Genomic DNA, 108,700 nt, shown 5'->3' on the forward strand with positions numbered 1-108,700 from the left:
CCCGTGGGCGGGGCACCCCCCCGGCCCCCCAACGCCACCCCCATCAACCTCGCCTCTCGCTCCCCGGTCCCCATCCCCGGCCCCAGGCACAGCGCATTGATCCGCCCATCCTCCAGCACCCCGGCCAGGGCCGCCCCATCCGCCACCTCGCGCAGCATCACCGCATCCAAGCGAGCGGCGTTCTCCGGAATGGCCTCGGGCGGGCACCCCAGCGTCACCAGCCCCGCCCCGATCCGCAAAGCCCCCCGCGCCGCCAGCCGCGCCGCCCCGCCACGGCCGGAGGGACCGGAGAGGATGAGGGCGTGGCCGTGGGAGTATTTGTGATCGACACTCCGCTTGCCGAGTTTGTCCCGACGCCATTGCTCACGGGCGACCGAGGTCACGAAGGTCGATCCCGTCGCTTTCCGTAGGCCGATGTCCTTGACCACGACCTTGCCGCAATGGCGCGGCCCATCGGCCAACACATGCCCGAGCTTCAGGCGGTGAAAGGTCACGGTCAGCATTGCCTCCGCGACCCGGCCATCGAGAGCGGGCCTGCCAGAGGCGTCCGGCAGATCGGGGACCAATGGTCGACCGCTGTCGGCACACAAACCGGACGGAACATCGACCGCGACCAGTCTGGCCGGGATATATCCCATGAAGGTATGGTAGATCGCATCCCTTGCCGCTCCCGTCAGGGCTCGGGTCAGTCCGGTGCCGAACAATGCGTCGATCAGCACATCTGCCGCGACGGGAGGCCTTCCATCCGCCTCGGTGTTCAGCTCGGCGATCGGTCCCGCCTCTCCCATCCCCCGCCACCGCTCATGGTTCACCCGCGCATCCGGCGGCAGCCGCTCGGGGTCGCCGTAGAGGAAGACCTCCACCTCCCAGCCCCATTCCTTCAACAGCCGCGCCACCACGAACCCGTCGCCGCCGTTGTTGCCCGGCCCGCACAACACCACCGCCCGCTGCGAGGTCGCAGCCAGTTCGGGCCATTCCTCGAACACCGCCTCGACCACCCCCCGCCCGGCGCGTTCCATCAGTTCCAGGCCCGTGACCTCGCCACCGGCAATCGCCGCCGCCTCGACGGCCCGCATCTGCGCCGCGGTCAGAAGTTCGGTCATGTCGCCGGCCCTGCAGTTCCCAGATCGCCCGCCCCGCAGGCGCGTTGCACAAATTTTGGGCGCACCCGCAGGAATCCCTCCGGCAAGGCGCATGACCAGAGCCTGTCACATTGTCCCCCCTGCGGGGAAGTGGTGAGAGAAGCAAAGACGAAAACCGCGGGAGCCGGCCCATGAAGAAAGTCGAAGCGATCATCAAGCCGTTCAAGCTGGACGAGGTGAAGGAGGCGCTTCAGGAGGCCGGGATCCAGGGCCTCTCGGTCACCGAGGTCAAGGGCTTCGGTCGCCAGAAGGGCCATACCGAGCTTTACCGCGGCGCCGAATATGTCGTCGACTTCCTGCCCAAGGTGAAGATCGAGGTCGTCCTGACCGACGACATGGTGGACGCCGCCATCCAGGCGATCGTCTCGGCCGCGCGCACCGACAAGATCGGCGACGGCAAGATCTTCGTCACCCCCGTGGAACAGGCCATCCGCATCCGCACCGGCGAGACCGGAGACGATGCGATCTGAGACCCGGGCCTGAAAACTTTCGTCGAAAATTTTCAGGCTTTCAAAACCATCAACCCCCAAACCGAAAGGCCGTCAGATGAGCGCCGTTGCCAAGGCACTGCAACTGATCAAGGACGAGGAGATCGAATATGTCGATGTCCGTTTCACCGATCCCAAGGGCAAGCTCCAGCATGTGACCATGATCGTCGACCTGATCGACGAGGAGTTCTTCGAGGAAGGCTTCATGTTCGACGGCTCGTCGATCGCGGGCTGGAAGTCGATCGACCAGTCCGACATGAAGCTGATGCCGGATGCGACCTCGGTCTACATCGACCCGTTCTACGCGGAAAAGACCCTGGCCGTGCATTGCAACGTGGTCGAGCCCGACACCGGCGAGGCCTATTCGCGCTGCCCGCGCCAGATCGCGCTGAAGGCCGAGGCTTACCTGAAGTCCTCGGGCATCGGCGACGCCTTCTACTGCGGCCCGGAAGCCGAGTTCTTCCTGTTCGATGACGTCCGCTACTCGGTCACGCCGCGCAAGGTGGCCTATGAGATCGACGCCGAGGCCGCCGCCTGGAACACCGACACCGTGACCGAAGGCGGCAACTACGGCCACCGCGCGGGCCACAAGGGCGGCTACTTCCCGGTGAACCCGATCGACGAGGCCCAGGACATCCGCGGCGAGATGCTCTCGACCATGAAGCGGATGGGGATGCGCGTCGACAAGCACCACCACGAGGTCGCGACCTGCCAGCACGAGCTGGGCATGATCTTCGGCGGTCTGGTCGAGCAGGCCGACAACATGCAGAAGTACAAGTATGTGATCCACAACGTGGCGCATGCCTATGGCAAGACCGTGACCTTCATGCCCAAGCCGATGAAGGGCGACAACGGCAGCGGCATGCATGTCAACATGTCGATCTGGAAGAACGGCAAGCCCCTGTTCTCGGGCGACAAATATGCCGACCTCAGCCAGGAGGCCCTGTGGTTCATCGGCGGCATCCTCAAGCATGCCAAGGCCCTGAACGCGCTGACCAACCCCGGCACGAACAGCTACAAGCGCCTGATCCCGGGCTTCGAGGCCCCGGTCCTGCGCGCCTACTCGGCCCGCAACCGCTCGGGCTGCGTGCGGATCCCGTGGACGGAAAGCCCGAAGGCCAAGCGCGTGGAAGCCCGCTTCCCCGATCCGTCGGCCAACCCCTACCTGTGCTTCGCGGCGCTGCTGATGGCCGGGCTTGACGGCATCCGCAACAAGATCGACCCCGGCCCGGCCTCGGACAAGGATCTCTACGACCTGCCGCCCGAGGAACTGGCCGAGATCCCGACCGTCTGCGGCTCCTTGCGCGAGGCGCTGGAGGAACTGGAGAAGGACATGGATTTCCTGCTGGCGGGCGACGTCTTCACCCGCGACCAGCTGGAAAGCTACATGGCCCTGAAATGGGAGGAGGTCTATGCCTACGAGCACACCCCCCATCCGGTCGAGTACCAGATGTACTATTCCTGCTGAGCCCTGGGCCAGTGATGCGAAAGGGCGCCTCCGGGCGCCCTTTTCCGTGCCGGTGTCCACAGTGGACCGATGGCGCACACCCTTGATCATCGTGGCCGGGCGGGCCGGCGAGGGAGGGCTGGCGCGACCGCCTCCTCGTTCGACTTCGTCGACCGCCTCCTCGTTCGACTTCGTCTCCTCGTCGGAGGCGCCCGCGAGGAGTGACGAAGTCATCGACGAGCCCGCCCCGCCACGGTCGACCGCGTCAGGGCTCGAGTTCGGCCAGGAGGCCCAGGTGGTCGGATCCGAAGGCCGGGCGCAGGGTGATCCGGCCGCCGTCCGGGGCGAAGGCGTGGTCGATCGGCAGGTGCATCAGCCGGCCGAAGCCGAGATAGGTGCCGCCGGTCGGGCCGGCCTGCACGCCCCCTGCCGCCGCCGCCAGGCGCCGCACCGAATTGGCCCAGCCCACCATGTTGAAATCGCCCGCCATCAGGACCGGGCCCTCGAACCCGGCCAGCACCGGCAGAAGCCGCGCCACATGGCCCGCCTGGTCTTTCGGCCAGGGCCAGGACAGGTGGATCGAGACGATCCAGACCTCGCGCTCGGCGAATTCGACCCGCAGCGCGGCGAGGCCGGGGGCGCAGGTCTCGCTGCCCGCCACGACGGGCAGGCGGGTCAGGACCGCATTGCCGCCGCTGCCGCCCTCCGGACAATGCAGCTGGCCCGGATAGTCGGCCTTCAGCGCCTGCAGCAGCGCGAGGTTGGGCTCCGTCACCTCTTGCAGCGTCACCGCCAGCGGCCGGGTCGCGCCGATGTCGTCGGCCAGCGCGGTCAGCTCGGCATTCGCGTGCCACACGTTCTTCTGGTAAAGCAGGAACACCCCCGGCGGACCCGGCCAGAGGAAGTCCAGCGCCACCTGCGCCCCGGTCACCAGCGCCAGCAGGGTAGAGCCGAAAGCCGCCATCTGCAGCCCGGACAGCCCCGCGACCAGCGCCAGCAGCGCCAGCGCCCCGGCGGCATAGCCCCGGCCCACGGCCAGCGAATCGCCCAGGGGATGCAGCCAGCCCAGATAGCCCCCCGCCAGCGGGATGATCGTCAGCACCAGTGCGATCCTGACCAGCGCGGTCCAGATCGGATGTTCGTTCCCCATGTCACCACCCACTCTCGCCCGGTCCCGGCCTGCCGCAACCGGGCGGCCCCTGTTAGAGCGCGCGCGCCCGCCCTTCAACCCCGCGCCTTCAACCCCGCGACTGCGGCGCCATCATGGCGCCAGGCCGGTTTTCCGCGCCTTCGGCTTGCGCCCCCTGCCCCTGCGGCGTAAGGGGCGGCAACTTTCCCAGTCCAGAGGTCCATGATGATCCCGCGCTATTCCCGCCCCGAGATGGTGGCGATCTGGTCCCCGGAAACCCGCTTCAGGATCTGGTTCGAGATCGAGGCCCATGCCTGCGACGCCCAGGCCGCCCTCGGCGTGATCCCCAAGGCCAATGCCGAGGCGGTCTGGCGGGCGAAGGACGTGGAATTCGACGTGGCCCGGATCGACGAGATCGAGGCGGTGACCAAGCATGACGTGATCGCCTTCCTGACCCATCTGGCCGAGCATGTCGGCGCCGAGGATGCCCGTTTCGTGCATCAGGGGATGACCTCCTCGGACGTGCTGGACACGACGCTGAACATCCAGCTGGTGCGGGCGGCGGACCTGCTGCTGAAGGGCCTCGACCGGGTGCTGGCGGCGCTGAAGGCCCGCGCCCTCGAACACAAGGACACGCTGCGGATCGGCCGCAGCCACGGCATCCATGCCGAGCCGACCACGATGGGCCTGACCTTCGCCCGCTTCTACGCCGAGATGGCGCGCAACCGGCGGCGGCTGGAGGCGGCCCGGGCCGAGGTGGCGACCGGCGCGATCTCGGGCGCGGTCGGCACCTTCGCCAACATCGACCCGGCGGTCGAGGAGCATGTCTGCAAGATGCTGGGCCTGGCCCCCGAGCCGATCAGCACCCAGGTGATCCCGCGCGACCGGCACGCGATGTTCTTCGCGACGCTGGGGGTGATCGCCAGCAGCATCGAGAATGTGGCGATCGAGATCCGCCACATGCAGCGGACCGAGGTGCTGGAGGCCGAGGAATTCTTCTCGCCCGGCCAGAAGGGATCCAGCGCGATGCCGCACAAGCGCAATCCGGTGCTGACCGAGAACCTCACGGGCCTGGCGCGGCTGGTGCGGATGGCCGTGGTCCCGGCGCTGGAGAACGTGGCCCTCTGGCATGAGCGCGACATCAGCCATTCCTCGGTCGAGCGGATGATCGGGCCGGATACGACGATCACGCTGGACTTCGCGCTGCACCGGCTGGCCGGCGTGGTGGAAAAGCTGGTGGTCTACCCCGAGAACATGTTGAAGAACATGAACAAGTTCAAGGGGCTGGTCATGTCGCAGCGCGTGCTTCTGGCGCTGACCCAGGCCGGCGTCAGCCGCGAGGACAGCTATCGCCTCGTGCAGCGCAACGCGATGAAGGTCTGGGAGAAGGGCGCCGACTTCAAGACCGAGCTTCTGGCCGACCCCGAGGTCACGGCGGCCCTGTCGCCGGCCGAGATCGAGGAGAAGTTCGACCTCGGCTATCATACGAAGCACGTCGACACGATCTTCGCCCGCGTCTTCGGGAAATAGGCCGCCGGGCCGCGCGATTTCCGGCTTGATTGCGCCCGGCCCGTGCTACCTTTCGGCTAGCAATACCGACAGGAGGACGACCATGAAGATCGCAGTCACCCTCGCCGCGCTGGCCCTCTCGGTGGTGCCGGCCTTTGCCAACGGCTGCCATGACAAGGTGAAGGAGGAGACCACGGCCTCCTGCATGCCGGGCTATGTCTGGGATGCGGCGACCGCGACCTGCACGGCGGCAACGTCGAGCTGAGGCGGATAAGCCCGCGTTAACCCGCGGCTGCGAGGCTGGACCGGAGAGATTCGGAGCCGCCCCGCATGACCCAGGACCTTGTCCCCCTCGCCCGCATCGCACCTGCGCGCCGGGCGCTGTCGATCACCGGCCCCGACGCGCGCCGGATGCTGACGCCACGGGCCAAGGCGGCGATCATCGTGCGCTACCTTCTGACCGAAGGCGCCGCGCTGCCGCTCGCCTCGCTGCCCGAGCAGATGCAGGCGGCCCTGGCCGAGCAGATGGGCCAGATGCGCCTGGTCGACCGCACCACCCTGGACGAGGTGGTGGACCAGTTCCTGTCCGAGCTGGAGTCGGTGGGCCTCGCCTTCCCCGGCGGGATCGAGGGGGCGCTGAACGTGATGGACGGCCATATCTCGCAATCGGCGGCGACGCGGCTGCGGCGGATGGCGGGGGCCGCCGCGAAGGGCGACCCCTGGGAACGGATCGTGACCCTGCCGGTGGAGCGGTTGCTGCCGATCCTGACCGACGAGGCGGTGGAAGTGGGGGCGGTGATGCTCTCGAAACTGCCGGTGGCGCGGGCGGCGGACCTTCTGGGCAAGCTGCCCGGCGACCGGGCGCGTCGGGTGGCCTATGCGGTGTCGATGACCGGCAACGTCGACCCCGAGACCGTGCGCCGCATCGGCCATGCGCTTCTGGCCGAGCTTGACAACCAGCCCTCCCGCGCCTTCGAGACCGCGCCGGTGCAGCGGGTGGGGGCGATCCTGAACGTCTCGCCCGCGCTGACGCGGGACGACGTGCTGCAGGGGCTGGAGGCCGAGGATGCCGCCTTTGCCGCCGAGGTGCGCAAGGCGATCTTCACCTTCGTCCACATCCCCGACCGCGTCCCGCCCCGCGACGTGCCCAAGATCACCCGGCTGGTCGAGCAGGCCCAGCTCGTCACCGCCTTCGCCGGCGCGCAGGGCAGGCCCGAGCTGGAGGCGGCGGCCGAGTTCATCCTGGCGAATATCTCGCAACGCCTGGCCCAGGGCCTGCGCGAGGAGATGGGCGCGCGCGGCAAGATCAAGGACAAGGACGCCGAGGAGGCGATGAACGCCATCGTCAACGCGATCCGCGGGCTGGAGGCTTCGGGCGAGATCACCCTGATCCAGCAGGAGGAGGAGTGAGGGGGCCGCGCATGGCGGCCCCCGCAAGATCAGAAGCGGTAGTCGAGACGCAGCGACAGGTCGGAATCGTCCATGTCGAGGCCGGCGTCGCCGTCGAAATCGTCCTTCTTCTGGACCAGATATTCCAGGCCGGCGACAAGCCGCGGCGAAATCGCGAAGCGGGCGCCAATCCCGTAAATCGGGACGCTATCGGACAGGTCCAGGTCGTTGATTTCGTAGCTGGACATGCCGACAAAGGCGTAGGGCAGGAAGCGCCCGGCGTCGTAGCCGCCGATCAGCTTCAGCCGGGTGGCATCGAAGTCGCCGCCCGTTTCATAGTCGCCGCTGACCTGGGCAAGTTCCCCGCCCAGCACGAAGCTGCCGAAGTCGCGCAGATAGCCGGCCTGGACGCCGAAGCCATCCAGATCAAGATCGGTGGCACCGCCATCATCGCTGAACTTGCCCTGGAAGGCCGACAGGCCGACGTAGAACCCCGTCCAGTCCATGCCGGGGGCCGGAGCCGCCGCGACTTCGACCGGCGCTTCGACCACCGGCTCGGCGATACCGCCGGCGACGGCCGGGCCTGCAAGCGCGGCAAGGGCCGCGATCATGATGGTATGTTTCATGGCTGTCCTGTCCTTTCGGGTGGCAATCATGACATTTGAATACACCTGTGGCCGCGCATTGCAGAGGCGTCCGCCGGATGGACATATGCGAATTCCGTCACGCGTGACCGAAACAACACGGGCACTTTCCCCCTTTCCATCGCCGCGCCCCGCCCCTAGCCTCCGCCGGATGCAGCCTCTCCCCCCCTCCTCCGTCTCGCGCGGCGTGGCGCTGATGATCGCGGCGATCCTGCTGTTCACCGCGATGGATGCCACCGCCAAGGGCCTGATCGGGCGCTATCCCGCGCCGCAGGTGATCTGGGTGCGCTTCGCGGGGCAGCTTGCGCTGGTGCTGGCGATCCTCGGGCCGGGGCTGGGGCCGGTCCTGCGCACGCGGTTCCCGGTGCTGCATTTCTGGCGCTCGGCCTCGCAATTCGGGGCGACGACCTTCTTCTTCCTCTCGCTGCCGCATATCGGCCTGGCCGAGGCCACGGCGATCGCCGACCTGAACCCGGTGCTGATCACGCTGGGCGCCGCGCTATTCCTGGGCGAGCGGCTGGGCCCGCGCCGCATCGCCGGCGTCGCCGTGGCGCTGGCGGGCGCGATGATCGTGATCCGGCCGGGGGCGGGTGTCTTCACCTGGTGGGCGCTGCTGCCGGTCTGCTGCGCCCTGTCCTATGCCACCTCGGCGCTGCTGACCCGGAAGATCGGCGCGCAGGAAAGCGTCTGGGCCTCGATGGTCTATGCGGCGCTGTTCGGCACGATCCTGGCCGGGGCGGCGCTGCCCTTCGTCTGGCAACCGATCGCCACCACCGACCTGTGGCGCTTCGGGCTGATCGCCTGCCTTGGCACCGGGGCGCAGCTTTGCATCATCCGCAGCTTCTCGATCACCGAGGCGAGCGTGGTTGCCCCCTTCGCCTATCTGGGCATCGTCTTCGCGGCCTTCTGGGGCGTGGTCCTCTTCGACCAGTGGCCCGACCGCTGGACGGTGTTCGGCGCGCTTGTGATCGTGGGCGCGGGACTTTATGTCTGGCACCGCGAAACGAGAGGCGCGCGCGCCCCAGGCCCCGATGTCGACCGAAGCTGACGACCGCCCGCCATTCCGGCTTGACCATTTCCTGGTGAACCTCGCCGCGCGCGGGCTGATCGGGCTGGCGCTGGCGCTGCCCTACCGCTGGCGGGTGGGCTTCGGCGGCTGGCTGGTGCGGCGGGTGGTCGGCCCGCTGGCCGGCTACCGGGCGCGGGCGCGGGCGAATCTCGCGCTGATCTGGCCCGACCGGCCCGAGGCCGAGCGCAACGCCATTGCGGATGCCTGCCTCGACAATGCCGGGCGCACGCTGATCGAGAACTATTCCGCCGCCGCCTTCCAGGCCCACGCCGCCGCGACCGAGCCGCAGGGGCCGGGCTATGCCGCCCTGATCGCCGCGCGCGACGAGGGGCGGCCGGTGATCCTGGTCTCGGGCCATTTCGGCAATTACGAGGCGGCGCGGGCCGCGCTGGTGGCGCGGGGGTTCGAGATCGGCGGCCTCTACCGCAACCTGCGCAACCGCTATTTCAACGCGCATTACGTGCGCACGATGGAGGCTTTCGGCGGCCCGGTCTTTCCGCAGGGCCGCGCCGGAACCGCCGGGTTCGTGCGCCACCTGAAGACGGGGGGGCAGCTGGTGCTGCTTTTCGATCAGGATGTGCCGACGGGGGCTGCGCTGCCCTTCCTCGGCCGGCCCGCGCGCACGGCGCTGTCGGCGGCGGAACTGGCGTTGCGGCTGAAGGCGGAGCTGATCCCCTTCTTCGCGATCCGCCAGCCGGACGGGCTGGACTTCCGGGTCGAGCTGGACGCCCCCATCCCGCACGGCGATCCCGAGATGATGATGCGGCAGGTGACGGCGGCGCTGGAGGAGCGGGTGCGCGCCCATCCGGGGCAATGGTTCTGGATCCACCGCCGCTGGAAAGGCAGGGCGCGTGGCGGGTGATTCACCCGTGCTTCCGCCTCACTCCACCCGGGCCGCCGCCAGGATCGTCGCCGGCCCCGCGCCCTGGACGATCACGGCGCCCGGCTCCTGCCCGGCGAAGGCCGCCGTCAGTTCCAGCGGCTCCTGCCCGCCCCAGTCGCCCAGGCCCTCCCAGGAGGTCACGATATTGGTGTAGGTGATCGTCCGCCCGGCATTCTCGCCGCGCTCGATCGTCACCGTCTCGGCCGGCTTGTAGCGGACAAGCTGCACCCGCACCGGCTCGGTCAGGGGGGGGTCGGCCTCGGCATGGATCACCAGCCGGTCGCCCTGGCGCGTCACGCTCAGCCGCACCGGCGAGCCTTCGGTCAGATGCGCGCGCAGCCGGTCGGCCGTCTCTTCCGGCGCGAATCCCTCGATCCGGTCCCGGCCGCCGATGATCAGCTGCGGCGTGTAGATCGTGCGCGAGCCCGCCGCCCTGGCATAGGCCCGCTGCCGGTCGGTGAATTTCGGATGCGCGAACTTGTCGGCCCAGCCGATATAGTCCCAATAGTCGACATGCAGCGCCAGGGGCAGGATCCGCGGGTCCGAGGCGAGCATCGCCACGAATTCATCGGCCGGCGGGCAGGCAGAGCATCCCTGGGAGGTGAAAAGCTCGACCACCACCACCGGCTCTGCCTGAACGGGGGCCACCGCCGCCAGCCAGAGGCCGCAAACGGCGCTGACGTAATGTCGCATGTCGCCTATCCTGATCCCGTGAACCCCTGCGCCGTTATAAGGATGCCCATGAGCCCGAGCCAATCAAGGTTTTGCGAGAGTTTGTCACCGTGATGAAATCCGGGGCTGGATATTCGGCATACAATTGCATACAATGGCGCACAGCAGCCGCCTTCGCTTAAAGGAGCCATCATGACCGTCACCGTCGGACACGACCAGAGCCGCACCCGCAAGACCCTGACCGCGGGCGGGCAGAGCGTCAACTACTATTCGATCCCGGCCGCCGAGGCCGCGGGTCTGGGCGCGTTCTCGCGGCTTCCCGCCAGCCTGAAGGTGGTGCTGGAGAACATGCTGCGCTTCGAGGACGGCAAGACGGTCACCGTCGATGACATCAAGGCCTTCTCGGACTGGGGCAAGAACGCGGGCAAGAACCCGATCGAGATCGCCTATCGCCCGGCGCGCGTGCTGATGCAGGATTTCACCGGCGTCCCGGCGGTCGTCGACCTTGCCGCGATGCGCGACGGGATCAAGGGCCTCGGCGGCGATGCCCAGAAGATCAACCCGCTTTCGCCGGTGGATCTGGTCATCGACCACTCGGTCATGATCGACGAATTCGGCCATCCCCGCGCCTTCCAGATGAACGTGGACCGCGAGTATGAGCGGAACATGGAGCGGTACGTCTTCCTGAAATGGGGCCAGAAGGCGTTCAACAACTTCCGCGTCGTGCCGCCCGGCACCGGGATCTGCCACCAGGTGAACCTGGAATACCTGGCGCAGACGGTCTGGACCGACACCGACCAGAACGGCGAGCTGGTGGCCTATCCCGACACCCTCGTCGGCACCGACAGCCACACCACCATGGTCAACGGCCTGGCCGTCCTCGGCTGGGGCGTCGGCGGGATCGAGGCCGAGGCCGCGATGCTGGGCCAGCCCGTGTCGATGCTGATCCCCGAGGTCGTGGGCTTCAAGCTGACCGGCGAGATGGTCGAGGGCACCACCGCGACCGACCTGGTGCTGAAGGTCGTGCAGATGCTGCGCAAGCATGGCGTGGTGAACAAGTTCGTCGAGTTCTACGGCGAGGGGCTGGACCGCCTGCCGCTGGCCGACCGGGCGACCATCGCCAACATGGCGCCGGAATATGGCGCGACCTGCGGCTTCTTCCCGATCGACAACGAGACCCTGCGCTACCTGCGCAACACCGGCCGGGACGAGGGCCGCATCGCGCTGGTCGAGGCCTATGCCAAGGCCAACGGCATGTGGCGCGGCGAGGATTACGATCCGATCTACACCTCGACCCTGCATCTCGACATGGGCGAGATCGTCCCGGCGATCTCGGGCCCGAAACGCCCGCAGGACTATCTGCCGCTGGCCGACGCCGCCCGCGCCTTCTACAAGACCGTGGCGGATTATCGCGGCATCGACGTCACCCCCGCCGCGCAGGCCATGGCCGCCGAAGGCCCCGCCCCGGTGCCGCCCGCGAAGGACCCGCGCCGGGTCGTCAGCGTCGAGGGCCGGGACTTCACCCTGACCGACGGCTCGGTGGTGATCGCGGCGATCACCTCCTGCACCAACACCTCGAACCCCTATGTGATGATCGGCGCCGGCCTGGTGGCGCGCAAGGCGCGCGCCCTCGGCCTGACCAGCAAGCCCTGGGTCAAGACCTCGCTCGCCCCCGGGTCGCAGGTCGTCAGCGAATACCTTGACGCCGCGGGCCTGCAGGCGGATCTGGACGCCGTCGGCTTCAACCTCGTCGGCTATGGCTGCACCACCTGCATCGGCAACTCGGGCCCGCTGCAACCCGAGATTTCGGCGGCCATCGCCGGGGGCGACCTGGTGGCGACCGCCGTCCTGTCCGGCAACCGCAACTTCGAGGGCCGCATCTCGCCCGACGTGCGGGCGAACTACCTCGCCTCGCCGCCGCTGGTCGTGGCCTATGCCATCGCCGGGGATCTCAACATCAACCTGACCCGCGATCCGATCGGCCAGACCCCGGACGGCAAGGACGTGTTCCTCAAGGACATCTGGCCGTCGAACAAGGAGATCGCCGACATCGTCCATGCGGTCGTCACGCGCGAGGCGTTCCAGAAGAAATACGCCGATGTATTCAAGGGCGATGCCAAATGGCAGGGGGTCGAGATCACCGAGGCCGAGACCTATGACTGGCCCGCATCTTCGACCTATATCCAGAACCCGCCCTATTTCCAGGGCATGTCGAAAGCGCCGGGGGTGATCAGCAACATCGCCGGGGCCCGGGTGCTGGCGCTTCTGGGCGACATGATCACCACCGACCACATCTCGCCCGCGGGCAGCTTCAAGGCCACCACTCCGGCCGGGAAATACCTGACCGACCGGCAGGTTCCGGTGTCCGAGTTCAACTCCTACGGGGCCCGGCGCGGCAACCATGAGGTGATGATGCGCGGCACCTTCGCCAACATCCGCATCCGCAACGAGATGCTGGACGGCGTGGAAGGCGGCTATACCAAGGGGCCGGACGGCGTGCAGACCTCGATCTACGACGCCTCGATGGCCTATCAGGCGGCCGGCACGCCGCTGGTGATCTTCGGCGGCATCGAATACGGCGCCGGCTCCAGCCGCGACTGGGCGGCCAAGGGCACCGCGCTTCTGGGCGTGAAGGCGGTGATCGCCGAAAGCTTCGAGCGCATCCACCGCTCCAACCTGGTCGGCATGGGCGTGATCCCGTTCGAGTTCCTGCCGGGCGAGACGCGCAAGACGCTGGGCCTGAAGGGCGACGAGGTGGTGTCGATCGGCGGGCTGGAGGGCGACCTCAAGCCGCTCAGCCTGGTGCCCTGCACCATCCGCTATGCCGACGGGACCGAGAAGACGATCCAGATCAAGTGCCGGATCGACACCGAGATCGAGGTCGAATACGTCGAGAACGGCGGCGTGCTGCACTATGTGCTGCGCAACCTGGCAACAAACTGACGCCGGATCGCCGACAATCTTTTTGCACCTGCAGGGAACCCCGGCCACTGGCCGGGGTTTTTCATTGGAAATTCAACAGGTGTTTGTTGCCGCGCCAATGAATGGTGCGCGGCAGCACAAGTCATTGTCACGCATCAATATCCACCTTCCCGATACTAATAATTATTGCTCGACTCAGGGTTGATTTATCCCCGAGTCTTTGGCACCTTGCCCCTGTCCCCAGTATGACTTTCAGCCGCCCCAAGCGGCTGCTGCTTTTCTGGTGCAGTCGGGACATGTCTGCCGAAAATCGGCGCTTTATCAGTGGTTTGGCATGTGCCACAGCCATGAGCGGAGCTTTTTATGGCAACCAGAGAGCAATCCATAACCGCCTACGAGAACGAAGGCGCCCTGCTGACGATCGGCAAGACCGAGATCATCGGTTTTTCCAGTTTCCAGACCGGGACCACCGGCGAACTGGTGGTCGCGGATAACAACAACGACCTGGAATGGGATCTCGCCCCGCCGGAAACCGCGACCTTCGGCGGCCAGCCCGCCACGCTGGTGGCCACCGGCACGGTAACGATCGGGATCAGGATTTCCGTCCTTGGCCTGATCAACCTGCCGGTCAGCCTTTCGACGCCGGTGAATGTCGGCGTGTTCGAGCAGGGCGGCGTGCAATATGTCCGCTTCTACAACGAGGACGGCACCGACGCCGATCCGGCCCAGCTTCTGGACGGGCTCCTGACCGAGGTGCTGGCCGGTGTCGGTGGCCTGTTGCCGCTGGTCGAAGCCGCCCTTGGCCCCCTGGCCACCTATGTCGAGCAGAACGCCCTTCTCACCTTCAACCTGCCCAACGTCGAGGGTGTCGCGCTCACCTGCTTCACCACCGGCACGCTGATCGCCACCCAGCGCGGCGAGGTCCGGGTGGAAGAGCTGAAGCTCGGCGACCTGGTGATGACGCTCGACCACGGTCTCCAGCCGGTGCGCTGGGTGGGCTCGCGGCTGCTGTCGGCCGAGGAGCTGGAGCGCAATCCCCGGTTCCGGCCGATCCGCATCGAGCCCGGCGCGCTTGGCGTGGGGCTGCCGCACCGCCGGCTGACCGTCTCGCCGCAGCACCGCTGCCTGCTGCGCTCGCGGATCGCCGAACGCATGACTGGCGGGCCCGAGGTGCTGGCCGCCGCCAAGCATCTGGTCGGCGCCCCGGGCATCACGATCGAGGAGGAGAGCCGCGAGGTGACCTATATGCACATCCTCTTCGACCGGCACGAACTGGTCTGGTCGAACGGGGCGGTCACCGAATCCTTCTACCTCGGCGAACAGGCGCTCGGCTCGATCGACCGCGAGCAGCGCGAGGAAATCCTGGCGCTCTTCCCCGAACTGGCGCAGGGCCTGCCCGGCGCCCGGCCCGAGGGCGCAAGGCCCTTCATGCGCGGCCGGCTGGCGCGGAAACTGGTCGACCGTTCGCGCTCGAACGGCAAGCCGCTGGTCGAGGCCGCGGCGCAGCCTGCGAAACTGCCAGAAAAGCTGCCTGAAAAGGCGGCGGACAGAAAGCGCGCGCTGGCGGCTTCCTGACCGGAAGGCCGCAGGTCAGCCCTGCCCGGCCAGCGCCTTCTCCAGCTCGGGCACGAAGCGCGCCTCGTAGTCCGTCCCGACCAGCGGCCCGACGAAGCGGAACAGCACCTTGCCCTCGCCATCGATGATGAAGGTCTCGGGCGGGGCGGTGACGCCCCATTCCACCCGGTTGCGGCCGTTCGGATCGGTGGCGACGCCCAGGAAGGGATTGCCCTGCTCGGCCAGATAGGCGGCGGCCTTGGCGTCGTCATCCATCATGTTGACCCCGGCCACGCGAATGCCGCGCCCGGCCATCTCCAGCAGGACCGGATGTTCGGCCCGGCAGGGCGGGCACCAGGTGGCCCAGAAGTTCAGCACCGTCACCTCGCCTGTGCGCAGGTCGGCGTCGGTCAGGACCGGCACCCCCGGCAGGCCGGTGGCCGGCAGCGCCGGGGCCTCGCGCCCGATCAGGACCGAGCGCAGCTCGCCCGGATTGTCGCGATACATGCCGAAATAGAACAACCCCGCCATGCCGAAGAACAGTACCAGCGGCAGCATCAGAAGCCACTTAAGCATCACTTCTCCCTTGCCGCGCCTCGACCTCGGCCAGCGCGCGCTTGACCCGCGCCGCCTGCCAGAGCGACAGCCCCACCAGCGCCGCGATCAGCAGCGCGGCGAGGGCATAGGAGCCGATCACCGCGCCCGCGTATTTCCCCAGTTCCGGCATCACGCCACCCTCTCGCGCGCCAGAAGCGCCTGCAGGCGGCGCTGGCGGATCTCGGTCCTGGTGCGCATCAGGACCATGGTGATGAACAGCAGGATGAACCCCGCGATGCAGACCAGGAGCGGCAGCCAGAACACGTCGGCCACGTTCTCCTCCTTGTCCAGCGACAGCGAGGCCCCCTGGTGCAGCCCCTGGTTCCAGAAGTTCACCGCATAGCGCGACAGCAGCGCGAAGACCGAACCGACGAGGCAGAGGATCGAGGTCAGGTCGGCGGCGGTGTCCGGGTTCTCGATCGCGGACCAGAGCGCGATATAGCCCAGGTAGAACAGGCACAGGATCAGGAACGAGGTCAGCCTCGGATCCCAGGCCCACCATGTCCCCCACATCGGCTGGCCCCAGAGCGCGCCGGTGACCAACGCGATCAGGGTGAAGGTCAGCCCCACCGGCGCGGCGGCCTTGGCGGCAAGCGCGCTGACATGGTGGCGGCGGACGATCCAGATCAGCGAGGCGACCAGCATCATCGCCCAGGCATTGATCGCCATCATCGCCGAGGGCACATGCAGGTAGATGATCTTGACCGTCGAGCCCTGCTTGTAGTCGTCGGGCGTGAAGAAAAAGCCCCAGACAAGGCCGGTGACAAGCAGCGCCACGGTCAGCGCCACCGCCCAGGGCAAGGCCCAGGCCGAGGTCTGCATGAACTTCTTCGGGTTCGCATATTCCCAGATCGACATGGGCCTCGCCTATCCTGTTCCCCGGTATCTCTCAACTCACCATCGCGCGAAAACCTAGCGCAAATTGACGCGCAGCGCCGCGGCGGCGGCAAAGGGCAGCAGCGCCGCCGCGCCCAGGCTGATCGCGGCCAGCAGCGCCAGCGGCGTGGCCAGCGCCATGCCGTCGGCCCCGCGGCGCACGACCTCGGCCCCGAAGATCAGGGTCGGGACGTAAAGCGGCAGGACCAGCAGGCTGAGAAGAAGCCCGCCGCGCCGCAGGCCCACCGTCAGCGCCGCGCCAAAGGCCCCGACCATCGACAGCGTGGGGGTGCCGAGGAGGAGGCTGAGGACCAGCCAGCCATAGGCCGGGGGCGCAAGGTTCAGCAGGACGCCAAGGCCGGGGGCAAGCAGCGTCAACGGCAACCCCGTCACCAGCCAATGCGCCAGCGCCTTCATCGCCACCGCTCCTTCCAGCGGCAGGGGCGAGGTGGCGAGAAGATCGAGCGAGCCGTCCTCATGGTCCAGCGCGAAGATCCGGTCCAGCGACAGAAGGCAGGCGAGCAGCGCCCCGACCCAGAGGATGCCGGGCGCGATCCGGCCCAGCGTCCCGCCTTCGGCGCCCACGCCCAGCGGCACCAGGACCGCGAGGATCAGGAAGAAAGCCAGCCCCAGCCCGAACCCCCCGCCCGAGCGCAGGGCCAGCCGCAGGTCGCGGATGAGAAGCGCCCTCATGCCCTGCCCCCTTGCTCTTTTTCCAAATACTCCCGCCGGAGGCTCCGGCACGGGCCACGGGCATCACGGATCATGCGAAAGCCTCGTCGAAACCGTCGCGGGCCAGGATCCGCGTCCGGTAGGGATCGAGGTCGAGGATCCGCGCCTCGGGCAGGCCGAGGTCGACATGCGTCGCGATGACCGCCGCCCCGCCCTGCCCCAGATGCTCGCGCACCACCCCGGCGAACAGCGCGACCGAGGCCACGTCGAGGCTGACCGTCGGCTCGTCCAGCAGCCAGAGCGGACGGCCGGTGACCAGCAGCCGCGCCAGGCCGAGGCGGCGCTTCTGGCCGGCGGAAAGCTCGCCCGCCCGGCGGCGGATCAGGCCGGCGAGGTCCAGCGCCGCGATGGCGCGCTGGGGCGCGGGGCCGCCGTAGATGCTGGCCCAGAACGCCAGGTTCTCGGCCACGGTCAGGGTGGATTTCAGCCCGTCGGCATGGGCGGCATAGGCGACGGCCTCCGGCGCGAGCATGACCCGCCCCGCGACCGGCGGCTGCAGCCCCGCCAGCGTGCGCAGAAGCGTCGTCTTGCCCGAACCGTTCGGCCCGCGCAGGACCAGCGCCTGCCCGGCGCCGACCGCAAAGCCCAGCCCGGCCAGGACGGTCACCCCGCCACGCGCGACGGAAAGATCGGTGGTCTCCAGTATCATGCGGCAAGGCCTAGCGCATGGAAGGCGGGGCGAAAAGGGGATTGGTCAAGTCACGGGTGCGCGCCTGGTCCTTGGCGGCGGTGAAGCAGGAGCGCGATCTCCATCCCGGATGCATATGCCGCCAGCAGCGCAACATCGATGACCGGGACCAAATTCCTTAAGCAAGGAATTTGTCAAAATTCTTGCTCAAGAATTTTCCGCCTCACACCGGCAGCAGCGCCACCGCGACCCGCCGCCCCTCGCCGAGAAGCACGTTGTAGGTGCGGCAGGCGGTGGGCGAGGCCATGATCTCGACCCCGATCCCCTGCCCCTCCAGCGCCGCGCGAAAGTCCGGCGGCACATGGGCGATCGTCGCTCCGGTGCCGACGAAAAGCACGTCGATCCGCCCGGCCAGCGACAGGGGCGCCACCGTGTCCTCCAGCCCGCCCCAGGGGCCTGCGTCCCATGGGGTGATCAGGCAGGGTCCGCGCAGGACATGGCCGCCCACGCGGAAGAAGCCGGGGCCATAGCCCTCGATCGGCATCGCGCTGCCATAGGTGACTTCGGTCAGCCGCATCGGGCCCCCTCAGGCGTCCACGTCGGCGAATTCGCCCTTGTTCGACTTCTTCGGCTTGTCGCCCCGGTCGACCCCCAGCATCAGCACGATGTTCTTCGCCATGTAGAGCGTCGAATAGCTGCCCAGGATGACGCCCAGGATCATCGCGAAGACAAAGCCGCGGATCACGTCACCGCCGAAGAAGACCAGCACGATCAGCGAGATCAGCGTGGTGGTCGAGGTCATCACCGTGCGCGACAGGGTCTCGTTCGTGGTGAGGTTCATCAGGTCGCGCAGGGGCATCTGCTTGTATTTCGCCAGATTTTCGCGCAGGCGGTCGAAGATCACCACCGTGTCGTTGACCGAATAGCCCAGGATGGTCAGCAGCGCCGCGACGATGGTCAGGTCGAACTTGATCTGGAACAGTGAGAAGATCCCGACCGTCACCAGCACGTCATGGACCAGGGCGGCGACCGTGCCGATGGCGAACTGCCATTCGAAGCGGACCCAGACGTAGAACAGGATCCCCGCCGCGCCGGCCAGCACCGACAGCAGCGCCGAGGTGATCAGCTCCTCCGAGACCTTGGGCCCGACCGATTCCACCGCCGGGAACAGGATCGCTGGATCGACCGCCTTCAGCGCGGTCTCGACCTCGGCGATGACGGCCGGGGTGACGGCTTCCTCGCCCTCGCGGGCCGAGATCCGGATCATCGAGACATGCTGGTCGGGGCGGAAGGCCGGGTCGAAGACCTCGGAGATCGAGACATCGCCCAGGCTGAGGGTCGAGAGCGCCTCGCGATAGGCGCCCACGTCCACGGGGGTGGTCGATTCGGTGCGGATCGTGGTGCCGCCCCGGAAGTCGATGCCGAAGTTCAGCCCCATGACCAGGATGATCACCACCGAGGCGACCATGGCCGCGATGGAGGTGCCGAAGGTCAGCCACTGGATCTTGAAGAAGTCGATGTTGGTCTTTTCGGGGACGAGCCGCAGGCGCCAGGCCATTTTTCACATTCCTCCGGTCAGACCACGATCGTCTTGGGCCGCCTCAGGTCGAACCACAGCTCGACGATGAAGCGCGTCACATAGACGGCGGTGAACATGGATGTCAGGATCCCCAGCCCCAGCGTGACCGCAAAGCCGCGCACCGGGCCCGAGCCGAGCCAGAACATGATGACGGCCGTCAGAAGCCCGGTCACGTTCGAGTCCATGATCGCCGAGAAGGCCCGCTCGAAGCCCATCTCGATGGCGCGGCGCGGATTGCCGCCGTCGCGCAGCTCTTCGCGCATCCTCTCGTAGATCAGCACGTTGGCGTCGACCGCCATGCCCATGGTCAGCACGATCCCGGCGATCCCCGGCAGGGTCAGCGTCGCGCCGATGGTCGAGAGCACCGCCATGATCAGCGCGATGTTGATGGCCAGCGCGATGTTCGCCATCATCCCGAACCAGCCATAGGAGGCGATCATGTAGACCGCGACCGCGACCATGCCGACCAGACCCGCGGCCTTGCCCGCGTCGATCGAATCCTGGCCGAGTTCCGGCCCGATGGTGCGCTCTTCCAGAAAGCTCATCTCGGCCGGCAGGGCGCCCGCGCGCAGCAGGATGGCGAGGTTGGTCGATTCCTCGACGGTGAAGCTGCCGGTGATGATGCCCGAGCCGCCGGGAATATGGCTCTGGATCACCGGGGCCGAGATCACCTCGTTGTCCAGCACGATGGCGAAGGGCGCGCCGATGTTGGCGGCGGTATAGTCGCCGAACTTGCGCGCGCCGGTGGTGTCGAAGCGGAAGCTGACCGAGGGCTTGTTGTTCTGGTCGAAAGAGGGCTGGGCATCCACCAGATCCTCGCCCGAGACGACGGGGCTTTCCTCGACGATGTAGTAGACCCCCTTCTCGTCCACCGAAGGCAGGAGAAGGTTGCGCGGCCCCGGTTTCGCCGCGGCATCGGTGGTCCGGCTGACGACCGCGTTGAAGGTCAGTTTCGCCGTGGTGCCGATCAGGTCCTTCAACTCCTGCGCCGAGCCGATGCCGGGCACCTGGATCAGGATGCGGTCCTGGCCCTGGCGCTGGATCGTCGGCTCGCGCGTGCCGGCCTGGTCGACGCGGCGGCGGATGATCTCCAGCGACTGCTGGATCGTGCGTTCGTCGGTGGCGCGCTTCTCGGCCTCGGAGAGCTGGACGATGATGTCGCTGTCCTGCGCGGTGACGTCCAGCGTGCTCTGGCCGATGCCGGTCAGGGTGACCACGCTGCTGCCAAGGCCGCGCACGGCCTCAAGTGCTGCGGCCATGCCCGCGGGATTCTCGATCGTGACCCGCAGCACCCCCTCGGGCGAGGGCGCGCGGCGGACATTGCCGACCTGGTCGCGCAGGCCGCGCAGGGCGTCGCGCACCTCGGGCCAGAGGGCGTCGATCCGGCTCTTGTAGACATCCTCGACCCGGACCTCGGCCAGAAGATGCGCGCCGCCGCGCAAGTCGAGGCCAAGGTTCATCAGCGCCGAGGGCAGGAGGCCGGGCCATTCGGCCAGCGCGGCCTCCTGGTCAGGGGTCGCGGTGCCGCCCGCGGCCGCGATGGCCGCCGCCGCATCGTTATGCTGCTCGACCCGCGTATAGAACAGGTTCGGCACCGCGGCCAAGATGCCCCAGGCGCAGATCAGAAGGATCAGGCCGCGCTTCCACAGCGCCGTGGATGACATGGTTCAGCTCGCCGCCGGTTCGGTCTTGTTCAGGACCTGGCTGATCGTGTGCCGGATCACCTTGACCTTGACGCCATCGGCGATCTCGACCTCGACCATGCCGTCTTCCTGCACCTTCGAGACCTTGCCGACGATCCCGCCCGAGGTCACGACCTGGTCGCCCCGCCGCAGCGCCTCGACCATCGCGCGGTGGTCCTTCATCTTCTTCTGCTGCGGGCGGATGAGCAGGAAGTAGAAGATCACGAAGATCAGCACGATCGGCAGGAACTGCGCGATTGCGGCCCCGGACGAGGGGGCACCTGCGGCCTGGGCGAAGGCGGGAGTGACGAACATGGGCATCCTTTCCTGCGGGGCGGGCGGCCCTGCATGGGGCGGCCCGATCGATTGTCGCCCATGTAAGGCCTTTCGCGCCCCATTGCCAGAGGGCGCGCGCGCCCCTGGGGCCTCTGCCGACACCTTCCCACCGCCCGCGCAATCGGGCATAAGCGCCCGCGTAAGCGTTCCAGGGGGCCAGACCATGCACGACATCCGCTTCATCCGCGAGAATCCCGCCGCCTTCGACGCGGCGCTGGTGCGGCGTGGACTTCAGCCGCTGTCGGCCGAGCTTCTGGCGCTGGACGAGGCGCGGCGGGCAAAGATCCTCGCGGCCGAGACGGCGGCGGCGGCGCAGAATGCGGCCTCGAAGGACGTGGGGGCGGCCAAGGCGCGGGGCGATGACGCGGAATTCGCGCGGCTGCGCGCGCTGGTGGCCGAGAAGAAGGCCGAGGGCGCGCGGCTGACCGAAGAGGCGGGGGCCGAGGATACCCGCCTGCGCGACGCCCTGATGCGGATCCCGAACATGGCGCTGGAGGAAGTGCCGGAGGGGCCGGACGAGACCGCGAACGTCGAGATCCGCCGCTGGGGCACGCCGCGCGAGATGGCGTTCAAGCCCTTGGAGCATTTCGACATTCCGGCGGCGCAGGGCCTGGACTTTGCCACCGCCGCGAAACTTTCCGGCAGCCGCTTCGTGGTGCTGCGCGGCGCCGTCGCCCGTGTCCACCGGGCGCTGGCGCAGTTCATGCTGGACCTGCATACGTCCGAGCATGGCCTGGCCGAGACCTGGACCCCCGTGCTGGTCAAGGACGAAGCGATGTATGGCACCGGCAACCTGCCGAAATTCGCCGAGGACAGCTATCAGACCACCAACGGCTGGTGGCTGATCCCGACCTCGGAGGTGACGCTGACCAACACCGTCGCGGGCGAGATCCTGGAGGAAGGCGCGCTGCCGATCCGGATGACCGCGCATACCCATTGCTTCCGGTCCGAGGCCGGCTCGGCGGGCAAGGACACCACCGGGATGCTGCGCCAGCACCAGTTCGAGAAGGTCGAGATGGTGACGATCTGCACGCCCGAGACGGCGCTGGCGGAACACGAGCGGATGACGAAATGCGCCGAAGCCGTGCTGGAACGGCTGGGCCTGCCCTACCGCACCATCGTGCTGTGCACCGGCGACATGGGATTCGGCGCGCAGAAGACGCATGACCTGGAGGTCTGGCTGCCCGGCCAGAACACCTATCGCGAGATTTCCAGCGTCTCGACCTGCGGCCAGTTCCAGGCGCGGCGGATGAACGCACGCTATCGGCCCGCCCGGTCTGAAAGTGGGTTCGGCAAGCCCGAATTCGTGGCGACGCTGAACGGCTCGGGCCTGGCCGTCGGGCGCTGCCTGATCGCGGTGCTGGAGAACGGGCAAGAGGCCGACGGCTCGATCACCTTGCCTGCGGCGCTGGTGCCCTGGCTTGGCGGCAGGACCCGGATCACCGCAGAGGGCGCGCTGGTCTAAGGCAGGGGCGGGCCAAATTCCTTGAGCAAGGAATTTGACAAGAATTTTCCTTGAAATTCTTGGGCCCGCCCTACTGCCCGGTGTTCTTTTCCTTGTGCTTGCGCAGCCGCGACGGCGTGTTGAACTTGCGCTCCTTCCACGGGTTCTGGTCGCCCTGGCTGCGCAGGAACAGCCGGATCGGCGTGCCCGGCATGTCGAAATGGTCGCGCAACCCGTTGACCAGATAGCGTTTGTAGCTTTCCGGCAGTTCGTCGGGACGCGAGCATTTGATCACGAAGCCCGGCGGCCGGGTCTTGGCCTGGGTCATGTAGCGCAGCTTGATCCGGTGGCCGCCGGGGGCTGGCGGCGGGTGCGCCTCGGTCATCGCGCCCAGCCATGAGTTCAGCTTGGCGGTCGGCACGCGGCGGTTCCAGACGTCATGCGCCTTCAGGATCGCGTCATGCAGCCGGTCGAGGCCCCGCCCCGTCTTGGCGCTGACGGTGACAAGGGGGGCACCACGCAACTGCGGCAGGAGACGCTCGAACATCTCCTTCAACTCGGCCAGCTTTTCCTGCTTGTCGTCCTCGAGGTCCCATTTGTTGACCGCGACCACGACCGCCCGGCCTTCGGTTTCGGCGAAATCGGCGATGCGCAGGTCCTGCACCTCGAAGGGGATCTCGACGTCGAGGAGGACGACCACCACCTCGGCAAACCGCACGGCGCGGAGGCCGTCGGCGACGGAGAGCTTTTCCAGCTTTTCCACCACCTTGGCCTTCTTCCGCATCCCGGCCGTGTCCCAGATGCGGATCGGCGTGCCCTGCCAGTCGGCGCGGACGGAAATGGCGTCGCGGGTGATCCCGGCCTCCGGGCCCGTAAGCATCCGGTCGGTGCCGAGGATCTTGTTGATCAGCGTCGATTTCCCGGCGTTCGGACGGCCGATCACGGCGATCTGCAGCGGTTTCGTCGCGGTGGGCTTGTGGGCAGTCTCGTCCGCCTCAAGCTCGGCGTCTTCTTCCGAGATATCGGTGTCGGTCTCCGGCAGCATCTCGGCTTCGCGGGGGGCGAATTCCTCCTCGAAGGGCTTCAGCGCGTGGTAAAGGTCGTCCATCCCCTCGCCATGTTCGGCCGAGAGGCGGATCGGATCGCCAAGGCCCAGGCTGTAGGCCTCCAGCGCGCCGGAATCGCCCGCCTTGCCCTCGGCCTTGTTCACGCCGAGGAGGACGCGGGCGGCCTTCTTGCGCAGGATGTCGGCAAAGACCTCGTCCGAGGGGGTGACGCCGACGCGCCCGTCGATCAGGAACAGGCAGACGTCGGCCATGTCGACCGCGCGTTCGGTCAGCCGCCGCATCCGGCCTTGCAAGGAGTCGTCGGTGACCTCCTCCAGCCCCGCGGTGTCGATCACGGTGAAGCGCAGGTCGAAAAGCCGGGCGTCGCCCTCGCGCAGGTCGCGGGTCACGCCGGGCTGGTCGTCGACTAGCGCCAGCTTGCGCCCGACAAGGCGGTTGAAGAGCGTCGACTTGCCCACATTCGGGCGGCCCACGATGGCGAGGGTGAAGGTCATGTCTTGCGTCCAGGCTTCGCGAAGCCGCCCAGATACACGGCTTCGCCCCTATCGGAAAGCGTGAAGTTGCCCGTTGCCGCCGACGACATAAAGCGTGCCCCCCGCGACGGCCGGCTGGGTGGCCGCCCCGCCGGGGATTTCCGCGCTGTAGGTGAGCGACCCATCGGTCGGATCGAAGGCGCGCAACAGGCCGTCGGAGGACACCACCATCACCCGCCCGCCCGCAAGCACCGGGCCGTAATGGGCAAAGATCGCCTTGCGCTTCTTGATCTTTTCCTTGGTGTAATAGGGCATCGGCACCGACCAGATCACCGCGCCCGTCGCGGCGTCCAGGCGCACCAGCTCGGCCTCGTCGTTGACCAGGAAGACCGAGCCGCCCGCCACCGCGACCGGACCCAGCGCACCCTCGCCCGCCGACCAGATCTTCTCGCCCGAGGCGGAGGACATCGCCACCGTCCGGCCCGAGCCGGTGCCGGCGTAAAGCGTGCCGCCGTCGATCACCGCATCGGCCGTCACATCCGGGGTCAGGGCATAGGCCGCGCCCAGCCGCTTGCCGGCCAGCGAGGATTGCCAGATCTTGTTGCCGCCGCCGATCTTCAGCACCGCCATCAGGTCGCCCCCGGACGAGGGGAAGATCACCGCGCGGTCGCCGACCGTGGGGGCCGCGCTGCCGAGATAGCCGGACGCCCCGGGGGTGCCGACGACCTGCCAGAGGACCTTGCCGTCCTTCGCGTCGATCGCCCAGGCCGAGCCGTCGCGGGCGCTGACATAAACCGCGTTGCCATCCGTCGCGGGCGCGCCGGTCACCGGAGCATCGACGCGCTGGCGCCAGAGCACCTGGCCCGAGGCCGCGTCCAGCGCCACGACCTCGCCATAGGTGGTGGCGGCGTAAAGCCGCCCCTCGCCCGCCGCCAGCCCGCCGCCCGAGACGCCGCCGCCCTTGTCGAAGCTGGCGGTCAGGTCGGCCGACCAGAGCGTTCCGCCCCCCGTCGAGGTCGCGGTCACGACCGAGCCCGCGTCCATCGTGAACACCCGCCCGCCCGAGACGACCGGGGCCGCCGCGATACGGGCCCTGCGGCTGGAGCCCGCGCCGATATTCGCGCTCCACACCCGCTGCGGCGTGGGCGAGAGGGCGGCATGCGGCATCAGGTGGCGGGCATTGCCGCCGCGATGGGTCCATTCGCCGGTATTGCTTTGCCCCGGCAGCGCGATCGCCAGGCTGGCATTGCCCGGCTCGGCCGGGGCGGTGGGGGCGGGCTCGCCCTCGACCGGGCGCGAGGCGTCAAGGTCGGCCCGGACCGGGAAACGCTCGCCCTGAAGGACCAGTTCCTTCGGTCCGCAGGCCGCCAGAAGCGCCAGGAGGGCCGTGCCCGTCATCAGCCTGATCGTCATGCCAGCCACCTGCAAGCTTCCTTCCGTCATGTCCTTCGCCATCAGCCGGACGAGGCCTCGGGCGGGGTGCCGCCAAGCGCCGTCACCACCTGCCCCGCCCGCGCCTTCAGGGCGCCCGAGGCTTCCTGATCCTGCATCAGCGCCTGCAGCGCGGTGATCGCGGCCTCGCTCTGGCCTTCCTCGATCAGGAGATAGGCAAGCTGTTCCTCGGCCAGGGTGCGATAGGGCCGGCCCGGCGCGGCGATGGCCTGCAGCGCGCTGCGGCGGTCGGCCAGTTCCATCCCGGCGCCCGCGACAAGCACCCGGCGCAGCGTGGCCAGGTCGCGGTAGCTGACGGGCAGCGCGGCGTCGGCGATGATCGCGTCCAGCGCGGCGAGGGTGGCGGGCTGGTCGGCCTTGGGGTCCGAGGCCAGGATCAGGTTCAGGATCGCGCCCTGCTGGCCGTCGGCCGGGATCGCGGCCAGCGCGGCGCGGCGCTCCTCGGGCGAGCCGAGGTCGAGCGCGTCGATCAGCGCGTCGCCGAAAGCCTCGGCCCGCGCCTCGGCCCGGGATTTCGACCATTCGTTCCAGGCCGCGCCGCCGACGATGGCAAGGACCAGAAGGACGCCGATCCAGCCGTATTTGCGGAACAGGCCGAACAGGCGGTCGCGGCGGACCTCTTCGGTGACTTCCTCGATGAAGCTGTCCGGATTGCTCACACGCCGCCCCTTGCCTGTGCTTCAGGCCCTGCCTTCGCTTTGCATCGTCTTACAGGGAAAGGCCAAGCGTTGCCAAGCCCCGCCCCACCGGGGTCGGCGGTCAGAATTCCGTGGGCAGGCCCAGGGCGCGGCGGAAACCGGCGATCCAGTCCTCATAGCCCTGCGGCAGGCTGCCACCGGCCTGCATCTCCTCCAGGATCGCCAGGGCCTCGCGGTTCTCGGCGGTGGGGTCCTGCAGAAGCGTGCCGCGCATGTCCAGCGCGCGGACCACGTCCAGCCGGTACCAGGGATCATCCGGATAGGTTGCCGCAAGGTTGCGCATCATCGACAGGCTGGTGTCCTGATGCGACAGCGCCTGGTCCATGTCGCCGGTCGCCGCCAGCATCGCCGCCACCCGCTCGTAGCTGATGGCAAGGTCGCGATACCAGCCCGGCTCGCTGCTGTCGCGGCCGACCAGCCATTCGCGCAGGGCAAGGCTCTCGCGGTGGCTTTTCAGCGCGCCGGCCGGATCGCCCGCCTTTTCCTGCGCATTGCCCAGCCGCTCCAGCCCCACGGCAAGATCGCTGGCCCAGGAGGTGTTGTAGGCGTCGATGTCGATCAGGCGGCTGCCCATCGCCACCATGTCGCGGAAGGTGGCGACGGCGGCGCGGGAATCGCCCAGCTGGTCCTGCGCGTCGCCCAGCCGGTTCAGCGCGACCAGACGGTTCTGGATATGGGAGGTCTCCTCCGGGGCAAGCTGGATCAGCCGGTCGGCCGTCGCCATGCCCGCCTGCGCCACCACCAGCGCCTCGCTGCCGCGGCCGAGGTCCAGCAGAAGCAGGCTGTGCCGGTTCTGCGCCAGCGCCAGGTCATAGAGATCGAAGGTCGATTCCGGCGCCGCCCCCGCGATCTGCTGCCGCAGCTCCACCGTCTCGGCCAGCAGGGGCTCGGCCGCGGCACTGTCGCCCCCGGCGATCCGCATGTCCGCCACCCGCATCAGCGAGAAGGTCAGGTCGCGCCGGTATTGCACCACGGTCGGGTCGGCCGCGACCATCGCGCGGCGCAGCGCCAGCGCCTCGTCATGCGAGGCGCTGGCGCCCACCGGATCGCCCATCGCCTCGCGCAGGTCGCCGATCTTCTCCAGCGCGATGCCAAGATCGCGCTGCCGGGGCAGGTTCTCGGGGTCGAGCATCACGATCCCCTGCCGCAGCTCGAGCGAGCGTTCCTGCGCCGCCAGCGCCGCCACCAGGTCGTTCTGGTCGTAAAGGATGTCCCCCACCCGCTCGTGGCTGACCGAAAGGTCGCGCTGCCAAAGCATGTTGGTCGGGTCAAGCGCGGCCAGCCGCTCGCGGATCGCCAGCGCGGCCTGATGCGCCAGCAGCGCCGAGTCCTGGTCGCCGCGTCGGTTGTTGATGTCGCCGATCCGCTCGAAGGTGACGGCAAGGTCGCGCTGGCGCAGGGTGTTGCCGGGGTCCAGCGCGGCCAGTTCCTCGCGGATCGCCAGCGACTTGCCATAGGTCTCCAGGCCTGCCTCGAAATCGCCGTCCTCGACCAGCGTGTCGCCGATGCGTTCATAGCTGACCGAAAGGTCGCGGCGGATCTCCTCGTCGCCGGGATATTCCGCCGCCAGCGCCTCGGTCACCTCCAGCGAGATGACGAAGGCCGCGCGGGCCCCGGCCTTGTCGCCCATCGCCGCCAGCACGTCGCCCAGCCGCTCCTGCGTGAACGAGATGTCGCGACGGTAGGTCGGGCTGGCCGGGTCCGTCGCCAGCAGTGCCTCGGCCAGCACCAGCGCCTCGCGGTGGGCTTCCAGCGCGCCGGCAAAGTCGTTGCGGGCCAGGCGGATCTCGCCCAGCTTGTTGCGGGCCACCTGGCGGTCGCGCATCAGGTCGGGGTCGTCCGGCATCTGGTCGGCCTGCCATTGCGAGAACTCCAGCGCGCTGGCATAGGCGGTCTCGGCCTCGCGCAGATAGCCCTGCTGCTCCAGCACGTCGCCCATGCTGTTCAGCGACCAGATCAGCTCGCGCACCCAGCCGACATCGGTGGGATCGGCCGCGATCCGGGCCTGGGCATAGTCGCTGCGGCGGCTGTAGGCGGCCAGCGCGCCCTGGGTATTGCCGGCCACCAGTTGCAGGTCGCCCAGATCGGCCAGTGCGGCCGTGTAGTTGAACTGGGTCTCGCGGTCCAGGTCCTCGTCCTCGACCTCGGCATAAAGGGCGACGGCCTTGCCCAGGTCCGAGATCGCCAGGTCATAGCGCAGGTCGGTGCGGGCGGCGTTGGCGTTCAGAAGATGGGTCGCGGCTTCCGACAGGGTGCGCGACAGATAGGTCTCGCGGATCGTGCTGCGGGCGGTGGCGTCGATCTCGGCCGCCTCGGTCAGCAGCGAGCGGGCGGTGTCGAAGGCACCCAGCGTCAGCGCCTCGTCGGCTTGTCCGCGCAGGTCGGCCACGCGCGGGTCGTCCGAGCGGAAGCGTTGCAATTCGGTCTGGAACTGCTCGTAGGACTGCGCGGCTTCCAGCAGCAGGCGGGCGCGTTCCTCGGGCGATTGCGCCTCCAGATCGGCCGAAAGCAGGGCGGCGTACAGCGGGGCGAGCGGCAGGTTGCGGGTGGCGGCCAGCGTCTCGACCTCGGCGCGCAGCTCTGGCGTGAGGTCGGCCATGGCGATCAGCAGCTGGTCGCGTTCGGGCAGCGCGCCCTGCCCGGTGATGAACACCAGTTCCGGCAGGCCGCTTTCAATATAGGGCAATTGCCGGCCCCGGCTGCGGTCATAGACGTCCTGCTGCACCAGCGTCAGCGCGGTGCGCAACTCCACCCCCGCCGTGCCAAGATGGCGCGAGAGGGCCGAGGTGAAGGGGGAATTGTCGCCCTCGCCATCGGCGGCGGTCTCGTTCGGGGCGGCGGCAAAGGCGAAGAGGACGCCATCCGCCCGCCCCATCCGGCCCAGCCCCGGCGCGGGCTGGCCCTGCGCCACCACCGGCGGATCGTCCGCCAGCGCGGCCGCCCCGCGCCCCTCGGCCCCGCCGCCGGCGAAGGGATCGTCGCGACAGGCGTCCAGCAGCATGATCACCACCGGCGCCACCGCCTGCAGCGCCGCCTGCGCCTCGGAGAGCGGCAGCGCGGTCGCCGCCAGACTCTCGGCCGAGCCGGCATCGGTGTCGGTCGGCAAGAGGTAGTTCACCCCGTCGATCGCCACCCCATGCCCGGCGAAGAACAGCAGCGCCACATCCGCGCCCTTCGCATCGGCCTGGAAATCCTCCAGCGCGCGGCGGGTGCGGCGCAGGTCGCGGTTGGTCTCGACGTAGACCTCGAAATCCAGCTTCTCGAGCAGTTCCTCCATCACCCGGGCGTCGTTCGACGGGTTGGTGAGCGGCCGGATGCTGCGGTAGTCGTCCACCGCCAGGATCAGGGCCACGCGACGCTCGGCCAGGGCCGCGACCGCAAGGCCCAGCCAGAGCGCCACCACCAGAACCACCCGCCCCGGAACCACCCGCCAAGCCATCGCCCGCCCCTTCCGCGATGGGCAGAGAATGGGCAAGCCCGGCCGGATGGTCAAAGGAAAAACCCTGTCATCCGGCCGCTTGACCTGCGGCGGTCAGGCGGCCTCGCCCTCTGCGGCCTGGGTCGCCTCCTCGGCCGACTGGCGTTCCCACATCTGGGCATAGCGGCCCCGCCGCGCCAGAAGCTGCTCGTGCCGGCCCTGTTCGACCACGCGCCCGTCGTCCAGCACCAGGATCTGGTCGGCATCGGCGATGGTCGAGAGCCGGTGCGCGATGGTGATCACGCTGCGGCCCTGGCCCATGTCGCGCAGGGATTCCTGGATCGAACGCTCGGTCTGGGTGTCCAGCGCGCTGGTCGCCTCGTCCAGGATCAGGATCGGCGGGTTCTTCAGCAGCGTCCGGGCGATCCCCACCCGCTGCTTCTCGCCGCCGGAAAGCTTCAGCCCGCGCTCGCCCACCACGGTGTCATAGCCCTGCGGCAGGCGCATGACGAAATCATGGATCCGCGCCGCCCTGGCCGCCGCCTCGATCTCGGCTTCGCTGGCGCCGGCGCGGCCATAGGCGATATTGTAGCGGATGGTGTCGTTGAACAGCACCGTATCCTGCGGCACCACCCCGATCGCCTGGTGCAGCGAGGTCTGCGTCACCTCGCGGATGTCCTGGCCGTCGATGCGGATCGCGCCGCCCTGGATGTCGTAGAAGCGGAACAGAAGCCGCCCGATGGTGGACTTGCCCGAGCCCGAGGTGCCGACCAGCGCCAGACGCTCGCCGGGGGCGATGCGGAAGCTGATGCCCTTCAGGATCTCGCGCTCGGCCTCATAGTGGAAGCGGACGTCGGTGAAGGTGATCTCGCCGCCCGTGACCTCCAGCGCCCTGGCGTCCGGGGCATCGGTGACCTCGGCCGGCTGGGCCAGGAGGCCGAACATCTCGCCCATGTCGACCAGCGCCTGCCGGATCTCGCGGTAGACGGTGCCAAGGAAGTTCAGCGGCATGGTGATCTGGATCATGTAGGCGTTGACCATGACGAAATCGCCCACGGTCAGGGTGCCCGCCCGCACGCCAAGCGCGCTCATCGCCATGACGATGACGAGGCCGGTGGTGATCAGGAAGGATTGCCCCACGTTCAGGAACGAAAGCGACAGGCCGGTGCGGACGGCGGCCGATTCGTATTGCCGCATCGCGCCGTCATAACGCTCGGCCTCGCGCAGTTCGGCGTTGAAATACTTGACGGTCTCGAAGTTCAGCAGGCTGTCGATCGCCTTCTGGTTGGCGTCGGTGTCCTGGTCGTTCATCTCGCGCCGCAGCTTGACCCGCCATTCGGTGACCTTGAAGGTGAACCAGACGTAAAGCGCGATGGTGGCGATCACCACGGCGGCATATTGCCAGCCGAAGAACCAGGCGAAGATGGCCGCGACCATGGTCAGTTCCAGGATCAGCGGCCCGATCGAGAACAGCATGAAGCGCAACAGGAAATCGACGCCCTTCACCCCGCGCTCGATGATCCGGCTCAACCCGCCGGTCTTGCGGGTGATGTGATAGCGCAGGCTGAGGCGGTGGATATGGGTGAAGGTCTCGATCGCCAGGCGGCGGATCGCGCGCTGGCCGACCCGGACGAAGACCGCGTCGCGCAATTCGGCAAAGGCGACCGCGCCCAGCCGGGCAAGGCCATAGGCCACCACCAGCCCCACCGCGCCCAGGCCCAGCATCATCCCCTTGTCCGAGGTCGTGCCGGACAGGTTGTCCACCGCCAGCTTGTAGAACCAGGGCGTCGAGACCGAAACCAGCTTGGCCATCAGAAGCAGCACCAGCGCCGCCACCACGCGGCGCTTCACCCAGGGGTGGTCCTTGGGCCAGAGATAGGGGGCGACCCGGCGCAGGGTGTGCCAGCCCGAGGCGGGAGCTGCCGGCATGTCGGCGGAAGTGGCGGTCGAGGTGGTGCGGCGCATGGTCCTGATTCTCTGGCGTCCCGGCCATTGCGGCGCAGGCCGGGTTCGGCTATGGTCATTTAAACCGTTCTTGAATAGTTGAACGATGGATAGAAGTAAAGCCCTCGCCGCCCTTGCCGCCCTGGCGAACGATTCCCGTCTCAGCCTGATCCGCCTGCTGGTGCAGCGGGGCGACCAGGGCATGGCCGCGGGCGAGATCGCGCAGGCGCTCGGCCTTTCCGCCCCGCGCCTGTCCTTCCACCTTTCCGCGCTGGAGCAGGCCGGGCTGATCCGCTCGCGCCGGGCGGCGCGCAATGTGATCTACAGCGTCAATGCGACCGGGCTGGGGCGCACGATCTCGTATCTTCTGAACGATTGCTGCTGCGACCACCCCGAGGTGCTGGCGGCCTGCGCCCATGGCCGTCAGGGCGAGGCCGCGGAAGTCGCGGCTTCGGGGACCGAGAAGACCTGACCGGGATAGATCAGGTCGGGGTCGCGGATCTTGTCACGATTGGCCTCGAACACCTGGACGTACAGCACGCCGTCGCCATAGCGTTCCTGCGCGATGCCCCAGAGGGTGAAGCCGGGCTGGACGGTGACCGTCACCGGAACCGCCGCGGCAGCCACCGTCGCGTCTGCGGGTTCGGCAGGTCCGGGCGCCGGCACGGCTTCGGCGGTCGGGGTTTCAACCGGCTGGGGCTCGGCGGGCTGAAGTTCGGCGGGCGGGGTTTCGGCGGTCACCCCGGCCGGGGCCTCCTTGACCGGCGGCGCGGGCGGGGCGGCGACGGCGGCCAGGGCCTCCAGCGTCTCGCGCTTGAACGGGGTCTCGAAGCGCGAGACGACCTTGCCCGTAGCGTCCAGCTGATCGACCCGCAGGGTATAGATGCCCGGCGCGGTGCCCGGCAGGTCGGCCAGCCAGAGCCCGGTGCCCGGCGTGGCAAGCTCGGCCTTCAAGGCATTGTCCAGATAGATCCGAAGCTGCGCGCCTGGCGTCGCACGGCCGCCGACCCGCACCTCGCCCGAGGGGGTATAGGTGATCGCGTCGACCGTCACCTCGCCGGTCGCCGCCAGTTCTGCACCCGGATCCTGCAGGACCACCGCCCCTTCCTCCGAGAGCAGGAGCGCGGGCGGACCCGCCTCGGCTGCGGGCTCGGACGCAGGCAGGACTGCCGTTTCGGGCGCAGTCGCCTCGGGCACCGTCCCGGCCGCCGCCTCGTCCGGGGCCTCCACCGGGGCCTCGACCGCGGCCTCGGGCAGCGCCGCCAGGTCCGGCCCGGCCGAGGCGGCGTCGGCCACCGGAGCCGGCTCTGCCGGGCCCGCGATCGGCCCCAGCGCCACCATCTGCGGCGAGGCGACGGCCGCGCCGCCGGGCGCGGTCATCGACAGCCACATCAGGCTGGGGGCGGGATTGGGCGGCAGGGTGAAGACCAGCGCGAACTCGCCCGAAGCGCCGGCCGTCCCCTCGGCCATGGCGACGCCGTCCACGATCACCTCGACCTTCGCCCCCGCCAGCGCCAGCCCCGAGACCACCGCCCCGCCATCCGGCGCCACCCGCCAGACGTCGATCTGCGGCAGGGCCGGCACCGGAGCGGGCTCGGTCACCGGCGGCGGGGTCGGCGCGGCGGCGATCTCGACCGGGACGGGCCCGGGCGCGGGATCGGGGCGCAGCGCCTGCCAGCCCAGGTAGCCGACCCCCGCCAGAAGCAGCCCACCGCCCCCCAGGATCAGCGCCCGCGTCCCCGGAGCCGTCCCCGCCCATGCCGACATGCCATTCCCCCCGGCGCTTTCCTTGGGGTATGGAATCTCTATATCTCGCACAGTGCAACCGTTTTCAGGCCCCATGATGACCAAGCCATCGATCTGCCTCTTCTGCGGCTCGCGCCCCGGCGCCAGGTCCGACCATTCCGAGGCCGCGCGCCAGACCGGCGCGATGATCGCCCGCAACGGCTGGCGGCTGGTCTTCGGCGCGGGGGACGTCGGCCTGATGGGCCAGGTCGCGACGGCCGCGCTGGCGCAGGGGGCGACGGCCCTGGGGGTGATCCCGGTGCATCTTCTGGGGCGCGAGCGCAACGGCCGCGACATGGCCAGCACCGTGGTGACCGAGGACATGCACGAGCGCAAGAAGGTCATGTTCATGAACTCGGACGCGGTCGTGGTGCTGCCGGGCGGGGCCGGGACGCTGGACGAATTCTTCGAGGTGCTGACCTGGGCGCAGATCGGCCTGCATGCCAAGCCGATCCTGCTGCTGGACGTGGCGGGCTACTGGCAGCCGCTGCTGGCGCTGGTCGACCATATCATCGCCGAGGGCTTCGCCGCCCCCTCGCTTCGCGACCTGTTCCGCCTGGTGCCCGATGTCGCGGCGCTGGAGATCGCGCTGCGGGGCGCTTTGCCGGGTTCGTGAAACAACAAGGCCCGCCGATCGCGCGGCGGGCCCTTTTTGTCGGGTTGCGCCTTACATCCGCGCGGCGACGGCGTCCCAGTTGACCAGCTTTTCCAGGAAGTTGGTCAGATAGGCCGGGCGCTTGTTGCGGAAGTCGATATAGTAGCTGTGCTCCCACACATCGCAGCCCAGAAGGGCGGTCTGGCCGAAGCAGAGCGGGTTCACCCCGTTCTCGGTCTTGGTGACCTTCAGGCTGCCGTCCTTGTCCTTGACCAGCCAGGCCCAGCCCGAGCCGAACTGCCCCGCCCCGGCGGCGGCGAAGTCGTCCTTGAACTTCTGGACCGAACCGAACGCCTCGGTCAGCGCCTTTTCCAGCGCGCCGGGGATCTTCTTGCCCTCGCCCGGCCCCATCACCTCCCAGAAGAGGTTGTGGTTCCAGTGCTGGGACGCATTGTTGAAGATGCCGTTCTGCGCCACCGCACCGGCCTGGTAGGTGCCGCGCACGATGTCCTCAAGCGATTTCGATTCCCACTCGGTCCCGGCGATCAGCTTGTTGCCGTTGTCGACATAGGCCTTGTGGTGCAGGTCGTGATGATATTCCAGCGTCTCCTTCGACATGCCGAGGGACGCAAGCGCGTCATGGGCATAGGGAAGGTCGGGAAGGGTGAAGGCCATGGGTCTCTCCTGTTCTTGCAGATGTCGTTGCAACGAATAAGTGGCCTTGCATCCGGAAGGTCAAGGCCGCCCGGCAGCTTTTGACCGATCCGCCTATAGCGCCCGGCAGGTTCCGCGGCCCTCGAAGCTGTTGGAATAGCCGCCCGGCTTGGCCCGGATGGTCAGGAGGCCGCTCTTGCGGAACCAGGCCGCGCGGTACTGCATCTTGGTCATCTGGCCCGAGTTCGTCATCTGGATGTTCCAGGCGAGCACCAGCTTTGCGTCGGTATCGTCCGAGACCCTGGCGGTGATCGGCTGCTCGTCGTTGAAATACAGGATCACCTCGTCCGAGACGATGGCCTCGGCGCGGCCTTCCTCATGCTGGATGTAGTATAGCCCGGTGATATAGCCGCCCCCCGCGCCGGTAAGGGGAAGCTTGCATTCCAGGGTCGTTGCGGCAGCGGGAAAAGAGGAAACCGACAGCGCGAAAACAGCGGCAAGAAAGCGGGCGAGAACCATGCAACACCTTTGAAGGACAGGATTTTCACCCTGCCCTTCCCGGTTCTTCCCGTCAAGCGACGCGCTTCACTCCAGTTCGGAGCCGGGCTGCGCGGAATGGGTCAGAAGGCCCATCACATAGCCCGCGACCGAGCGGAAGCAGACCAGCGTATAGCCGCCGTCCTGCGCCCAGAAGGCCGCCGCGACCTGGGCCGCGCGGCTGCGGCGCAACTCGCCCGGCTCCAGCCTGGCGAAATCCACCGGCGAGAGTTTCTGCAGCACCTGGGTCGCCTTGGCCCCCTCGATGCGGAAGATCGCCCGCGCGTCCGAGACGTCGACGGCAAGGTGATGCTCGCCCGCCAGTTCCCGGGCGATGGCGGCAAGGGCGGTCGCGACCTCGGCATAGGGCAGGACGAGGAGGTATTCGTCCGGGCTCATCCAGCCGCAGGCGCGCGCGCCCTCGACCTCGATCCGCCGTTGCGCCGGCACCTTGGTCCCGACGGCGGCCTTGATCGCCTTGTCCAGCGATTTCAGGCCCTTGGCGCGCAAGGTTATCATGCCCAGCGGGCCGATCTCGCGGATGGTCGCGAAGCCCTGGAAGCTGGTGCCCCCCAGCGCGGAAACCGGCTCAGACATTCTGCTTCTCCCCGTCCTTGTCGAAGAACACCGTATCGCGCACCCGCGCCTTCACCGTTCCGCCCGCGACCGTGTTGAACTCCACCACCTCGCCCATGCGGTTCGGCCCGTGCTTCAGCAGGCCCATGGCGATGCCGCGTTTCAGGGTCGGCGAGTAATAGGTCGAGGTCACCCGGCCCTGCACGTTGCGCTGGCCGTTCGGGTTGACGCCCTCGGCGATGATGTACGAGCCATCGGGGACCACCGAGCCGTCGAGCGTCTCGAAACCGACCAGTTTCCAGCGGTCGGGGCTGGCGAGATAGGTCCGCTCCTGCCCGCGCTTGCCGAGGAAATCGGCCTTCTTCTTCGAGATCGCCCAGTCGAGGCAGAGGTCCTGCGGGATCACGGTGCCGTCCGTCTCGTCCCCGATCATGATAAAGCCCTTCTCGGCCCGCATGACGTGCAGGCACTCCGTCCCGTAAGGCATTGCGCCCAAAGACTTTCCGGCTTCCTGGCAGGCGGCCCAGAAGGCCGCGCCGTGGCTGGCGGGGACGGCGATCTCATAGCTGAGTTCGCCCGAGAAGCTGATCCGGTAGACCCGCACCGGGAAGCCGCCAAGGGTGCCGTCCGCCCATTGCATGAAGGGCAGCGCCTCTTTGGAAACATCCATGCCGCCAAGGACTTGCAGCAGTTTCCTCGCGTTCGGACCGACGACGGCGACCTGGGCGTATTGTTCGGTGACATTGGCGGTGTAGACCTGCCAGTCCCACCATTCGCACTGGAGCCAGTCCTCCATCCAGCCGTGGATGCGGTCGGCGCCACCAGATGTCGTGTGGCAAAGCCAGGTGTCCTCGTCGATCCGGGCGACGACGCCGTCGTCCGAGAGGAAGCCCTGTTCGTTGCACATCAGGCCATAGCGGCACTTGCCCACGGGTAGCGTGGACATGACGCCGGTATACAACATGTCGAGGAATTTCCCGGCGTCCGGGCCCTTGACGATGATCTTGCCCAAGGTGGAGGCGTCGAGGAGGCCGAGGTTCTGGCGGGTGTTCACCACCTCGCGGTGGACGGCCTGTTCGTGCGTCTCGCCGGCGCGGGGGAAGCAGTAGGGGCGGCGCCAGAGGCCGACGGGTTCGAAGTAAGCCCCTGATTTCTCGTGCGCTTCATGCATCGGGGTGCGGCGGAGCGGCTGGAAGATCTCGCCCCGCGACTCGCCTGCCAGCGCGCCGATGGTGACCGGCGTGTAGGGCGGGCGGAAGGTGGTTGTTCCGACCTGCGGAATCTCTTCACCCAATGCATTCGCAAGCGTCGCGAGTCCGTTGATGTTGCTGAGTTTTCCCTGATCCGTCGCCATGCCGAGCGTGGTATACCGCTTGGTATGCTCGACGCTGCGATAGCCTTCGCGCGCGGCCAGCTGGACGTCCGAGACCTTCACGTCGTTCTGGTAGTCCAGCCACATCTTGTTGCGCATCGCGATCGGCGCGCCCTGCGGCATGACCCAGACCGGCGGGATCGCGACGCTGCCATCCGGCGTCTGGCTTGCGTCTGGCAGGCGTATGGCAGCCTTGCCCAACCCGGCGCCGAACTCGGCCAGGATATTGGCCAGCGACAGGCAGCCCGCGGCGGCGCCCACGACCGCGACCATGGCGCTGCCGTCATGGTTCAGCGGCGGGCGGGCCGGGTCGGGGATGAAGGCCGAGATGGTCTCGTCCCAGGTCAGCTTGCCGCCGCAATGGCTCCACAGATGGACGACGGGCGACCAGCCGCCGGACATGGCGACGGCCTCGCAGGCGATCTCCTCCTGCACCGACCCCTCGCCCGCCTGGGCGCAGACGGTGACGCCGGTCACGCGCTTGCCGCCCTTGACCTTGGCGATGGCCTTGCCGGTCAGGACGCGGATGCCGGCGGCGCGCGCGGCCTCGGGCAGCGCGCCGGTGGCGCTGTCGCGGGCGTCGAGGATCGCCGGGACCTCGAGCCCCGCCGCCTTCAGCACCAGCGCGGTCCGGTAGGCGGAGTCGTTGTTGGTGACGACCACGGTGCGGTCGCCCGGCGAGACGGCATAGTTCACGACATAGTCGCGCAGCGCGCTGGCCAGCATCACGCCGGGAATGTCGTTGCCGTAGAAGCTGAGCGGACGCTCGATCGCGCCGGTCGCCGAGATGATCTTGCCCGTCCGGATGCGCCAGAGCCGGTGCTTCGGCCGCCCGTCGCCGGGGGTATGGTCGGCGACACGCTCGTCGGCCAGGACATAGCCGTGGTCATAGACGCCGATGGCGCAGGTGCGGGCGCGGACCGTGACGTTGTCGCGCGCCTTCAGGTCGGCCTCGATGGCGGAAAGCCAGGCCTCGACCGGGGTGCCGTCCACCTCGGTCTCGTCGACCGGGGCCCGGCCGCCGAGCGCCGGGGCCTGTTCCAGCAGGATCACGCGGGCCCCGGCATCGGCGGCGGATTTCGCGGCGAGAAGGCCCGCGACCCCGGCCCCGATCACGAGCACGTCGCAGAATTCATAGGCGTATTCGTAGCGGTCGGCGTCCACGTCCTTCGGCGCCTTGCCGAGACCGGCCGACTGGCGGATGATCGGCTCGAACACATGCTTCCACAGCGGGCGCGGATGCATGAAGGTCTTGTAGTAGAAGCCCGCGGGCAGGAAGCGCGCGACATAGTTGTTCACCACGCCCACGTCGAATTCGAGGCTGGGCCAGTGGTTCTGGCTGGTGGATTCCAGCCCGTCGAAAAGCTCGGTCGTGGTGGTGCGCTGGTTCGGTTCCAGCCGCGCGCCCTTGCCGAGGTTCACCAGCGCGTTCGGCTCCTCCGGCCCGGAGGCGACGATGCCGCGCGGGCGGTGATACTTGAAGCTGCGGCCGACCATCAGCTGGTCGTTGGCCAGAAGGCCCGCCGCCAGGGTATCGCCCTGGAAGCCCTTGAAACGCTTGCCGTTGAAGGAGAATTCGACGGGCGCGGTGCGGTTGATCAACCGGCCGCCCTTGGCGAGGCGCGTGCTCATTTGGTGCCCTTCCAGTCAGGCTGCCAGTCGGGACGGCGGGCCTGGATTTTCGCGATGATGTCGGCGGGGGGTTCGGAGGTCTGGGCGGGATAGGTGCCGAAGACCTCGAGCGTGGCGGTGCAGCGGGCGGCGAGGAACCACTTGCCGCAGCCATAGGCATGGCGCCAGCGTTCGAAATGCACGCCCTTGGGGTTCTTGCGGGCGAACATGTAATCCTCGAACTCCTCGGGCGAGGAGCCGGGGCCGAAACGCTTCAGATGCGCCTCGTAGCCGGGGGCGAGTTCGGTTTCTTCGGCCTTCACGCCGCAGTAGGGGCATTCAAGGATCAGCATGAGGGTGTTCCCAGGTGGTTCGCGGGTTGTCCGACCCCGGTCGCGAGACGGCGGTCGAAGAAGGTCGGAGAGGGAGAGGGCGGCAGGTCCGGGCGGCACGGCGCGCCCCGGCCGGAGTCCGGCGGGCGCTGGCGGCGGTCTGTCGGGATCGGGGTCGGGGCGTCAAGCCGCGCGGGGCGACGCATCCCGCAAGAGCCGGGGCGGCGGAGCATGGCTCACTCCCCCCGCGGCTGGAGGGCGGGCGCGCAGGGGCGCCCGCCGCAGGGGTCAGGGAGCCGCGGGCTCCGCCGTGCCGCCGTCAGCGGGAGCCGCGTCGCCGGCCGGAGCCGTGGCGTCGGGCGCGGGAGCTTCGGGAGCGGCGGCTTCGGGAGCGGGAGCGGCAGGCTCGACGGTGACATCGGTCGAGTTGTCGACCGGAGCGGCCGGCGGCTCGATCGTGACATTGGTGTCGCTGCCCGCGGGAGCGGGAGCGGTGTCGACGGCCGCGTCGGGGCCGCCGAAGACGAGCCAGAGGATGAAGCCGACCGCGACGACCAGACCGCCGACGATGAGCGCCATGCTGGCACCCGAGCCTTCGGTGCGGGTCTCGCGGACATAGGTCTTGTAGTTTTCGTCAGCCATTGGAGGGCCTCCATGCCATGTTGAATTGGCATGGAAACCCGATCCCCGGCGACCGGGTTCCGGCGCGCGGGCACATCGGCGGGAATGTGCCGCAGCCGCGTCATCAGTGCGCCACCCCGGCGGCGACGGATTCGTCGATGAACTGGCCTTCCTTGAAGCGCCACATGTTGAACTCGGCCGCCAGCGGACCGGGCTCGCCCTTGGCCATCAGCTCGGCCATGGCCCAGCCGGAGCCGGGGATCGCCTTGAAGCCGCCGGTGCCCCAGCCGCAGTTGATGAAGCAGTTGCCGAGCGGGGTCTTGGAGATCAGGGGCGAGCGGTCGCCGGTCATGTCGACGATGCCGCCCCACTGCCGCAGCATCTTGAGGCGGCTGATCATCGGGAAGGTCTCGACCAGGGCGCGGAGGGTTTCCTCGATGTGGTGGAAGCTGCCGCGCTGGGTGTAGTTGTTGAACCCGTCGGTGCCGCCGCCGATCACCATCTCGCCCTTGTCGGATTGCGACATGTAGCCGTGGACGGTGTTGGCCATCACCACGACATCCATGCAGGGCTTGATCGGTTCGGAGACGAGGGCCTGAAGCGCCACCGCCTCGATCGGCAGGCGGAAGCCCGCCATCTCGGCCAGCTGGCCGGAATGGCCGGCGACGACCATGCCGAGCTTCCGGGTGCCGATGAAGCCCTTGGTGGTGTCGACGCCGGTGACGCGGCCGTTTTCCGACCGCACGCCCTTGACCTCGCAGTTCTGGATGATGTCCATCCCCATCGCCGAGCAGGCGCGGGCATAGCCCCAGGCCACGGCGTCGTGCCGGGCGGTGCCGCCGCGCGCCTGGTAAAGCGCGCCGAGGACCGGATAGCGCGGGCCGTCGATGTTCATGATCGGCACGATTTCCTTGACGCGCTGCGGCGAGATCCATTCGGTCTGCACGCCTTGCAGCGTGTTGGCATGGACCGTGCGCAGGTAGCCGCGCACCTCGTGGTGGGTCTGCGCCAGCATCAGAAGGCCGCGCGGGCTGAACATGACGTTGTAGTTCAGGTCCTGGCTCAGCGTCTCGTACAGGCTGCGGGCCTTTTCGTAGATCGCGGCGGAGGGGTCCTGCAGGTAGTTCGAGCGGATGATCGTGGTGTTCCGCCCGGTGTTGCCGCCGCCGAGCCAGCCCTTCTCGATCACCGCGACATTGGTGATGCCGTGGTTCTTGCCGAGATAATAGGCGGTGGCGAGGCCGTGCCCCCCCGCGCCCACGATGATCGCGTCATAGGACGCTTTCGGTTCGGGCGAAGCCCAGGCGCGTTCCCACCCCATGTGGTAGCGCAAAGCCTCGCGGGCGATGGCAAAGACCGAATAACGCTTCATCGGAGCCTCGTCAGGGAAAGTCGGACCTCGGTCCGTCAGCCGTGTTCTATGGATGAAGCCGGATTGCAGTCGGGGACGCCAGCGGCACGATCGGGAAATTTGCGACATTTGCCGGGCAGAGGCGACGGGGGCCGCGACGGATGCGGCCGTTTGCCCCTTTCGGGGCCGGGCCCGAAGGACTAGATGGGGGCGGAAACAAGGGCCAGGACAGGCGGCGGCGATGGCGGATTGGGGCTTCTGGGCGGCGGCGGCGCTGATCGCGGCGGTGGTTGCGGCACTTCTGGTCCGCGCCCTTGGCCGGGGCCGCGGCGAGGCGGCGGCGGCCGAGGCCGACATGGCGGTCTACAAGGACCAGATGGCCGAGGTCGAGCGCGACCTTGCGCGCGGCACGATCGGCGCCGAGGAGGCGCAGCCGCTGCGGGCCGAGGTCGGGCGCAGGCTTCTGGACCTGGACCGCCAGCGCGCGCCGGGGGCCGCGGCAAGCGCCGCCCCGGTGACGCCGGTCGCGGCACTGGTCGCGCTGGTGGTGCTGGGCGGCGGTCTTTCGGCCTACTGGTATCTGGGCAGCCCCGGCTATCCCGACCTGCCGATCGAGCGCCGGATCGCGATGGCGGACGACCGCATGGCCGGAAGGCCCGCGCAGGCCGAGGCGGTGGCGGCCGCGCCGAAGCTTGCGCCGCCGGAGGTTCCCGCCGAGACGATGCAGCTGATCGAGAAGCTGCGCGAGACGGTCGCCAGGCGCCCCGACGATCCGGTCGGGCTGGAGCTGCTGGCCCGCAACGAGACCGCGCTTGGCAATTTCGCCGATGCCGAGGCGGCCCAGCGCCACCTGATCGCGGTCAAGGGCGGCGCCGTCACCGCGGCGGACCATTCGACGCTGGCCGAGATCCTGATCGCCGCGGCGGGCGGCTATGTCTCGCCCGAGGCCGAGGCCGAGCTGACCGCGGCGCTGAGCCTGGATCCGAAGGACGGGCTGGCGCGCTATTACGCGGGGCTGATGTTCGTGCAGGGCGGGCGCTATGACCGGGGCTTCGCGCTGTGGAGCGGCCTGCTGGAGGACAGCGCGCCGGATGCGCCCTGGACCGAGCCCCTGCGCGCGCAGATCGAGGAGGTCGCCTGGCGGGCCGGGGTGAACTATCGCCTGCCCGAGGTGACCGGGCCTTCGGCCGGGGACATGGCGGCGGCGGCCGAGATGAGCCCCGAGGAGCAGCAGGCGATGATCGAGGGGATGGTGGCGCAGCTTTCCGAGCGGCTGGCCTCGGAAGGCGGCGGGGTCGAGGACTGGGCGCGGCTGATCCGCTCGCAGGCGATGCTGGAGCGGCTGGAGGAGGCGCAGAAGGCCTATGAGGCGGCCGTGGCCGCGTTCGAGGGCCAGCCGGCCGAACTGTCCTTTTTGCGCCAGGCGGCGGTCGAGGCCGGGCTGAACCCATGATCTGCGCCGGGGTCGAGGACTTCGCGGCCGCCCTGCCCCCGAACCGGGCGATTGCCGGGCTGGACCTTGGCGACAAGACGATCGGGGTGGCGCTGTCGGACCTGCGCCGCCAGGTGGCGACGCCGCTGGAGGTGATCCGGCGCGAGAAGTTCACCATCGACGCGGGCCGGCTGCTGGCGCTGCTGGAGGCGCGGGGCGCGGCGGGGATCGTGCTGGGCCTGCCGTTGAACATGGATGGCTCGGTCGGCCCGAGGGTGCAGGCGACGCAGGCCTTTGCGCGCAACCTTGAGAAGCTGACGGCGCTGCCGATCTGCTATTGGGACGAGCGTCTGTCCACCGTCGCGGCGGAACGGGCGCTGCTGGAGGCGGATACGTCACGAAAGCGTCGGAAAGAGGTCATCGACCAGGTGGCCGCCGGATATATCCTGCAAGGGGCACTGGACCGGATTGCGCATCTTGAGCGGGGATGACGAGGTGAAGGACGACGTCTGGAAGCGCGACGAGATCGCCAGCCCCTGCGTGAGGCTGTGCGTGATCCATCCCGAGGAGCGGATCTGCGTCGGCTGCCATCGCTCGATCGACGAGATCTCGGGCTGGTCGCGGATGACGCATGAGGAACGCGCGGCGGTGATCGAGGAGCTTCCCGGCCGCGCGCCCCGGCTGGGCAAGCGCCGTGGCGGGCGGATGGCGCGGCTGGAACGCTAGCCGCGATGGGCCGGCGTCCTGGGGGTTTCACCCCCAGACCCCCAGAGTATTTTTGAAAAGAGCAAGTCAGGGGGCGGCAAGCCAGTCCCGGACACAGGCAAGCTGCGGGCGCAGGTAGGCGATCATCCGGCCCTCGGGCGGCGCGGTGTCGCCGGATTTCCAGGCGGCGACGCCGTGCAGGGTGAGGCGATGAATGAGCGTGGCCTCGCCCGGGCTTGCGGCGAGTTCCAGGCGGCGGCAGGTGGCGAAAGCCTCGCGGCGGGCCTGCTGGTAGGCATCGGTGACGTCGATCTCGCCCCAGCTTTCCGGCGGATGCGGGGCGAGGGCCTTCAGCAGGGCCGCCCGCAGGATCTCGTGGCTGCCTTCCCAGACGGTGAGCGGCGAGGCGGTGGCCCGGTTGAGCGGCAGGCCGAGGATCCAGGCGTGGGGTTCCTTCACCATGCGGCGCTTGTCCGGGCCGATGGGCAGCAGGCCGTCGAGATGGGCGGCGTCGCGGTCGCGGCGGAAGGCGAAGGCGGCGGGGGTCTCGTCGGGCGAGGGACGGGGATAGCCGGGGCGGATGACGGAGAGCTGGGCGCGGTGCAGGGGTTCGGGCCGGAGCGGGAGGGCGTCCCAGGGGAAGGGAGTGCCGTGGATCGCGCCGTCCGGGCTGTTCGGCAGGGCGTCGACGCCGACGAACCAGGTGCCGCCGCAGCGCCAGGCCTCGTCGGTGGCGGCGAGGGCCCGGAGGGCGGCGGCGCGGGCGCTGTCGGCCCAGGCGCGGATCGCGGGATCGGGGCCGATGCGGCTCCAGCCGGGGTCTACCATCCCAGGACCTTGCGCAGCATGTTCAGCGCGACCAGGGTCAGGAACAGGGCGAAGGCGCGTTTCAGGGGTTTGGGGTTCATCGCATGCGCCAGCCGCACGCCGAGCGGCGTGGTCATCAGCGTGGTGCCGATCACCACCAGGAAGGCCGGCAGGTTGATCGCCCCCAGGGTCCAGGGCGGGGGTTCGGCCACCGGCAGCAGCAGGAAGCCCAGCACCGCCGGGACCGCGATCACCACGCCGAAGCCCGAGGCGGTGGCGACGGCGCGGTGGATCGGCATCGCATAGAGCGTCATCAGGGGCACGCCGAAAGTGCCGCCGCCGATCCCCATCATCGCCGAGAAGAAGCCCACCGCCCCGGCCAGGAGGCTGCGCACCGGCTGGTCGGGCATCCGGTCGCCGAGCCGCCAGCTGTCGCGCCCGAAGGCCATCCAGAGCCCGGCGAGCCCGGCCAGCACTCCGAAGACCGCCTGCAGCGTGGTCGAGGAGACGCGCGTGGCGGTGAAGGTGCCGATGGCGGCGGCACCGGCCAGCATCGGGCCCCAGGTCCTGAGCACCGTCCAGTCCACCGCGCCCTTCCTGTTGTGCGACGAGACCGAGCGCAGCGAGGTGACGACGATGGTCGCCATCGAGGTCGCGACGCAGACCTGCATCAGCTGCCCCCCGCCATAGCCGAGCGCGCCGAAGGCGTAGAAGAAGGCCGGGACCAGCACGATCCCGCCGCCGACGCCGAGAAGGCCGCCGACCACGCCGGCGACGGCGCCGATCAAGAGGAGCGCGGCCAGCATCGGCAGGAGAAGGGAAAGCTCGGGCATGGGGGCGCACCTTGTCTGACCCTTGCGACATAGCCCGCCGATCGGGGCAAGGCCAGTGGCGAAAGGGCTGGCCAGGCCGGAGTCCGGATGATATGCCGCCCCTCCCGCGTTGCGGCCGCAGTCGTCTCGCCCCCTGCCCTGTCCGGAAGCCCCGTCATGTCCGACCATATCCTGCGCCCGGCGCTAGTTCTGGGCCTTCTGTCCTGCATCGGCCCCTTCGCCATCGACATGTACCTGCCCGCCATGCCCGCGATCGCCACGGCGCTGGGGACGGGGGTCGCGGCGATGCAGGGCACGATCATGGCCTATTTCATCGCCTTCGGCCTGGCGCAGCTGGTCTATGGCCCCTGGGCCGACCGCTTCGGCAGGAAGCCGCCGCTTTATGCCGGGATCGCGGTCTTCATCCTGGGCTCGGTCTTCTGCACGCTGGCGCCGACGGTCGAATGGCTGATCGTCGGCCGGGCGATCCAGGGCCTGGGCGGGGCGGCGCTGATGGTGGTGCCGCGGGCGATCATCCGCGACCTTTACACCGGGCCGGCGGCGACGCGGCTGATGGCGGCGGTGATGATGGTGATCTCGGTCTCGCCCATGCTGGCGCCGCTGGCGGGCGCGGGGCTGATGGCGGTGGCGGGCTGGCGGGCGATCTTCGGGGCGCTGGTCGTCGCGGCGGCGATCAGTCTGGCGATCCTGACCCTGTTCCAGCCCGAGACCTTGCGGCAGGCGGACCGCCAGCCCTTCAACCTGGGGGCGATGCGGCGGGGGACGGCGGTGCTGTTCACCGATCCGCTGTTCATGGGCCTGACCTTTCTGGGCGGCTTCGGCATGGCGAGCTTCTTCGTCTTCATCGCCAGCGCGAGCTTCGTCTATACCGGGGCCTTCGGCCTGTCGCCGACCGGGTTCTCGCTGGCCTTTGCCGTCAATGCGATCGGCTTCTTCACCGCCTCGCAGATGGCGGCGCCGCTGGGGCTGCGGCATGGCGCGCCAAAGGTGATGGCCTGGGCCTCGGCCGGGTTCGCGGCCTTCACCCTGGTGCTGTTCCTGCTGGCGCTGGCGGGGGCGGTGAACCTGTGGCTCTGCGTCGCCGGGCTGTTCCTGGCCAATGCCTGCCTGGGGCTGATCATTCCGACCGCGATGGTGATGGCGCTGGACGAGCATGGCGACATCGCGGGGCTCGCCTCCTCGCTGGGCGGCACGCTGCAGATGCTGGCGGGCGGCGCGATGATCGCGGCGGTGGGGCCGTTCTTCGACGGGACGGCGACCCCGATGCTGGGCGCGATCGCGCTGTGCGGCGTGCTGGTGCTGGCGCTGTCGCGGCTGGTCCGGGCGCGTCAGGCGGCGGCGGGCTGAACCTCGGCCAGGGCGCGGTCCAGGATGTCGAGCCCGGCGCCGGGGCGCGTGGCGTTCTCGGAGAGCACCCGGCGCCAGCCGCGCGCGCCGGGGCGGCCGGTGAAGAGGCCGAGCATGTGGCGGGTGACCTGGTGCAGCCTGCCGCCCTGGGCCAGATGGTCGGAGATATAGGGCCGCATCGCCTCGACGACGGCGAAGGCATCGGGCGCGTAGGCATCGCCCCAGAGCGCATCGGCCCCGATCAGGCTATGCGCCGGATCGTGATAGGCGGCCCGCCCGATCATCACCCCGTCCAGCCCTTGCGCCAGCAGGCCCCGCGCCTGCTCCAGCGAGGTGACGCCGCCGTTGATGCAGATCGTCAGCTCGGGGAAGCGGCGCTTCATGCGGACCACGAGGTCGTGGTCCAGCGGCGGGATCTCGCGGTTCTCCTTGGGCGACAGGCCCTGGAGCCAGGCCTTGCGGGCATGGACGATGACGTGGCGCACCCCTGCCCCGGCCAGGGTCTCGATGAAGGCGGGCAGGACGGTCTCGGGGTCCTGCTGGTCGACGCCGATGCGGCATTTCACGGTGACGGGCGTGTCGGTTTCCGCCTGCATGGCGCGGAGGCAATCGGCGACGAGGGCGGGGCGTTCCATCAGCACCCCGCCGAAACAGCCCGATTGCACCCGGTCCGAGGGACAGCCGCAGTTCAGGTTGATCTCGTCATAGGCCCAGGCATCGGCGATGCGGGTGGCCTCGGCCAGTTCCGCCGGGTCCGAGCCGCCGAGTTGCAGGGCGACGGGATGTTCGATGCCGGAATAGTCGAGGAGACGCGGCCTCGGCCCGTGGACGATGGCGGGGGCGGTGACCATCTCGGTATATAGCATCGCGCGCCGGGTCATCAGCCGGTGAAAGACGCGGCAATGCCGGTCGGTCCAGTCCATCATCGGCGCCACGGAGAGGCGATGCGGCCCGAAATCCGCCTGATCCTTCCCCGTTCCGGTTTCAGTCCGCATTCTTGTCCCCGACACAGCCCCGCCGCGCCAGGGGCGCGGGAAGCGTCGGATATAGCGCAGGCGGCGGCGCGATGCGAGGGGGGGCGCGGTCAGCCCGCGGCGGCGGGTGCGGGCGCCAGTGCGGCGGCCATCTCGGAGAGGACGCGCTCGGCCTCGACGGTGTCGAAATCGGACTGGTAACGCTTGCGCACGCCGTGGTCGGACAGGAGGTGGTAGTCGTCGGGCTGGACGCCGTGCCGGGCCAGGCAATTGCGCACGCAGGCCAGCGCGCAGCCGTCGATGCCGATGATGCGGCGGCCGGACTTGGCCAGGCGCACCAGTTTCGGCACGTCGCCGCCGACACCGGCGATGCAGGACATCTCGGCCAGGCCGCGCCGGTCCAGCGCGATGGCGAGGTGGTTCGCCATCTGCGCCGCGCTCGAGCAGCCGGAGCAGGAATAGACCAGGGGCAGGTGGTCGCGTGCGGACATGCGCATCCCTCGGGATCAATCGTCGGCGAAATCGGAACATGGATGGCGGGGAGTGTCGATGGACAGATCGTCGCAGGGGCAGGGTCAGGCCGCGGCGGCAAAGAGCCGGCCGAGGGGCAGCGGCCGGATCGCGCCGTCCGGTCCGCGCAGGAGGTAGAGCGCGTCGAGCCCGGCCCTGGCGGCAAGGTCGGCGCCGACCCGGGGGCCCGCGACCATCAGCGCCGTGGCCCAGGCATCGGCCTCGGCGCAGCTGCGGGCGACCACGGTGACCGAGGCGGGCGGCGCGGGAAGCGGCGCGCCGCTTGCGGGGTCCATCGTATGCGAGAGGTGCCGGTCGCCCAGCCTGACCCGGTGCCGGTAGTCGCCCGAGGTCGCCACGGCCGCGTCCTGCAAGGCCAGGACCGACTGCGGCGCGCGGCGTTCGGGGTCCGGCGCCTCGACCGCGACGGCCCAGGGCGCACCGTCCGGGCGCAGGCCGAGGGCGCGCATCTCGCCGTCGATGCCGACCAGCGCGTCACTGATGCCATGGGCAAGCAGCACCTCGGCCAGCCGGTCGGCGCCATGGCCCTTGGCGATGCCATTGAGATCGAGCGCGATCGGGGCAGTCTTGCGCAGGCGGCTGCCGTCCAGCTCCAGCCGCTCATGCGCGGGGGAACGGGCGGCGGCGCGGGCGGCGCGGATCGCCTGCGGATCGGCCGGATCGGGGCCGAAGCCCCAGGCGCGGACCGCATCGCCCTGGCCGATGTCGAAGGCCCCGCCCGAGGCCCGGCCGATCGCCAGCCCCAGCGCCAGGACCCGCGCGAGGTCGGGGGCGAGGCTTGCCCATTGCCCGACCGGCATGCGGTTGAGGCGCATCAGGTCGCTGTCGGGCCGCCAGGTGGACATCTGCGCATCCACCGCCGCCACTGCCGCCTGAAGCGCCTGCTGCACCGGCGCCGGGTCGAGGCCCGGCGGCGCGAAGAACAGCGCCGACCAGCGGGTGCCCATGGTCGGGCCGTTCAGCGCGTGGCGGACGAGGCCGGGGTCAGTAGACATCTTCGGCATAGCGTCCCTCTGCCTTCAGGAGTGCGGGGCTGAGGCCCACGGGGGCCAGGATCTCCTCCAGCGCCTCGGCCACGCCGCGGGCCATCTCGCGCCCGCCGCAGACCATGATCCGCGCGCCCCTGGCGATGGACTCGGCCAGCTCGGCGGCCTGGAGGCGCAGTGCATCCTGGACGTAATGCGGCCTTGCCCCGCGCGAGACGGCGGTGGTCAGGCGGGACAGCCGGCCCTCGCGCTGCCAGCCGGCAAGCTCGTCCCGGTAGAGGAAGTCGCTGTCGGGATGGCGGAAGCCGAAGACGAGGTGGATCGGGCGGCGGCGGCCGTTGGCGCGGATGAAGCCGGCCAGCGGGCCGATCCCCGTGCCCGCCCCGATCAGGATCAGCCCGGCCCGGTCGCGCGCGGGCTGGAAGCCGGGATTGCGGCGCAGGAAGGCCCGGACCTTCTCGCCGGGGTTCAGCGCCAGAAGCTGGCCCGAGGCAAGGCCGCCGGGATATTTGCGCACCACGATCTCGACAAAGCCGTCCCGCGCGCCGGAGGCCAGCGAGTAGAAGCGCGGCACGTCCGAGCCTTCGGGCAGGATGCCGAGGAGGTCGCCGGCCTGAAAGCGCGCGAAGCCCTGTCCGGTCAGCCGCGCCCAGAGGCCGGCGCGCGGCAGAGCGAAGCGCAGGATCGCGGTCGGGGCCTGGACCTCGGCCCCGTGGTCGCGGCGCCGGATGAGGGTCAGCGCCTCGGTCCGGGGCGGCTGCGGCTGGTGGGCCAGCGTCAGGGGCAGGCCCAGCGCCGCGCCCAGGGCGGCGCCCCAGCGGGCGAAATCCTGCGGCGACTGGCGGTCCACGCTGCCGGAGGGCAGCAGCATCGCCCAGCCCTTCGCGCGCGCGGCGGCCTCGATCGCGTCGGAATAGGCGCAATAGGCCGGGAAGCTGCGGTCGCCGAAGCCGAGAAGCGCGAAGGGGGCCTGCGGAGCCGATTTCAGCCGCGCCAGCCGGTCGAGGAAGCCGCGCGCCGAGGCGGGGGCGCCGCCCGCGCCATAGGTGGCGGCGAGGATCAGGTAGCGCCGCGCCCCGGCATGGCGGGTGGGATCGAAGCCGGACATGGGGGCGACATGGACGCTTTCCCCGGCCTCGCGCAGGGCCTGCGCCAGGGTGGCGGCGAAGCCCCAGGTGCTGCCGCCCTCGGAGCCGACGAGGATCACGGTCGCGGCGCGCGCGGCGGGATCGTTGCCCCGGATCCGTCCGCGCCGTCCCGAGGCCCAGACGAGGGCTCCGGTGGCGCCGAGGACCGGCACCGACAGCGCCATCAGGCCGAGGATGAGCCCCAGCACCGCCGCGCCCCGGCCGGTGTGCAGCATGGCGATGATCCCGGAGACCTGCTGCCAGGCGCCGGGCCTGGACCAGCCCAGCACCGCGCCGGTGCCCTGGTCGATCAGGGCGCTGCCCTGGTCGCTGTGCAGGGTGAAGACGTCCTGCGGGTCACCGGCCAGCGGGAAGCCGAGGTCGCGCAGGCTGGCGACGGGGGTCTGGCGCAGCGCCTCGATCTGGGTCAGGGGCAGGCCGGTCAGCCCGCTGGCGGCGGCGGTCCGGGCCGGATCCGCCGCGCCGTCGGGCAGGAGGCCGAAGGTCGAGGCCGTCATCCACAGCGCCGTCAGCGCCGAAAGGACGAGGCCCGGCATCGCAAGGCGCGCGATCTCGACATGCAGCCGCCCGGCGAGGGGGCCGCGCAGCGGCGCGAACCAGCGCCGCCAGCCGCCCGCGCGCCGCGCGACCAGCGCCGCGCCGGAGCCCGCCAGCACGAGAAGCGCCGCCGCCCCCGCCGCCATCGCCAGCCGCCCGGCATCGCCCAGGAAAAGCGAGCGGTGCAGCCCGGTCAGCCACCGCTCGACCCGGTTGGGATCGGCAAGCGCCACATCCGCCCCGGTCGCGGGGTCGATCACGGCCGAGCCCGGGGTGCCGCCGTCGAACCACCAGGCGGTGATCCTGCCGGAGGGCGCGCGGCGGATCTGCTCGAGTCCGGGATGGCTGGCGGCCACCAGCGCGGCCAGGTCGGCCACGCTCTGCCCGGCCGGGGCCTGGGGCGAGGCCAGACGCTCGGCCGCCGGAAAGACCGAAAGCGCCGCCCCGCTGAGCGCGAGGAGAAGGACGAGGACCAGGGCCGCCAGCCCCGGCCAGCGATGCGCCGCGCGGATCATGCGATCCCCCCTTACTCGTAGGTGAAGCTGGCGATGTAGCGCCGGCCCTTGACCGGCTGGCCCATGCCCGCGCTGGTCAGGGGGACGGCGATCTCGTTCGGGCTGTCGCGCATCTCCTCGACCGCGGCGTCGATGTGCAGCGTGTAGCCCGCGTCGAACAGCGCATCGGCGAGGTCGAGCGTGATCGCCAGCGTCCGGCCCGCGCCGACGCTGGCGCCGGTGATGCCGTCGATCTGCGCCGGGTCGCCGCCGGTCGCGGCATACCAGTCGCCGAGATGGCTGTAGTATTTCGACTTGCCGCCGGCCATCCACAGGCTGCCGACATAGGCGCCCGAGGCATCGGTGACGTAAAGCGCCAGATAGGCGCCGTCGCCGCCATAGCCGGTCAGCGTGGTGCTGAGCATCACCGGCCGGGCAAGCGCAAGGCCGGGAACGGTCAGGGCGGTGGTCAGCGCAAGGGCAGAGAGCAGGGATTTCATCGGATCTTCCTTTCTTCCGGGCCTCAGTTCGTCACGGCCTTGGGCGGTGCGCCATTGCCGAAAAGCCCGTTCGCGGGCGGGGCGACGGTGCCGGCGGGCGCGGGATTGGCCTTGCCGCCCCGGCCGCGGCGGCAGTCGTCGTCATCGTCATCGTCGTCGTCGCAATCGTCGTCATCGTCGTCATCGTCATCGTCATCGTCATCGTCGTGCCCGCCGCGCCAGAGGCGGAACCAGCCGCGCTTGTGGTCGTCATCGACCCGGATCAGCGGGGCAGTCCCGTCGGCGGGGGCCGCGCAGAGGGCGGGGGCGCAGCCTTCGGCCGCGCGGATCGCGGCCAGCGTGGGCAGGCCGAGCGCCAGGGTCAGGGCGCTGGTGGTGATGAGGAAGGCAAGACGGGGCTTCATCGCAGGATCTCCGCTGTTCAGGTGCCTGCGGTCTGGCCTGCGGACCTGAGCGGTTCCTGACGGGGCGGGCCTTTCCGCTTCAGCTTGCCGTCAGGAAGCAAAAAGCCCCGCCGGGTCGGGGCGGGGCTGTGTCGGGGGATGCCGGGCGGCTCAGTCGCTTTCGGACGTCCCGTCCCGGTCCTTGCCGCGCGCCTTCTCCTCCTCGTATTCGAATTCGACGGGTTGAAGCGTCCCGGGATGCAGCTTCACCTCGATCGCCTTGCCGGTCGCATCGATGCCGTCGACCTCGTAGCAGCCGTCGTCGATCTTGATCCGGCGCAGCGTCCAGCCCTTCTCGAGCGCCAAGGCCTCGACCGCCGCGCGCGGCTGCCAGTCGGCCATCGGCACGAAGCAATCGTCATCGGCCAGCGCCGCCCCGGCCGGAAAGCCTGCGGCAAAGGCAAGAATTGTCAGTGTCTTTCGCATGCGGCACACTCCACGCCACGACCACCCGGCCCGGATGCGCCCCGAAGCTGACGCCAGCCTGAAGGCCGGGAGGGCGCGGCGTCAGTTCCGCGTCAGGGGGACCGGCGAAGGATGGGCGAGGAACGGGAGAACGGCAAGCGCCATGCGGATCCTGCTGATCGAGGATGATACCGTCCTGGGCGCGGCCGTGCGCGACCAGATCGCGGCGGATGGCCAGTCGGTCGACTGGGTGCGGCGGCTGGATGCGGCCTCGGACGCGCTTGGCGGCACGGGCTATGACCTGGTTCTGCTGGACCTGATGCTGCCCGACGGGATGGGCCTGGCCTTCCTGCGCCGGCTGCGGGCGCGGGGCGACGTGACGCCGGTGATCATCCTGACCGCGCTGGACCAGGTCAGCGACCGGATCGACGGGCTGAACGCGGGCGCGGACGACTATCTGGTCAAGCCCTTCGACCTGGCCGAGCTTTCGGCCCGCATCGGCTCGGTCGCGCGGCGCTATGCGGGCAATCCCAACCCGATCGTCAGCCATGGCGCGCTGGAGATCGACCTGGCCGCGCGCAGCATCCGCCGCGACGGCCGCCCCGTCACGCTGACCGCGCGGGAATGGGCGCTGTTCGAGGCTTTCCTCTCGCGCCCCGGCCAGCTTCTGTCGAAGGCGCAGCTCGAAGACAAGCTCTACGCCTTCGGGGCCGAGGTCGAGAGCAACACGATCGAGGTCCATGTCAGCCGGTTGCGCAAGAAGCTGGGCCCCGGGGTGATCGAGACCGAGCGCGGCCTCGGCTACCGGCTGGGCCGGGGATGAGGAGACCGCGCAGCCTGCAGGGGCGGCTGGGCCTCTGGCTGGGGCTGGCGCTGGGGCTGGTCTGGCTTGCCGCCGCCAGCCTGACCGCCCTTACCGCCCGGCAGGAGATGGAGGAGGTCTTCGATTCCGCTTTGCAGGAGACCGCGCAGCGCCTCTTGCCGCTGGCCGTGGTCGACATCCTGGAGCGCGAGAACGAGGGGCTGACCCAGCGCATCGCCGCGATCCGCGAACATGGCGAGCATTTCACCTATCTCGTCCGCGACGAGCGGGGCCGGATCCTGCTGCAATCCCATGCCGCCGACCCCGCCCTGTTCCCCGCCTGGACGGGCACCGGCTTTGCCCAGTCCGCCACGCACCGCTTCTACAGCGACGAGGCGGTGCGCGGCACGATCCGCATCACCGTGGCCGAGCCGCTGGACCAGCGCGCCGCCGTCGCGCGCGAACTGCTGATCGGACTGGGCCTGCCGCTGCTGATCGTCCTGCCCCTGGCCTTCCTGGCCATCGTGCTGGCGCTGCGCACCAGCCTGGCGCCGCTGCGGCATTTCCGCGAGGGGCTGGCGGCGCGGGGGCCGCGCGACCTGGCGCCGGTGGCGGCCGGGGGCCTGCCGGCCGAGATCGCGCCGCTCGCCGAGGCGATGAACGGGCTTCTCGCGCGGCTCTCCGCCGCCTTCGAGGCCGAGCGCAGCTTTGCCGCCAATGCCGCGCATGAATTGCGCACGCCGCTGGCCGGGGCCCTGGCGCAGGTGCAGCGGCTGCAGGCCGAGACGGCGGATCCCGCGGCCCGCGCCCGGGCAGGCGAGATCGAGGCGGGGTTGCGGCGGCTGACGCGGCTGTCCGAGCGGCTGATGCAGCTGGCCCGGGCCGAGGGCGGGCCGCTGCGGCGGGATGCGGCCGCCGACCTGCGGCCGGTGGCGCGGCTTCTGGCCGATGACCTTTCGCGCGCCTCGGGCCGGATCCGGCTGGTGCTGGCCGAGGCGCCGGTGCTGTCGGACCTTGATCCCGACGCCTTCGCGATCCTGTTCCGCAACCTGGTGGAGAACGCGCTGCGGCATGGCGAGGGCATGGTCGATGTCGCGCTGCAGGATGGCATGGTGATCGTCGCCAATGACGGCCCCCCCGTCCCGCCCGAGGCGCTGGCCCGCCTGACCGACCGTTTCGAGCGCGCGGGCGCAACCGCCGACGGCAGCGGCCTGGGCCTTGCGATCGTCGCCGCGATCGCCGAGCGGTCCGGCGGCCGCCTGGACCTGGCCTCGCCGCGCCGGGGCAGCGCGCAGGGCTTCGAGGCGCGCTTCACCCTGCCCCGCGTCCTCTAGGCCGGCGGCTGGATCAGGATGGCGCGGAAGTCGTTGACATTGGTCAGCGTCGGCCCGGTCACGACCTGCGTCCCGGCGCGGGCGAAGAAGCCATGCGCATCGTTCCGCGCCAGCGCCTCGGCCGCGCCCGGCGTGGCAAGGGTCGCGGGGCCGGCCAGCGCGCCCGCCACCTCGGCCGCGCCGTCGACGCCGTCGGTGTCGCAGGCAAGGGCATGGACCTGCGGATGGCCGCGCAGCGCCAGGGCGAGGGCGAGGCAGAATTCCGCGTTCGGCCCCCCTACCCCGTCGCCGCTGCGGGTCACGGTCAGCTCGCCGCCGGACAAAAGCAGGATCGGCCGGTCGCCGGGCTGCAGCCCTGCGGCCAGCGCAAGGGCCATGGCGGCCTGCCCTGCGGCCACCTCGCGCGCCTCGCCCTCCAGCCGGTCGCCCAGCAGGCGGACCTCGCAGGAGGCGCGGGCGAGGTCGGCGGCGGCGGCGAGGGATTGCGCGGGGGCGGCGTAGATCACGTTTTCGGTGCGCGACAGGCGCATGTCGTCCGGCGCGACCACGCCCGAGCGCGCCAGCGCCGCGCGGGCGGCTTCGGGCACGGGGACCTGCCAGCGGTCAAGGACGGCGGCGGCATCCTGCGGCGTGGTGGCGTCGCCCACCGTCGGGCCCGAGCCGATGAAGGCCGGATCGTCCCCCGGCACGTCCGAGATCATCAGCGCCAGCATCCTTGCGGGCCAGGCGGCGGCGGCAAGCTGGCCGCCCTTCACCCGGCTGAGGTGCTTGCGCAGGGTATTCATCGCCGAGATCGGCGCGCCGGAGGCCAGGAGGGCGGCATTGACCTGCTGCTTTTCCGCCAGCGTCAGCCCCTCGGCCGGGGCGCAGAGCAACGCCGAGGCCCCGCCGGAAATCAGGGCGAGGACGAAATCGCCCTCGTCCAGCCCCTGCAGCAGCGCCAGCATCCGCGCCGTCGCCGCCGCCCCCGCCGCGTCGGGGACGGGATGGGCGGCCTCGACGATCTCGATCCCCCGGCAGGGACGGCCGTAGCCGTAGCGGGTGATCACCAGCCCCTCGCAGGGGCCCCAGGCGGCCTCGACCGCCTCGGCCATGCGGGCCGAGGCCTTGCCCGCGCCGATGACCAGCACGCGGCCCTTGGGCTTTTCCGGCAGGAAACCGGCCAGCGAACGCATCGGATCGGCGACCTCGACCGCGCGGTCGAAGAGCTGGCGAAGAAAGGCGGCGGGATCTGGGATCATGGAACCTGGGTAAAGGCGCGGGGGGTCAGGGTCACGGGTGTAATGGCTTCCGGCGCCGGGCGCCGGTCCCTTTCCAGCCAGGTCAGCACCGTTTTCGCCATTTCCCGACCGAATCCCGCAATGTCGCAGCGTAAAGATGAGCGCAGGACGGCTTTGCGCGCAATCCTCGATGTCGTCGAAGCCGACGATCTTCCGCCCCCGCATCCTGTCCGGCGGCTGTCGGCAAGGCCCTTGATTTTATCACCTTCAAAGCTTTATAACTGACAAGACACAGTTCAGGACCCGAGTCGCATGCCCCTTCTTCGCGCCCTCCTCCTTGCCACATTCGCCCTGCCCGCCCTGGCCGATCCCGTGACGCCGACGGCCATCACCGAATGGAAGGCCGTCTATGGCACGGTCGAGGCGCGCGACCGCATTCCGGCCCGCGCCCGTCTTGGCGGCACGCTGGTCGAACTTTCGGTCACCGAGGGCGACGAGGTGACGGCCGGGCAGGAACTGGCGCGGATCGTGGACGACAAGCTCGACTTCCAGCGCGCGGCCCTTGCCGCCCAGAGCAAGGCGCTTTCGGCCCAGCTTGCCAATGCCGAGTCCGACCTGAAGCGCGGCGAGGAGCTTCTGGCGAACGGCGTCACCACCACCCAGCGCGTCGACGCGCTGCGCACCCAGGTCGACGTGCTGAAGGGCCAGATCGCGGCGCTGGACGCCCAGTCGCAGGTGATCGACCAGCAAAGCCGCGAGGGCGTGGTGCTGGCCCCGGTCGCGGGCCGGGTGCTGGACGTGCCGGTGACCAAGGGCGCGGTCGCGATGCCGGGCGAGGTCGTGGCCGTCGTCGGCGGCGGCGGCACCTACCTGCGCATCGCCGTGCCCGAGCGGCACGCCGCCTCGCTGGCCGAAGGCGACAAGATCCGGCTTTCGAACGGGATGGGCGACCGCGAGGGCAGGCTGGCCCGCGTCTATCCGCTGATCGAGGGCGGCCGCGTCGTCGCCGATGTCGAGGTCGAGGGCCTGCCCGACACCCATATCGGCGCGCGGATGCTGGTTCGCCTGCCGGTGGGCGAGCGCGAGGCGCTTCTGGTCCCGGCCTCGGCGATCAGCACCCGCGCCGGGCTGGATTTCGTCGGCCTGCGCACCGCCGGGGGCACCGTGCTGCGCGCCATCATCGCGGGCGGGGTGCATGAGGTGGACGGCGTCGCCATGGTCGAGGTGATCAGCGGCCTTGTCGCCGGTGACGATGTGGTTCCGGCCGCCGAGGTCTCCCATGACTGAAGGCAAGCACCCCCTGGGCATCGCGGGCGGGTTGACCCGCGCCTTCATCAACTCGGCCCTGACGCCGCTGTTCATCCTGGCCGCGCTGGCGGCGGGGCTGGTCGCGCTGATCTCGCTGCCGCGCGAGGAAGAGCCGCAGATCTCCGTGCCGATGGTCGACATCCACGTCATGGCCCAGGGCCTGAAGGCCGAGGATGCGGTCAAGCTGGTGACCGAGCCCTTGGAGGTCATCGTCAAGGGCATCAACGATGTCGAGCATGTCTATTCCTCGACCCGCGACGATTCCGCGATGGTGACGGCGCGGTTCGAGGTCGGCACCCGCTCGGAGGATGCGATCCTGCGCGTCCACGACAAGGTGCGGGCCAATATCGACCGCATCCCGGTCGGCATCCCCGAGCCGCTGATCGTCGGCCGCGGCATCGACGACGTGGCGATCCTGACGCTGACCCTCTCGGCCGAGGACCTGACCGCGAACGAGCTGACCCGCATCGCCCGCACCCTGCAGACCGAGGTCGCCAAGACCGCGAATGTCGGGCTGACCTACCTGGTCGGCGACGCCCAGGACGCGATCCGGATCGAGCCCGACCCGGACCGCCTCGCGCTTCATGGCGTGACGCTGCAACAGTTGGCGGGCAAGGTGGCGCAGGCGAACCGGACGCTGAACACCGGCCGCCTGCGCGACCAGGGCCAGATGATCGACCTCGTCGCAGGCGAGACGCTGACCGCGCCGGCGGAAGTGGCGAACCTGCTCCTGACCACCCGCGACGGGCGGCCGGTCTATGTCTCGGACGTGGCGACGGTGCGGTATGTCGAGAACACCAGGGACACCATCGTCTCGCACCTGACCTCGGTGGATGGCGCCACCACCGGCGGGCCCGCCGTGACGCTGGCCATCGCCAAGCGCGCCGGAGCCAACGCCGTGGTCGTGGCCGAGGAGGTGCTGCACCGGGTCGAGGCGCTGGAGCCGAAGCTGATCCCCGAGGGCGTCACCGTCAGCATCACCCGCGACTATGGCGAGACCGCGAACGAGAAGGCGAACGAGCTGCTGTTCCATCTCGGCCTCGCCACCGTCTCGATCATCGCGCTGGTCCTGTTCGCGATCGGCTGGCGTGAATCCGTCGTGGTCGCCATCGTGATCCCGGTGACGATCCTGCTGACGCTGTTTGCCGCCTGGATCATGGGCTATACGCTGAACCGGGTGTCGCTGTTCGCGCTGATCTTCAGCATCGGCATCCTGGTCGACGACGCCATCGTGGTGATCGAGAACATCGACCGGCACTGGAGCCTCGACCGCAGGAAGCCCCGCCTGCAGGCCGCCATCGAGGCGGTGGCCGAGGTCGGCAACCCGACCATCGTCGCCACCCTGACCGTGGTCGCGGCGCTTTTGCCGATGCTGTTCGTCTCCGGCCTGATGGGCCCCTACATGTCGCCGATCCCGGCGAATGCCTCGGCGGCGATGATCTTCTCCTTCTTCGTGGCGGTGATCATCACCCCCTGGCTGATGGTCAAGATCGCGGGCCGCGCCGACCACGGCCCCGCCCATGGCGAGATGGCAGCGGCGGCGGGCCACCACCACGGCGGCTGGCTGGCGCGCGGCTACACCCGCGTCGCCCGGCCGATCCTGGCCTCGAAGGGCCGCAGCCTGGGCTTCCTGCTGCTGACGGCCGCGCTCTCCTTCGGCTCGCTCGCGGCGCTTTACACGCGCGACGTGACGGTCAAGCTTCTGCCCTTCGACAACAAGTCGGAGCTTAGCGTCGTCATCGACCTGCCCGAGGGCGCCTCGGTCGAGGCGACCGACCGTGTGGCGCGCGACGTGGCGGATGTGGTGCTGGGCCTGCCGGAAGTGACCAGCGTGCAGACCTATGCCGGCACGCCCGCGCCCTTCAACTTCAACGGTCTCGTCCGGCACTACTACATCCGCAGCGAGCCGCAGCTGGGCGAGGTGGCGATCAACCTTGCGCCCAAGGCCGACCGCGAGCGGGAAAGCCATGACATCGCGCTGGACCTGCGGCAGCGGCTGCACGCGCTTGCCGTGCCCGAGGGCACCAGCCTGAAAGTCGTCGAGCCGCCGCCGGGCCCGCCGGTGATCGCAACCCTCCTGGCCGAGGTCTATGGCCCCGACGCCGCGACCCGCCGCGCCGCCGCCGCGAAGATCCGCGAGGCCTTCCAGGCCGTGCCCTTCGTCGTCGACGTGGACGACAGTTTCGGGACGCAAGCGCGACGGCTGCGGGCCACGATCTCGACCGACGACCTGGAGTTCTATTCGGTGCAGGAACAGGACGTGTTCGACACGCTGGCGCTGCTGAACGGCGGGCAGACGGTCGGCTATTCGCACCGGGGCGAGGGCCGCCTGCCGATCCCGCTGGTCGTGCAGCGCGACACCTCGGACCGGGTGCTGGACGAGCGGTTCCTGACCACGCCGATCCCGGCCAATGCCCTGCCCGGCGCGCGCGGGGTGGTGGAGCTGGGCGACGTGATCCGCATCGGGGAGGAGGCCGCCAGCTTCCCCGTCTTCCGCCACAACGGCCGCAGCGCCGAGATGGTCACGGCCGAACTGGCCGGCGACTTCGAGGCCCCGCTCTACGGGATGCTGGCCGTCGCGGCGGAGATCGAGAAGATGGACTGGCCCGAAGGCCAGAAGCCGGTGATCGCCCTGAACGGCCAGCCCGAGGACGAGGATGTCGTCACCCTGCTCTGGGATGGCGAATGGGAAGTGACCTTCGTCACCTTCCGCGACATGGGGGCGGCCTTTGCCATCGCACTTCTGGGCATCTATATCCTGGTCGTGGCGCAGTTCGGCAGTTTCAAGCTGCCGCTGGTGATCCTGACCCCGATCCCGCTGACCTTCCTGGGGATCATGGCCGGGCACTGGCTGTTCGCCGCGCCCTTCTCGGCCCCCTCGATGATCGGTTTCATCGCGCTGGCCGGGATCATCGTGCGCAACTCGATCCTTCTGGTGGACTTCATCCGCCACGGCAAGCCAGCGGGCGAGCCGGTGACCGTGGACCTTCTGATCGAGGCCGGGGCGATCCGCTTCAAGCCGATCCTGCTGACCGCCATCGCCGCCATGATCGGCGCGGTGGTGATCCTGGCCGATCCGATCTTCCAGGGCCTCGCGCTGTCGCTGTTCTTCGGCTTGCTCACCTCGACCCTGCTTACTGTCCTGGTCATTCCGGCCATCTACCGCGTGTTCCGCACATGACCGATTGCGCGGAATCAAGGACGGCCGGTCCATCCAGGAAGATGATTGCGTTCATGAACCATCAGCGAGGAGACTGAAATGGCACATGTCGTTGTTATGGGGGCCGGACTTGGCGGCGCCATCATGGCCTACGAGCTGAAGGAGCAGCTCCGGCCCGAGGACAAGGTGACGGTCGTCACCAAGGACCCGAAATATCACTTCGTGCCCTCGAACCCCTGGATCGCGGTCGGCTGGCGCGACCGGGCCGACATCACCGTGGACCTGGCCCCCGCCATGGCGAAGAAGGGGATCGACTTCATCCCGGTCGCGGCCGAACGCCTGCATCCCGAGGAGAACCGGATCGAACTGGTGGACGGCAAATCCGTCTCCTACGATTTCCTGGTGATCGCGACCGGGCCGGAACTGGCCTTCGACGAGATCCCCGGCTTTGGCCCGCATGGCGGCTTTACCCAGTCGGTCTGCCACATCGATCACGCCGAGGCGGCGAAATCGGTGTTCGAGAAGCTGGTCGCCAATCCCGGCCCGGTGATCATCGGCGCGGCGCAGGGGGCAAGCTGCTTCGGCCCGGCCTACGAGTTCCTGTTCATCCTGGAAACCGCGCTGCGCAAGGCCAAGGTGCGCGACCGGGTGCAGATGACCTATGTCACGCCGGAGCCCTATATCGGCCACCTGGGCCTTGACGGCGTGGGCGACACCAAGGGCCTGCTGGAATCCGAGATGCGCGAGAAGCACATCAAGTGGATGACCAACACCCGGGTCAAGCGGGTCGAGGACGGCCACATGTTCGTCGAGGAACTGGGCGAGGACGGCGCCGTCAAGGCCGAGAAGGACCTGCCCTTCGCCTTTTCGATGATGCTGCCGGCCTTCCGGGGCATCAAGGCGGTCTCGGGGATCGAGGGGCTGTCGAACCCGCGCGGCTTCACCATCGTGGACAAGCACCAGCAGAACCCGAAGTTCAAGAACATCTTCGCCGTCGGCGTCTGCGTCGCGATCCCGCCGATGGGGCCGACCCCGGTGCCGGTCGGCGTGCCGAAGACCGGCTTCATGATCGAAAGCATGGTCACCGCCACCGCCCATAACATCGGCAACCTGGTGCGCGGGAAAGAGCCCGACAGCATCGGCACCTGGAATGCCGTCTGCCTGGCCGATTTCGGCGACGGGGGCATCGCCTTCGTCGCGCAGCCGCAGATTCCGCCGAGGAACGTCAACTGGTCGTCGTCGGGCAAATGGGTCCACCTGGCCAAGGCGGGGTTCGAGAAATACTTCATGCACAAGCTCCGCAAGGGCCAGTCGGAACCCTTCTACGAACACCTGGCGCTGAAGGCGCTGGGGATCGACAAACTGAAAGCAACCACCAAAGGATGAGGTCGAAAATGTCGCTTGATGCTGCTGTTCTGCGTTTTGCCGGGGTCATGGTCCTTCTCAGCGTCGTGCTGACGACCTATGTCTCGCCCTACTTCGTCTGGTTCACCGTCTTCATCGGGCTGAACCTGCTGCAATCCTCCTTTACCCGCGTCTGCCCCGCGGCGATGGTCTTCCGGGCGTTCGGGCTGAAGAAGGGCTGCGCCTTCGAATAAGGTGGAATGAGCATGGCAGAGATCCTGGAAGGCTTCGGCGGCACGCCCGAACAGGCGTCCCGGGCGGTGTCGCTGTTGAAATCGCTCTCGCATGAGGGGCGGTTGCAGATCCTCTGCCTGCTCGTCGATGGCGAGCGCAACGTCACCCAGCTGGCCGAGGCGCTGGGGGCCAGCCCGGTCAGCGTCTCGCAGCAACTGATGCGGCTGCGCGCCGAAGGCATCGTCAACACCCGCCGCGAGGGGAAGAGCGTGATCTACCACCTCGCGCGTGAGGAGGCGGCGCTGATCGTCACCGTGTTGCGCGACGCCTTCTGCAAAAGGCCGCATGGCTGAGGTTCGGGCCGTCCGGAACGACCGGGCGGCCTGAACATTCCTGCAAAGACTCCTTGCGGGCATGGCTAATCCCTGTGCGCCAGTGGACAGGCTATGTTGGTTCCATGCAGCAAGCCCGCTGCACCGGATCACAGGAGAACCCCATGCAGCCCGGCAAGACCCTTTCCACCCTCGCCACCATCCTGGCGCTTTCCTTCATCACGCCCGCCTTCGCCCAGACCACCGGGCATGACGGCCATTCGGCCCCGGCGCTGGAACTGGCGCTGAACAACGGCGCGAAATGGCAGGGCGACGAGAACATGGTGATCGGCATGAGCGCGATCCGCGCCGCGATGGCCGCGAATCTCGAGGCGGTCCATGCCGGCGCGCTGACCCCCGAGGCGGCAAGGGCCCTGGCCGCCGACGTGCAGACGCAGCTCGACTTCATGATCGAGAACTGCAAGCTGGACCCGGCCGTGGACGAGCAGTTCCATACCGTCCTGGCCCAGGTGGCGGTCGGCGCCTCGGCGCTTGAGGAAGGCGAGATCGAGCCCGGCGCGGTCGCCATCGTCCAGGCGCTGAACGCCTATGGCGCGCATTTCGAGCATCCCGACTGGCAGGCGCTGGAGTGATCGCAACCGCCGGCCGTCAGTCCACGGCCGGCACTTGCCCCAGGGGGCGGCGGCCCTCCAGCAGGTCGGCCTCGGCCTGAACCGCCGCGCCCATGAAATCCAGGAACATGCGGATCCGCGCGGTATGGCGCAGGTCCTCATGCGTCAGGAGCCAGAGGTCCAGGGCAAAGGGCTCGGGCAAGGAACAGAGGCGGACAAGGCCCGGGTCGCGGTCGGCCAGCACGCAAGGCAGGGCGGCCATGCCGATCCCCGCCCGCGCCGCCGCCTGCGCCGCGGTGATCGAATTGGTCCGGTAGACCTGCCGCATCCCCGGCCACCACCGCGCCATCGCGCGGCTGAGCGGCCCGTGCGAGGCGCCATAGCCCACCCAGTCCCCCGTCGCGGGATCGTCCGCCCTGCCCCTTGCGGCATAGACCGCAAAGGCCAGCTGCCCGATCCGCCGCCCGACCAGCGCCTCCTGCCCCGGATTGCCGATCCGCAGCGCGATATCCGCCTCGCGCCGGGTCAGGTCCAGCACCGTGTCCGAGACGATGGTCTCGACCTCGATCCCCGGCCGTTCGGCCCGGAACGCCGCGACATGCGCCGGCAGCAGCGCCTGGGCCAGGAAATCCGTGGCGGTGATGCGGATCGTCCCCGTCGGCCGCTGGTCCTGCCCGGTGACCCGAAGCGCCAGCGCGGCGATCTCCTCCTCGATGCGCAGGACCGACTCGCGCATCTCCTCGCCCGCGGCGGTCAGGTCATAGCCGCCCTGCAGCCGGTCGAAAAGCCGCACGCCCAGCCGCTGCTCGAAGGCGCCGATGCGGCGGAAGACGGTGGAATGCGTCACCCCCAGCACCCGCGCCGCGCCCGAAAGCGACCCGGCCCGCGCCACGGCCAGGAACAGCCGCAGGTCATCCCAGTCCTGCCCCGGTGCATTCATGCAAGACCCCCGCGCTGCCCGGGGCAGATGAGCATATCCGCCGCGGGCCGACAAAGGAAGAGGGCCCGGGCGAGTTGCCCGGGCCCTGTTTCGGATGGTACCGCCTCCCCGGCTCGAACGGGGGACCCCCAGATCCACAATCTGGTGCTCTAACCAACTGAGCTAAGGCGGCACTCGGGGGCGATTTAGCCCCGCGTCCCCCGGATTGCAAGCGCCTTCGCAAGGCTTTCCGGCCCGCCCCGCGCGGGGAGGGCGATTTTTCTTGCGCCCTGCCCGGCCGACCGCTACGCCGCCGCGAGAACGCGGAGAATGGCCATGGGCATCAACTCACCAAGCGAGATCGCGGCGAACCTGCAGATCGGTCCGACCGACGCCGGAATGGTCCGCATCTATGTCGAGGCCGAGGGCGGGATCGACCTGCCGCTGGATTTCGACCCCGAAGAGGCCGAGGAAATCGCCGAGGAACTGCGCGCCGCCGCCGAGGCCGCGCGCGCGATGGGGGCGAAGCCGGCGGGCAAGCCGAAGAAACGCTGATCCGGGGCCAAATTCCTCAAGGAAGGAATTTGATCACCCGGTGAACCCCGGATCGCGCAGGCCCTGCAGCCGCCCCGCCGCCGCACGGGCGAAGGTCCGCAGCACGACCTTGCGCCGCGCGCCGGACAGGGGGGCCTCGGGCGCCATGCGCACCACCTCGGCGTCATAGGGATCGGCCAGGATCAGCCCGGTCCCCTCGGGCAGGAGATCGACCGGGAAATCCGCGTCCACCGCCCAGAAGAAGCGGTCGCACCAGTCGAGATAGGACTGCCACTTGCGATCCGCGCGGAAATCCGCCCGGCCCGACTTGCATTCCACCACCCAGACCTCGCCCTTCGGGCCCAGCGCCATCACGTCGACGCGCAGGCCGGGACTGGGGATCAACTCCTCGACGCAGACGAAATCCAGCGCGCGCAGGCCCCGGCAGACGCCGCGCTGCAGCCGCTGGCCCGGTTGGGCGGGCAGGATTTCCGGGAGGGTGACGGGAATGTCCATCGGTCGATCATGAACCAAAGGTGAACATCTGTCCAGCCTTGCAGCCGGCCCCCGTGCGCCCTATCTTCAGGGGTGGCGGGTGCTGCTCCTCGCGTGCGGGCCAATTTTCCAGTGGCCGATAAGCAAGCGAACGGGGGCTGGCTCTGCCCGGATCCTGGTCCGGGTATCTGGCGCCCACCTGAGACCTCTGGCTCTCGGGAAAACCCCGGCTCTCACGGTTGCTGCGGGCCCGCCACCCGGCGCCGCGCCGGAACTTTCGAAAATTCCGGCGCGATAGAAACGGGGCCCGCCCTCAGCGGCGGGATTTCGCGGCGACAGGCACCGGCAGCAGCGCGGACTCGCGCACCGGTGCGCGTGCGGCGTGGCCGCCCTTCGGACCCTCGTCCTTTTCGGCCATCGCCATCACCTTGAAGGCGAATTGCACCGCCGAGAAGACGATCCCGTTGAACACCACCAGCATCGCCGCCGCCACCAGCCCGAGGTCCGAGCCCAGGATCAGATGCCCCACCCCGGCCACGTCCCACCAGACCAGCCCCGCCGTGAAGGCGGCCGAGATCAGGAACCCCAGCGCCACGCTGCGGATGTAAAGGCGGACAAGCTCGGGCATCGCGACCTCCATGGCTCTCGCGCCAAGGCTAGGAGCCCCGGCCGCCTTTGCCAAGCCTCAGATCGAGATGTGGGCGAATCCGTCGCGGAGCGCCGCCGACCAGGCCTCGCTCATCCGGCGGAAACCGGGGTCGCCGGCCTCGATCCGGCGGCGGAAGCAGACCTTGCAGCTGTCGCGCTCGATCACCACCAGGTCCAGCGGCATCCCCACCGAAAGATTGGAGCGCAGCGTCGAATCCATCGACAGGAGCACCGCCTTCTGCGCATCCGCCAGGCTGGTCGCGGGCTTCACCACCCGGTCCAGGATCGGCTTGCCATATTTGTGCTCGCCGATCTGGAGGAAGGGGGTGTCCTCGGTCGCCTCGATGAAATTGCCCTCGGGATAGATCAGGAACAGCCGCATCCCCTCGCCCCGGCGCTGGCCCGCGACGATCAGGCTCGCGCTCGCGCCCTGCATCGCGGAAAGCTTCTGGTCCACCTCGGCCCGCACCTCGGCCAGCCGGGCGCCGACGATCTCGGCCACCTTCAGCATGGTGAGGGCCAGCATGATGCTGGTCTCGGGCGTGGCGTCGTCGTCCTCGATCGCCTCGCGCAGCTTGGCCAGCGTGGTCTGCGTCACCGACAGGCTGCCGGCCGTCATGATCGCTATCACCCGTTCGCCCGGTTCCTCGAAGGTGTAGAGCTTGCGATAGATCGAGATATTGTCGAATCCGGCGTTGGTGCGCGTGTCCGCCAGCAGCACCATGCCCTCGTTCAGCAAAAGCCCGACGCAATAGGTCATTCCGGCATCCCCCTCGACCCCAAGCCTATTGCGCCCGCCGCAGGACCGCAACCGCCCCTCACAACAGCCGCAGCTCGGCCAGAAGCGGCAGGTGGTCCGAGGGCTGCACCCCCTTGCGCCAGGGCACCGGCAGGGGCTCCAGCCCCAGGTCGTGGCTATGCGCGATCCGGTCCAGCGCCAGCCGCGGCGCGCGCGAGGGAAAGGTCGGCGCCGCCTCCATGAGCTGGAAGGCGCGCGCAAGGCGGCCCAGCCCCACCCGGCGCGAATATTCGTTGAAATCGCCCAGGATCACCGTGGGACGCGGCGGATGGTGCAGCACCGCCTCGCGCACCGCATCCAGCTGCTTGCGCCGGGACGAGCGCAGCAGCCCCAGATGCAGCGCCACCAGCCGCAGCGCCACCGGCCCGTCCAGATCGGCGATGACGGCGCCCCGCGGCTCGAATCCCGGTAGGTCCAGCCGTTGCAGCCCGGACAGATGGAAGCCGGGCCGCGCCAGGATCGCATTGCCATGCCAGCCGATGCTGGAGGCATTGCGCCCGATCGGCAGCGGCACCAGCCCGGTCCGTTCGGCGATCACGTCGCGCGGCAGGGCCGAGGGCCGCAGGCCCAGCCGGAAATCCGCCTCCTGCAGGGCAACCAGATCGGCGCCCAGGTCCGCGATCCGGTCCAGCACCCGGTCCGCGTCCCGGCGCAGGTCGGTGCCGAGGCCCGCCCGGATGTTCCAGGTCGCCACTTTCAGCGATGGCTTTGATTCCCGCGTCATGACCCCAATATAAGGATGGAAGCCCCCAGCCGGAACGCCAGATGCCCGCGCCGTCGCTTCTTGTCCTGAACGGGATTCGCCTCTTCCTTGCGGTCGAGACGCTGATCGCGCTGGTGCGCGGCACCTGGCTTGCGGTCTTTGTCGCCCTTTCGGCCCTGGTCCTGACGACCCTGCCGCAGCTGCTGGCCAATCGGGTCCGGCTTTTCCTGCCGAACAGCTTTCTGGCCGCCATCGCGCTTTTCGTGCTGGCGACGATCTACCTTGGCGAGATGCGCGATTTCTATAACCGGCTCTGGTGGTGGGACCTGGTGCTGCACGGCACTTCGGCGATCGGCTTCGGCATCCTCGGCTTCCTGCTGATCCTGATGCTGTTCGAGGGCGACCGCTACGCCGCGCCGCCCTGGGCGATCGGCGTGCTGAGCTTTTGCGCCGCGATGACCGTGGGCGCGCTGTGGGAGATCTTCGAATATGCGATGGACCAGCTTTTCGGGCTGAACATGCAGAAATCGGGGCTGGACGACACGATGAGCGACCTGGTGGTGGACGCCGTCGGGGCGGGCCTCGCCGCCCTGGCCGGGGCCGCCTATCTGAAGGGCCGAAGCCTGGGCTTCGGCGTGGCCTTCGACAGTTTCATCGACGTGAACCGGCCCCGATTCCGCAAGCTTCTGCCGCGCCGGGGAACACGGAAGTAGGCGGCGGCGGTCGCGGCCCTCGGACGGGCCGGTGACGCCTTTTTTGCTGCGCGAGCGGCACGCGCGCGGCAGGCGGGCGTCATGCCGTCGCGCGCAGTTTCTGCACGGGCGGCGGCGCATAGCCGCCAAGGCGCGAGGTCCGCAGGCCGAGGCCCACCATCGCCTCGGCCAGCTTGACCGCGCAGGATACGCCGTCCAGCACCGGCAGCCCGTGTTCCGCCGCCAGCCGGCCGGCCAGATCGGCCATGCCGGCGCAGCCCAGCACGATGGCCTCGGCCCGGTCTTCGGCCAGGGCGCGGCCGATCTCGGCGCTGATCCGGTTGCAGGCGTCCGAGCCGGGATGCTCCAGCTCCAGCACCGCGACCTCGGAGGAGCGCACGCGGGCACAGCGGGTGGCGAGGCCGTATCGGTGCAGGTTGTGCTCCAGTGCCGGGACGGACCGCGCAAGCGTGGTGACGACCGAGAACTTGTTCGCGAGCATCGAGGCGAAGTGATAGGCCGCCTCGCCGATGCCGATCACCGGGCGGTCGGTCAGGCAGCGCGCGGCGTCGAGGCCGGTGTCGTCGAAACAGGCGATGATCACCGCGTCGAAGGCCGGGGCGGTCTGGATGACCTGCAACAGGCCGGGAACGCTCAGCGCCTCGTCATAATAGCCCTCGATCGAAACCGGGCCACCGGGGGGGTTCACCGCGACGACCTCGGTTCCGGGGCTGGCCGCCCTGCGGGCCGCGCTGCCGATCTTCTCGGTCATCGAGGCGGTGGAATTGGGGTTGATCACCAGCAGGCGCATTTCTTACAGCTCCCCGCCCAGATAGGCGGCCTTGATCCGGTCGTCATGCATCAGGTCCCTGGAATTGCCGGACAGGACGACCTGGCCTGTCGACATGGCATAAGCCCGGTTGGAGATGGAGAGCGCCATCCGGCTGTTCTGTTCCACCAGCAGGACCGAAACCCCCTCGTCCCGGCCGATCGCCACGATGGCGCGGGCGATGTCCTGCACCAGCTTGGGCGCGATGCCGAGGCTGGGTTCGTCCAGAAGGAGGAGCTTCGGCTTGGCCATCAGCGCGCGGCCGATCACCATCATCTGCTGCTCGCCCCCCGACAACGTGCTGGCCTGCTGGGTGAAGCGTTCCTTCAGGCGCGGGAAGCGGGTGAGGACGCTGTCCAGCGTCTGCTCGATCCCCTGCTTGTCGGTGCGGGTGAAAGCGCCCATGAGGAGGTTATCCTTGACGCTCATCAGCGGAAAGACGCGGCGCCCTTCGGGCACCATCGCGATCCCGCGCTTGACGATTTCCGCCGCCGGGCGCCCGTCGATCCGGTCGCCGAGATAGCTGATCGAGCCGGACCTGATCTTCCGTAGGCCTGTGATGGCCCGCAGGATCGAGGATTTCCCCGCCCCGTTCGCGCCGATCAGGGCCACCGTCTCGCCTTCCATCAGGTCGATGGAGACGCCTTTCAGCGCATAGACGTGGTCATAATACAGCTCGACATTGTCGAAGCTGAACATCTTGCGGGCCGGTTCCAGCTTGGTCGATGTCTGGGTCATGTCTCACATCCCGATGGCGGCGTCTTCGCTGCCGAGATAGGCCTCGATCACGCGCGGGTTGGCCTGGATTTCTGACGGAGTGCCCTCGGCGATCTTCTCGCCGAAGTTGATGCAGACGATCCGGTCGGAGATCTTCATCACCGCCGGCATGTCGTGTTCGACCAGAAGGACCGTCAGGCCCCGCTCGTCGCGCAAGCGACGGACCAGGGCGACCATGCGCATCGTTTCGTCATGGTTCATGCCCGCGAAGGGTTCGTCCAGCAGGATCACCTCGGGATGCGTCGCCAGCCCGATGGCCATGCCGAGCGCGCGCAGGTGACCCTGCGGCAGGTTCGAGGCCAGTTCGTTCCGGATCGCCTGGAGGCCCAGGAAGTCGATGATGTCATCGGCCGACTTGCCGAACTCCGCTTCATCCGCCTTGGCCTGCGAGGACCCGAAGAAGAACCCCAGCAGCGACGCCTTGGACCGCAGGTGATGCGAGACGATGACATTCTCGCGCACGGTCATCGACTTGAAGATCGTGGTCTCCTGGAAGGTCCGCACCACCCCCATCCGCGCCACCTTGTGCGGCGGCAGGCCGGAGATGCGGTTGCCCTTGTAGATCACCTCGCCGGTCGTGGGCGTCACGAACCCGGCGATCTGCTTGAACAGCGTGGACTTCCCCGCGCCGTTCGGCCCGATCACCGACAGGATCTCCTGCGGGGCGACGTCGAAGCTGATGTCGTTGTTGGCCGTCAGGCCGCCGTAACGCTTGGTGACGTTCCTGACTTGCAGGATCGGAATCATTTGCGGCCCCCCTTGCGGTCAAGAAGGCTGAGGACGCCGTTCGGCAGCACCAGCATCAGCGCGATCAGCGCGCCGGAATAGATGAGAAGCTGGTATTCCCTGGCGACCGACAGCAGGTCCCAGCCGAAGTAGAGCAGCAGCGTCCCCAGCATCGGCCCGAAGACATAGCCAAGCCCGCCGAGGAAGCAGTAGAGCATGAAGTTCACGCTGTCCTGCACCACGAAGGAGGAGGGGTAGATCGACTGCGAGATGGCGACGAAGATCGCCCCGGCCAGTCCTCCGAAGAAGGAGGAGATGGCATAGGCCAGCACCCGCAGCATCGCCGTGTTGACGCCGATGGAGGCCGACAACTCCTCGTTCTGCTGCAAGGACCGGCACAGGTGCCCGAGCCGCGAGTTCACGATGCGCCAGAGGACGAGATAGGTCACGACCATCAGCACGGCGGCCATCAGGTAGAAGGCGAGCTTCGGGTTCGCCAGCGTAGCGAAGTCGGGGATGATGGTCAGGCCGAGGATCGACAGCTCGCCCGGCAGCGGGATCGAGGTGATGCCCTTCGCGCCGTTGGTGATCGGCAGGGCAAGGGCGGTCAGCCGGGCGACCTCGGTCAGGACCAGGGTCACCATGGCGAAATAGACGCCCCGCAGGCGCAGGATCGGCAGGCCGATCACGACCGAGACGGCGGCGCAGAAGATGCCCGCCAAGGGCAGCGTCAGCCAGAAGCTGACCCCGTATTGCGTCATCAGCACCGCCGAGACATAGCCCCCGGTCAGGGCATAGGCCCCCTGCCCGATGTTGATCCGGCCGATGTAGAAGGTCAGCCAGACCCCGGCGGCGGCCACCGAGAGGAGCGCGACCGAGGTGAGCGTATAGTAGAAATCCCAGCGCCCGGTCAGGGCGATGAACAGCGGCACCAGCACGAAGACGGCCAGGAGGAAGGCCAGCACTCCGGCAAGGCGGGTGGGCGACCTGCGGCTCTGCGGCACGGATTGCGTTTGGTCAGTCATCGGCTCAACCCCAGGGCTTGCCCATCAGGCCCTGCGGCCGGATGGCGAGGAAGATCATCAGCGTCACGAAGATCACCAGGTAGGTGACATCGCCATAGGCGGCGAGCAGCGTCAGCCCCACCGATTCCATCATCCCCAGGATGAACCCGCCGGCGATGGCGCCCGAGATCACCCCGGCCCCGCCGATCATGATCATCAGGAACGCCTTGACCGAGGTCGGCCCGCCCATGCCGAGGTTGATCCCGGTGATCGTGACCAGAAGGCCGCCGACCAGCCCGGCCAGCATCGCGCCCAGGGCGAAACCGATCATCGAATAGCGGTCGACGTCCACGCCCATCAGCTGCGCCGCGATCCGGTCCTGCGCCAGCGCCCGCATGGCGCGGCCGGTGCGGGAATACTGCATGAACAGGATGAAGCCGACGATCAGCGCCACGGCCAGCGCGGCGATCAGGATGCGGTCATAGGGCATGATCAGCCGCATGTCCCAGTTGAACACCCCGTTCACCACCTTCGGTACGCCGCGCTGTTTCTCGCCGAAGAGAAGGAGGATCACCGCGTCCAGGAAGAAGGCGATCCCTGCGGCAAGCAGCATGGTGGATTCTTCGCGCTTCGACCGGGCGATGACCGGGCGGAACAGGAACCTCTCGATCAGCGCGCCCATCACCGCCAGCACCACGGCCGAGGCGACCAGCCCGATGATGAAGGGCAGGCCCAGCTGGGCGACGACGGTATAGGTCACGAAGCCGCCGAAGACATACATCTGCCCGTGCGCGAAGTTCAGCACGTTCATCAGCGAGAAGATCAGCGTGAGGCCAAGCGCGATCAGCGCATATTGCGCCCCGAGATAGAGGCCGTTGGCAAGGATCTGTTCCATGGGCGCGGTCCTGTGCAAAAATAACGGCGGGGCCCGGACCGGGAAAGGCATACCCGGGCCCCGCCAGGACGGTGCAAGCCTCCGCGCTCAGTCGACCTGGGCGACGAAAAGCGTCTCGAACTTGCCGTCCTTGTATTCGTTGACCACCAGCGGCACGGAAACCTGCCGCTTCTGCCCGAAGGACGAGGTGCCGACATAGGTCAGCTTGGCGTCGCCGACCATGAAGGGGTTCGGCGCCTCGAACGTGTCCATGGTCTTCTTGAACTCCTCGACATTGTCGATCGCCGCCGGGTTCGCCTTCAGCGTCTCGACGATGTATTCCAGCGCATAGACCTTGGTGTTGGACTCGTCGTTGTATTCGCCGAACATGTCGGTGTAGCGCGTCACGAATTCCTTCATCGTGTCGCTGGCCAGTTCCGGCGTCGAGGCGCCGCCGACCGAGATGAAGCCGTTCGCCAGCTCTCCCGCGCCTTCGGCCAGCACGGCGGCGTCCTGCGCCGTTTCTGTCGAGATCAGGCCGGTATAGCCCAGCTCGCGCGCCGAGCGGATCAGCTGCGGCGCGTTCGCGGGCGAGACACCCGACAGCACCAGAAGATCCGGCGCGGCCTGGATCACCGGCAGCAGGACCGGGGTGAAGTCGGTGGTGTCCATCTGGTAGGTGACGGTATCGGACACGACCTCCAGGCCCAGCTCGCGGGCGGCCGCGGCGCCCGAGTCACGCTGGCTGAGGGGATCGGATTCGTTGCCCGCGACGAAGGCCACCTTCTTGATGCCCTTGTTTTCCATCAGGTATTTGTAGATCGCCGGCCCGGACTGGTAGTTCGCCACCATCCCCAGGATCGCGTTGGACGCGGGCGCGGTGTAAAGCTCTTTCGGGAAGGCATAGGGGAAATACATGATCCCGTTCTGCTCGGCCACCGGGCGGACCGCCGCCGCGCCGTCGTCGACGTTGGGGCCGACGACATAGTGGATGCCGTCCTGCGCCATCTTCTCCATGCCCGCGATGGCGCGCTTGGGGTCCTTCTGGTCGTCGAAGGGCACGATCTCGATGTCATAGGTGACATCGCCGATCTGGACCCCGCCCAACTCGTTCAGCCAGGCGGCCCGGGCCTCCATCGAACGCTGGTTCGAGATGCCCCAGGCGGCGGCCGGACCCGAGGTGACGCCGACGAAGCCGATCTTCAGCTTGGCATTCTCGGCCCAGGCGGCGGTGGTCGTGGTCAGCGCCAGAGCAAGGGACAAGGCCGTGCCCGCAAGGAAATCGCGTCTTTGCATGTTGTGCTCCCTGTTTTGTCAGTCGTCGGAATTCAAGTCCGGGACCCCATGATTGACGTTGGTGTGAACAGGATTGTCAACAAAATAGTGAAGCTGCGTCAGCACCCCTGCCCCTTGATGGTTGACCGCAAAGGTCGCTAGGTTGCGCCTATCGCGGGAAAGGGCAAGGAATGGACCACGTCACGGTCGCTGCAGAGCATTCCGTCAGGGCCGAGGAGCCGGGCGAGGAGGAGATCGTCGACCGGATCTTCGAGGCGATCATCGACCAGCGCCTGCCGCCGGGGACCAAGCTGTCGGAAGCCGCCCTGTGCGAAGCCTTCGGCGTCGGAAGGATGCGGATCCGGCAAAGCCTCTTGCTGCTGGCCAGCCGCCAGGTGGTGGACCTGCAGCCGAATCGGGGGGCCTTCGTCGCCTCGCCTTCGATCGGAGAAGCGCGCGAGGTGTTCGAAGCCCGGCTGATGATCGAGCCGAACGTGGCCAGGCTTGCGGTCGAGCGGGCGACGGAGGCGGATCTGGCCGCCCTCAAGGGCCATCTGGCGCTGGAGCACGCGGCGCATCACGGCAGCAAGCGGCGCGAGGCGATCCGGCTCTCGGGCCAGTTCCATGTGCTTCTGGCCGAGATCGCGGGCAATGCGGTCGCGCTGCGCATGGTCAAGGAACTGGTCACGCGGACCTCGCTGATCATCGGTATCTTCGGCAGTCCGGGCGTGTCGAACTGCCGCGACGAGGACCATGACGAGATCTTCGGCACCTTCCGCAACCGCGACCCGGAGGCCGCCAGCCGGGTGATGGTGGCGCATCTGAAGCATATCCAGGACCATCTGGAACTCAGCGGCCCGCTGCAGGCCGCAAGCGACCTGGTGGCGATCTTCCGCAGCTAGAGCCGGGCCGGAAGGCGCGGATCAGATCTTCAGATGCTCCATGATCCGCGCATGCGCCGCGGCATCGTTCTCGCCGCTTTCCTGGATATGGCCCAGTTTCAGCACGGCCCAGCGATGCGCCACCGACAGCGCGAAGCCCAGGTTCTGCTCGACCAGCAGCACGGTCATGCCGCGCCTTTCGCACTCGGCCAGAAGGGCGCGGGCGATGCGCTGGACGACGCTCGGCTGCACGCCTTCGGAAATCTCGTCCACCAGAAGCAGGTCGGGCTGAAGCATCAGGCTGCGCGACAGGATCAGCATCTTCTGCTCGCCCCCCGACAGGGTTCCGGCCTTCTGGTTCAGCCTTTCGGCCAGGAAGGGGAAATAGCCGAAGACCCGCTCCAGCGCCGGGGCCAGGGCCCGGTCGTCGCGCAGCGCGAGGCGCAGGTTGTCGAGGATGGTCAGGTCCTGGAACAGCGGCAGTTCCTGCGGCGCATAGCCCAGGCCCCTGGCCAGAAGCCGCGCCGGGGTCCAGCCGGTGATGTCCTCGCCATCCAGGCTCACCCTGCCCTCGCGCAGCGGCAAAAGCCCCATGACCGACTTGAGCAACGTGGTCTTGCCCATGCCGTTCTTGCCCATCAGGGCGCAGATCTCACCGGCCGGGATCTCCAGGCTGATCCCGGCGATGACATCGGTGGCGCCATAGCCGCTGCGCAGCCCCGCGATGGCCAGTTTCATCCGTCCCGCCTCACGCATTTGCCGCCCCGGAATAGATCGCCCGCACCAGATCCGAATCCACGACCTCGCCGACCGTGCCATCCATCACCATCCGCCCCTGATGCAGGACGACGATGCGTTGCGAGACGATGCGGACGAAATCGAGGTCGTGTTCGATCAGGATCACCGCATGGCCCAACTCGCCGCTGAGGCGCTGCAGCACGCCGCCGATCATGGCGCGTTCGGCCTTGGTCAGGCCCGCCGTCGGTTCGTCCAGCAGGATCAGCTCCGGCTCCAGCGCCACCACCATCGCCAGTTCCAGCGCCTGTTTCTGCCCGTGCGACAACAGCCCGGCGCGCTGGTTCAGCATCCCGTCCAGCCCGGTCAGGCGCAGGATGTCAATTGCGGGGGCCGGCAGGCCGATCCGGCGCGACCGGCGCACAAGGCTGGGCCGGTCCAGCGACATCCGCGCCAGCCGCAGGCAATCGGCGACGCTCAGGCTTTCGAACACGCTGGCAAGCTGGAACTTGCGCCCCACGCCCAGGCGCACGATCCGTTCGGGCGGCAGGCCGCCGATGTCCCTGCCCAGCACGGTGATGCTGCCGGAGATCGGCTCGGTCCCGTCCGAAAGGCAGCGCATCATCGTGGTCTTGCCCGCGCCATTGGGGCCGACCAGGCTGACAAGCTCGCCCCGGTGCACCTCAAGGTCGATGCTCTCCAGGACATGCAGGCTGCCGTAGGACTTGCCGAGGCCCCGCACCGACAGGACCGGCCCCGGGGCATCGGCGCGACGCCTGGTCGGGATGGCGACCAGTTCGGGCGGCCTGCCCTGATGCCGCCGCCGCGGGACGAGACCCGCAAGGCCGCGCGGCAGGAACAGGATCATCACGACGAAGATGGCCCCGATCAGCAACTGCCACAGGAAGGGCAGCTCGCCCGAGAGCTTGGCCCCCAGCCAGTCGATCCCCAATGTCCCCGCCACCGGGCCCAGCAGCGTTCCCCGGCCGCCAAGCGCGGTCCAGATCACCAGCTGGGTGCCGAAGACGAAGCCCGCGATCTCGGGCGCGACCATCCGCGCCGCATTGGCCAGCAGGAACCCCGCCAGCCCCGCGACCCCGCCCAGCACCGTCATCAGCAGGATGCGGACAAGCTGCACCCGCAGGCCCAGATAGGCCGCGCGCATCTCGTTGTCGCGGATCGCCACCAGCATCCGCCCGGCGTCGGAGCGCACGAAGACCCAGGCCAGGCAGCCGAAGCCGATCAGCACCATCCCGGCCAGCCGGAAATGGTTGGCCGCCCCGAGGGCCAGCGTCGGATAGCCCACCAGCCCGCTGGACGAGCCGGTGGACTGGCCGCCCGCAAAGATCAGCTGCGTCATGACGATGGGCACCACCAGCGAGATCACCGTCGCGTAAAGCGGCGTCGCCCCCTGATGGAACGACAGCCAGCCAACCAGCGCCGCCAGCAGCGTCGGAATCGCAATGGCCAGCACGAAGGCCAGGACGAAATGCTCGGGCGCGCCGCCCAGATGGGTCAGCACCATGGCGGTGGCATAGGCTCCGGCGTCGAAAAAGGCCGACTGGCCGAAGGTCAGGATGCCGGTGAACCCCCACAGAAGATCGACGGTCAGCGCCAGGATCGCATAGATCATCGACCGGGTCAGGACGTTCATCGTGAACCGATCCAGGACCAGCGGCCCGGCCAGGACCAGCACCGCCGCCAGCAGCAAGAGCACCGGCAGCAGCCCGCGGGATTGCGTCGTGCGGTCAGACACCGGCAAATCCTTTCGGGCGCAGGCGCAGCATCAGCGCGCAGAGGACGGCAACGGTCATCCCGCCCAGGATCGGGCTGACATGGGTGCTGACCACCACCTGCGCCGTCCCGAAGACGATGCAGGCCAGGGCCAGCGCCCGGACCGAGGATCCCGAGACCATCACCAGCATGAAGCAGCCGATCAGCCAGATCACCCCCATGTTCGGATCGACCGAGGTCAGCGGCGTAAGCAGCACCCCGGCGCAGGCCGCAACCGCCGAGCCAAGCATGAATGTCGCCAGCCGCACCCTTGCCGTGTTGATGCCAAGGGCGCGGGCCAGCGCCTCGTTCATGATCACCGCCCGTGCGGTCAGGCCCAGCCGGGTGCGCTCCAGCGCCAGGACGAAGCCAAGCCCGATCGCCAGGGCGATCGCGATGGCGGTCAGGCGATAGGCGGAATAGGCGGTGCCCAGCACGTCGACGGTCCCGGTCATCAGCGCCGGGATCATCTGCACGTCGCGTCCGAAGGCCAGGGTGATCAGCTGCCCGATGACGATGCCCAGCCCCCAGGTGGCCAGGATCGCGTCCAGCGGCCGGGCATAGAGCGGCCGCACGACCAGCCGCTCGGTCAGGCCGCCCAGCACGCCGCCGACCACGAAGGCCAGGGGCAGCGCCAGCCAGGGGCTGACCCCCAGCGCGGTCGTGACCACGGTGGCATAGGCCCCCAGGCCCAGCCAGGCGCCATGGGCGAAGTTGATGATCTGGAGAACTCCGAAGATCATGAAAAGACCGGACGACACGATGAACAGCACCGCCGCCGTGGTCAGCGAATCCAGAACCAGGACCATGCACCCGTTCCCGCAAGAGATGACCGAAAATGCGGGGCGCGCGCGCGCACGCACGCCCCGCACCGCTCAGCGCGCCGTCAGAGGTCCGGGCACTGCTCGCCCGGATCGACGTCCTTGAAGCTGGACACCACCTTGACCGAGCCGTCGGCCTGGATCTCGCCCAGATACATCGTCATCGGGGCGTGATGCTGCTTGGACATGGCGATGGTGCCGCGCGGGCCGGTGAAGGAGACCTCCGGCAGCGCCGCAAGCACCGCGGCCGTCTCGGTGCTGCCCGCCTTCTCGACCGCCGCCTTGTACAGCCAGATCGCCTCGTATTGCGGGACCGACAGGTCGTTGGGGGTGCGCAGGTCGGCGCCGAACTTGGCCTGCATCGCCTCGAGGAAGGTCTTGTTCTCGGCGCTGTCGATCCCGGTCACATAAGAGGCCGAGATGATGATCCCGGCGCTGTCCGCGCCCAGGGTGGCGGCCGTGCCCTCGTCCACGGCAAGATTGCCATAGGGCAGGTCGATGCCCGCCGCGCGCAGCTGCTTGATCAGCGTCACGTTCGGCGCGCCGCCCGAGGTCGAGGAGATCAGCGCCTCGGCCCCCGAGGCCCGCAGGTTCGAGATGATCGCCGTCCAGTCGCTGCTTTCCAGCGGCAGGTATTCCTCGCCGACGATCTCGCCGCCGTTGTCGGTGACATATTTGCGGGTGAACTCCAGCATCCCGCGGCCGAAGGCATAGTCGCTGCCGACCAGGAAGAACTTCTTCGCGCCCGCCGCCATGAACTGGTCGACCACCGGCGGGACCTGCTGTTCGGGCACCCAGCCGTTGACGAAAAGGTTCGGGCTGCAGGACCGGCCCTCGTAGAAGGAGGAGTAGATGTAGGGGACGTTCCCCTCCTCGACGATCGGCAGCCCGGCGTTGCGCGCCGAGGAGACCTCCATCGTGATGATGGCGTCGACCTTGCTGTCGAAGACCAGCGAGTCGAAGGCCGCCTGCGCCCCCGCCGCGCCCGAGGCGTCATCGGCGATCTTCAGTTCCAGCGGCCGCCCCAGGACGCCGCCCTGGGCGTTGATCTCTTCGACCGCGAGTTCGGCGGATTGCACGACCGAGGGCGCGACCACGCTGTTGGCGCCCGACAGGCCGACCGGGATCCCGATCACGATCGGCTCGCCCTCCTGGGCAAGGGCCGCGCCGGCCAGAAGACCGGCCGTGCCGACGGTGGCAAGAAGTGCTGCGAATGTCCGTTTCATTTCTTTCCCTGTTTTCTGGTTGCTGTTCCGCCGGCTTCCGGCCGGTCCGTTTCCTGCGCCGTCAGCCGTAGACGTCGGTCCGGCGGTCGCCGAAGACATCGTTCCTTTCGCTGACGGCCCGGTTCCTGGCCACCACGCCGGTGGGGATGGTGGCGATCAGGATCTCTTCGCCATCGGCGCTTGCCGGCCCGGCCAGTTGCCAGCCGTCCGCCCCGATGATGACGCTGTTGCCCAGGAACTCCTGGCCGCGCTCGGTGCCGATGCGGTTGGCGCAGGCGATGGGCAGGCCGTTGCTGTGCGCCGCCGCGCGGTGCAGGATATTGGCCATGATCTCGGCCCCGGCGGGCTGGTTCGGCATCGGCACCCAGTTCGTCGGCACGCAGACCAGATCGCAATTCTCGCGCGCGAGGTGGCGGAACACCTCGGGGAACCAGCCGTCATAGCAGATCACCACGCCGAAGCGCCCGACCGGCGTGTCGAAGACCGGCAGGCCCAGGTCGCCGGGCTGGAAGCTCAGCTTCTCGCGGTTCCACAGGTGCAGCTTGCGAAAGGTGCCGAGATGGCCCGAGGGGCCGCAGATGATCGCGGAATTGTAGACCCTGCCTTCGTGCAGCTCGTTCATGCCGCTGACGATGTGCAGGCCCAGCTCTGCCGCCAGCGCGATGAGCTTCTGCGACGGAGGTCCTTCGGGAATCGGCGCGGCAAGCGCCCGCGCCTCCTCGGGCGAGGCGAAGTTGTAGCCGCTGTCGGCCAGTTCCGGCAGCACCACCAGCTTGGCCCCCCGCGCCGCCGCGGCGCGGATCAGCCGCTCCATCGCGGCCAGGTTCGCCTCGACCTTGCCGACCTGCGGTTCGAACTGCAGGCAGGCCACGGTCACGGTTCCGGGATTCTGATTGGTCAAGGCGCTCCTCCAAACGCAAAAACCCCCGGCCGCGGAATTCACCGCGCAACCAGGGGGCTTTCCAGCCGATGATGTCAGTATGCGGCAACCCTGCCGCTTTCCCTGCGCCGGCCTGTCTGCACGACGGCCGACGACGCGGGGTGACGATGCCCCTCCCGGCACCTTCGACCCTCAGTAATGCACAATCCCGCAAGCCTGGCGAGAAGAATTTTTCCCGCCGTTCATTTTCCGGTTCCGACCGCGATCGACAGGCCAAGGCCGGTCAGCGCCTCATGCGCGGTGATGATGCTTTCCGCCACGGCCGTCATCGAGATCTGCCGCGAGGTCGCCTGGTCGCGCAGGAAACGGTAGGCCTCGTCCTCGCCGATGCCACGGGCGGCGCTGATCACCTTGGTGGCCCGCTCGACCGTGCGGCGGCCGCGCAGGGTGTCCTCCAGCTTGCGCACCTTGCCCGCCAGCCGCCCCTCGAAGCTGCGGCGATGGCGGGCCAGCACGAACTGCGCCAGGATCCCGAAGGGACGCAGCGGCTTGGAGATCACCGCATGGGCGTTCAGATCCAGGATCGACTGCATCGCCGTCGGCGTCTCGTAGGTCATGATGGCGATCACCGCCGGATCGTGCTCGGCCAGCAGTCCCGCCAGCGCCTCGCCGGGGCGGTCGTCGACCTGCACGAAGACCACGTCATAGCGGCTGGGGATCGACCGGGGCAGCGGCCACATCGCCTGCACCGAGCAGCCCAGCCGGCGCAGGTGGTCGGTCAAGAGGCGGCCGTCCTCGTCATTGGGATGCAGGACCAGCACCTGCGAGCTGCGCAGCTCGTCCAGGATGCGGCGCGGGCCCGGTTTCATGCCTCGATCCAGCTTTCGTCGAACCGCACGGTGGCAAGATAGGGATCGGGCCGCAGCGGCGCGGCGGCCTGCCAGCGGATGTCGAACAGCCCCCCGTCGCCGACCACGCCGATGCGCGGGGTCAGCCACAGGTGGCGCGTCTCGGCATCCACCCGCACCGGCCCCTCGGGCGCGATGACCTGCTGGCCCAGGAAGGCCTGCGACAGCGCCCCGGTCTCCAGCGTTCCGGCCTGTTCCAGCGCCAGCGCAAGCAGGCGCGTCTGCGTATAGGCATTGGCCGACCAGGTGCTGGTGGTCGCCTCGCTGCCGAATCGCTCCCGGAAGGCGGCGACGAAAGCGGCATTCGCCGGACTGTCGACGGTCTGGAAATAGCTCGAGGACAGGATATGGCCGACGCAGAACTCCGGCCCGATCCGGCCGATCTCGGTTTCCGCCATGGTCAGCGAGGCGATCGGCCGCTGGCGCGGGTCGAAGCCCGCCTCGGCATACATCCGGTAGAACTCCCGCGCGGGCCCGCCGATGATCGTGGCGAAGACCACATCGGGCGCGGCCGCCCTCACGTCGTCGATCAGCCCCCGCAACGCGCCGGTGTCGGCCGCCAGCGGAACATGGCGCTCGCCGACGATGCTGGCCCCCCGCGCCTCCAGCAGGTCGCGCATCACCCGGTTGGATTCGCGCGAGAAGATGTAATCCGCCCCGCAGAGGAAGATCCGCCGGCCGTGGTTGCGGACCAGGTAGTCCGCCAGCGAGCAGCCGATCTGGTTCAGCGTCGCGCCGGTGTAGATGACATTCTCGGAATATTCGAACCCCTCGTACATCGAGGGGTAAAGCAGCAGACCATTGTGCCGCTCGATCAGCGGCAGCACCGCCTTGCGGCTGGCCGAATGGGAGCAGCCGAGGATCACATTGACCCCCTCGTCCACCAGCAGCTCACGCGCCTTCTCGCGATACAGCCGGGGGTCGGATTCGGGATCGCGCATCACCGGGGCAAGCGGGCGGCCCCGGACCCCGCCCGCGGCGTTGATTGCCTCGATGGCCAGGATCGTGCCGCGGATATGTTCCGCCTCGGTCACCATGCTCAGCCCGCGTTGCGAGAAGAGGATGCCGATGCGCCATTCTTCGGGAAGACCAGCCATGCCCTGCGGAATCGGGTTGGAAGGAGCCGCGGCCGCGACGCATTCGACGGCCCGCGGCAAACCATATGGCCTGTCCCGGCCTGCGTATAGCCCCGTTCTTTGCGGCAGATATGGCGCCGGGGCCCCGGAATGGGCTACAGGTCGCGGGGCGATCGCCGCCCGTCCGACACTCCGGGGACCCCATGCAACTGCCCGTTCCGCTTGTGACCATCGGCCTTCTCCTGGCCTCGAACGTCTTCATGACCTTCGCCTGGTATGGTCACCTCAGGTTCAAGTCGGCCGCGCTATTCACCGTGATCCTGGTCAGCTGGGGCATCGCCTTCTTCGAATACGTCCTGCAGGTCCCCGCCAACCGGATCGGCCACGGCCATTTCTCGGCGGCCGAGCTGAAGACGATCCAGGAGGTGATTACGCTGTCGGTTTTCGCCGTCTTTTCCGTCTTCTACCTGAAAGAGCCGCTGGCGTGGAACCACCTCGTCGGATTTGCGTTCATAGCGGCGGGGGCGTTCTTCATCTTCCACAAATGGGCCTGAGACCGGCTTTCCCCGACCGGCCGCCTGTGGACAAATCACGGCCGCAGGCGTAGCCCGAGGATCATGCAGACCACCCGTTTCCTGGACCGGACGACGCCGCCGAAGATCGTCACCCTGATCCTGATGGCCGGGCTTTCGGCCCTGACCATGAACATCTTCCTGCCATCGCTGCCCGGCATGGCGGCCTGGTTCGGCGTCTCCTACGGCGTCATGCAGCAATCCGTCGCGCTCTACCTTGCGCTTTCCGCCGCGCTGCAGGTGGTGATCGGCCCGATCTCCGACCGCTACGGTCGGCGCAAGGTGCTGCTCTGGGCGCTGGCGCTGTTCCTGCTGGCGACGCTCGGCACGCTTCTTGCGCCCAATGCCACCGTGTTCCTGATCTTCCGCATGGCCCAGGCGGTGATCGCCGCCGCCATGGTCCTTTCGCGCGCCATCGTCCGCGACATGGTCTCGGACGCCGAGGCCGCCAGCATGATCGGCTATGTCACCATGGGGATGAGTATCGTGCCCATGGTCGGCCCGGTGATCGGCGGCTGTCTCGACGATCTCTACGGCTGGCAGGCAAGTTTCGCGCTCCTGTTCCTGCTCGGGGCCGGCACCCTCGCCCTCGTCTGGGCCGACCTGGGCGAGACCGCGAGCCCCCGTCGCATCTCCCTGGCCGAGCAGGTCCGCAGCTACCCCGCCCTTCTCGCCTCGCGCCGGTTCTGGGGCTACACGCTCTCGGCCGCCTTCGCCTCGGGCTGCTTCTTCGCCTATCTCGGCGGCGCTCCCTACGTCGGCGACAAGATCTATGGCCTCTCCTCCACCCATGTCGGCGCGCTCTTTGCCCTGACCGCGATCGGCTATGCGGTCGGCAACTTCCTCGCCGGGCGCTATTCGGTGCGCATGGGAATGAACCGGATGATCCTGCTCGGCTGCATGGTGACCACCCTCGGCCTCGCGGTTCTGGCGCTTTTCACCCTCGTCGGGATCTCCGGCCCCACGCTGTTCTTCAGCCTGATGGTCTTCATGGGCCTCGGCAACGGGATCTGCCTGCCGAATGCCAATGCCGGCCTCCTCTCCGTCCGGCCCGAGCTTGCCGGCACCGCCTCCGGCCTTGGCGGCGCGATCCTGATCGGCGGCGGCGCGGCGCTGGCGGCCTTCGCGGGCGTCCTCCTCGGCCCCGGCTCGTCCGAGATGCCGCTGATCCTGCTGATGCTCGCCTCCTCCATCGCCTCGGTCGTCTGCATCCTTTTCGTCATGCGCCGGGCACGACAGATCGGCGCTCCCTGAATCGATGGTTGACGCGGCTTTGCAAAGCGGCACATTGCTTTGCAAAGAGGTCCGCCATGTCCCAGAAGCTTTACGCCGGCGTCAAGCTGCGCGAGATCCGCACCCGCCTCGGGCTGACGCAGAAGGCCTTCGCCGACAAGCTTGCCGTCTCGCTGCCCTATCTGAACCAGATGGAGAACAACCACCGCCCGGTCTCGGCCGCCGTGGTGCTGGCGCTGGCGCAGGAATTCGGCCTCGACGTCACCGAACTGACCGTCGGCGAAAGCGAGCGTCTGGTCACCGACATGCGCGAGGCGCTGGCCGATCCGGTCTTCACCTCGGCCACCCCGCCGCTCGCCGACCTGCGCCTTGCCGCCTCGAACGCGCCGGCGCTGGCCCGTGCCTTCCTGAACCTGCACCGCGCCTACCGCCAGACCCACGAGCGCCTCGCCTCGCTGGACGAGGCGCTGGGGCGCGAGGATGCGACCCTGCGCCCCTCGCCCTGGGAGGAGGTGCGCGACTTCTTTCACTATTGCGACAATTACCTCGATGCCATCGACCGCGCGGCCGAACATTTCGCGACCGCCACAAGCAACGGAAAATCCATCGAAATACTGGCACAGGACCTGCTTCGCCGCAGCGGGATCAGCCTGCACTATTCGAACAGCGCGCCCCTGCGCCGCTATGATCCCGCCGCGCGCCGGCTGGACATCTCGGCCCGCGCCTCGGGCCCGTCGCAACGCTTCCAGCTGCTGCACCAGGTCGCGCTCCTCAGCCAGAACGAGCTGTTGGAGGCCACCCTCGACCTCGCCCGCTTCTCCACGCCCGAGGCCCGCGACATCGCCAAGATCGGCCTTGCGAACTATTTCGCCGGGGCGGCCCTCCTGCCCTACCGCGCCTTCCTGACCGCCGCGCAGGAGGTGCGCCACGACCTCGAACGCCTGGCCGACATCTTCGGCGCCAGCATCGAGCAGGTGGGCCACCGCCTCTCGACCCTGCAGCGTCCCGGCGCCAAGGGCATCCCCTTCTTCTTCGTCCGCGTCGATCAGGCCGGCACGATCACCAAGCGCCATTCCTCCACCCGGCTGCAATTCGCCCGTTTCGGCGGGGCCTGCCCCTTGTGGAACGTCCACCAGGCCTTTGAAACGCCTGGACAATTCCTGCGCCAACTGTGCGAGACCCCGGATGGCGTGCGCTACATCAGCCTGGCGCGCGACGTGTCGAAACCGGGCGGCGCCTTCCTGGCCCCGGTCCGGCGCTATGCCATCAGCCTGGGATGCGAGGTGCAGCACGCCCCGCAACTGGTCTATTCCGACGGGCTCGACCTGAAAGGCCGGTTCGAGCCCATCGGCATATCCTGCCGGATCTGCGAGCGCACCGATTGCCACCAGAGATCCGTCCCCCCGCTGGAGGGACGGCTGAAGATCAATCCCAACGCCCGCGACCTGCTGCCCTATGAGATCGGCTGACCCGTCCCCCCCGCGAAGAGGAGACGAAGTCGAACGATGAGCCGCCTTACTTCCGCAGCGCCACCGCGATCTGGTCCTTGATCCGCGAGCGTTGCTTGCGCAGCTGCTCTTCTTCTTCCTCGGTGCGCAGGTCCAGGCGCGTTTCGGCCCGGTGCACCTTGTCGTTCACCTCGTCATACTCGACCAGAAGCTTCGCGAATTGCGGGTCCGAGGTCTTCAGCGCCGTGATTTCGGCCGCCTGGCCGGGGAATTCTTCCTGCAGGGTGTGCGGGGTGTTCGACATGCCTGTCTCCTTCTTTGACTGTCGCCGTGTAGTTTATGGCAGGGCGGCATGCCAGACCTTGACCGGGATCAAACCCAAGGAAATCAGCGTTGTGCCGTGCGCCAGTTCGGGTTGATCCAGGGCTCCAGGTTCGACGCGGGCAGGGGCGTGCGGCCCAGGATGTGATCCGCCGCCTTCTCGCCGGTCATGATCGACGGCCCGTTCAGGTTGCCGTTCGTCACCTGCGGGAAGATCGACGAATCGGCCACCCGCAGCCCTTCCACCCCGATCACCCGGCATTCGGGATCGACCACCGCCATCGGATCCGAGGCCCGCCCCATCCGCGCCGTGCCGCAGGGGTGATAGGCGCTTTCGACATGCTGGCGCAGGAAATCGTCCAGCTCGGCATCGCTCTGGTAGCCCGGCCCCGGCTGCAGCTCCTTCTTCACGAAGGGCCTGAACGCCTCCTGCCCGAAGACCTCGCGGGTCAGGCGGATGCAGGCGCGGAAATCCTCCCAGTCGTCGGGATGCGACATGTAGTTGAAGCGGATCACCGGCGCGTCGGCCGGATTGCCCGACCTCAAGCTGACCGCGCCGCGCGACTTTGACCGCATCGGCCCGACATGGACCTGGAAACCATGCCCCTCGGCCACCGCCTTGCCATCGTAGCGCACGGCGATCGGCAGGAAATGGTATTGGATATCAGGATATTCCACCCCGGCCTTCGAGCGGATGAAGGCGCAGGCCTCGAACTGGTTCGACGCGCCCGGCCCCCTGCCGGTCAACAGCCATTGCGCCCCGACCCAGGCCTTGCCCCAGAGGTTCCAGTACTTGAACAGCGTCACCGGCTGGCTCGCGGCATACTGCATGTAGATTTCCAGATGGTCCTGCAGGTTCGCGCCCACGCCGGGCCGGTCCGCGACGACCTCGATCCCGTGTTCCTTCAGATGCGCGGCCGGGCCGATCCCCGACAGCATCAGAAGCTTGGGCGAGTTGATCGACGAGGCCGCCAGAATCACCTCGCGCCCCGCCCGGATCACTTGCCGCCCCGCCCGGGTATCGACCTCGACCCCGACCGCGCGCCTGCCCTCCATCACCACCCGGCGGGCAAGGCCGCGCACCACATAGACATTCCCGCCCGCAAGCGCCGGCTTCAGATAGGCATTGGCCGCCGACCAGCGCCGGCTTTTCCAGATCGTCGCCTCCATCGGGCCAAAGCCCTCTTGCTGCTGGCCGTTGTAGTCGGCCGTCACCGGATAACCCGCCTGTTCCCCGGCCTGGATGAAGGCGTCGAACAAGGGATTGGCGCGCGGCCCCCGGGTGATGTGCAAGGGCCCCGAGGTCCCCCGGAACTCCGCGCCCGAGCCGCCGTGCGAATGTTCCATCCGCTTGAAATACGGAAGAACATCGGCATAGGACCAGCCATCCGCCCCCATCTCGGCCCAGGTGTCATAATCCCGCGCATGGCCCCGGACATAGACCATCCCGTTGATGCTGGAGGACCCGCCGATCACCTTGCCGCGCGGCGTCGCCAGCACCCGGCCGCCCAGGTGGGGCTCGGGCTCGGTCGCGAAACCCCAGTCGTAGATCCCCATGTTCATGGGATAGGACAGCGCCCCCGGCATCTGGATGAACGGCCCCGCGTCCGATCCGCCATGCTCGATCACCGTCACCCGCCGGCCCGCCTCGGCCAGCCGGTAGGCCATGGCGCAGCCGGCCGAGCCCGCGCCGACGATCACATAATCCGCGTTCATTCCCCCATCCCCTGCTCCAGTTCCGCCTCCAGATGGCGCAGCGCGAAAGCCACTGCCGCCGCCCCGTCCGGGGCCCCCGATTTCAACACCTCGCGCAGGTAGAGCCCGTCGATCATCGCCCCGAGCGATTCGGCGATCTGGGGCGCCCGCGCCCCCGCCAGGGGCCGCAGCGCCGAGGTGAGGTTGGACCGCAGCCGTCCCTGATAGACCGCGAGCAGCCGCTTCGCCTCGGGCACCGTCAGCGCCATGACCCAGAAGTTCAGCCAGGCGCTCACCGCCTCGCGCCGGAAATTGCCGGGGCTGAAACTGGCGCGCAGGATCGCCCGGATCCGCCCCTCCGCCCCCTCGGCCGCCGCCAGCGCGCCGCGCACTTCCGCCCCGTAGAGCGTCAGGATATGGCGCATCGCGGCCAGGAACATGTCTTCCTTGGACCCGAAGTAATGGTGCGCCAGCGCCGAGGACATCCCCGCCCGCTTGGCGATCTGGCTGACCGTCACATCCAGCGAGCCCACCCGTCCGATCTCGACAATGGTGGCTTTTACCAGGGCTGCCTTGCGGATAGGCTCCATCCCAAGCTTCGGCATTTCGGTCCGGCTCCAGAAAACTCTTGCCAAACCGAATAAGAGCGAAGTTTATTGACTCGTCAATCAACAAAAATCAGGGAGCCCTCCATGACCCTCAGATCCACCCTCCTGACCACCGCCGTCACCTTCGCCCTGGCGGGTTCCGCCTTTGCCGAGGGCTGCGACAAGATCGTCTTCTCCGATGTCGGCTGGACCGACATCACCGCCACCACCGCCGCGACCACGCTGGTCCTGGAAGCCCTGGGCTACGAGACCGAGACCAAGGTCCTTTCCGTTCCCGTCACCTACACCGGCCTTGCCGAGGGCGACGTCGACGTCTTCCTTGGCAACTGGATGCCGACGATGGAGGCCGACCTCGCCCCGCACCGCGACGCCGGCAAGGTGGAAACCGTCCGCACCAACCTGGAAGGCGCCAAGTACACGCTGGCCACCAACGAGCCCGGCGCCGCGCTTGGCATCAAGGATTACAAGGATATCGCCGCCCACAAGGATGAGCTTGGCGGCCAGATCTACGGGATCGAGCCGGGCAACGACGGCAACCGCCTGATCATCGAGATGATCGAAAGCGGTCCCTTCGGCCTCGACGGCTTCGAGATCGTCGAAAGCTCGGAGCAGGGCATGCTCGCCGAGGTCGCCAAGAAGACGGACGCCGGCGAGCCGATCGTCTTCCTCGGCTGGGAACCCCACCCGATGAACGCCAGCTTCAAGATGACCTATCTCTCGGGCGGCGACGAGGTCTTCGGCCCGAACTACGGCGGCGCGGTGGTCGATACCAACGTGCGCGCCGGCTATGTCGCGGAATGCCCGAACCAGGGCAAGTTCCTGCAGAACCTCGTCTTCTCGCTGCCGATGGAGAACGAGATCATGGGCAAGATCCTGAACGACGGCGAAGACCCGCGCGACGCCGCCAAGGCCTGGCTCGCCGCCAACCCCACCGCATGGGAGCCTTGGCTGGACGGCGTGACGACCAAGGACGGCGGCGACGCCAAGGCCGCCGTCACCGCCGCGCTGCAGTAACGACCAAGGCCCCGGGGACCAACCCGGGGCCTATCTTCACCGACCGGGGGGACGGAATTGGACTGGCTGACGGATCACAAGATCCCGGTCGGCAAGGTGGCGAAGACCATCTTCGACTGGATGAAGGACAATCTCTCACCGCTCTTCGACGCGATTTCCGCCGTCATGGAGGCGATGATCGCCGGCATCCTCTGGCTTTTGCAGACGCCGCATCCGCTGGTCGTGATCGCCTTCTTCCTGGCTCTCACCTGGGGGCTGCAACGCAGCTGGAAGGTCTGCCTCGGCGTCCTCCTCGGCTTTCTCTTCATCCTCAACCAGGGTTACTGGGAGGAGACGACCGAAAGCCTCACCCTCATCCTTTCCGCCTGCGTCGTCTGCATGGGCCTTGGCGTGCCCATAGGCATCGCCGCCGCGCATCGGCCCCGGCTTTACACCGGCCTCGCGCCGATCCTCGACCTGATGCAGACGCTGCCGACCTTCGTCTACCTGATTCCGGCCATCGTCTTCTTCGGCCTCGGCATGGTCCCCGGCCTGATCGCCACGGTGATCTTCGTCCTGCCCGCGCCGATCCGCCTGACCCATCTCGGCGTCTCCTCCACGCCCATGGCGCTTCTGGAGGCCGCGACCGCCTTCGGCGCCTCGCCCCGGCAGCGGCTGTGGAAGGTGGAACTGCCCTGGGCCATGCCGCAGATCATGGCCGGGCTGAACCAGACCATCATGCTCTCGCTCTCGATGGTCGTGATCGCGGCGCTGGTCGGCGCGAACGGCCTTGGCGTCCCGGTGGTGCGCGCCCTGAACAGCGTGAACACCGCGCTTGGCTTCGAATCGGGCTTCATCATCGTGGTGGTGGCCATCCTTCTCGACCGCATGCTCCGGGTGTCGAAATGAACCGTCCCGCCGTCGAATTCGACCGCGTCTCCATCGTCTTTGGCGACCATCCGCAACGCGCCCTGCCGCTGATGGACGCGGGCAAGACCCGGACCGAGGTGCAGCAGGCCACCGGCCAGGTGCTGGGCGTCCACGACTGCTCGCTTACCGTGGCCGAGGGCGAGATCCTTGTCCTGATGGGCCTCTCCGGCTCCGGCAAGTCCACCCTGCTGCGCGGGGTGAACGCGCTGAACCCGGTGGTACGGGGCGAGGTGCGGGTGCTGGACGGCGACAGGATGGTGTCGGTCACGAAGGCCGACCCCGAGACGCTGCGCCGCTTGCGCGCCACGCGCATCGCCATGGTCTTCCAGCAGTTCGGCCTGCTGCCCTGGCGCACCGTGCGCGAGAATGTGGGCCTGGGGCTGGAACTGGCCGGCCTCTCGGCCGAGGCGCGGCGGCCCCGCGTCGATGCCCAGCTCGAGCTGGTGAACCTGTCGCAATGGGCCGACCGCAAGGTGGGCGACCTGTCGGGGGGCATGCAGCAGCGCGTCGGCCTCGCCCGCGCCTTCGTGACCGAGGCGCCGATCCTGCTGATGGACGAACCCTTCTCGGCGCTCGACCCGCTGATCCGCACCAAATTGCAGGACGAGCTTCTGGACCTGCAAAGGAAGCTGAAGCGCACCATCGTCTTCGTCAGCCACGACCTCGACGAGGCCTTCAAGATCGGCAACCGCATCGCCCTGATGGAGGGCGGCCGGATCGTGCAATGCGGCACCGCGCGCGAGATCATCGCCAACCCGGTTTCGGAATATGTGGCGGATTTCGTGGCCCATATGAACCCGCTGGGCGTGCTGACCGCCCGCGACGTGATGGAGCCCGGCGCACCGGGGGCCGCCGCGCCCGAGCTGCCCGCCGAGACGCCGGTGAAGGACATCATGGACCTGATGTCGAAGGGCGTGGCCGAACTGGTGGTGACGGAACATGGCCGCAACCTCGGCATGGTGCGCACCGCAAGCCTGATGGCCAAGCTGATCAACCCGCGCGGCTGAAGGCCCTCCGCAGGCAGGTGGCGGGGCCAGCCCATGTCGGACCAAATTGTCGGCCAGACCGGCATGGTCATGCCCATCGGCCTCCGGAACCGCTCGTCGAGCACTTCGTGCACTCCTCGCGCGAAGGGCCGACGAGTGCACGAAGTGCTCGAGGAGGTTGCCCGAGGGTCAGGTGATCGAACTCGGCGCGCCACCCTCGAAGCGGTTGCCGTGGCGGTGGTCGCAGGGCGCCTCCTGCATCTGCAGGTGCAGGGCCGTGCCGGTATAGGGATGGGCGCGGGCGAGGTCCTCGTCGAAGTCGATGCCAAGGCCGGGAGCTTCGGGCGGCAGGATGTAGCCGTCCTCCCAGCGGATCGAATTGCGGATCAGCTTCTGGTGGAAGGTCCCGCCGGTCTCGATCGTCTCGGCGATCAGGAGATTGGGGATCGAGGCCGAGAGATGGATGTTCGCCGCCCATTCGACCGGCCCGGCGTAAAGGTGCGGCGCCATCTCGGCGTTGAAGATTTCGGCCATGGCGGCGATCTTCTTCGCCTCCCAGATGCCGCCGACCCGTCCGAGCGCGGGTTGCAGGATCTTGACCCCGCCCGCGCGGAGCAGCGTGCCGAACTCGGCCTTGGTGGTCAGCCGTTCGCCGGTGGCGAGGGGGATGCGGACGGATTTCGCGACCTCGGCGAATTCCAGCAGGTTGTCGGGGGGGATCGGCTCCTCGTACCACAGCGGATTCCAGGGCTCCAACTCGCGGCCCAGGCGGATCGCGCCCGGGGTGGTGAACTGGCCGTGGGTGCCGAAGAGGAGGTCGACGCGATCCCCCACCGCCTCGCGGATCGCCTTGCAGAAGGCGACGGAGCGGCTGATGTCGGACATCGCGGGCTCATGCCCGCCGCGGATCGTGTAGGGGCCGGCGGGGTCGAACTTCACCGCGGTGAAGCCGAGGTTCATGAAGCGGAGCGCGGCCTCGGCGGCGGCATCCGGGTCGACCCAGAATTCCGCGCTTTCGCGGCCGGGCTCGGGATAAAGGTAGGTGTAGCTGCGGATCCGGTCGTTCATCCGTCCGCCGAGCAGCGCCCAGACCGGCCGGTTCCGCGCCTTGCCGATGATGTCCCAGCAGGCGATCTCCAGCCCCGAGAAGGCCCCCATCACCGTGGGATCCGGGCGCTGGGTGAAGCCGGCGGAATAGGCGCGGCGGAACATCAGCTCGATGTTCTCCGGGTTCTCGCCCAGCATGTGACGCCCGAACACGTCCTCGATCACGGCAAGCATCGCCCTGGGACCGACGGTCGAGGCGTAGCATTCGCCATAGCCGGTGGTGCCGCAGTCGGTGGTGAGCTTCGGGAAGATCCAGTAGCGCCCGCCCCAGCCGGGGAAGGGTGGCGCCACGACGAAGATTTCCAGGTCTCTGAGCTTCATGCCGCCCCCCCTTTGGCATCGAAGCGGGGGGTTCACACCCCCGCATCCCCGTCGAGTATTTCTCCAAGAGGACGGGCGGGGTTGCGGATAAGCGACGCCAGAGTGACGCAAACCTACCTTGCGATGATCGCCTGGCGGATCCGGGCCAGTTCGCGGGCCAGCAGGCCGGGCATAGACAAGAAGGGCGAATGGCCCGAGGGCAGGCGGTGGCGGCACTCCGGCGGAAGGGCGGCGGCCATCTGGTCCTGCCATGCGGGCGGGATGGTCTGGTCCTGCGCGCAAGCGATGTAATGGCGCGGCAATCCGGGGGCGGCCCTGGGCCAGAGCGGGGTCTCCTGCGGGGTCACGGGCTGCGGGCAGAGGCGCGCGATGGCGGCGGCGGCGAGGTCGTCGGGGCAGTCCTGGTAAAAGGCGGCGCGGGCGAGGGTCGGGTCGATGGTGAAGCTGCCGCGGTCCGGGGCCATGCGGATCGCGGGCCGGAGCGGCTGTGACGGGCCCGCGCGGCGCATGTCGGCAAGGCTTTGCCCGGCCGCGGGCAGGTAGGCGCAGAGGTAGACGAGGCCGCGGAAGCGGGTCGGGTCCGCCTCGGCCGCGGCGGTGATCGCATAGCCGCCGGCGGAATGGCCGACGAGGATCGTCTCCGGCCCGGCCGCGGCGAGGATCGCGCCGGCGTAATCCTCCAGCGTGGTGGGCGCGCCGTCGCGGCCGGGCAGGTCGATGGCGCGGGCGGGAATCTCCAGCCGGGCAAGCTCGGCCAGCAGCGGCGCGAAGCACCAGGCGCCGTGGCAGGTGCCGTGGACGAGGAGGAGTTCAGACATGGCCGATCCGGGTCAGGAAGGCCCCGAGAGCCCCGGCGAAGGCCTGCGGCTGGGTCAGCATCGCCAGATGCGTGCCCTTGGGCAGAAGCTGGAACTGCGCCCCCGCGACCAGATCGGCCAGTTCGCGCTGCAGGTCGGGCGGCACCTTGCGGTCGTCGGCCCCGGCCAGCACCAGCGTCGGCAGGCGCAGGCTGGCGGTGGTCTGGTAGAGGTCGGCGCTGGCGGTGGCGGCGGCGAGGCCCTGCCGGCCCTCGGGCCGGGTCGCCTCCAGCATCGCGCGGACCTGCGCCAGCGCCGGCTGGTCGCGCCAGCGCGGGCCGAGGAGGCGGGCGCATTCGTCCTCCGGGTCGCCCGGACGCGGGACGAGGCGGGTGGCGGCTCCGGTCAGGACCATGGCGCGGACAAGGTCCAGCCGCTTGACCGCAAGGCCCTGGGCGATCAACCCGCCCTCGCCCGCGCCGACGACCACGGTCTCTTTCAGCGCGAAATGGCTGATCAGGCGCTCGACGTCGCGGATCAGCGTGCCCAGCGCATAGGGCGGCGGGGGCGCGTCCGAACGGCCGTGGCCGCGCAGCGACAGGCGCAGGATACGGTGGCGGGGAAGATGCGGCAGAAGCGCGTCCCAGAGCCGCAGGTCCATCCCCGCGCCATGGACCAGCACCAGCGGCGGGCCCTGGTCCGGGCCGGTCAGCCCGGCCTCAAGCCGCAGGTCCGAGAGCCAGACCAGCGTCATGCCGGGCTATCCAGCGCGGCGGCGAAGGTCGCGGGATCGACGTTGCCGCCCGAGGCGACGGCGATCACCGTCTCTGGCAGGCCGGGCCGGCAGAGGGCGGCGGCCAGGGCGACGGCCCCGCCCGGCTCCAGGACGATGCGCAGATGCGCGAAGGCCAGCGCCATGGCTTGCAGCGCCTCGGCGTCGGTCACGGAATATCCCGGCCCGGCAAGGCGTTGCAGGATCGGGAAGGTCAGCTCTCCCGGAGTGGGCGTCAGGATCGCATCGCAGATCGAGCCGGTGGCGAGGGGGTTCCTTTGCCGGCTGCCCGTGGCCAGCGAGCGCGCCGTGTCGTCAAAGCCCGAAGGCTCCACCGTATGGACGCAGAGGCCGCTGCCCTCCAGCGCCAGCGCCGTCCCGGCCGCGAGACCGCCGCCGCCGCAGGGGATCAGGACCGGGGCCTGCGCCACCCCGGCCTCGGCCGCCTGTTCCGCCAGTTCCAGCCCCACCGTCCCCTGCCCCGCGATGACCTGCGGGTCGTCGAAAGGCTTGACCAGCGTCAACCCGCGGCCCGAGGCCAGGGCGGCGCCGATCGCGTCGCGGTCCTCGGTCGCGCGGTCGTACAGCACCACCTCGGCCCCATAGGCGCGGGTGTTGGCGATCTTCACCGCGGGCGCGTCCGAAGGCATCACGATCACGCAAGGCGCGCCATGCCGGGCCGCCGCCAGCGCCACGCCCTGCGCGTGATTGCCCGAGGAATAGGCGATCACGCCCCGCGCCCGCGCGCCTTCGTCCAGCGCCGAGACCGCCGCCCAGCCGCCGCGCGCCTTGAAGCTGCCGGTCAGTTGCAGGCATTCCGCCTTGACCAGCACCCGCCGCCCCGCCAGCCGGTCGAGAAGCGGCGCGTTCAGAAGCGGCGTGCGGCGGACATGGCCCGCCATGCGCCCCGCAGCCGCGCGGATGAGATCGGGTGTCATGCAAGGTCCCCCAGGAAGCTGCGGATCAGGGCGACGGCCTCGGGCTCGTCCAGAAAGGGGATATGGGCGCGGCCGGGCACCTCGGCGAAGCCCATGTCGGGGCGGCGGGCGCGCATCCTTGCTACCGTCCCGGGCGTCAGGAGATCCGAGTTCGCGCCCCGGATCAGGGCCAGCGGCAGGCCCTGCAGCGCATCGAACAGCGGCCAGAGATCCACCGGCGGGCCGTCGAACCCCGCAAGGAAGGACTCGCGCAGGGCCGGGTCATAGGGGATGCGCAGGCCTTCCGGCGTCTCGACCGAATGCTTCCGCGCCTCCTCCAGCCAGCGCGACATCGGCACGCCCTGAAACCCCGGCGAGCGGGACAGGCGTTCGGCAAATCCCTGATGCGTCCGGCCCGCCGGATTGCGGCCGACATAGTCGAAGATCCTGACCAGCCCCTCGCGCGCGATCTCGGGGCCGACGTCGTTCAGGCAAAGGCCCAGAAGCCGGTCCCGCGCCGTCGCGCCCAGAACCATCCCGATCAGCCCCCCGCGCGAGGTGCCGAGGATCGCCGCCCGCTCCAGCCCCAGATGGTCAAGCAGCGACAGGACGTCGCGCGCCTCTTGCGCCAGGGTATAGCTGGCCGCCCCGGTCCAGTCGCTTTCCCCGCGCCCGCGCTGGTCCATGCGGATCAGGCGCAGGGGCGGCAGATGCGGCGTCAGATAGTCGAAATCGGCCATCGACCGGGTCAGCCCCGCCAGGCACAGAAGCGGCAGGCCCGCGCCTTCGTCGCGATAGGCCAGGCGGGCGCCGTCCCCGGCGCGGAAATGCAATGTCTCGCTCATGCGCCGAAGGTGGCACGGGGCGCGGGCAAGGGAAAGGGCCGTCCCGCGCGGCTTGTCGCCGGGGGGCGGGGCGGGTAAGGGGAAACGGCATCAACCGGATGGGGCGGGCGAATGTCGGACAGCTCGGTGGTCGAGGATCGGCCGAAGTCGAAACGGGTGGGCGCGCTCAGGGGCCTGGCGCCCTTCATGCGGCCCTATCGCCTCATGGTGGGCCTGGCGCTGGTGGCGCTGACCCTGACCGCCGGGATCAGCCTGGTCCTGCCCCTGGCCGTGCGCCGGGTGGTGGACGGGTTCAATACCGGGACGACGGCGCTTCTGGACAAGTATTTCGGGGCGGCGCTGGCGATTGCGGCCCTTCTCGCTTTGGGCACGGGGATGCGCTACTACCTCGTCACCCATCTGGGAGAGCGCGTGGTCGCCGACATCCGCCGTGCGCTCTTCGACCGCGTCCTCGGCATGTCGCCCGCCTTTTTCGAGCGCATCCTGACCGGCGAGGTCCTGAGCCGGATCACCACCGACACCACGCTGATCCTGTCGGTCATCGGCTCGTCGGTCTCGGTGGCGCTGCGCAATGTGCTGATGCTGGTCGGCGGGCTGGTGCTGCTGTTCCTGACCTCGCCCAAGCTGACCGGCCTTGTCCTGCTGGTGGTGCCGGGCATCGTGGTGCCGATCATCGTGCTGGGCCGCCGCCTGCGCCGCCTCTCGCGTGAGAACCAGGACTGGATCGCCTCCTCCTCCGGCTCGGCCTCCGAGGCGCTGTCCTCGGTCCAGACGGTGCAGGCCTTCACCCATGAGGGCCCGACCCGCGCCGACTTTGCCGAGGTGACCGAAAAGGCCTTCGATTCGGCCCGCGCCCGCATCCGCACCCGAGCGGTGATGACGGTCATCGTGATCTTCCTGGTCTTCGCCGGGATCGTCGGCGTCCTGTGGATCGGCGCGCGCGACGTGCGTTCGGACGTGATGAGCGTGGGCGAGCTGATCCAGTTCGTGATCTATGCGGTGCTGGTCGCGGGCGCGGTCGGCGCCCTGTCGGAGATCTGGGGCGAACTGCAGCGCGCCGCCGGGGCGACCGAGCGGCTGGTCGAGCTGCTGAATGCCGAGGATACGGTGCAGGACCCGGCCCGCCCCCTCGCCCTGCCCCGCCCGGTCCGGGGCGAGATCGCCTTCCAGGACGTGACCTTCCGCTATCCCGCCCGGCCCGAGACCAGCGCCCTGAACGGGGTCAGCCTGCATGTCCGCCCCGGCGAGACGGTGGCGCTCGTCGGCCCCTCGGGCGCCGGCAAGACCACGATCCTGCAGCTCCTGATGCGCTTCTATGACCCGCAATCGGGCCGGATCACGCTGGACGGCATCGCGCTGCCCGACCTGGCCCGCGCCGACTTCCGCCAGCACATCGCGCTGGTGCCGCAGGACCCGGTGATCTTCGCCACCTCGGCGCGCGAGAACATCCGTTTCGGCCGTCCCGACGCCAGTGACGCCGAGGTCGAGGCCGCCGCCAGGGCCGCCGCCGCGCATGACTTCCTGACCGCCTTGCCGCAGGGCTATGACAGCTATCTGGGCGAGCGCGGGGTGATGCTTTCCGGCGGGCAGAAACAGCGGGTGGCCATCGCCCGCGCCATCCTGCGCGACGCGCCGATCCTGCTGCTGGACGAGGCGACCAGCGCGCTGGACGCCGAAAGCGAACGTCTGGTGCAGGCCGCCGTCGAGAAGCTGGCCGAGGGGCGGACCACGCTGGTCGTGGCGCACCGCCTGGCCACGGTGAAACGCGCCGACCGGATCGTCGTCTTCGACCAGGGCCGGATCGTGGCGCAGGGCACGCATGACCAGCTGGTCGCCGAGGATGGGCTTTACGCCCGCCTCGCCCGGCTGCAGTTCACCGACGGCACGCTCTGACGTCGCGTCCCGGCCGCCCTGGCCGGGACAATCGGACTTCACAAACGCGCCGCCGCCGCCCATCCTGCTGCGAAGCCCGCGGCCACAGCGGGCGGTCACGGGAGGAAACGATGACCACATTCGCCACACTTGCGGACGTGAAGGCGATCGAGGCCGAGGCCCCCTGGGCCGACCGCGGCCAGGCGCGGACGATGTATGAGTACCTCACCCGCGCCCGGGACGCGCATGGCGACCGTCCGGCGATCAGCTACCAGCTGCTTTCGGGGCCGACGACGAAGAAGCTCACCCTCACCTGGGCCGAGTTGCACGCCCAGGTCACCCGGGCCGCCAACCTGTTCCGCAGCCTTGGCGTCGGCGAGAAGGACGTGGTCGCCTTCATACTGCCCAATGCGCTGGAAACCGCGATCACCCTGCTTGGCGGCGCGGTCGCGGGGATCGTCAACCCGATCAACCCGCTCTTGGAACCCGAGAAGATCAGCGCCATCCTGCGCGAGACCAATGCCAAGGTCGTCGTCACGCTGAAGGCCTTCCCCAAGACCGACGTTCCCCAGAAGGTCAGCGAGGCGGTGCAATTCGCCCCGAACGTGAAGACCGTGCTGGAGGTCGATCTGGTCCCCAGCCTCTCGGGCCTGAAGAAGGTGATCGTGCCCTGGATCCGGCCGAAGAACCCGGTCCAGCACAGCGCCAACATCCGCGACTTCCGCGCCGGGATGGCAAGGATGCCGGCCGACCGGCTGACCTTCGCCGACCCGCCCGAGGACCGCGTCGCCGCCTATTTCCACACCGGCGGCACCACCGGGATGCCCAAGGTCGCGCAGCACAAGGTCTCGGGCATGATCTACAACGGCTGGCTTGGCGCGACGCTGCTGTTCAAGCCGACCGATGTGGTCATGTGCCCGCTGCCCCTGTTCCACGTCTTCGCCTGCTACCCGATCCTGATGTCGGTGATCGGCTCGGGCGCGCATGTGGTGTTCCCGACCCCGCAGGGCTATCGCGGCGAGGGCGTGTTCGACAATCTCTGGAAGCTGATCGAACGCTATCGCGTGACCTATCTGATCACCGTCCCCACCGCCCTGGCCGCCCTGATGCAGCGCCCGGTGAACGCCGACATCTCCTCGCTCCGCAATGCCTTCTCCGGCTCTGCCCCGCTGCCGGTCGAGCTGTACAACCGTTTCGGGAAAGAGACCGGGGTCGAGATCATCGAAGGCTACGGCCTGACCGAGGCGACCTGCCTCGTCTCGGTCAACCCGCCCGAGGGGGTGAAGAAGATCGGCTCGGTCGGCCTGCCCTTTCCCTATACCCATGTCCGCATCCTGACCCGGAAAGCGGCGACCGACTACCGCGAATGCGCGGTGGACGAGGTGGGCGAGATCTGCATCTCGAACCCCGGTGTCTACGAGGGTTCGACCTATACCGAGGCCGACAAGAACCGCGAGCTGTTCGCGGAAGGCCGCTTCCTGCGCACCGGCGACCTCGGCCGGCTGGATGCGGATGGCTACCTCTTCATCACCGGCCGCGCCAAGGACCTGATCATCCGCGGCGGCCACAACATCGACCCGGCGATCATCGAGGAGGCGCTGATGGGCCATGAGGCGGTGGCCGTCGTCGGCGCGATCGGCCAGCCCGATGCCCATGCGGGCGAGTTGCCCTGCGCCTATGTCGAACTGGTCGCGGGCTCCACGGCCACGGTCGAGGATCTGATGGCCTATGCCGCCCAGCATATCCACGAACGCGCGGCCCTGCCCAAGCACCTGGAAATCCTGCCGGAACTGCCCAAGACCGCCGTGGGCAAGGTGTTCAAGCCCGACCTGCGCCGCCTTGCCATCACCCGCACCTACGACGCCGCGCTGGCCGAGGCCGGCCTTCCCGCCCGCGTCGCGGCCATGATCGAGGACCGCAAGCGCGGGCTGGTGGCGCAGATCGCCAGCCCGTCGCCGGTCGGGGATGCGGAAGTGCAGGCCATTCTGGGCCAGTTCAGCACCCCCTGGGAATGGGTGCCCCAGCCACGCGGCTGACCGGGGCGCGCCACAAAAATGACAGCAAGATTCATTTGCCTGAATCGCATCCGGGCGCGACAAGAGCCTTGGGGATATTTCGGGAAGTGGACGATGGGCCTGAACAATTTCATCACCGCCGCCGCCCTGGCGGTCATTGGCAGCGCCGCCGGCGCACAGGAATCCGAGGTGCTTTTCCAGCACAAGCACTGGCAGGTCTCGGTCGTCGCCTGGGAGGACGGCTCGGTCGGCTGCGTGGCCGAAGTGAACGCCCCCGGCGAGAGTTTCTCGCTCTGGACCTTCCCCGATGGCGGGGTGCAGCTGCAATTCTACTCGACCGCCTGGTCCTTCGGCGAGGGGGACACCGCCGATCTCGAGGTGCAGATCGACCGCCGCTCGGCCTGGAACCTGACCGGGGCCGAGCTGTACCAGAATTCGGTCCTGTTCACCCTGCCGGACGATCAGGCGGGGATCAATTTCATCGTCGAGGTCGCCCAGGGCCAGCGGCTTTACCTGCGCTCGGCCGACGGGTCGGATGTGCAGAACTATTCGCTGTCGGGGTCGCGCGCCTCGATCGACGCGCTGGTGCAATGCGGTGACGTGATCTCCAAGCAGACGCCCGGCAACCCGTTCAACTGATCAGCCCTGGTCGGTGTCCATCCAGATGGTCACCGGCCCGTCATTCACCAGGCTGACCGCCATGTCGGCCCCGAACCGGCCGTTGGCAACCGGAACGCCTTCCTTTTCAAGGCATTGACTGAAATGCAGGTACAGCCGTTCGCCCATTTCGGGCGGGGCGGCGGTGGAAAAGCCGGGCCGGTTGCCGCGCAAATCGGCGGCCAGGGTGAACTGGCTGACCACCAGGGCGCCGCCGCCGATGTCGCGGACCGACAGGTTCATCTTGCCCTGTTCGTCCTTGAAGACGCGCAGCTTGGCCACCTTGGCCGCCAGCTTCTCGGCCTCTGCCTCGCCATCCCCGGCCATGGCGCAGACCAGGATCAGGAAGCCCTTGCCGGTCTCGCCGACCAGCTCTCCATCGACATGGACCCGGGCCTCGGCGACCCGCTGCAGGACCGCCCTCACAGCTCGTTCTCCCAGGGCGGATTGGCCCCGGCGCGGCTGACCGTCACCGCCGCCGCCCGGATGCCCAGGTCAAGCGCGGCGGTCAACGTGGCGCGGTCCAGCCCCTCCACCCCTGCCTTGGTCAAGACCCCCGCCCGGTGCAGCGCGGCCAGCACCCCGGCATTGAACGTATCCCCGGCCCCGACCGTGTCGACCACCGTAACCTGCTGCGCTGCCACGAAAACATCCTGCCCCGCCGTCACCGCCCGCGCCCCTTTCGCGCCCTCGGTGATGAAGACGACCTTCGGCCCGCGGGCCAGGATTCCCCGCGCCAGCGTGGTGAGGTCGCCCTGCCCCTCCAGCCAGGACAGATCCTCGTCCGAGAGCTTGACGATGTCCGCCCGCGCCACCATCCGCCCGATCCTTGCGCGATACACGGCCTCATTCCCGGCGATGAAGCCGGGGCGGATGTTGGGGTCCAGCATGGTGACACGGCTGCCACATTCCCGCGCCTGCAGCGCCTCATAGGTGCTGGCGGCGGGGTCGTTCACCAGGCTGATCCCGCCAAGGAACAGGGTGGAGACCTGAGCCGGGAGCGTCGGCAACCGGTCGATCGACAGCATCCGCCCCGCCGTCGCCTCATCGTAGAAGGCATAGGTCGCCTGCCCGTTCACCAGCTTGACGAAGGCCACCGTCGTCGGCCGGTCCGAGCGGACGAGAAACCGGGTATCGACCCCGGATGCGGCCAGGGTATCCGCCAGGATCTCCCCCAGCATATCATTGGAAACGCCAGACAAAAACGCGGATGGCGCGCCAAGGCGCCCCAAGGCGATCGCCGTGTTGAACACCGCGCCACCGGCATGGGGGGCAAAGCAGGCCTCGCCTTGCGTCGAGGTCCGCGGCAGCATGTCGATCAGCGCCTCGCCACAGCTGAGAATCATCGTCGTCCCCTTGGGTTTCCCGACTGTTAGCGCAAACGGATCAGGTGGTGAAGAAGGGCTTCAGGTTGGCCCGGATCCGCTCCAGCGGAGTGGCGCCCGAGGCGTCGGGAACGAAGGCCCGGCCAGTGATCCTCTCGAAGGCGTCGATATAGACCCCGGCAGTTTTCTCGATCATTTCCAAGGGGATATCCGGGACCGGGTCCTTGTACGGATCGCAGCGCGCCACCACCCAGGAGCGGATGACGTCCTTGTCGAAGCTGGGCGGCCTGCTGCCGTTTTCGAAAGCGTTCTCATAGCCTTCCGCGATCCAGTAGCGGCTGGAGTCGGGGGTGTGGATTTCGTCCGCGAGCAGGATGTTGCCCTCGGCATCCGTGCCGAATTCATATTTCGTGTCGACCAGGATCAACCCGCGCTCCGCCGCCATCTTCTGGCCCCGCGCGAAGAGCGCCAGGGCCTTCTGGCTGACCTCGTCCCATTGCGATTTCGTCAACAGGCCGGTCGAGACGATCTCCTCGGCGGTCAGCGGCTCGTCATGGCCGCCGTCGAAGGCCTTGGACGTCGGCGTGATGATCGCCCGCGGCAGGGCCTGGTTCGGGCGCATGCCGTCGGGAAGGACATGGCCGTACATCTGGCGCAAGCCTTTGGAATATTGCGTCAAAATCGAGGTGGAGGTGGTGCCGGCCAGATAGCCGCGGACCACGATCTCGACCGGGAGGATGGTCAGCTTCCGGCCCAGGACCACGTTGGGGTCGGGATAGGAGATGACATGGTTCGCCGCGATGTCGGCGGTCGCGTCGAACCAGTGGCGGGCAAGCTGGGTCAGGACCTGACCCTTCCAGGGGATTACCGCAAGTATCTGATCGAACGCGGAAATCCGGTCGGAGGAAATGAGAAGCCGGGTCCCGTCGGGCAGGTCGTAGCAGTCGCGGACCTTGCCGAAATAGGGGTTCGGAAGCTCTGGAAACCGCGCATGCGGCAGGGTGCGCGAGAGGTCGATTGTCGGCATGGGCGGGCCCCCGTTTCGGTGCCTGCTTTTTGGGTCTTTGTCCCCTCGAGTCAAGCCGGGCAGTTCAGCGAGCCGCGCATTTCTCCGCTGTCGCCGGTCAACGTATTCTCGCGCAGCTTGCAGCCGGTCACGCGGGGAATCAGCGCGATCATCGTGGCACGGATCTGCTGATGCTCACCCCTTCGGGCATGGCCGAGGCGGATGACCTCGACCCGCTCTCCCTTCTGGAAAACCGTGTAATCGCGGCCGTTCAGGGTGACATCGGTGCGCTTGGCGCCAAGGAATTCGGGGGCCGGCGAAGCGCCGCAGGCGATGAGGAACAGGAGGGGGACGAGGGCTTTCATGGGGCCAGCGTGGCACAGGCTGGTTAACAGGGGGTTAAGCGTCTGGCCTCGGTCTGGCATCCGTCTGCCTTGCGTCCGGCAGGGCGGCGGCTTCGGCTCGCGTTAACTTTTCTGCGTCAGGCTGGGGCCAGCCAGGGAGTCGATGATGCCTGACCTTCGCAAACAGACGCCCCGGCAGCGGGCGCAGATGACCTATATGATGGATGTGATGCGGCGCCTGGAATGGGACCTGCACAACACCATCGAGGCGACGGGCCGCATCCCGGAGGAGTGGCACGAGATCGCGCAGAAGACTCCCCGGGCGGCCAAAGCGAAGGTGACGCTGCGGCTGGAGACGGATGTGGTGAAGTTCTTCAAGTCGATGGGGCCGGACTATGGGCCCCGGATCAACGACGTACTGCGCAGCTACATGCACGCCCGGCTGGCCGGGGTGATCCGGGGGGCGGAGACGCTGGACCATTACCGCAAGCGCGACGAGGCCTATGCCGGGCCGAAGCCGCAGTTCGGCGAGCTGGGCCCGGACTGGTCCGAGGCCGCCCGGCAGATCGGGCTGGAGCTGACGCCCGATGGCGTGGAGGCCGCGCGGGTTCGGATGCAGGAGACGATGCAGCGCCGCTTTGCCGAGGGCGGGGTGCCGGAGGGGGAGGCTCCGCTGCCCATCGTGCGATGAGGGGCGCGGGCTGAAGCCCGACCTACGGGAACATCCTCTGGTTCGGGCGGTTGGGCGGGCTGACGTTTGGAAAGGACCGACCGATGACCCGTCTGCTTGCCCTGTTTGCCCTGCTGGCCGTGACCGCCTGCGAAACCATCGAAGGCGCGGGCCAGGATATCGAGAATGCCGGCGAGGCGATCACCGAGGAATCCCAGGAAGCCCAGGCCGGGATGTGAGGCGCGGGCTGCTAAGCGCAGCGTTTCCACGCGGCCGAAGGTGCGCTGTAGCGCACCCTACGGGGGGCCCATGCGGATCGGCGCTGCCGTGGCGGAGGCGAGGATGGGGGATCGGCTGTTCCAGGCCGAGGTTGATTTTCGTACAGATGTGACATACCTTGCGTTTCTGGCATTTTGTACGAAAGCAGGCGGGCGATGATCGAAGTCACGGTGTCGGAGGCGCGGGAAAGGCTGGCCGACCTCCTGGGCAAGGTCCAGCACGGGGGCGAGGATGTCACGATCAAGAAACACGGGAAACCCGTGGCGGTGATGATCTCCCCCGAAGCGATGGAGTATTACGAGCGGCTGGAGAACGAGGAACTGGCCAGGCTGGGGGCGGAAGCCTATGCGGAATATCTGGCGGACCCGTCGAAGGCGATCAGCCATGAGCAGTTGTGGGCCGAGATCGAGGCTGATCCGAAGTCCGAATGACCCGCTACCGCATCGACTACACGCCACAGGCTGAAAAGCAGTTGCGCGCAATCCGCGACGCGCGGCTGTCGACCCCCATCAGACGCGCGATCGAGAAACTGGCTGTAAACCCCCGTCCACCGGGGTGCCTGAAGCTGGTTGGCGAGGTGAACCAGTGGCGAGTCCGGGTCGGCGACTGGCGCGTGGTCTATTTGATCGAGGACGGCCGGCTGGTGGTCCTGGTGGTGCGGGTCTCGCCGAGGGGTGGGGCCTATGGGTAGGATGCGCTACAGCGCACCTGACCGCGCGGCCGAAGGTGCGCTGTAGCGCACCCTACGGGTTACCCATCCATCTTCAGCGCCGAGATGAAGGCCTCCTGCGGGATCTCGACCTTGCCGAACTGGCGCATCCTCTTCTTGCCGGCCTTCTGCTTCTCCAGCAGCTTCTTCTTCCGGGTGGCGTCGCCGCCGTAGCACTTCGCCGTCACGTCCTTGCGCATGGCGGAGATCGTCTCGCGCGCGATCACCCGGCCGCCGATGGCCGCCTGGATCGGGATCTTGAACATGTGGCGCGGGATCAGGTCCTTCAGCTTTTCCACCATCGAACGCCCGCGGGCCTCGGCCCGGTCGCGGTGGACCATCATCGAGAGTGCATCGACGGGTTCGTCGTTCACCAGGATCGACATCTTGACCAGATTGTCCTCGCGGTATTCGCTGATCTGGTAGTCGAAGCTGGCGTAGCCCTTGGTCACCGATTTCAGGCGGTCGTAGAAGTCGAAGACCACTTCGGCCAAGGGCAGGTCGTATTCGACCATCGCCCTCGATCCCGCATAGGTGAGGTTCTGCTGGATGCCGCGGCGGTCCTGGCAGAGTTTCAGGATGTCGCCGAGGTAGTCGTCGGGGACCATGATCGTGGCCTTGATCCGCGGCTCCTCGATATGGTCGACGTAGGTCAGGTCGGGCATGTCGGCGGGGTTGTGCAGGTCGCGGACCTCGCCGTCCTTCATGTGCAGCTTGAAGACCACCGAGGGCGCGGTGGTGATCAGGTCGAGGTCGTATTCGCGCTCCAGCCGGTCGCGGACGACTTCAAGGTGGAGCAGGCCGAGGAAGCCCATGCGGAAGCCGAAGCCGAGGGCGGCGGAGGTCTCCATCTCGTAGGTGAAGCTCGCGTCGTTGAGGGCGAGTTTCTCGATGGCGTCGCGCAGGGCCTCGAAGTCGTTGGCGTCGACCGGGAAGAGGCCGCAGAAGACCACCGGGACCGAGGGTTTGAAGCCGGGCAGCGGCGCGTCGCAGGGTTTGCGCTCGTGGGTGATGGTGTCGCCGACGCGGGTGTCGCGGACCTGCTTGATCGATGCGGTGAAGACGCCGATCTCGCCCGGGCCAAGTTCGGCGATGTCCTGCATCTGCGGTTTCAGGACGGCGAGTTTGTCGATGCCGTAGAGCGCGCCGGTCTGCATCATGCGGATGCGGTCGCCCTTGCGCACGACGCCGTCGACGATGCGGATCATGACCACGACGCCGAGGTAGGGGTCGTACCAGCTGTCGACGAGCATGGCCTTGAGCGGGGCGGTGCGGTCGCCCTTGGGCGGCGGCAGGCGGTGGACGATGGCCTCCAGCACGTCGGGGATGCCGAGGCCGGTCTTGGCGCTGATCGGGACGGCGTTGGAGGCGTCGAGGCCGATCACGTCCTCGATGTTCTGCTTCACCCGTTCGGGTTCGGCGGCGGGGAGGTCGATCTTGTTCAGGACCGGGACGATCTCATGCCCCGCGTCCAGCGCCTGGTAGACATTGGCCAGCGTCTGCGCCTCGACCCCTTGGCTGGCGTCGACCACGAGGAGCGAGCCCTCGACCGCACGCATCGAGCGGGAGACCTCATAGGCGAAATCGACGTGGCCGGGGGTGTCGATCAGGTTGAGGATATAGGTCCTGCCGTCCTTGGCCGGATATTCGATCCGGACGGTGTTGGCCTTGATCGTGATGCCGCGCTCGCGCTCGATATCCATCGAGTCGAGGAGTTGCGCCTTCATGTCCCTCTCGGCGACCGTGCCCGTCATCTGGATCAGCCGGTCGGCGAGCGTGGATTTGCCGTGGTCGATATGGGCCACGATGGAGAAATTGCGGATGCGGTCAAGGTCGATCATGGCCTCGGCATATAGCCGAGGGAACGGGGGCCGGGAAGGGTTATTCCGGCCGGTCCGGCAGGGGATCCGGCGCGGTCACGCCCGCCACGGGATAGAGCGCGACGAGAGTGTAGTAGAACTCTGCCTCGACAGACCGGCCGGTGCGCGTATGGTCCATGACCGACGCCAGCAGGAAGAGATGCAGGACGTCAGGGCGCTGGTCGGACCAGCGGTCGACTTCGGAGAGGAGCCAATGCTGGAACCGGAGCCGCAGGCCCCGGTAGGAGTGGCGCAGGCACGGCCGGTCATCGAGGAGAACCTGAAGCGGTCCGCCCGTCATCGCCTCGCGCAGGTATCGCGCGCGCCAGTGCGCGGCCATGTGGTCATGCGCGACCACAAGCGTGCGGGCATCGAAGCGGGGATCGGCATCCAGCGTGATCGCCAGCGCATCCCTGTGGCGCAGGCGCAGGATGCCGGCGGCGCGCAGGTAGATCCCGGCGACCCGCCCGACCCAGCGCCCGATCGTGTCGAGGCGGCAGGCAAGCAGATGGTCGCGCAGGTCATGCTGGCGGTCGCCGGGAAAGGCGGGCGGGCTGCGGGGACAGGGGTGGAGAGGGACATGCGAATCTCCTTCCGGACGGGCGGGGACGCGAGCCTTGCGGCAAGCGGTGCCGATGCGGCGATTCCTACCGCATCTTGTGGGCTGGCAGCGCGGAGGCGCGAGCATTTGCGACAATCCGCCTATCCGTCCAAGCCACTGGCAAGGCTTGATAATTTTGCTTTGATCTGGCATGATCCCTGCCACAGAATGACCGGCGGCGGAGGTTGCGGAGATGCTCCACGCGGGACCGGCGATGAGGCAGAGCGAATGAAATCCATCCTGTTTGCGGCCGCGACGGCGGCATCCCTTGCGGTGTTCACGGGTGCGGCCATTGCCGGCCCCATCGAGCGGGCCTGCATGGCCTCGGACCGGGGCGGGAACCGGGCGCTTTGCGGTTGCATCCAGCAGGCCGCGGACATGACGCTTTCGGGCGGCGACCAGCGCCGGGCGGCGAAATTCTTCAAGGACCCGGAATCGGCGCATGCGACCTGGGTGTCGCAGAAGGCATCGGACGATTCGTTCTGGGATCGCTACAAGAGCTTTGGCCGCACCGCCGAGGCCTATTGCGCCGGCTGAAGGGCGGAAGGCGGCCGGATTGGGCATCGCGGGACGGGGGGCGGAACGTCCGCCCTGCCGGCCGACGCGCCGGCTCCGCGACGGTGAGATGCTGCAGGATGGGCGATCCGCCCATGTCCTTCCGGCCCCCCAGCTTGCGGGACCGGCGAACGCGAAAAGGCCCCGCCTTCCATCCGGAGGCGGGGCCTTTCGTTCCTGTCAGCCGGATCAGGCCGCGGCTTGCGCCTTGGCGATGTCCTTCTTGATCTTCAGCGCGGCGGCCGAAAGCTCTTCGTCCCGGGCCTTGGCCAGGTAGGCGTCAAGGCCCCCGCGGTGGTCGACCGAGCGCAGCGCCGCGGCGGTGACGCGCAGCTTGAACGACTGGCCGAGCACGTCGGAGATCAGGGTCACTTCGTTCAGGTTCGGGAGGAACCGACGGCGGGACTTGTTGTTGGCGTGGGAGACGGTGTTCCCCGTCATCGGGCCCTTGCCGGTGAGTTCGCAGACGCGCGACATTGCGGTGTTCCTTCGGTTCGTCAAAGCGGGGGAAGGCGGGGAATCCCCGGCCTTCGAATTCGATTGGGGGCGTGTAAGGGGAATTGCGGGCGGCGTCAAGCGGTCAGGCGGGTTCCGGTGGGGAGGTCGGCTGCCTCCGGCGGGAGTATTTGGGAAAAGAGCAAGCTGCAAGTCAGGCCCGGCCGAGAAGGCGCAGCATTTCGGCCGCCGCCGCCTCGGGGGCGAGGGCGCCCTGCGCCACGCGGTCGCCGAGGCCGGCCATCAGGCCCTTCTGCGGCTCGCGCGCGAGGGCAGCGAGGAGGCCCTGGCGGACCTCTTCCTCGAACCAGTGCCGGGCCTGGTCGGCGCGGGCGCGGTCCCATTGGCCCTGGGCCTTGCGCCAGGCGGTGAGGGCCTGCATCTCCTCCCAGGCCTTTGCCAGCCCCTCGGATTCCAGGGCCGAGACCGGCATCGCCTTGGGAAAGCCGGGCGGGTCCTGCGGCCGGTGGCGCAGGAGTTGCAGCGCGCCCGCGTAATCGGCCACGGTGCGCAGCGCCGCCGGTTTCAGCTCGCCATCCGCCTTGTTGACCAGGATCAGGTCGGCCATCTCCATGATGCCGCGCTTGACCCCCTGAAGCTCGTCGCCGCCGGCCGGGGCGAGGAGGAGGAGGAAGAGGTCGGAAAGCTGCGCGACCACGGTTTCGGACTGGCCGACGCCGACCGTCTCGATCAGGACGACGTCGAAGCCTGCCGCCTCGCAGAGCGCCACGGCCTCGCGCGTGCGGCGGGCGACGCCGCCAAGCTGGCTCTGGCTGGGCGAGGGGCGGATGAAGGCCATGGGATCGCGCGAGAGGCGTTCCATCCGGGTCTTGTCGCCAAGGATCGAGCCGCCGGAGCGGGCCGAGGACGGGTCGACGGCAAGGACGGCGACCTTCAGGCCCTGTCCGGTGAGCATCAGGCCGAAGGCCTCGATGAAGGTGGACTTGCCGACGCCGGGGGTGCCGGAAAGGCCGATCCGCAGCGCCTCGCGCCGGGGTTCGCGCAGGGCGGAGAGGAGGGCCAGCGCCTCGTCCCGGTGGTCGGGGCGCGCGCTTTCGACCAAAGTGATCGCGCGCGCAAGCGCCCGGCGGTCGCCCTGGCGGATCAGTCTGGCGCGGTCTTCGATCTGCATGGCTTGTCCCCCTTGCTCGGGCCTTTCTGCCGCAAGCCCGGCGGCTTGGCGAGAGGGGTTTCGGCCCGATCCGGCGCCCGGGCCGGCGGATTTCCGACCTGTCGCGCCCGGCGCGGCACTGGCCAAGCCTTGCGGCGCGCGCCATAAGCGGGGCATGTCGGAACTGCCGGTCGCCTCTGCCCTGCCCGCGCTTGCCGCTGCCCTCGAGGCGCGGGGGATGGCGGTGCTGCAGGCCCCGCCGGGGGCGGGCAAGACGACGCTGGTGCCGCTGGACCTCATGGCGCGGGGGCTGGTCGCGGGGCGGATCGTGATGCTGGAGCCGCGCCGCCTGGCGGCCCGCGCCGCGGCCGAGCGGATGGCCGAGGT

112 protein-coding genes and 1 tRNA gene (1 of these 113 only partly in view) are annotated in these 108,700 nt (G+C 68.7%); 42 read left to right on the forward strand and 71 right to left on the reverse strand.

Annotation, left to right across the window (positions count from 1 at the left end):
• Positions 1-1,103: NAD(P)H-hydrate epimerase (locus tag ACE3UA_RS00230; protein WP_374641297.1), on the reverse strand; the 1,103-nt coding region annotated here is incomplete at its 3' end.
• A gap of 170 nt (positions 1,104-1,273) precedes the next feature.
• Between ACE3UA_RS00230 and ACE3UA_RS00235 the strand changes: the two genes are divergently transcribed.
• The gene (locus ACE3UA_RS00235; RefSeq protein WP_374641299.1) at positions 1,274-1,612 is read left to right on the forward strand and encodes a P-II family nitrogen regulator; all 339 of its coding nucleotides are present in this window, start codon (positions 1,274-1,276) and stop codon (positions 1,610-1,612) included.
• Positions 1,613-1,688: 76 nt separating this feature from the next.
• Positions 1,689-3,098, forward strand: a complete 1,410-nt coding sequence (glnA, locus tag ACE3UA_RS00240; RefSeq protein WP_374641301.1) for a type I glutamate--ammonia ligase — start codon at positions 1,689-1,691, stop codon at positions 3,096-3,098.
• Positions 3,099-3,342: 244 nt separating this feature from the next.
• Here glnA and ACE3UA_RS00245 read toward each other — a convergent pair whose 3' ends face one another.
• The gene (locus ACE3UA_RS00245; protein ID WP_374641303.1) at positions 3,343-4,227 is read right to left on the reverse strand and encodes an endonuclease/exonuclease/phosphatase family protein; all 885 of its coding nucleotides are present in this window, start codon (positions 4,225-4,227) and stop codon (positions 3,343-3,345) included.
• Positions 4,228-4,431: 204 nt separating this feature from the next.
• Here ACE3UA_RS00245 and purB point away from each other — a divergent pair, with 204 nt between their 5' ends.
• From purB to ACE3UA_RS00260, 3 genes are all read left to right on the forward strand, one after another.
• Positions 4,432-5,736: an adenylosuccinate lyase gene (gene purB / locus ACE3UA_RS00250; protein WP_374641305.1), complete on the forward strand. Its 1,305-nt coding sequence runs from the start codon at positions 4,432-4,434 to the stop codon at positions 5,734-5,736.
• Positions 5,737-5,818: 82 nt separating this feature from the next.
• Positions 5,819-5,980 carry a hypothetical protein gene (locus ACE3UA_RS00255; protein WP_374641307.1) on the forward strand — a complete coding sequence of 54 codons (162 nt, stop codon included), beginning with the start codon at positions 5,819-5,821 and terminating at the stop codon, positions 5,978-5,980.
• A gap of 65 nt (positions 5,981-6,045) precedes the next feature.
• A complete protein-coding gene (locus ACE3UA_RS00260) occupies positions 6,046-7,125 on the forward strand; it encodes a flagellar motor switch protein FliG (protein WP_374641309.1) in 1,080 nt (359 codons plus the stop codon).
• Positions 7,126-7,154: 29 nt separating this feature from the next.
• On the opposite strand, the gene ACE3UA_RS00265 is transcribed toward ACE3UA_RS00260, so the two are convergent.
• Positions 7,155-7,730 (reverse strand): outer membrane protein, encoded by a 576-nt coding sequence (locus ACE3UA_RS00265; RefSeq protein ID WP_374641311.1) that lies wholly within the window; start codon positions 7,728-7,730, stop codon positions 7,155-7,157.
• Between the two features lie 169 nt (positions 7,731-7,899).
• On the opposite strand from ACE3UA_RS00265, the gene ACE3UA_RS00270 reads away from it, so the two are divergent.
• Both ACE3UA_RS00270 and ACE3UA_RS00275 read left to right on the forward strand, forming a co-directional pair.
• Entirely contained in the window at positions 7,900-8,796 is an 897-nt protein-coding gene (locus tag ACE3UA_RS00270; RefSeq protein WP_374641313.1) for a DMT family transporter, read from the forward strand.
• Positions 8,780-9,679 carry a lysophospholipid acyltransferase family protein gene (locus tag ACE3UA_RS00275; RefSeq protein WP_374641315.1) on the forward strand — a complete coding sequence of 300 codons (900 nt, stop codon included), beginning with the start codon at positions 8,780-8,782 and terminating at the stop codon, positions 9,677-9,679. The genes ACE3UA_RS00270 and ACE3UA_RS00275 overlap by 17 nt, the downstream gene beginning before the upstream one ends.
• 18 nt (positions 9,680-9,697) lie before the next feature.
• On the opposite strand, the gene ACE3UA_RS00280 is transcribed toward ACE3UA_RS00275, so the two are convergent.
• Complete coding sequence (locus tag ACE3UA_RS00280; RefSeq protein WP_374641317.1) at positions 9,698-10,393, reverse strand: DUF1223 domain-containing protein; 696 nt, start codon at positions 10,391-10,393, stop codon at positions 9,698-9,700.
• 171 nt (positions 10,394-10,564) lie between these two features.
• Between ACE3UA_RS00280 and acnA the strand changes: the two genes are divergently transcribed.
• On the forward strand, positions 10,565-13,315 hold the full coding sequence (gene acnA, locus ACE3UA_RS00285) for an aconitate hydratase AcnA (RefSeq protein ID WP_374641319.1): 2,751 nt from the start codon (positions 10,565-10,567) through the stop codon (positions 13,313-13,315).
• A 342-nt stretch (positions 13,316-13,657) separates the two neighbouring features.
• The gene (locus ACE3UA_RS00290; protein ID WP_374641321.1) at positions 13,658-14,869 is read left to right on the forward strand and encodes a Hint domain-containing protein; all 1,212 of its coding nucleotides are present in this window, start codon (positions 13,658-13,660) and stop codon (positions 14,867-14,869) included.
• 15 nt (positions 14,870-14,884) lie between these two features.
• Here ACE3UA_RS00290 and ACE3UA_RS00295 read toward each other — a convergent pair whose 3' ends face one another.
• From ACE3UA_RS00295 to yajC, 9 genes are all read right to left on the reverse strand, one after another.
• Positions 14,885-15,424, reverse strand: coding sequence for a DsbE family thiol:disulfide interchange protein (locus tag ACE3UA_RS00295; protein WP_374641323.1), 540 nt, complete (start codon positions 15,422-15,424; stop codon positions 14,885-14,887).
• Positions 15,417-15,575: a heme exporter protein CcmD gene (gene ccmD, locus ACE3UA_RS00300; protein ID WP_374641325.1), complete on the reverse strand. Its 159-nt coding sequence runs from the start codon at positions 15,573-15,575 to the stop codon at positions 15,417-15,419. Before ccmD ends, ACE3UA_RS00295 begins: the two co-directional genes overlap by 8 nt.
• Positions 15,575-16,303 (reverse strand): heme ABC transporter permease, encoded by a 729-nt coding sequence (locus ACE3UA_RS00305; protein ID WP_374641327.1) that lies wholly within the window; start codon positions 16,301-16,303, stop codon positions 15,575-15,577. The genes ccmD and ACE3UA_RS00305 overlap by 1 nt, the downstream gene beginning before the upstream one ends.
• A 54-nt stretch (positions 16,304-16,357) precedes the next feature.
• A complete protein-coding gene (gene ccmB, locus ACE3UA_RS00310; protein ID WP_374641329.1) occupies positions 16,358-17,014 on the reverse strand; it encodes a heme exporter protein CcmB in 657 nt (218 codons plus the stop codon).
• 70 nt (positions 17,015-17,084) lie between these two features.
• Complete coding sequence (gene ccmA / locus ACE3UA_RS00315; protein WP_374641331.1) at positions 17,085-17,702, reverse strand: heme ABC exporter ATP-binding protein CcmA; 618 nt, start codon at positions 17,700-17,702, stop codon at positions 17,085-17,087.
• A gap of 202 nt (positions 17,703-17,904) precedes the next feature.
• Complete coding sequence (locus tag ACE3UA_RS00320) at positions 17,905-18,258, reverse strand: Mth938-like domain-containing protein (protein WP_374641333.1); 354 nt, start codon at positions 18,256-18,258, stop codon at positions 17,905-17,907.
• Positions 18,259-18,267: 9 nt separating this feature from the next.
• Complete coding sequence (gene secF, locus ACE3UA_RS00325; protein WP_374641335.1) at positions 18,268-19,239, reverse strand: protein translocase subunit SecF; 972 nt, start codon at positions 19,237-19,239, stop codon at positions 18,268-18,270.
• Between the two features lie 17 nt (positions 19,240-19,256).
• Positions 19,257-20,924, reverse strand: coding sequence for a protein translocase subunit SecD (gene secD, locus ACE3UA_RS00330; protein WP_374641336.1), 1,668 nt, complete (start codon positions 20,922-20,924; stop codon positions 19,257-19,259).
• A 3-nt stretch (positions 20,925-20,927) separates the two neighbouring features.
• Positions 20,928-21,257: a preprotein translocase subunit YajC gene (gene yajC / locus ACE3UA_RS00335; RefSeq protein ID WP_197642756.1), complete on the reverse strand. Its 330-nt coding sequence runs from the start codon at positions 21,255-21,257 to the stop codon at positions 20,928-20,930.
• Positions 21,258-21,441: 184 nt separating this feature from the next.
• Between yajC and serS the strand changes: the two genes are divergently transcribed.
• A complete protein-coding gene (gene serS, locus ACE3UA_RS00340; protein ID WP_374641338.1) occupies positions 21,442-22,743 on the forward strand; it encodes a serine--tRNA ligase in 1,302 nt (433 codons plus the stop codon).
• A gap of 70 nt (positions 22,744-22,813) precedes the next feature.
• Here the strand turns inward: serS and der are convergent, their stop codons facing one another.
• From der to ACE3UA_RS00365, 5 genes are all read right to left on the reverse strand, one after another.
• Positions 22,814-24,283 carry a ribosome biogenesis GTPase Der gene (gene der, locus ACE3UA_RS00345; protein WP_374641340.1) on the reverse strand — a complete coding sequence of 490 codons (1,470 nt, stop codon included), beginning with the start codon at positions 24,281-24,283 and terminating at the stop codon, positions 22,814-22,816.
• Between the two features lie 48 nt (positions 24,284-24,331).
• Positions 24,332-25,675 carry a PQQ-binding-like beta-propeller repeat protein gene (locus ACE3UA_RS00350; RefSeq protein ID WP_374641342.1) on the reverse strand — a complete coding sequence of 448 codons (1,344 nt, stop codon included), beginning with the start codon at positions 25,673-25,675 and terminating at the stop codon, positions 24,332-24,334.
• A 41-nt stretch (positions 25,676-25,716) separates the two neighbouring features.
• Positions 25,717-26,373: a hypothetical protein gene (locus tag ACE3UA_RS00355; protein ID WP_374641344.1), complete on the reverse strand. Its 657-nt coding sequence runs from the start codon at positions 26,371-26,373 to the stop codon at positions 25,717-25,719.
• A 100-nt stretch (positions 26,374-26,473) separates the two neighbouring features.
• On the reverse strand, positions 26,474-29,851 hold the full coding sequence (locus tag ACE3UA_RS00360) for a caspase family protein (RefSeq protein WP_374641346.1): 3,378 nt from the start codon (positions 29,849-29,851) through the stop codon (positions 26,474-26,476).
• 93 nt (positions 29,852-29,944) lie between these two features.
• Positions 29,945-31,795, reverse strand: coding sequence for an ABC transporter ATP-binding protein/permease (locus ACE3UA_RS00365; RefSeq protein ID WP_374641348.1), 1,851 nt, complete (start codon positions 31,793-31,795; stop codon positions 29,945-29,947).
• Positions 31,796-31,880: 85 nt separating this feature from the next.
• On the opposite strand from ACE3UA_RS00365, the gene ACE3UA_RS00370 reads away from it, so the two are divergent.
• The gene (locus tag ACE3UA_RS00370; protein WP_374641350.1) at positions 31,881-32,246 is read left to right on the forward strand and encodes an ArsR/SmtB family transcription factor; all 366 of its coding nucleotides are present in this window, start codon (positions 31,881-31,883) and stop codon (positions 32,244-32,246) included.
• Here ACE3UA_RS00370 and ACE3UA_RS00375 read toward each other — a convergent pair.
• A complete protein-coding gene (locus ACE3UA_RS00375) occupies positions 32,198-33,541 on the reverse strand; it encodes a LysM peptidoglycan-binding domain-containing protein (protein WP_374641352.1) in 1,344 nt (447 codons plus the stop codon). The genes ACE3UA_RS00370 and ACE3UA_RS00375 overlap by 49 nt on opposite strands.
• 76 nt (positions 33,542-33,617) lie before the next feature.
• On the opposite strand from ACE3UA_RS00375, the gene ACE3UA_RS00380 reads away from it, so the two are divergent.
• Entirely contained in the window at positions 33,618-34,175 is a 558-nt protein-coding gene (locus ACE3UA_RS00380) for a TIGR00730 family Rossman fold protein (RefSeq protein WP_374641354.1), read from the forward strand.
• 51 nt (positions 34,176-34,226) lie between these two features.
• Here the strand turns inward: ACE3UA_RS00380 and ACE3UA_RS00385 are convergent, their stop codons facing one another.
• The 7 genes from ACE3UA_RS00385 to ACE3UA_RS00415 form a co-directional block, all read right to left on the reverse strand.
• Positions 34,227-34,829, reverse strand: coding sequence for a superoxide dismutase (locus tag ACE3UA_RS00385; RefSeq protein ID WP_374641356.1), 603 nt, complete (start codon positions 34,827-34,829; stop codon positions 34,227-34,229).
• Positions 34,830-34,922: 93 nt separating this feature from the next.
• The gene (locus tag ACE3UA_RS00390) at positions 34,923-35,327 is read right to left on the reverse strand and encodes a hypothetical protein (protein WP_374641358.1); all 405 of its coding nucleotides are present in this window, start codon (positions 35,325-35,327) and stop codon (positions 34,923-34,925) included.
• 66 nt (positions 35,328-35,393) lie between these two features.
• Complete coding sequence (locus ACE3UA_RS00395; RefSeq protein ID WP_374641360.1) at positions 35,394-35,942, reverse strand: sarcosine oxidase subunit gamma; 549 nt, start codon at positions 35,940-35,942, stop codon at positions 35,394-35,396.
• Positions 35,935-38,925 (reverse strand): sarcosine oxidase subunit alpha family protein, encoded by a 2,991-nt coding sequence (locus tag ACE3UA_RS00400; protein ID WP_374641362.1) that lies wholly within the window; start codon positions 38,923-38,925, stop codon positions 35,935-35,937. The genes ACE3UA_RS00395 and ACE3UA_RS00400 overlap by 8 nt, the downstream gene beginning before the upstream one ends.
• On the reverse strand, positions 38,922-39,257 hold the full coding sequence (locus tag ACE3UA_RS00405; protein WP_197642743.1) for a sarcosine oxidase subunit delta: 336 nt from the start codon (positions 39,255-39,257) through the stop codon (positions 38,922-38,924). The genes ACE3UA_RS00400 and ACE3UA_RS00405 overlap by 4 nt, the downstream gene beginning before the upstream one ends.
• A 267-nt stretch (positions 39,258-39,524) precedes the next feature.
• Positions 39,525-39,878: a hypothetical protein gene (locus ACE3UA_RS00410; RefSeq protein WP_374641364.1), complete on the reverse strand. Its 354-nt coding sequence runs from the start codon at positions 39,876-39,878 to the stop codon at positions 39,525-39,527.
• Positions 39,879-39,981: 103 nt separating this feature from the next.
• Positions 39,982-41,229, reverse strand: a complete 1,248-nt coding sequence (locus tag ACE3UA_RS00415) for a sarcosine oxidase subunit beta family protein (protein ID WP_374641366.1) — start codon at positions 41,227-41,229, stop codon at positions 39,982-39,984.
• 220 nt (positions 41,230-41,449) lie between these two features.
• Here ACE3UA_RS00415 and ccmI point away from each other — a divergent pair, with 220 nt between their 5' ends.
• Genes ccmI through ACE3UA_RS00430 form a run of 3 tightly spaced genes read left to right on the forward strand, consistent with a single transcriptional unit; the run spans position 41,450 to position 43,366 of the window.
• Positions 41,450-42,661, forward strand: a complete 1,212-nt coding sequence (ccmI, locus tag ACE3UA_RS00420; protein WP_374641368.1) for a c-type cytochrome biogenesis protein CcmI — start codon at positions 41,450-41,452, stop codon at positions 42,659-42,661.
• The gene (gene ruvX, locus ACE3UA_RS00425; RefSeq protein ID WP_374641370.1) at positions 42,658-43,131 is read left to right on the forward strand and encodes a Holliday junction resolvase RuvX; all 474 of its coding nucleotides are present in this window, start codon (positions 42,658-42,660) and stop codon (positions 43,129-43,131) included. The genes ccmI and ruvX overlap by 4 nt, the downstream gene beginning before the upstream one ends.
• Positions 43,132-43,135: 4 nt before the next feature.
• A complete protein-coding gene (locus ACE3UA_RS00430) occupies positions 43,136-43,366 on the forward strand; it encodes a DUF1289 domain-containing protein (RefSeq protein WP_374641918.1) in 231 nt (76 codons plus the stop codon).
• Between the two features lie 66 nt (positions 43,367-43,432).
• On the opposite strand, the gene ACE3UA_RS00435 is transcribed toward ACE3UA_RS00430, so the two are convergent.
• Complete coding sequence (locus ACE3UA_RS00435) at positions 43,433-44,173, reverse strand: hypothetical protein (protein ID WP_374641372.1); 741 nt, start codon at positions 44,171-44,173, stop codon at positions 43,433-43,435.
• Positions 44,167-44,985 carry a sulfite exporter TauE/SafE family protein gene (locus ACE3UA_RS00440; protein WP_374641374.1) on the reverse strand — a complete coding sequence of 273 codons (819 nt, stop codon included), beginning with the start codon at positions 44,983-44,985 and terminating at the stop codon, positions 44,167-44,169. Before ACE3UA_RS00440 ends, ACE3UA_RS00435 begins: the two co-directional genes overlap by 7 nt.
• A 156-nt stretch (positions 44,986-45,141) precedes the next feature.
• On the opposite strand from ACE3UA_RS00440, the gene ACE3UA_RS00445 reads away from it, so the two are divergent.
• Entirely contained in the window at positions 45,142-46,332 is a 1,191-nt protein-coding gene (locus ACE3UA_RS00445; RefSeq protein WP_374641375.1) for a multidrug effflux MFS transporter, read from the forward strand.
• On the opposite strand, the gene dusA is transcribed toward ACE3UA_RS00445, so the two are convergent.
• The 7 genes from dusA to ACE3UA_RS00480 all read right to left on the reverse strand — a co-directional run bounded on the left by dusA (position 46,314) and on the right by ACE3UA_RS00480 (position 52,371).
• The gene (gene dusA, locus ACE3UA_RS00450) at positions 46,314-47,327 is read right to left on the reverse strand and encodes a tRNA dihydrouridine(20/20a) synthase DusA (protein ID WP_374641378.1); all 1,014 of its coding nucleotides are present in this window, start codon (positions 47,325-47,327) and stop codon (positions 46,314-46,316) included. The genes ACE3UA_RS00445 and dusA overlap by 19 nt on opposite strands.
• 89 nt (positions 47,328-47,416) lie before the next feature.
• A complete protein-coding gene (locus ACE3UA_RS00455) occupies positions 47,417-47,797 on the reverse strand; it encodes a putative zinc-binding protein (RefSeq protein WP_374641380.1) in 381 nt (126 codons plus the stop codon).
• Positions 47,798-47,881: 84 nt separating this feature from the next.
• Positions 47,882-48,841, reverse strand: coding sequence for an FAD:protein FMN transferase (locus ACE3UA_RS00460; RefSeq protein ID WP_374641382.1), 960 nt, complete (start codon positions 48,839-48,841; stop codon positions 47,882-47,884).
• Positions 48,822-51,023: a PepSY domain-containing protein gene (locus ACE3UA_RS00465; protein WP_374641384.1), complete on the reverse strand. Its 2,202-nt coding sequence runs from the start codon at positions 51,021-51,023 to the stop codon at positions 48,822-48,824. Before ACE3UA_RS00465 ends, ACE3UA_RS00460 begins: the two co-directional genes overlap by 20 nt.
• A gap of 11 nt (positions 51,024-51,034) precedes the next feature.
• A complete protein-coding gene (locus ACE3UA_RS00470; protein WP_374641386.1) occupies positions 51,035-51,502 on the reverse strand; it encodes a DUF2271 domain-containing protein in 468 nt (155 codons plus the stop codon).
• Positions 51,503-51,525: 23 nt separating this feature from the next.
• On the reverse strand, positions 51,526-51,906 hold the full coding sequence (locus ACE3UA_RS00475; protein ID WP_374641388.1) for a hypothetical protein: 381 nt from the start codon (positions 51,904-51,906) through the stop codon (positions 51,526-51,528).
• A gap of 150 nt (positions 51,907-52,056) precedes the next feature.
• Positions 52,057-52,371 (reverse strand): PepSY domain-containing protein, encoded by a 315-nt coding sequence (locus ACE3UA_RS00480; protein WP_374641390.1) that lies wholly within the window; start codon positions 52,369-52,371, stop codon positions 52,057-52,059.
• Between the two features lie 142 nt (positions 52,372-52,513).
• Here ACE3UA_RS00480 and ACE3UA_RS00485 point away from each other — a divergent pair, with 142 nt between their 5' ends.
• Entirely contained in the window at positions 52,514-53,173 is a 660-nt protein-coding gene (locus ACE3UA_RS00485; protein WP_374641392.1) for a response regulator transcription factor, read from the forward strand.
• Complete coding sequence (locus tag ACE3UA_RS00490; protein ID WP_374641394.1) at positions 53,170-54,486, forward strand: ATP-binding protein; 1,317 nt, start codon at positions 53,170-53,172, stop codon at positions 54,484-54,486. Before ACE3UA_RS00485 ends, ACE3UA_RS00490 begins: the two co-directional genes overlap by 4 nt.
• On the opposite strand, the gene ACE3UA_RS00495 is transcribed toward ACE3UA_RS00490, so the two are convergent.
• On the reverse strand, positions 54,483-55,727 hold the full coding sequence (locus ACE3UA_RS00495) for a glycerate kinase (RefSeq protein ID WP_374641396.1): 1,245 nt from the start codon (positions 55,725-55,727) through the stop codon (positions 54,483-54,485). The genes ACE3UA_RS00490 and ACE3UA_RS00495 overlap by 4 nt on opposite strands.
• 291 nt (positions 55,728-56,018) lie before the next feature.
• Here ACE3UA_RS00495 and ACE3UA_RS00500 point away from each other — a divergent pair, with 291 nt between their 5' ends.
• From ACE3UA_RS00500 to ACE3UA_RS00525, 6 genes are all read left to right on the forward strand, one after another.
• Positions 56,019-56,993, forward strand: coding sequence for an efflux RND transporter periplasmic adaptor subunit (locus ACE3UA_RS00500; RefSeq protein ID WP_374641398.1), 975 nt, complete (start codon positions 56,019-56,021; stop codon positions 56,991-56,993).
• On the forward strand, positions 56,986-60,195 hold the full coding sequence (locus tag ACE3UA_RS00505; RefSeq protein ID WP_374641400.1) for an efflux RND transporter permease subunit: 3,210 nt from the start codon (positions 56,986-56,988) through the stop codon (positions 60,193-60,195). The genes ACE3UA_RS00500 and ACE3UA_RS00505 overlap by 8 nt, the downstream gene beginning before the upstream one ends.
• Before the next feature lie 78 nt (positions 60,196-60,273).
• Complete coding sequence (locus tag ACE3UA_RS00510) at positions 60,274-61,560, forward strand: NAD(P)/FAD-dependent oxidoreductase (RefSeq protein ID WP_374641402.1); 1,287 nt, start codon at positions 60,274-60,276, stop codon at positions 61,558-61,560.
• Between the two features lie 8 nt (positions 61,561-61,568).
• Positions 61,569-61,772, forward strand: coding sequence for a DUF2892 domain-containing protein (locus ACE3UA_RS00515; RefSeq protein WP_374641404.1), 204 nt, complete (start codon positions 61,569-61,571; stop codon positions 61,770-61,772).
• A gap of 12 nt (positions 61,773-61,784) precedes the next feature.
• Complete coding sequence (locus ACE3UA_RS00520; RefSeq protein WP_374641406.1) at positions 61,785-62,105, forward strand: ArsR/SmtB family transcription factor; 321 nt, start codon at positions 61,785-61,787, stop codon at positions 62,103-62,105.
• Between the two features lie 143 nt (positions 62,106-62,248).
• Complete coding sequence (locus ACE3UA_RS00525; RefSeq protein ID WP_374641408.1) at positions 62,249-62,716, forward strand: hypothetical protein; 468 nt, start codon at positions 62,249-62,251, stop codon at positions 62,714-62,716.
• Positions 62,717-62,732: 16 nt separating this feature from the next.
• Here ACE3UA_RS00525 and ACE3UA_RS00530 read toward each other — a convergent pair whose 3' ends face one another.
• Both ACE3UA_RS00530 and ACE3UA_RS00535 read right to left on the reverse strand, forming a co-directional pair.
• Complete coding sequence (locus tag ACE3UA_RS00530; protein WP_374641410.1) at positions 62,733-63,635, reverse strand: LysR family transcriptional regulator; 903 nt, start codon at positions 63,633-63,635, stop codon at positions 62,733-62,735.
• A gap of 95 nt (positions 63,636-63,730) precedes the next feature.
• Positions 63,731-63,807 (reverse strand) — tRNA-His (locus ACE3UA_RS00535).
• 143 nt (positions 63,808-63,950) lie between these two features.
• Here ACE3UA_RS00535 and ACE3UA_RS00540 point away from each other — a divergent pair.
• A complete protein-coding gene (locus tag ACE3UA_RS00540; RefSeq protein ID WP_287866140.1) occupies positions 63,951-64,169 on the forward strand; it encodes a DUF6324 family protein in 219 nt (72 codons plus the stop codon).
• 33 nt (positions 64,170-64,202) lie between these two features.
• Here ACE3UA_RS00540 and ACE3UA_RS00545 read toward each other — a convergent pair whose 3' ends face one another.
• From ACE3UA_RS00545 to ACE3UA_RS00560, 4 genes are all read right to left on the reverse strand, one after another.
• The gene (locus ACE3UA_RS00545) at positions 64,203-64,664 is read right to left on the reverse strand and encodes an MmcB family DNA repair protein (RefSeq protein ID WP_374641412.1); all 462 of its coding nucleotides are present in this window, start codon (positions 64,662-64,664) and stop codon (positions 64,203-64,205) included.
• A 292-nt stretch (positions 64,665-64,956) separates the two neighbouring features.
• A complete protein-coding gene (locus ACE3UA_RS00550) occupies positions 64,957-65,271 on the reverse strand; it encodes a hypothetical protein (RefSeq protein WP_374641414.1) in 315 nt (104 codons plus the stop codon).
• A 57-nt stretch (positions 65,272-65,328) separates the two neighbouring features.
• A complete protein-coding gene (locus ACE3UA_RS00555; protein ID WP_374641416.1) occupies positions 65,329-66,051 on the reverse strand; it encodes a peptidase in 723 nt (240 codons plus the stop codon).
• Between the two features lie 58 nt (positions 66,052-66,109).
• A complete protein-coding gene (locus tag ACE3UA_RS00560; protein ID WP_374641418.1) occupies positions 66,110-66,814 on the reverse strand; it encodes an endonuclease/exonuclease/phosphatase family protein in 705 nt (234 codons plus the stop codon).
• Between the two features lie 41 nt (positions 66,815-66,855).
• Between ACE3UA_RS00560 and ACE3UA_RS00565 the strand changes: the two genes are divergently transcribed.
• On the forward strand, positions 66,856-67,506 hold the full coding sequence (locus ACE3UA_RS00565) for a hypothetical protein (protein WP_374641420.1): 651 nt from the start codon (positions 66,856-66,858) through the stop codon (positions 67,504-67,506).
• Between the two features lie 79 nt (positions 67,507-67,585).
• On the opposite strand, the gene ACE3UA_RS00570 is transcribed toward ACE3UA_RS00565, so the two are convergent.
• From ACE3UA_RS00570 to ACE3UA_RS00595, 6 genes are all read right to left on the reverse strand, one after another.
• The gene (locus ACE3UA_RS00570) at positions 67,586-68,296 is read right to left on the reverse strand and encodes an aspartate/glutamate racemase family protein (RefSeq protein WP_374641422.1); all 711 of its coding nucleotides are present in this window, start codon (positions 68,294-68,296) and stop codon (positions 67,586-67,588) included.
• 3 nt (positions 68,297-68,299) lie between these two features.
• The gene (locus tag ACE3UA_RS00575; protein WP_374641921.1) at positions 68,300-69,013 is read right to left on the reverse strand and encodes an ABC transporter ATP-binding protein; all 714 of its coding nucleotides are present in this window, start codon (positions 69,011-69,013) and stop codon (positions 68,300-68,302) included.
• A gap of 42 nt (positions 69,014-69,055) precedes the next feature.
• Positions 69,056-69,838, reverse strand: a complete 783-nt coding sequence (locus ACE3UA_RS00580; RefSeq protein WP_374641424.1) for an ABC transporter ATP-binding protein — start codon at positions 69,836-69,838, stop codon at positions 69,056-69,058.
• The gene (locus tag ACE3UA_RS00585) at positions 69,835-70,842 is read right to left on the reverse strand and encodes a branched-chain amino acid ABC transporter permease (protein ID WP_374641426.1); all 1,008 of its coding nucleotides are present in this window, start codon (positions 70,840-70,842) and stop codon (positions 69,835-69,837) included. Before ACE3UA_RS00585 ends, ACE3UA_RS00580 begins: the two co-directional genes overlap by 4 nt.
• A gap of 4 nt (positions 70,843-70,846) precedes the next feature.
• Positions 70,847-71,716: a branched-chain amino acid ABC transporter permease gene (locus ACE3UA_RS00590; protein ID WP_374641428.1), complete on the reverse strand. Its 870-nt coding sequence runs from the start codon at positions 71,714-71,716 to the stop codon at positions 70,847-70,849.
• Between the two features lie 87 nt (positions 71,717-71,803).
• A complete protein-coding gene (locus ACE3UA_RS00595) occupies positions 71,804-72,991 on the reverse strand; it encodes an ABC transporter substrate-binding protein (RefSeq protein WP_374641430.1) in 1,188 nt (395 codons plus the stop codon).
• A 170-nt stretch (positions 72,992-73,161) separates the two neighbouring features.
• Between ACE3UA_RS00595 and ACE3UA_RS00600 the strand changes: the two genes are divergently transcribed.
• Positions 73,162-73,872: a GntR family transcriptional regulator gene (locus ACE3UA_RS00600; RefSeq protein ID WP_374641432.1), complete on the forward strand. Its 711-nt coding sequence runs from the start codon at positions 73,162-73,164 to the stop codon at positions 73,870-73,872.
• Between the two features lie 21 nt (positions 73,873-73,893).
• On the opposite strand, the gene ACE3UA_RS00605 is transcribed toward ACE3UA_RS00600, so the two are convergent.
• The 7 genes from ACE3UA_RS00605 to ACE3UA_RS00635 form a co-directional block, all read right to left on the reverse strand.
• Positions 73,894-74,589, reverse strand: coding sequence for an ABC transporter ATP-binding protein (locus ACE3UA_RS00605; RefSeq protein WP_374641434.1), 696 nt, complete (start codon positions 74,587-74,589; stop codon positions 73,894-73,896).
• 10 nt (positions 74,590-74,599) lie between these two features.
• Complete coding sequence (locus ACE3UA_RS00610; RefSeq protein ID WP_374641436.1) at positions 74,600-76,342, reverse strand: ATP-binding cassette domain-containing protein; 1,743 nt, start codon at positions 76,340-76,342, stop codon at positions 74,600-74,602.
• Complete coding sequence (locus tag ACE3UA_RS00615; RefSeq protein WP_374641438.1) at positions 76,335-77,168, reverse strand: branched-chain amino acid ABC transporter permease; 834 nt, start codon at positions 77,166-77,168, stop codon at positions 76,335-76,337. Before ACE3UA_RS00615 ends, ACE3UA_RS00610 begins: the two co-directional genes overlap by 8 nt.
• Before the next feature lie 77 nt (positions 77,169-77,245).
• Entirely contained in the window at positions 77,246-78,406 is a 1,161-nt protein-coding gene (locus ACE3UA_RS00620; protein WP_374641440.1) for a substrate-binding protein, read from the reverse strand.
• A 61-nt stretch (positions 78,407-78,467) separates the two neighbouring features.
• Positions 78,468-79,307 (reverse strand): nitrilase family protein, encoded by an 840-nt coding sequence (locus tag ACE3UA_RS00625; RefSeq protein WP_374641442.1) that lies wholly within the window; start codon positions 79,305-79,307, stop codon positions 78,468-78,470.
• A gap of 221 nt (positions 79,308-79,528) precedes the next feature.
• Positions 79,529-80,155 carry an ANTAR domain-containing response regulator gene (locus ACE3UA_RS00630; RefSeq protein WP_374641444.1) on the reverse strand — a complete coding sequence of 209 codons (627 nt, stop codon included), beginning with the start codon at positions 80,153-80,155 and terminating at the stop codon, positions 79,529-79,531.
• Entirely contained in the window at positions 80,152-81,291 is a 1,140-nt protein-coding gene (locus ACE3UA_RS00635) for a transporter substrate-binding domain-containing protein (RefSeq protein ID WP_374641446.1), read from the reverse strand. Before ACE3UA_RS00635 ends, ACE3UA_RS00630 begins: the two co-directional genes overlap by 4 nt.
• 182 nt (positions 81,292-81,473) lie before the next feature.
• Here ACE3UA_RS00635 and ACE3UA_RS00640 point away from each other — a divergent pair, with 182 nt between their 5' ends.
• The 3 genes from ACE3UA_RS00640 (at position 81,474) to ACE3UA_RS00650 (ending at position 84,544) form a co-directional block, all read left to right on the forward strand.
• Entirely contained in the window at positions 81,474-81,824 is a 351-nt protein-coding gene (locus ACE3UA_RS00640; protein ID WP_374641448.1) for a DMT family protein, read from the forward strand.
• 63 nt (positions 81,825-81,887) lie between these two features.
• Complete coding sequence (locus ACE3UA_RS00645; protein ID WP_374641450.1) at positions 81,888-83,096, forward strand: multidrug effflux MFS transporter; 1,209 nt, start codon at positions 81,888-81,890, stop codon at positions 83,094-83,096.
• 56 nt (positions 83,097-83,152) lie between these two features.
• Positions 83,153-84,544 (forward strand): short-chain fatty acyl-CoA regulator family protein, encoded by a 1,392-nt coding sequence (locus ACE3UA_RS00650; RefSeq protein WP_374641453.1) that lies wholly within the window; start codon positions 83,153-83,155, stop codon positions 84,542-84,544.
• A 46-nt stretch (positions 84,545-84,590) separates the two neighbouring features.
• Here ACE3UA_RS00650 and ACE3UA_RS00655 read toward each other — a convergent pair whose 3' ends face one another.
• From ACE3UA_RS00655 to betI, 3 genes are all read right to left on the reverse strand, one after another.
• Positions 84,591-84,827, reverse strand: a complete 237-nt coding sequence (locus ACE3UA_RS00655; protein ID WP_374641455.1) for a YdcH family protein — start codon at positions 84,825-84,827, stop codon at positions 84,591-84,593.
• An 83-nt stretch (positions 84,828-84,910) separates the two neighbouring features.
• Complete coding sequence (gene betA / locus ACE3UA_RS00660) at positions 84,911-86,560, reverse strand: choline dehydrogenase (protein ID WP_374641457.1); 1,650 nt, start codon at positions 86,558-86,560, stop codon at positions 84,911-84,913.
• Positions 86,557-87,144 carry a transcriptional regulator BetI gene (gene betI / locus ACE3UA_RS00665; RefSeq protein WP_374641459.1) on the reverse strand — a complete coding sequence of 196 codons (588 nt, stop codon included), beginning with the start codon at positions 87,142-87,144 and terminating at the stop codon, positions 86,557-86,559. Before betI ends, betA begins: the two co-directional genes overlap by 4 nt.
• An 87-nt stretch (positions 87,145-87,231) precedes the next feature.
• Between betI and choX the strand changes: the two genes are divergently transcribed.
• From choX to choV, 3 genes are read left to right on the forward strand one after another with little or no spacing between them, the layout of a single operon-like run.
• Positions 87,232-88,161, forward strand: coding sequence for a choline ABC transporter substrate-binding protein (choX, locus tag ACE3UA_RS00670; protein ID WP_374641461.1), 930 nt, complete (start codon positions 87,232-87,234; stop codon positions 88,159-88,161).
• Between the two features lie 57 nt (positions 88,162-88,218).
• On the forward strand, positions 88,219-89,049 hold the full coding sequence (gene choW / locus ACE3UA_RS00675) for a choline ABC transporter permease subunit (RefSeq protein WP_374641463.1): 831 nt from the start codon (positions 88,219-88,221) through the stop codon (positions 89,047-89,049).
• Positions 89,046-90,077: a choline ABC transporter ATP-binding protein gene (choV, locus tag ACE3UA_RS00680; RefSeq protein ID WP_374641465.1), complete on the forward strand. Its 1,032-nt coding sequence runs from the start codon at positions 89,046-89,048 to the stop codon at positions 90,075-90,077. Before choW ends, choV begins: the two co-directional genes overlap by 4 nt.
• A gap of 168 nt (positions 90,078-90,245) precedes the next feature.
• Here the strand turns inward: choV and ACE3UA_RS00685 are convergent, their stop codons facing one another.
• From ACE3UA_RS00685 to ACE3UA_RS00705, 5 genes are all read right to left on the reverse strand, one after another.
• Positions 90,246-91,484: a mandelate racemase/muconate lactonizing enzyme family protein gene (locus ACE3UA_RS00685; RefSeq protein WP_374641467.1), complete on the reverse strand. Its 1,239-nt coding sequence runs from the start codon at positions 91,482-91,484 to the stop codon at positions 90,246-90,248.
• 113 nt (positions 91,485-91,597) lie between these two features.
• Positions 91,598-92,302: an alpha/beta fold hydrolase gene (locus tag ACE3UA_RS00690; protein WP_374641469.1), complete on the reverse strand. Its 705-nt coding sequence runs from the start codon at positions 92,300-92,302 to the stop codon at positions 91,598-91,600.
• Entirely contained in the window at positions 92,295-93,035 is a 741-nt protein-coding gene (locus ACE3UA_RS00695) for an alpha/beta fold hydrolase (protein ID WP_374641471.1), read from the reverse strand. Before ACE3UA_RS00695 ends, ACE3UA_RS00690 begins: the two co-directional genes overlap by 8 nt.
• Entirely contained in the window at positions 93,032-93,991 is a 960-nt protein-coding gene (locus ACE3UA_RS00700; protein WP_374641473.1) for a threonine/serine dehydratase, read from the reverse strand. The genes ACE3UA_RS00695 and ACE3UA_RS00700 overlap by 4 nt, the downstream gene beginning before the upstream one ends.
• Positions 93,988-94,815 (reverse strand): alpha/beta fold hydrolase, encoded by an 828-nt coding sequence (locus tag ACE3UA_RS00705; protein ID WP_374641475.1) that lies wholly within the window; start codon positions 94,813-94,815, stop codon positions 93,988-93,990. Before ACE3UA_RS00705 ends, ACE3UA_RS00700 begins: the two co-directional genes overlap by 4 nt.
• 111 nt (positions 94,816-94,926) lie before the next feature.
• Between ACE3UA_RS00705 and ACE3UA_RS00710 the strand changes: the two genes are divergently transcribed.
• The 3 genes from ACE3UA_RS00710 to ACE3UA_RS00720 all read left to right on the forward strand — a co-directional run bounded on the left by ACE3UA_RS00710 (position 94,927) and on the right by ACE3UA_RS00720 (position 99,341).
• Entirely contained in the window at positions 94,927-96,708 is a 1,782-nt protein-coding gene (locus ACE3UA_RS00710) for an ABC transporter transmembrane domain-containing protein (protein ID WP_374641477.1), read from the forward strand.
• A gap of 110 nt (positions 96,709-96,818) precedes the next feature.
• Positions 96,819-98,723 carry an acyl-CoA synthetase gene (locus tag ACE3UA_RS00715; protein ID WP_374641479.1) on the forward strand — a complete coding sequence of 635 codons (1,905 nt, stop codon included), beginning with the start codon at positions 96,819-96,821 and terminating at the stop codon, positions 98,721-98,723.
• A gap of 93 nt (positions 98,724-98,816) precedes the next feature.
• The gene (locus tag ACE3UA_RS00720; protein WP_374641481.1) at positions 98,817-99,341 is read left to right on the forward strand and encodes a hypothetical protein; all 525 of its coding nucleotides are present in this window, start codon (positions 98,817-98,819) and stop codon (positions 99,339-99,341) included.
• Here ACE3UA_RS00720 and dtd read toward each other — a convergent pair whose 3' ends face one another.
• Genes dtd through ACE3UA_RS00740 form a run of 4 tightly spaced genes read right to left on the reverse strand, consistent with a single transcriptional unit; the run spans position 99,342 to position 102,055 of the window.
• Positions 99,342-99,785: a D-aminoacyl-tRNA deacylase gene (dtd, locus tag ACE3UA_RS00725; RefSeq protein WP_374641483.1), complete on the reverse strand. Its 444-nt coding sequence runs from the start codon at positions 99,783-99,785 to the stop codon at positions 99,342-99,344. It abuts the gene before it with no gap.
• On the reverse strand, positions 99,782-100,705 hold the full coding sequence (locus tag ACE3UA_RS00730; RefSeq protein ID WP_374641485.1) for a carbohydrate kinase: 924 nt from the start codon (positions 100,703-100,705) through the stop codon (positions 99,782-99,784). The genes dtd and ACE3UA_RS00730 overlap by 4 nt, the downstream gene beginning before the upstream one ends.
• Positions 100,706-100,745: 40 nt before the next feature.
• Positions 100,746-101,711, reverse strand: coding sequence for a phosphoribosylaminoimidazolesuccinocarboxamide synthase (locus tag ACE3UA_RS00735; protein ID WP_374641487.1), 966 nt, complete (start codon positions 101,709-101,711; stop codon positions 100,746-100,748).
• Between the two features lie 50 nt (positions 101,712-101,761).
• Positions 101,762-102,055 (reverse strand): hypothetical protein, encoded by a 294-nt coding sequence (locus ACE3UA_RS00740; protein WP_374641489.1) that lies wholly within the window; start codon positions 102,053-102,055, stop codon positions 101,762-101,764.
• Positions 102,056-102,200: 145 nt separating this feature from the next.
• Between ACE3UA_RS00740 and ACE3UA_RS00745 the strand changes: the two genes are divergently transcribed.
• The 4 genes from ACE3UA_RS00745 to ACE3UA_RS00760 all read left to right on the forward strand — a co-directional run bounded on the left by ACE3UA_RS00745 (position 102,201) and on the right by ACE3UA_RS00760 (position 103,674).
• Positions 102,201-102,725: a BrnA antitoxin family protein gene (locus tag ACE3UA_RS00745; protein ID WP_374641491.1), complete on the forward strand. Its 525-nt coding sequence runs from the start codon at positions 102,201-102,203 to the stop codon at positions 102,723-102,725.
• Positions 102,726-102,808: 83 nt separating this feature from the next.
• Positions 102,809-102,943, forward strand: a complete 135-nt coding sequence (locus ACE3UA_RS00750) for an entericidin A/B family lipoprotein (protein WP_374641493.1) — start codon at positions 102,809-102,811, stop codon at positions 102,941-102,943.
• Between the two features lie 195 nt (positions 102,944-103,138).
• On the forward strand, positions 103,139-103,414 hold the full coding sequence (locus ACE3UA_RS00755; protein WP_374641495.1) for a type II toxin-antitoxin system Phd/YefM family antitoxin: 276 nt from the start codon (positions 103,139-103,141) through the stop codon (positions 103,412-103,414).
• Positions 103,411-103,674, forward strand: coding sequence for a type II toxin-antitoxin system RelE/ParE family toxin (locus ACE3UA_RS00760; protein WP_374641497.1), 264 nt, complete (start codon positions 103,411-103,413; stop codon positions 103,672-103,674). Before ACE3UA_RS00755 ends, ACE3UA_RS00760 begins: the two co-directional genes overlap by 4 nt.
• 59 nt (positions 103,675-103,733) lie before the next feature.
• Here the strand turns inward: ACE3UA_RS00760 and lepA are convergent, their stop codons facing one another.
• Both lepA and ACE3UA_RS00770 read right to left on the reverse strand, forming a co-directional pair.
• Positions 103,734-105,533, reverse strand: coding sequence for a translation elongation factor 4 (gene lepA, locus ACE3UA_RS00765; protein ID WP_374641500.1), 1,800 nt, complete (start codon positions 105,531-105,533; stop codon positions 103,734-103,736).
• A 40-nt stretch (positions 105,534-105,573) separates the two neighbouring features.
• Complete coding sequence (locus tag ACE3UA_RS00770) at positions 105,574-106,239, reverse strand: hypothetical protein (RefSeq protein ID WP_374641502.1); 666 nt, start codon at positions 106,237-106,239, stop codon at positions 105,574-105,576.
• Positions 106,240-106,380: 141 nt separating this feature from the next.
• On the opposite strand from ACE3UA_RS00770, the gene ACE3UA_RS00775 reads away from it, so the two are divergent.
• Positions 106,381-106,689, forward strand: a complete 309-nt coding sequence (locus tag ACE3UA_RS00775) for a hypothetical protein (protein ID WP_374641503.1) — start codon at positions 106,381-106,383, stop codon at positions 106,687-106,689.
• Positions 106,690-106,896: 207 nt separating this feature from the next.
• Here the strand turns inward: ACE3UA_RS00775 and rpmB are convergent, their stop codons facing one another.
• Positions 106,897-107,184: a 50S ribosomal protein L28 gene (gene rpmB / locus ACE3UA_RS00780; protein WP_197646431.1), complete on the reverse strand. Its 288-nt coding sequence runs from the start codon at positions 107,182-107,184 to the stop codon at positions 106,897-106,899.
• Positions 107,185-107,356: 172 nt separating this feature from the next.
• Positions 107,357-108,334, reverse strand: a complete 978-nt coding sequence (gene meaB, locus ACE3UA_RS00785; protein WP_374641506.1) for a methylmalonyl Co-A mutase-associated GTPase MeaB — start codon at positions 108,332-108,334, stop codon at positions 107,357-107,359.
• Between the two features lie 154 nt (positions 108,335-108,488).
• Between meaB and hrpB the strand changes: the two genes are divergently transcribed.
• Positions 108,489-108,700, forward strand: the 5' portion of a protein-coding gene (gene hrpB / locus ACE3UA_RS00790; protein ID WP_374641508.1) for an ATP-dependent helicase HrpB. 2,248 nt of this gene lie beyond the right edge of the window; the window shows 212 of its 2,460 coding nt (coding positions 1-212); it begins with the start codon at positions 108,489-108,491; its stop codon lies beyond the right edge, outside the window.

The sequence above is a fragment of the Tabrizicola sp. genome, from assembly GCF_041919135.1.
Taxonomy (GTDB): Bacteria; Pseudomonadota; Alphaproteobacteria; order Rhodobacterales; family Rhodobacteraceae; genus Tabrizicola.

Coding starts and splice junctions, on each gene's coding strand:
- ACE3UA_RS00405 (WP_197642743.1), bottom strand. CDS start 39,257: ATGCTGATCCTTGAATGCCCCTACTGCGGCGTGAAGGCCGAAGAAACC.
- ACE3UA_RS00595 (WP_374641430.1), bottom strand. CDS start 72,991: ATGCAAAGACGCGATTTCCTTGCGGGCACGGCCTTGTCCCTTGCTCTG.
- ACE3UA_RS00235 (WP_374641299.1), top strand. CDS start 1,274: ATGAAGAAAGTCGAAGCGATCATCAAGCCGTTCAAGCTGGACGAGGTG.
- ccmD (WP_374641325.1), bottom strand. CDS start 15,575: ATGCCGGAACTGGGGAAATACGCGGGCGCGGTGATCGGCTCCTATGCC.
- ACE3UA_RS00565 (WP_374641420.1), top strand. CDS start 66,856: ATGCCCGCGCCGTCGCTTCTTGTCCTGAACGGGATTCGCCTCTTCCTT.
- ACE3UA_RS00365 (WP_374641348.1), bottom strand. CDS start 31,795: ATGCGCCGCACCACCTCGACCGCCACTTCCGCCGACATGCCGGCAGCT.
- ACE3UA_RS00650 (WP_374641453.1), top strand. CDS start 83,153: ATGTCCCAGAAGCTTTACGCCGGCGTCAAGCTGCGCGAGATCCGCACC.
- ACE3UA_RS00530 (WP_374641410.1), bottom strand. CDS start 63,635: ATGAATGCACCGGGGCAGGACTGGGATGACCTGCGGCTGTTCCTGGCC.
- lepA (WP_374641500.1), bottom strand. CDS start 105,533: ATGATCGACCTTGACCGCATCCGCAATTTCTCCATCGTGGCCCATATC.
- secD (WP_374641336.1), bottom strand. CDS start 20,924: ATGTCATCCACGGCGCTGTGGAAGCGCGGCCTGATCCTTCTGATCTGC.
- ACE3UA_RS00375 (WP_374641352.1), bottom strand. CDS start 33,541: ATGTCGGCATGGGCGGGGACGGCTCCGGGGACGCGGGCGCTGATCCTG.
- ACE3UA_RS00640 (WP_374641448.1), top strand. CDS start 81,474: ATGCAACTGCCCGTTCCGCTTGTGACCATCGGCCTTCTCCTGGCCTCG.
- ACE3UA_RS00630 (WP_374641444.1), bottom strand. CDS start 80,155: ATGAAACCGGGCCCGCGCCGCATCCTGGACGAGCTGCGCAGCTCGCAG.
- ACE3UA_RS00280 (WP_374641317.1), bottom strand. CDS start 10,393: ATGCGACATTACGTCAGCGCCGTTTGCGGCCTCTGGCTGGCGGCGGTG.
- ACE3UA_RS00360 (WP_374641346.1), bottom strand. CDS start 29,851: ATGGCTTGGCGGGTGGTTCCGGGGCGGGTGGTTCTGGTGGTGGCGCTC.
- ACE3UA_RS00555 (WP_374641416.1), bottom strand. CDS start 66,051: ATGACCTATTGCGTCGGGCTTTTGCTGAACGAGGGCATGGTGCTGCTG.
- ACE3UA_RS00700 (WP_374641473.1), bottom strand. CDS start 93,991: ATGACACCCGATCTCATCCGCGCGGCTGCGGGGCGCATGGCGGGCCAT.
- ACE3UA_RS00545 (WP_374641412.1), bottom strand. CDS start 64,664: ATGGACATTCCCGTCACCCTCCCGGAAATCCTGCCCGCCCAACCGGGC.
- ACE3UA_RS00265 (WP_374641311.1), bottom strand. CDS start 7,730: ATGAAACATACCATCATGATCGCGGCCCTTGCCGCGCTTGCAGGCCCG.
- ACE3UA_RS00490 (WP_374641394.1), top strand. CDS start 53,170: ATGAGGAGACCGCGCAGCCTGCAGGGGCGGCTGGGCCTCTGGCTGGGG.
- ACE3UA_RS00585 (WP_374641426.1), bottom strand. CDS start 70,842: ATGACTGACCAAACGCAATCCGTGCCGCAGAGCCGCAGGTCGCCCACC.
- meaB (WP_374641506.1), bottom strand. CDS start 108,334: ATGCAGATCGAAGACCGCGCCAGACTGATCCGCCAGGGCGACCGCCGG.
- ACE3UA_RS00600 (WP_374641432.1), top strand. CDS start 73,162: ATGGACCACGTCACGGTCGCTGCAGAGCATTCCGTCAGGGCCGAGGAG.
- ACE3UA_RS00580 (WP_374641424.1), bottom strand. CDS start 69,838: ATGATTCCGATCCTGCAAGTCAGGAACGTCACCAAGCGTTACGGCGGC.
- ACE3UA_RS00620 (WP_374641440.1), bottom strand. CDS start 78,406: ATGAAACGGACATTCGCAGCACTTCTTGCCACCGTCGGCACGGCCGGT.
- ACE3UA_RS00735 (WP_374641487.1), bottom strand. CDS start 101,711: ATGCCGACAATCGACCTCTCGCGCACCCTGCCGCATGCGCGGTTTCCA.
- ACE3UA_RS00590 (WP_374641428.1), bottom strand. CDS start 71,716: ATGGAACAGATCCTTGCCAACGGCCTCTATCTCGGGGCGCAATATGCG.
- ACE3UA_RS00465 (WP_374641384.1), bottom strand. CDS start 51,023: ATGATCCGCGCGGCGCATCGCTGGCCGGGGCTGGCGGCCCTGGTCCTC.
- ACE3UA_RS00575 (WP_374641921.1), bottom strand. CDS start 69,013: ATGTTCAGCTTCGACAATGTCGAGCTGTATTATGACCACGTCTATGCG.
- ACE3UA_RS00290 (WP_374641321.1), top strand. CDS start 13,658: ATGGCAACCAGAGAGCAATCCATAACCGCCTACGAGAACGAAGGCGCC.
- ACE3UA_RS00645 (WP_374641450.1), top strand. CDS start 81,888: ATGCAGACCACCCGTTTCCTGGACCGGACGACGCCGCCGAAGATCGTC.
- rpmB (WP_197646431.1), bottom strand. CDS start 107,184: ATGTCGCGCGTCTGCGAACTCACCGGCAAGGGCCCGATGACGGGGAAC.
- secF (WP_374641335.1), bottom strand. CDS start 19,239: ATGGCCTGGCGCCTGCGGCTCGTCCCCGAAAAGACCAACATCGACTTC.
- ACE3UA_RS00435 (WP_374641372.1), bottom strand. CDS start 44,173: ATGGTAGACCCCGGCTGGAGCCGCATCGGCCCCGATCCCGCGATCCGC.
- ACE3UA_RS00560 (WP_374641418.1), bottom strand. CDS start 66,814: ATGACGCGGGAATCAAAGCCATCGCTGAAAGTGGCGACCTGGAACATC.
- ACE3UA_RS00760 (WP_374641497.1), top strand. CDS start 103,411: ATGACCCGCTACCGCATCGACTACACGCCACAGGCTGAAAAGCAGTTG.
- ruvX (WP_374641370.1), top strand. CDS start 42,658: ATGATCTGCGCCGGGGTCGAGGACTTCGCGGCCGCCCTGCCCCCGAAC.
- serS (WP_374641338.1), top strand. CDS start 21,442: ATGCACGACATCCGCTTCATCCGCGAGAATCCCGCCGCCTTCGACGCG.
- ACE3UA_RS00495 (WP_374641396.1), bottom strand. CDS start 55,727: ATGATCCCAGATCCCGCCGCCTTTCTTCGCCAGCTCTTCGACCGCGCG.
- ACE3UA_RS00540 (WP_287866140.1), top strand. CDS start 63,951: ATGGGCATCAACTCACCAAGCGAGATCGCGGCGAACCTGCAGATCGGT.
- ACE3UA_RS00370 (WP_374641350.1), top strand. CDS start 31,881: ATGGATAGAAGTAAAGCCCTCGCCGCCCTTGCCGCCCTGGCGAACGAT.
- ACE3UA_RS00505 (WP_374641400.1), top strand. CDS start 56,986: ATGACTGAAGGCAAGCACCCCCTGGGCATCGCGGGCGGGTTGACCCGC.
- ACE3UA_RS00460 (WP_374641382.1), bottom strand. CDS start 48,841: ATGCCGAAGATGTCTACTGACCCCGGCCTCGTCCGCCACGCGCTGAAC.
- ACE3UA_RS00515 (WP_374641404.1), top strand. CDS start 61,569: ATGTCGCTTGATGCTGCTGTTCTGCGTTTTGCCGGGGTCATGGTCCTT.
- ccmB (WP_374641329.1), bottom strand. CDS start 17,014: ATGAGGGCGCTTCTCATCCGCGACCTGCGGCTGGCCCTGCGCTCGGGC.
- ACE3UA_RS00440 (WP_374641374.1), bottom strand. CDS start 44,985: ATGCCCGAGCTTTCCCTTCTCCTGCCGATGCTGGCCGCGCTCCTCTTG.
- ACE3UA_RS00320 (WP_374641333.1), bottom strand. CDS start 18,258: ATGCGGCTGACCGAAGTCACCTATGGCAGCGCGATGCCGATCGAGGGC.
- ACE3UA_RS00350 (WP_374641342.1), bottom strand. CDS start 25,675: ATGACGATCAGGCTGATGACGGGCACGGCCCTCCTGGCGCTTCTGGCG.
- dusA (WP_374641378.1), bottom strand. CDS start 47,327: ATGCGGACTGAAACCGGAACGGGGAAGGATCAGGCGGATTTCGGGCCG.
- ACE3UA_RS00245 (WP_374641303.1), bottom strand. CDS start 4,227: ATGGGGAACGAACATCCGATCTGGACCGCGCTGGTCAGGATCGCACTG.
- ACE3UA_RS00525 (WP_374641408.1), top strand. CDS start 62,249: ATGCAGCCCGGCAAGACCCTTTCCACCCTCGCCACCATCCTGGCGCTT.
- purB (WP_374641305.1), top strand. CDS start 4,432: ATGATCCCGCGCTATTCCCGCCCCGAGATGGTGGCGATCTGGTCCCCG.
- der (WP_374641340.1), bottom strand. CDS start 24,283: ATGACCTTCACCCTCGCCATCGTGGGCCGCCCGAATGTGGGCAAGTCG.
- ACE3UA_RS00720 (WP_374641481.1), top strand. CDS start 98,817: ATGGGCCTGAACAATTTCATCACCGCCGCCGCCCTGGCGGTCATTGGC.
- ACE3UA_RS00445 (WP_374641375.1), top strand. CDS start 45,142: ATGTCCGACCATATCCTGCGCCCGGCGCTAGTTCTGGGCCTTCTGTCC.
- ACE3UA_RS00510 (WP_374641402.1), top strand. CDS start 60,274: ATGGCACATGTCGTTGTTATGGGGGCCGGACTTGGCGGCGCCATCATG.
- ACE3UA_RS00305 (WP_374641327.1), bottom strand. CDS start 16,303: ATGTCGATCTGGGAATATGCGAACCCGAAGAAGTTCATGCAGACCTCG.
- ACE3UA_RS00690 (WP_374641469.1), bottom strand. CDS start 92,302: ATGTCTGAACTCCTCCTCGTCCACGGCACCTGCCACGGCGCCTGGTGC.
- ACE3UA_RS00715 (WP_374641479.1), top strand. CDS start 96,819: ATGACCACATTCGCCACACTTGCGGACGTGAAGGCGATCGAGGCCGAG.
- ACE3UA_RS00480 (WP_374641390.1), bottom strand. CDS start 52,371: ATGCGAAAGACACTGACAATTCTTGCCTTTGCCGCAGGCTTTCCGGCC.
- ACE3UA_RS00270 (WP_374641313.1), top strand. CDS start 7,900: ATGCAGCCTCTCCCCCCCTCCTCCGTCTCGCGCGGCGTGGCGCTGATG.
- ACE3UA_RS00475 (WP_374641388.1), bottom strand. CDS start 51,906: ATGAAGCCCCGTCTTGCCTTCCTCATCACCACCAGCGCCCTGACCCTG.
- yajC (WP_197642756.1), bottom strand. CDS start 21,257: ATGTTCGTCACTCCCGCCTTCGCCCAGGCCGCAGGTGCCCCCTCGTCC.
- ACE3UA_RS00705 (WP_374641475.1), bottom strand. CDS start 94,815: ATGAGCGAGACATTGCATTTCCGCGCCGGGGACGGCGCCCGCCTGGCC.
- betI (WP_374641459.1), bottom strand. CDS start 87,144: ATGCCGAAGCTTGGGATGGAGCCTATCCGCAAGGCAGCCCTGGTAAAA.
- ACE3UA_RS00755 (WP_374641495.1), top strand. CDS start 103,139: ATGATCGAAGTCACGGTGTCGGAGGCGCGGGAAAGGCTGGCCGACCTC.
- ACE3UA_RS00255 (WP_374641307.1), top strand. CDS start 5,819: ATGAAGATCGCAGTCACCCTCGCCGCGCTGGCCCTCTCGGTGGTGCCG.
- ACE3UA_RS00415 (WP_374641366.1), bottom strand. CDS start 41,229: ATGAAGCGTTATTCGGTCTTTGCCATCGCCCGCGAGGCTTTGCGCTAC.
- ACE3UA_RS00385 (WP_374641356.1), bottom strand. CDS start 34,829: ATGGCCTTCACCCTTCCCGACCTTCCCTATGCCCATGACGCGCTTGCG.
- ACE3UA_RS00745 (WP_374641491.1), top strand. CDS start 102,201: ATGCCTGACCTTCGCAAACAGACGCCCCGGCAGCGGGCGCAGATGACC.
- ACE3UA_RS00390 (WP_374641358.1), bottom strand. CDS start 35,327: ATGGTTCTCGCCCGCTTTCTTGCCGCTGTTTTCGCGCTGTCGGTTTCC.
- choV (WP_374641465.1), top strand. CDS start 89,046: ATGAACCGTCCCGCCGTCGAATTCGACCGCGTCTCCATCGTCTTTGGC.
- ACE3UA_RS00500 (WP_374641398.1), top strand. CDS start 56,019: ATGCCCCTTCTTCGCGCCCTCCTCCTTGCCACATTCGCCCTGCCCGCC.
- ccmI (WP_374641368.1), top strand. CDS start 41,450: ATGGCGGATTGGGGCTTCTGGGCGGCGGCGGCGCTGATCGCGGCGGTG.
- ACE3UA_RS00710 (WP_374641477.1), top strand. CDS start 94,927: ATGTCGGACAGCTCGGTGGTCGAGGATCGGCCGAAGTCGAAACGGGTG.
- ACE3UA_RS00520 (WP_374641406.1), top strand. CDS start 61,785: ATGGCAGAGATCCTGGAAGGCTTCGGCGGCACGCCCGAACAGGCGTCC.
- ACE3UA_RS00695 (WP_374641471.1), bottom strand. CDS start 93,035: ATGACGCTGGTCTGGCTCTCGGACCTGCGGCTTGAGGCCGGGCTGACC.
- ACE3UA_RS00260 (WP_374641309.1), top strand. CDS start 6,046: ATGACCCAGGACCTTGTCCCCCTCGCCCGCATCGCACCTGCGCGCCGG.
- ACE3UA_RS00295 (WP_374641323.1), bottom strand. CDS start 15,424: ATGCTTAAGTGGCTTCTGATGCTGCCGCTGGTACTGTTCTTCGGCATG.
- ACE3UA_RS00730 (WP_374641485.1), bottom strand. CDS start 100,705: ATGATTCTCAGCTGTGGCGAGGCGCTGATCGACATGCTGCCGCGGACC.
- acnA (WP_374641319.1), top strand. CDS start 10,565: ATGACCGTCACCGTCGGACACGACCAGAGCCGCACCCGCAAGACCCTG.
- ACE3UA_RS00635 (WP_374641446.1), bottom strand. CDS start 81,291: ATGGCTGGTCTTCCCGAAGAATGGCGCATCGGCATCCTCTTCTCGCAA.
- ACE3UA_RS00550 (WP_374641414.1), bottom strand. CDS start 65,271: ATGCCCGAGCTTGTCCGCCTTTACATCCGCAGCGTGGCGCTGGGGTTC.
- ACE3UA_RS00605 (WP_374641434.1), bottom strand. CDS start 74,589: ATGAAACTGGCCATCGCGGGGCTGCGCAGCGGCTATGGCGCCACCGAT.
- ACE3UA_RS00485 (WP_374641392.1), top strand. CDS start 52,514: ATGCGGATCCTGCTGATCGAGGATGATACCGTCCTGGGCGCGGCCGTG.
- ACE3UA_RS00470 (WP_374641386.1), bottom strand. CDS start 51,502: ATGAAATCCCTGCTCTCTGCCCTTGCGCTGACCACCGCCCTGACCGTT.
- ACE3UA_RS00455 (WP_374641380.1), bottom strand. CDS start 47,797: ATGTCCGCACGCGACCACCTGCCCCTGGTCTATTCCTGCTCCGGCTGC.
- glnA (WP_374641301.1), top strand. CDS start 1,689: ATGAGCGCCGTTGCCAAGGCACTGCAACTGATCAAGGACGAGGAGATC.
- ACE3UA_RS00275 (WP_374641315.1), top strand. CDS start 8,780: ATGTCGACCGAAGCTGACGACCGCCCGCCATTCCGGCTTGACCATTTC.
- ACE3UA_RS00685 (WP_374641467.1), bottom strand. CDS start 91,484: ATGAAGCTCAGAGACCTGGAAATCTTCGTCGTGGCGCCACCCTTCCCC.
- ACE3UA_RS00770 (WP_374641502.1), bottom strand. CDS start 106,239: ATGCTCGCGCCTCCGCGCTGCCAGCCCACAAGATGCGGTAGGAATCGC.
- ccmA (WP_374641331.1), bottom strand. CDS start 17,702: ATGATACTGGAGACCACCGATCTTTCCGTCGCGCGTGGCGGGGTGACC.
- ACE3UA_RS00400 (WP_374641362.1), bottom strand. CDS start 38,925: ATGAGCACGCGCCTCGCCAAGGGCGGCCGGTTGATCAACCGCACCGCG.
- ACE3UA_RS00655 (WP_374641455.1), bottom strand. CDS start 84,827: ATGTCGAACACCCCGCACACCCTGCAGGAAGAATTCCCCGGCCAGGCG.
- ACE3UA_RS00740 (WP_374641489.1), bottom strand. CDS start 102,055: ATGAAAGCCCTCGTCCCCCTCCTGTTCCTCATCGCCTGCGGCGCTTCG.
- ACE3UA_RS00395 (WP_374641360.1), bottom strand. CDS start 35,942: ATGTCTGAGCCGGTTTCCGCGCTGGGGGGCACCAGCTTCCAGGGCTTC.
- ACE3UA_RS00775 (WP_374641503.1), top strand. CDS start 106,381: ATGAAATCCATCCTGTTTGCGGCCGCGACGGCGGCATCCCTTGCGGTG.
- ACE3UA_RS00615 (WP_374641438.1), bottom strand. CDS start 77,168: ATGGTCCTGGTTCTGGATTCGCTGACCACGGCGGCGGTGCTGTTCATC.
- betA (WP_374641457.1), bottom strand. CDS start 86,560: ATGAACGCGGATTATGTGATCGTCGGCGCGGGCTCGGCCGGCTGCGCC.
- ACE3UA_RS00410 (WP_374641364.1), bottom strand. CDS start 39,878: ATGGCTGACGAAAACTACAAGACCTATGTCCGCGAGACCCGCACCGAA.
- ACE3UA_RS00380 (WP_374641354.1), top strand. CDS start 33,618: ATGACCAAGCCATCGATCTGCCTCTTCTGCGGCTCGCGCCCCGGCGCC.
- ACE3UA_RS00750 (WP_374641493.1), top strand. CDS start 102,809: ATGACCCGTCTGCTTGCCCTGTTTGCCCTGCTGGCCGTGACCGCCTGC.
- ACE3UA_RS00570 (WP_374641422.1), bottom strand. CDS start 68,296: ATGCGCCTGCTGGTGATCAACCCCAATTCCACCGCCTCGATGACCGAG.
- choX (WP_374641461.1), top strand. CDS start 87,232: ATGACCCTCAGATCCACCCTCCTGACCACCGCCGTCACCTTCGCCCTG.